This window comes from Kitasatospora sp. NPDC051702, from assembly GCF_040681575.1.
Classification (GTDB): Bacteria; Actinomycetota; Actinomycetes; order Streptomycetales; family Streptomycetaceae; genus Kitasatospora.
The window spans coordinates 1-97,927 of record NZ_JBFAZB010000036.1 but is presented as its reverse complement, the minus strand read 5'-3'; the positions used below and the strand labels follow the sequence as shown (position 1 = coordinate 97,927).

At 73.3% G+C, this 97,927-nt stretch carries 76 protein-coding genes and 3 pseudogenes; 34 read left to right on the top strand and 45 right to left on the bottom strand.

Features of this window, described 5'->3' with window-relative positions; genetic code table 11:
- A pseudogene (locus tag AB0N04_RS26680) lies at positions 1-123 on the top strand (ABC transporter ATP-binding protein); the annotation flags it as partial.
- A gap of 56 nt (positions 124-179) precedes the next feature.
- Positions 180-2,789, top strand: coding sequence for an ABC transporter permease (locus tag AB0N04_RS26675; protein ID WP_360212197.1), 2,610 nt, complete (start codon positions 180-182; stop codon positions 2,787-2,789).
- A 197-nt stretch (positions 2,790-2,986) separates the two neighbouring features.
- Here the strand turns inward: AB0N04_RS26675 and efeU are convergent, their stop codons facing one another.
- The 4 genes from efeU to AB0N04_RS26655 all read right to left on the bottom strand — a co-directional run bounded on the left by efeU (position 2,987) and on the right by AB0N04_RS26655 (position 7,560).
- Complete coding sequence (efeU, locus tag AB0N04_RS26670) at positions 2,987-3,820, bottom strand: iron uptake transporter permease EfeU (RefSeq protein ID WP_360212195.1); 834 nt, start codon at positions 3,818-3,820, stop codon at positions 2,987-2,989.
- A gap of 48 nt (positions 3,821-3,868) precedes the next feature.
- A complete protein-coding gene (gene efeB / locus AB0N04_RS26665) occupies positions 3,869-5,185 on the bottom strand; it encodes an iron uptake transporter deferrochelatase/peroxidase subunit (protein ID WP_360212193.1) in 1,317 nt (438 codons plus the stop codon).
- Positions 5,186-5,295: 110 nt separating this feature from the next.
- The gene (gene efeO / locus AB0N04_RS26660) at positions 5,296-6,444 is read right to left on the bottom strand and encodes an iron uptake system protein EfeO (protein WP_360212191.1); all 1,149 of its coding nucleotides are present in this window, start codon (positions 6,442-6,444) and stop codon (positions 5,296-5,298) included.
- Between the two features lie 291 nt (positions 6,445-6,735).
- Entirely contained in the window at positions 6,736-7,560 is an 825-nt protein-coding gene (locus tag AB0N04_RS26655; protein ID WP_360212189.1) for an ATP-binding cassette domain-containing protein, read from the bottom strand.
- A gap of 206 nt (positions 7,561-7,766) precedes the next feature.
- On the opposite strand from AB0N04_RS26655, the gene AB0N04_RS26650 reads away from it, so the two are divergent.
- A complete protein-coding gene (locus AB0N04_RS26650; protein WP_360212187.1) occupies positions 7,767-10,022 on the top strand; it encodes an amino acid adenylation domain-containing protein in 2,256 nt (751 codons plus the stop codon).
- Between the two features lie 99 nt (positions 10,023-10,121).
- On the opposite strand, the gene AB0N04_RS26645 is transcribed toward AB0N04_RS26650, so the two are convergent.
- Positions 10,122-11,450, bottom strand: a complete 1,329-nt coding sequence (locus AB0N04_RS26645; RefSeq protein WP_360212185.1) for a hypothetical protein — start codon at positions 11,448-11,450, stop codon at positions 10,122-10,124.
- Between the two features lie 205 nt (positions 11,451-11,655).
- Here AB0N04_RS26645 and AB0N04_RS26640 point away from each other — a divergent pair, with 205 nt between their 5' ends.
- Complete coding sequence (locus AB0N04_RS26640) at positions 11,656-13,248, top strand: M4 family metallopeptidase (protein ID WP_360212183.1); 1,593 nt, start codon at positions 11,656-11,658, stop codon at positions 13,246-13,248.
- 89 nt (positions 13,249-13,337) lie between these two features.
- On the opposite strand, the gene AB0N04_RS26635 is transcribed toward AB0N04_RS26640, so the two are convergent.
- From AB0N04_RS26635 to AB0N04_RS26625, 3 genes are all read right to left on the bottom strand, one after another.
- The gene (locus AB0N04_RS26635; RefSeq protein WP_360212181.1) at positions 13,338-14,126 is read right to left on the bottom strand and encodes a hypothetical protein; all 789 of its coding nucleotides are present in this window, start codon (positions 14,124-14,126) and stop codon (positions 13,338-13,340) included.
- A gap of 388 nt (positions 14,127-14,514) precedes the next feature.
- Positions 14,515-15,510, bottom strand: coding sequence for a D-2-hydroxyacid dehydrogenase family protein (locus AB0N04_RS26630; protein ID WP_360212179.1), 996 nt, complete (start codon positions 15,508-15,510; stop codon positions 14,515-14,517).
- A gap of 95 nt (positions 15,511-15,605) precedes the next feature.
- On the bottom strand, positions 15,606-16,598 hold the full coding sequence (locus AB0N04_RS26625; protein WP_360212177.1) for a DUF5937 family protein: 993 nt from the start codon (positions 16,596-16,598) through the stop codon (positions 15,606-15,608).
- Between the two features lie 70 nt (positions 16,599-16,668).
- Here AB0N04_RS26625 and AB0N04_RS26620 point away from each other — a divergent pair, with 70 nt between their 5' ends.
- From AB0N04_RS26620 to AB0N04_RS26595, 6 genes are all read left to right on the top strand, one after another.
- Positions 16,669-17,655, top strand: coding sequence for an aldo/keto reductase (locus tag AB0N04_RS26620; protein WP_360212175.1), 987 nt, complete (start codon positions 16,669-16,671; stop codon positions 17,653-17,655).
- Between the two features lie 185 nt (positions 17,656-17,840).
- A complete protein-coding gene (locus AB0N04_RS26615; protein ID WP_360212173.1) occupies positions 17,841-18,464 on the top strand; it encodes a histidine phosphatase family protein in 624 nt (207 codons plus the stop codon).
- A gap of 128 nt (positions 18,465-18,592) precedes the next feature.
- Positions 18,593-19,183: a TetR/AcrR family transcriptional regulator gene (locus tag AB0N04_RS26610; RefSeq protein ID WP_360212171.1), complete on the top strand. Its 591-nt coding sequence runs from the start codon at positions 18,593-18,595 to the stop codon at positions 19,181-19,183.
- Between the two features lie 93 nt (positions 19,184-19,276).
- On the top strand, positions 19,277-20,335 hold the full coding sequence (locus tag AB0N04_RS26605) for an SDR family oxidoreductase (RefSeq protein WP_360212169.1): 1,059 nt from the start codon (positions 19,277-19,279) through the stop codon (positions 20,333-20,335).
- Complete coding sequence (locus tag AB0N04_RS26600; RefSeq protein WP_360212207.1) at positions 20,293-20,601, top strand: DUF1877 family protein; 309 nt, start codon at positions 20,293-20,295, stop codon at positions 20,599-20,601. Before AB0N04_RS26605 ends, AB0N04_RS26600 begins: the two co-directional genes overlap by 43 nt.
- Before the next feature lie 185 nt (positions 20,602-20,786).
- The gene (locus tag AB0N04_RS26595) at positions 20,787-21,464 is read left to right on the top strand and encodes a phosphotransferase (protein ID WP_360212167.1); all 678 of its coding nucleotides are present in this window, start codon (positions 20,787-20,789) and stop codon (positions 21,462-21,464) included.
- Between the two features lie 14 nt (positions 21,465-21,478).
- Here the strand turns inward: AB0N04_RS26595 and AB0N04_RS26590 are convergent, their stop codons facing one another.
- The 4 genes from AB0N04_RS26590 to AB0N04_RS26575 all read right to left on the bottom strand — a co-directional run bounded on the left by AB0N04_RS26590 (position 21,479) and on the right by AB0N04_RS26575 (position 23,667).
- Positions 21,479-22,108, bottom strand: coding sequence for a class I SAM-dependent methyltransferase (locus AB0N04_RS26590; RefSeq protein ID WP_360212165.1), 630 nt, complete (start codon positions 22,106-22,108; stop codon positions 21,479-21,481).
- A gap of 87 nt (positions 22,109-22,195) precedes the next feature.
- On the bottom strand, positions 22,196-22,735 hold the full coding sequence (locus AB0N04_RS26585) for a class I SAM-dependent methyltransferase (RefSeq protein ID WP_360212163.1): 540 nt from the start codon (positions 22,733-22,735) through the stop codon (positions 22,196-22,198).
- A gap of 179 nt (positions 22,736-22,914) precedes the next feature.
- Entirely contained in the window at positions 22,915-23,412 is a 498-nt protein-coding gene (locus AB0N04_RS26580) for a hypothetical protein (protein ID WP_360212161.1), read from the bottom strand.
- Between the two features lie 24 nt (positions 23,413-23,436).
- Complete coding sequence (locus AB0N04_RS26575) at positions 23,437-23,667, bottom strand: hypothetical protein (protein ID WP_360212159.1); 231 nt, start codon at positions 23,665-23,667, stop codon at positions 23,437-23,439.
- 131 nt (positions 23,668-23,798) lie between these two features.
- Between AB0N04_RS26575 and AB0N04_RS26570 the strand changes: the two genes are divergently transcribed.
- The gene (locus AB0N04_RS26570; protein WP_360212157.1) at positions 23,799-24,482 is read left to right on the top strand and encodes a hypothetical protein; all 684 of its coding nucleotides are present in this window, start codon (positions 23,799-23,801) and stop codon (positions 24,480-24,482) included.
- A 135-nt stretch (positions 24,483-24,617) separates the two neighbouring features.
- Here AB0N04_RS26570 and AB0N04_RS26565 read toward each other — a convergent pair whose 3' ends face one another.
- The 3 genes from AB0N04_RS26565 to AB0N04_RS26555 all read right to left on the bottom strand — a co-directional run bounded on the left by AB0N04_RS26565 (position 24,618) and on the right by AB0N04_RS26555 (position 29,600).
- A complete protein-coding gene (locus AB0N04_RS26565; protein ID WP_360212155.1) occupies positions 24,618-26,816 on the bottom strand; it encodes an acyltransferase family protein in 2,199 nt (732 codons plus the stop codon).
- Positions 26,817-27,103: 287 nt separating this feature from the next.
- Positions 27,104-28,831 carry a glycosyltransferase family 2 protein gene (locus AB0N04_RS26560; protein ID WP_360212153.1) on the bottom strand — a complete coding sequence of 576 codons (1,728 nt, stop codon included), beginning with the start codon at positions 28,829-28,831 and terminating at the stop codon, positions 27,104-27,106.
- Between the two features lie 199 nt (positions 28,832-29,030).
- Positions 29,031-29,600, bottom strand: coding sequence for a GNAT family N-acetyltransferase (locus tag AB0N04_RS26555; protein WP_360212151.1), 570 nt, complete (start codon positions 29,598-29,600; stop codon positions 29,031-29,033).
- 305 nt (positions 29,601-29,905) lie between these two features.
- On the opposite strand from AB0N04_RS26555, the gene AB0N04_RS26550 reads away from it, so the two are divergent.
- Positions 29,906-31,201, top strand: coding sequence for an SLC13 family permease (locus AB0N04_RS26550; RefSeq protein ID WP_360212149.1), 1,296 nt, complete (start codon positions 29,906-29,908; stop codon positions 31,199-31,201).
- A gap of 13 nt (positions 31,202-31,214) precedes the next feature.
- The gene (locus tag AB0N04_RS26545; protein ID WP_360212147.1) at positions 31,215-31,703 is read left to right on the top strand and encodes a universal stress protein; all 489 of its coding nucleotides are present in this window, start codon (positions 31,215-31,217) and stop codon (positions 31,701-31,703) included.
- An 89-nt stretch (positions 31,704-31,792) separates the two neighbouring features.
- On the opposite strand, the gene AB0N04_RS26540 is transcribed toward AB0N04_RS26545, so the two are convergent.
- On the bottom strand, positions 31,793-32,047 hold the full coding sequence (locus AB0N04_RS26540; protein WP_360212145.1) for a hypothetical protein: 255 nt from the start codon (positions 32,045-32,047) through the stop codon (positions 31,793-31,795).
- A 238-nt stretch (positions 32,048-32,285) separates the two neighbouring features.
- Here AB0N04_RS26540 and AB0N04_RS26535 point away from each other — a divergent pair, with 238 nt between their 5' ends.
- Together AB0N04_RS26535 and AB0N04_RS26530 are read left to right on the top strand one after the other, a co-directional pair.
- Entirely contained in the window at positions 32,286-34,289 is a 2,004-nt protein-coding gene (locus AB0N04_RS26535) for a glycoside hydrolase family 6 protein (protein WP_360212143.1), read from the top strand.
- A gap of 90 nt (positions 34,290-34,379) precedes the next feature.
- Entirely contained in the window at positions 34,380-35,912 is a 1,533-nt protein-coding gene (locus AB0N04_RS26530; protein WP_360212141.1) for a cellulase family glycosylhydrolase, read from the top strand.
- An 18-nt stretch (positions 35,913-35,930) separates the two neighbouring features.
- Here the strand turns inward: AB0N04_RS26530 and AB0N04_RS26525 are convergent, their stop codons facing one another.
- Entirely contained in the window at positions 35,931-36,965 is a 1,035-nt protein-coding gene (locus AB0N04_RS26525; protein ID WP_360212139.1) for a LacI family DNA-binding transcriptional regulator, read from the bottom strand.
- A gap of 259 nt (positions 36,966-37,224) precedes the next feature.
- Between AB0N04_RS26525 and AB0N04_RS26520 the strand changes: the two genes are divergently transcribed.
- From AB0N04_RS26520 to AB0N04_RS26495, 6 genes are all read left to right on the top strand, one after another.
- Entirely contained in the window at positions 37,225-38,580 is a 1,356-nt protein-coding gene (locus tag AB0N04_RS26520; protein ID WP_360212137.1) for an extracellular solute-binding protein, read from the top strand.
- Between the two features lie 64 nt (positions 38,581-38,644).
- Complete coding sequence (locus tag AB0N04_RS26515; RefSeq protein ID WP_360212135.1) at positions 38,645-39,628, top strand: sugar ABC transporter permease; 984 nt, start codon at positions 38,645-38,647, stop codon at positions 39,626-39,628.
- A 5-nt stretch (positions 39,629-39,633) separates the two neighbouring features.
- On the top strand, positions 39,634-40,494 hold the full coding sequence (locus AB0N04_RS26510) for a carbohydrate ABC transporter permease (RefSeq protein WP_360212133.1): 861 nt from the start codon (positions 39,634-39,636) through the stop codon (positions 40,492-40,494).
- 40 nt (positions 40,495-40,534) lie between these two features.
- On the top strand, positions 40,535-41,992 hold the full coding sequence (locus tag AB0N04_RS26505) for a beta-glucosidase (RefSeq protein ID WP_360212131.1): 1,458 nt from the start codon (positions 40,535-40,537) through the stop codon (positions 41,990-41,992).
- 121 nt (positions 41,993-42,113) lie between these two features.
- Entirely contained in the window at positions 42,114-43,118 is a 1,005-nt protein-coding gene (locus tag AB0N04_RS26500) for a LacI family DNA-binding transcriptional regulator (RefSeq protein ID WP_360212129.1), read from the top strand.
- Between the two features lie 155 nt (positions 43,119-43,273).
- Positions 43,274-43,453, top strand: a complete 180-nt coding sequence (locus AB0N04_RS26495; RefSeq protein ID WP_360212127.1) for a hypothetical protein — start codon at positions 43,274-43,276, stop codon at positions 43,451-43,453.
- A 30-nt stretch (positions 43,454-43,483) separates the two neighbouring features.
- On the opposite strand, the gene AB0N04_RS26490 is transcribed toward AB0N04_RS26495, so the two are convergent.
- Together AB0N04_RS26490 and xylB are read right to left on the bottom strand one after the other, a co-directional pair.
- A complete protein-coding gene (locus AB0N04_RS26490; RefSeq protein ID WP_360212125.1) occupies positions 43,484-44,671 on the bottom strand; it encodes an ROK family transcriptional regulator in 1,188 nt (395 codons plus the stop codon).
- Positions 44,672-44,746: 75 nt separating this feature from the next.
- Entirely contained in the window at positions 44,747-46,177 is a 1,431-nt protein-coding gene (gene xylB, locus AB0N04_RS26485; protein WP_360212123.1) for a xylulokinase, read from the bottom strand.
- A 95-nt stretch (positions 46,178-46,272) separates the two neighbouring features.
- Here xylB and xylA point away from each other — a divergent pair, with 95 nt between their 5' ends.
- The gene (xylA, locus tag AB0N04_RS26480) at positions 46,273-47,445 is read left to right on the top strand and encodes a xylose isomerase (protein ID WP_360212121.1); all 1,173 of its coding nucleotides are present in this window, start codon (positions 46,273-46,275) and stop codon (positions 47,443-47,445) included.
- A 151-nt stretch (positions 47,446-47,596) separates the two neighbouring features.
- Here xylA and yjfF read toward each other — a convergent pair whose 3' ends face one another.
- The 11 genes from yjfF to AB0N04_RS26425 all read right to left on the bottom strand — a co-directional run bounded on the left by yjfF (position 47,597) and on the right by AB0N04_RS26425 (position 61,763).
- Complete coding sequence (yjfF, locus tag AB0N04_RS26475) at positions 47,597-48,568, bottom strand: galactofuranose ABC transporter, permease protein YjfF (RefSeq protein WP_360212119.1); 972 nt, start codon at positions 48,566-48,568, stop codon at positions 47,597-47,599.
- On the bottom strand, positions 48,565-49,650 hold the full coding sequence (locus AB0N04_RS26470; RefSeq protein ID WP_360212117.1) for an ABC transporter permease: 1,086 nt from the start codon (positions 49,648-49,650) through the stop codon (positions 48,565-48,567). Before AB0N04_RS26470 ends, yjfF begins: the two co-directional genes overlap by 4 nt.
- On the bottom strand, positions 49,647-51,170 hold the full coding sequence (locus AB0N04_RS26465) for a sugar ABC transporter ATP-binding protein (RefSeq protein WP_360212115.1): 1,524 nt from the start codon (positions 51,168-51,170) through the stop codon (positions 49,647-49,649). Before AB0N04_RS26465 ends, AB0N04_RS26470 begins: the two co-directional genes overlap by 4 nt.
- Positions 51,171-51,248: 78 nt before the next feature.
- On the bottom strand, positions 51,249-52,232 hold the full coding sequence (locus tag AB0N04_RS26460) for an ABC transporter substrate-binding protein (RefSeq protein ID WP_360212113.1): 984 nt from the start codon (positions 52,230-52,232) through the stop codon (positions 51,249-51,251).
- A gap of 438 nt (positions 52,233-52,670) precedes the next feature.
- On the bottom strand, positions 52,671-54,227 hold the full coding sequence (locus AB0N04_RS26455) for an alpha-L-arabinofuranosidase B (protein WP_360212111.1): 1,557 nt from the start codon (positions 54,225-54,227) through the stop codon (positions 52,671-52,673).
- Between the two features lie 248 nt (positions 54,228-54,475).
- The gene (locus AB0N04_RS26450; RefSeq protein WP_360212109.1) at positions 54,476-54,634 is read right to left on the bottom strand and encodes a hypothetical protein; all 159 of its coding nucleotides are present in this window, start codon (positions 54,632-54,634) and stop codon (positions 54,476-54,478) included.
- A gap of 82 nt (positions 54,635-54,716) precedes the next feature.
- A complete protein-coding gene (locus tag AB0N04_RS26445; protein WP_360212107.1) occupies positions 54,717-56,171 on the bottom strand; it encodes an endo-1,4-beta-xylanase in 1,455 nt (484 codons plus the stop codon).
- A 207-nt stretch (positions 56,172-56,378) separates the two neighbouring features.
- Complete coding sequence (locus AB0N04_RS26440; RefSeq protein WP_360212205.1) at positions 56,379-58,646, bottom strand: glycoside hydrolase family 3 N-terminal domain-containing protein; 2,268 nt, start codon at positions 58,644-58,646, stop codon at positions 56,379-56,381.
- A gap of 101 nt (positions 58,647-58,747) precedes the next feature.
- On the bottom strand, positions 58,748-59,566 hold the full coding sequence (locus tag AB0N04_RS26435; RefSeq protein ID WP_360212105.1) for a carbohydrate ABC transporter permease: 819 nt from the start codon (positions 59,564-59,566) through the stop codon (positions 58,748-58,750).
- The gene (locus AB0N04_RS26430) at positions 59,566-60,501 is read right to left on the bottom strand and encodes a sugar ABC transporter permease (protein WP_360212103.1); all 936 of its coding nucleotides are present in this window, start codon (positions 60,499-60,501) and stop codon (positions 59,566-59,568) included. The genes AB0N04_RS26435 and AB0N04_RS26430 overlap by 1 nt, the downstream gene beginning before the upstream one ends.
- 11 nt (positions 60,502-60,512) lie before the next feature.
- Entirely contained in the window at positions 60,513-61,763 is a 1,251-nt protein-coding gene (locus AB0N04_RS26425) for an extracellular solute-binding protein (protein WP_360212203.1), read from the bottom strand.
- Positions 61,764-61,916: 153 nt separating this feature from the next.
- Between AB0N04_RS26425 and AB0N04_RS26420 the strand changes: the two are divergent.
- Positions 61,917-62,318, top strand: a pseudogene (locus AB0N04_RS26420) (substrate-binding domain-containing protein); the annotation flags it as partial.
- Between the two features lie 127 nt (positions 62,319-62,445).
- Here the strand turns inward: AB0N04_RS26420 and AB0N04_RS26415 are convergent.
- Positions 62,446-63,795: a PHB depolymerase family esterase gene (locus tag AB0N04_RS26415; protein WP_360212101.1), complete on the bottom strand. Its 1,350-nt coding sequence runs from the start codon at positions 63,793-63,795 to the stop codon at positions 62,446-62,448.
- 605 nt (positions 63,796-64,400) lie between these two features.
- Here AB0N04_RS26415 and AB0N04_RS26410 point away from each other — a divergent pair.
- Positions 64,401-65,825, top strand: a complete 1,425-nt coding sequence (locus tag AB0N04_RS26410; protein ID WP_360212099.1) for a non-reducing end alpha-L-arabinofuranosidase family hydrolase — start codon at positions 64,401-64,403, stop codon at positions 65,823-65,825.
- An 86-nt stretch (positions 65,826-65,911) separates the two neighbouring features.
- Here AB0N04_RS26410 and AB0N04_RS26405 read toward each other — a convergent pair whose 3' ends face one another.
- A complete protein-coding gene (locus AB0N04_RS26405) occupies positions 65,912-66,937 on the bottom strand; it encodes a LacI family DNA-binding transcriptional regulator (protein ID WP_360212097.1) in 1,026 nt (341 codons plus the stop codon).
- A gap of 260 nt (positions 66,938-67,197) precedes the next feature.
- On the opposite strand from AB0N04_RS26405, the gene AB0N04_RS26400 reads away from it, so the two are divergent.
- Positions 67,198-68,169, top strand: coding sequence for a glycoside hydrolase family 6 protein (locus AB0N04_RS26400; RefSeq protein WP_360212095.1), 972 nt, complete (start codon positions 67,198-67,200; stop codon positions 68,167-68,169).
- A 40-nt stretch (positions 68,170-68,209) separates the two neighbouring features.
- Here the strand turns inward: AB0N04_RS26400 and AB0N04_RS26395 are convergent, their stop codons facing one another.
- The 7 genes and pseudogenes from AB0N04_RS26395 to AB0N04_RS26365 all read right to left on the bottom strand — a co-directional run bounded on the left by AB0N04_RS26395 (position 68,210) and on the right by AB0N04_RS26365 (position 76,589).
- The gene (locus AB0N04_RS26395; protein ID WP_360212093.1) at positions 68,210-69,253 is read right to left on the bottom strand and encodes a LacI family DNA-binding transcriptional regulator; all 1,044 of its coding nucleotides are present in this window, start codon (positions 69,251-69,253) and stop codon (positions 68,210-68,212) included.
- 337 nt (positions 69,254-69,590) lie between these two features.
- A pseudogene (locus AB0N04_RS26390) lies at positions 69,591-69,894 on the bottom strand (TIM-barrel domain-containing protein); the annotation flags it as partial.
- A 273-nt stretch (positions 69,895-70,167) separates the two neighbouring features.
- Positions 70,168-71,256: an aldose epimerase family protein gene (locus tag AB0N04_RS26385; RefSeq protein WP_360212091.1), complete on the bottom strand. Its 1,089-nt coding sequence runs from the start codon at positions 71,254-71,256 to the stop codon at positions 70,168-70,170.
- An 80-nt stretch (positions 71,257-71,336) separates the two neighbouring features.
- Entirely contained in the window at positions 71,337-72,845 is a 1,509-nt protein-coding gene (araA, locus tag AB0N04_RS26380) for an L-arabinose isomerase (protein ID WP_360212089.1), read from the bottom strand.
- An 11-nt stretch (positions 72,846-72,856) separates the two neighbouring features.
- Positions 72,857-73,531, bottom strand: a complete 675-nt coding sequence (locus tag AB0N04_RS26375; protein ID WP_360212087.1) for an L-ribulose-5-phosphate 4-epimerase — start codon at positions 73,529-73,531, stop codon at positions 72,857-72,859.
- On the bottom strand, positions 73,528-75,225 hold the full coding sequence (locus AB0N04_RS26370) for a ribulokinase (RefSeq protein ID WP_360212085.1): 1,698 nt from the start codon (positions 75,223-75,225) through the stop codon (positions 73,528-73,530). Before AB0N04_RS26370 ends, AB0N04_RS26375 begins: the two co-directional genes overlap by 4 nt.
- Positions 75,226-75,554: 329 nt before the next feature.
- Positions 75,555-76,589 carry a LacI family DNA-binding transcriptional regulator gene (locus AB0N04_RS26365; RefSeq protein ID WP_360212083.1) on the bottom strand — a complete coding sequence of 345 codons (1,035 nt, stop codon included), beginning with the start codon at positions 76,587-76,589 and terminating at the stop codon, positions 75,555-75,557.
- A gap of 480 nt (positions 76,590-77,069) precedes the next feature.
- Between AB0N04_RS26365 and chvE the strand changes: the two genes are divergently transcribed.
- The 8 genes from chvE (at position 77,070) to AB0N04_RS26325 (ending at position 89,275) form a co-directional block, all read left to right on the top strand.
- Complete coding sequence (gene chvE, locus AB0N04_RS26360) at positions 77,070-78,164, top strand: multiple monosaccharide ABC transporter substrate-binding protein (RefSeq protein ID WP_360212081.1); 1,095 nt, start codon at positions 77,070-77,072, stop codon at positions 78,162-78,164.
- Between the two features lie 80 nt (positions 78,165-78,244).
- Entirely contained in the window at positions 78,245-79,792 is a 1,548-nt protein-coding gene (mmsA, locus tag AB0N04_RS26355) for a multiple monosaccharide ABC transporter ATP-binding protein (protein ID WP_360212079.1), read from the top strand.
- A 3-nt stretch (positions 79,793-79,795) separates the two neighbouring features.
- Entirely contained in the window at positions 79,796-81,031 is a 1,236-nt protein-coding gene (gene mmsB, locus AB0N04_RS26350; RefSeq protein ID WP_360212077.1) for a multiple monosaccharide ABC transporter permease, read from the top strand.
- 327 nt (positions 81,032-81,358) lie between these two features.
- Entirely contained in the window at positions 81,359-83,980 is a 2,622-nt protein-coding gene (locus tag AB0N04_RS26345) for an RICIN domain-containing protein (RefSeq protein ID WP_360212075.1), read from the top strand.
- A gap of 175 nt (positions 83,981-84,155) precedes the next feature.
- Positions 84,156-85,196: an expansin EXLX1 family cellulose-binding protein gene (locus AB0N04_RS26340; RefSeq protein WP_360212073.1), complete on the top strand. Its 1,041-nt coding sequence runs from the start codon at positions 84,156-84,158 to the stop codon at positions 85,194-85,196.
- Positions 85,197-85,327: 131 nt separating this feature from the next.
- The gene (locus tag AB0N04_RS26335; protein WP_360212071.1) at positions 85,328-85,861 is read left to right on the top strand and encodes a SigE family RNA polymerase sigma factor; all 534 of its coding nucleotides are present in this window, start codon (positions 85,328-85,330) and stop codon (positions 85,859-85,861) included.
- On the top strand, positions 85,858-86,661 hold the full coding sequence (locus AB0N04_RS26330) for a hypothetical protein (protein WP_360212069.1): 804 nt from the start codon (positions 85,858-85,860) through the stop codon (positions 86,659-86,661). The genes AB0N04_RS26335 and AB0N04_RS26330 overlap by 4 nt, the downstream gene beginning before the upstream one ends.
- A gap of 229 nt (positions 86,662-86,890) precedes the next feature.
- Positions 86,891-89,275: a non-reducing end alpha-L-arabinofuranosidase family hydrolase gene (locus tag AB0N04_RS26325; protein WP_360212201.1), complete on the top strand. Its 2,385-nt coding sequence runs from the start codon at positions 86,891-86,893 to the stop codon at positions 89,273-89,275.
- A gap of 157 nt (positions 89,276-89,432) precedes the next feature.
- On the opposite strand, the gene aspA is transcribed toward AB0N04_RS26325, so the two are convergent.
- The 5 genes from aspA to AB0N04_RS26300 all read right to left on the bottom strand — a co-directional run bounded on the left by aspA (position 89,433) and on the right by AB0N04_RS26300 (position 94,992).
- Positions 89,433-90,842, bottom strand: coding sequence for an aspartate ammonia-lyase (aspA, locus tag AB0N04_RS26320; RefSeq protein WP_360212067.1), 1,410 nt, complete (start codon positions 90,840-90,842; stop codon positions 89,433-89,435).
- 37 nt (positions 90,843-90,879) lie between these two features.
- Positions 90,880-91,896 carry an asparaginase gene (locus AB0N04_RS26315; RefSeq protein WP_360212065.1) on the bottom strand — a complete coding sequence of 339 codons (1,017 nt, stop codon included), beginning with the start codon at positions 91,894-91,896 and terminating at the stop codon, positions 90,880-90,882.
- 104 nt (positions 91,897-92,000) lie between these two features.
- The gene (locus tag AB0N04_RS26310) at positions 92,001-93,440 is read right to left on the bottom strand and encodes an amino acid permease (RefSeq protein ID WP_360212063.1); all 1,440 of its coding nucleotides are present in this window, start codon (positions 93,438-93,440) and stop codon (positions 92,001-92,003) included.
- Positions 93,437-94,114: a FadR/GntR family transcriptional regulator gene (locus AB0N04_RS26305; protein ID WP_360212199.1), complete on the bottom strand. Its 678-nt coding sequence runs from the start codon at positions 94,112-94,114 to the stop codon at positions 93,437-93,439. Before AB0N04_RS26305 ends, AB0N04_RS26310 begins: the two co-directional genes overlap by 4 nt.
- A gap of 89 nt (positions 94,115-94,203) precedes the next feature.
- Positions 94,204-94,992 (bottom strand): gamma-glutamyl-gamma-aminobutyrate hydrolase family protein, encoded by a 789-nt coding sequence (locus AB0N04_RS26300; RefSeq protein WP_360212061.1) that lies wholly within the window; start codon positions 94,990-94,992, stop codon positions 94,204-94,206.
- A 270-nt stretch (positions 94,993-95,262) separates the two neighbouring features.
- Between AB0N04_RS26300 and AB0N04_RS26295 the strand changes: the two genes are divergently transcribed.
- Positions 95,263-96,171, top strand: a complete 909-nt coding sequence (locus AB0N04_RS26295; protein WP_360212059.1) for a LysR substrate-binding domain-containing protein — start codon at positions 95,263-95,265, stop codon at positions 96,169-96,171.
- Positions 96,172-96,245: 74 nt separating this feature from the next.
- Here AB0N04_RS26295 and AB0N04_RS26290 read toward each other — a convergent pair whose 3' ends face one another.
- On the bottom strand, positions 96,246-97,508 hold the full coding sequence (locus tag AB0N04_RS26290; RefSeq protein ID WP_360212057.1) for a hypothetical protein: 1,263 nt from the start codon (positions 97,506-97,508) through the stop codon (positions 96,246-96,248).
- Between the last annotated feature and the right edge of the window lie 419 nt (positions 97,509-97,927).

Sequence of the window (97,927 nt, the reverse complement as noted above, 5' to 3'; positions counted from 1 at the left end):
TCCTACGCCGACCGCGTCGTCTTCCTCGCCGACGGCCGCATCGTCGACGAACTCCACACGCCCACCGCCGACACCGTCCTGGACCGCATGCGCCGTTTCGACGCCAAGGGCCGCACCAGCTGAGCCCGTTCGACCCCGACGCCACCGAACCACGAGCCCCCCAGGACTGACACTCCCCCATGTTCCGCACCGCACTGCGCAACGTGCTGGCCCACAAGGGCCGGCTCCTCATGACGACGCTCGCCGTCCTGCTCGGCACCGCCTTCGTGGCCGGCACGCTCGTCTTCTCCGACACCTTCGGCAACGCGCTCAGGACCCAGAACTCCAAGAGCTACACCGACATCGCCGTCACGGTCAGCGACCACGAGGCCGTCGGCCGCGGCTACGACCGCGGCGACCGGGCCGAGGCCGGCCCCTCCCTCACCGAGGACACCCGCACGGCCGTCGCGGCGCTGCCCGGCGCCGCCGACGCCCGCGGCGTGGTCAGCGGCTTCGCCGGCATCGCCGACCGCAAGGGCGCCCTCATCGGCGACGGCTTCTCCACCACCGGCACCAACTACGTGCCGGGCGCCGACGGCACCGACCCGCGCTACCCGCTGGTCGAGGGCCGCGGCCCGAAGGACGCCAAGGAGATCGCGCTCGACACCAGGACCGCCGACAAGGGCGGGTACAAGGTCGGCGACACCGTCCGCGTCGCCGTCAACGGCCCGGTGATGGAGCTCAAGCTCACCGGCACCCTGCACACCAACGACCCGCGCGTGGTGGCCGGCGGCTCGCTCGCCGCCTTCGACACCGCCACCGCCCAGCGGCTCTACCTCAGCCCCGGCCACTACGCCGAGCTGGACGTCAGGGCCAAGCCGGGCACCGACGACGCCGCGCTGCTCGCCGCCGTGAAGCAGGCCCTCCCGCAGGGCGACAACCTCGAGGCCAGGACCGGCCGCGAACTCGCCGCCGAACAGGACCGGATGATCGAGCAGGGCACCCGGATGCTCAGCACCTTCCTGCTGGGCTTCGCGGGCATCGCCCTGTTCGTCGGCGTCTTCATCATCGCCAACACCTTCGCCATGCTGGTCGCCCAGCGCACCCGGGAGCTGGCCCTGCTGCGCGCCGTCGGCGCCAGCCGCCGCCAGATCACCCGCTCGGTCCTGATCGAGGCGCTGCTGGTCGGCCTCGCCGCGTCGGTGGGCGGTCTGCTGGCCGGCATCGGGATCGCCGTCGGGCTCAAGGCCGTGCTCAACGGCCCGATGGACGCCAACCTGCCGGACGGCCCGCTGATCATCGCGCCGTCCACGGTGGTCACCGCGATCGCCGTCGGCGTCCTGGTGACGGTGCTGGCCGCCTGGCTGCCCGCCCGCCGCGCCTCCCGGATCGCCCCGGTCGCGGCGATGAGCTCGGTCGAGCAGCCCGCCACCCAGAAGAGCCTGCGGGTGCGCAACGCGATCGGCCTGCTGTTCACCCTGGCCGGCGGTGGCGCGCTGGCGGCCGGCGTGGGCGGCAAGGAGGTCAAGCTGGTCGGTCTCGGTGCGGGCGCGCTGCTGATCGGCGTGTTCGTGCTGACCCCGCTGCTCTCCCGGCCGCTGATCGCGCTGTTCGCCCCGCTGCTGCGCAGGCTGTACGGCACGCCGGGGAAGCTGGCCCGGGAGAACGCCGTCCGCAACCCCCGGCGCACCGCCGCCACGGCCTCCGCGCTGACCATCGGCGTCACCCTGATCACCTCGCTGACCGTGGTCGGCGCCTCGGTGAACGAGGCCCTGGACAAGTCCACCGGGAGCGACCTCAAGGCCGACTACACCGTCGCGATGAAGAACTTCTCGATGCTCTCCCCCGAGGTCGCCACCCAGGTCGCCAGGACGCCCGGCGTCAGCGCGATGAGCGTGGAGCGCACCGTCCCGGTGAAGACCGCCGCGAACGGCTCGCACGGCACGCACGGATCGGCCGACGCGGACGGCCCGGACGGCACGACCACCGAGTACCTGCGGGCCGTCGACGCGGCGACCATCGACCGGCTGGCCACCATCAAGGTCAAGGAGGGGTCGGCGGACGCGCTGAAGCACGGCCGGCTGATGGTGAGCGCCGGCACCTCGGAGCGCACCGGCTACCGGGTCGGCGACGCCGTCGCGGTCACCTACCCGGACGGCACCAAGGGTTCGCTCACCGTCGGTGCCGTCCTGGAGGCCAACACCGCGCCGGCCGGCTTCGTCGCCCCCGACGCCGTGGTCGGCCCGCACGCAGCGCCCGGCAGCGGCCTGGAACGGATCCTGGTGAAGGGCGCGGACGGCGCCACCGACGGGCTGAAGCAGGCGCTGCGGGACGCCACCGGCGGCAACCCGCTGATCGCGGTCAAGGGCGACGAGGACATCAAGGCGGAGAGCCGCCAGATGGTCACCAACGTGCTGAACGTCATGTACGGGCTGCTGGGGATGTCCGTGGTGATCGCGGTGCTCGGCGTGGTCAACACCATGGCGATGTCGGTCTACGAGCGCCGCCGGGAGATCGGCATGCTGCGGGCGATCGGCCTGGACCGCCGGGGCATCGGCCGGATGGTGCGACTGGAGTCGCTGCTGATCGCGCTGTTCGGCGGCGTGGTCGGGATCGGGCTCGGCGTCCTGGTCGCCTGGGCGGGCAACCGCACGATGGCGGACTCCTTCAAGGACATGACCACCGTGGTGCCGCCGCTGCAGATCCTCGGCTTCCTGGTCGCGGCCGCGGTGATCGGCCTGCTCGCCGCCCTGTGGCCGGCCCGCCGGGCCGCCCGGATGGACATCCTGGGCGCGATCAAGAGCGAGTAGCGGCCCCGCTCACGTCACCCCGGAGCCCCGGGCGGTCCAGGACCTCCCGGGGCTCCGCCGCGTCCCGGCCCCGCACACCCCCGCCCGACCCGGACACCCCCGCCCCGTACCGCGGCCCCCGGCGGGGTGCCGGGGGCCGGATGCGCGACCGCCCCGGCCGGCGGGGGCCGGTCGGGGCGGGGCGGGAGTGCGGGAGGTCAGGCGGCGGGCTTGGCCGCGACGGGCTTCGCCCGGCCCCCGAACAGGTTGAAGAAGACGGCGAGGGTCGGCGCCAGGTAGAGCAGCCAGACCACCAGCTGCAGGACCGTCGGGTCCGGCTGGAAGTTGAAGACGCCCTTGAGCAGGGTGCCGTACCAGCTGTCCTTCGGGATGGTGCTGGAGATGTCGAAGGCCTGGCTGTGCAGGCCCGGCAGCCAGCCGGCCTCCTGCAGGTCGTGCACGCCGTAGGCGAGCACGCCGGCCGCGACGACCACCAGCATGGCGCCGGTCCAGGTGAAGAACTTCGCCAGGTTGATCTTCAGTGCGCCGCGGTAGAACAGCCAGCCGAGCACCACCGAGGTGAGCAGGCCGAGGGCCGCGCCGATCAGCGGGTTGTAGCCGTCCCCGGTGGCCTGCACCGCGGACCAGATGAACAGGGCGGTCTCCAGGCCCTCCCGGCCGACGGCCAGGAAGGCGGTGACCACCAGGGCCGTGGTGCCCATGGCGACGGCCGCGTCGAGCTTGCCGTGCAGTTCGGTCTTCAGGTGCCGGGCGGTGCGGCGCATCCAGAACACCATCCAGGTGACCAGCCCGACCGAGATGATCGACAGCGAGCCGCCGAGCGCCTCCTGCGCCTCGAAGGTGAGCTGCGAGGAGCCGAACTGCAGCACCGCGCCGAAGGCCATGCTGAGCACGACGGCCGAGACGACGCCGGTCCACACCGGCGGGAGCTTGTCCCGGCGGTCGGTCTTGACCAGGTAGGCGATCAGGATGCAGACGACCAGGCTGGCTTCGAGGCCTTCGCGCAGGCCGATCAGGTAGTTGCCGAACACGCGGGCTCCTGGGGGGTGTCGAGGTGGTACGGGGGAACGCGGTCGGGATCAGCCGAACAGGGCCTGGCCCCACCACTCCCCGGGCTTGCGGACGCCCGCCGGGCAGGCGAAGTGGGCGGAGCCGACGTGCTGGATGTACTCGTTGAGCTTGTCGCTGCCCGCGAGCCGCTGCTGGAGCGGGACGAAGGCCTTGCGGGTGTCACGCTGGTAGGCGAGGAAGAACAGGCCGGCGTCCAGGCGGCCGAGGCCGTCGGTGCCGTCGGTGAAGGAGAAGCCGCGGCGCAGGATCATCAGACCGCTGTTGGCGTCCGGGTGGGCCAGGGCGACGTGGGAGTCGGCGGGCATGGCCTTGAGGTCCGGCGCGTCGTGCTCCTTGGCCTTGCCGTACGGGGCGCCCTCGCCCTTGGTGCGGCCGAAGACGTCCTCCTGCTCCTTGAGCGAGGTGCGGTCCCAGGTCTCGATGTGCATCCGGATGCGCCGGGCGACGAGGTAGGAGCCGCCGGTCATCCAGTCGGCGCCGTCGCCGGGGGCCGCCCACACGTGGTCGGCGAGCTTGGCGGTGTCGGTGCCCGCGATGTTGTGGGTGCCGTCCTTGAAGCCCATCAGGTTGCGCGGGGTCTGCGCGTCCGGGGTGGTGGAGGAGGTCTTGCCGAAGCCGAGCTGCGACCAGCGGATGTTGACGGTGCCCATGCCGATGCGGGCCAGGTTGCGGATGGCGTGCACGGCGACCTGCGGGTCGTCGGCGCAGGCCTGGATGCAGATGTCGCCGCCGCTGCGCAGCGGGTCGAGCTTGTCGCCCTTGAACGCGGGCAGGTCGATCAGGGCTTCGGGGCGCCTGGCCTTGAGGCCGAAGCGGTCGACCGGCTGACCGTCCGGGCCGGTCTTCTCGAACAGGGTGGGGCCGAAGCCGATGGTGAGGGTGAGCCGGGAGGCGGGCAGGCCGAGGGCCTCGCCGGTGTCGTCCGGCGGCGCCTCGGGCAGGCCGCTGGCGGCGCCGGTGCCGACCTCGCGGCCGCCGGTCATCGCGGCGGCGGCCTTGGTCCACTCCTTGAGCATCTTGACCAGCGACTCGCGGGTGGCCTTGTCGGAGACGTCGAAGGCGGCGAAGTGCAGGCGGTCCTGGACGGGGGTGGCGATGCCGGCCTGGTTGTCGCCGTAGAAGGGCACCTCGGCGCCGGCCTGGGCGGCGGGTGCCGGGGCGGGGTCGTCCTGGCGGGTGGCCGCGGCGACCGAGCCGACGGCGGCGGCGCCGAGCGCGACACCCGCGCCGGCCCAGCCGATCACGGCCCGGCGGCTGACGCCGCCGGCGGGGGCGGCGTCGGTGCCGGCCGGGGCTTCGGTCTGCTGCTGGTTCTCGGCGTCCATCGGCGGGTGGATCCTTCTCTGTGCTGACTCGCCGATGCCGTGGCGGCCGCTTGGGGGCCGCCACGGCGTCGGTGGAGGGGTGGGGACGGTGCTCGGTGGTGCCGGGGTCGTTACTTGACGACGACGGCGGCGGCCAGCTTCGACAGCGGCTCGCCCAGCGAGTTGACCGCGTCGGAGAAGGTCTTGCGCTCGGCCTCGGTGACCTTGTCGTAGGAGGTGAAGGTGCCGTCGGCCTGCTTGTACTTGGCGAGCAGGGCGGTGATGGCGGTGAACTCGGAGTCGAGGGTCTTGGCGAGCTCCGGGTCCTTCTCGGCGGCGACGGGCTTCAGCAGCTCGTAGGCCTTCTGCGCACCCTCGACGTTGGCCTGGAAGTCGGCCAGGTCGGTGTGGCTGTAGCGGTCCTCCTCGCCGGTGATCTTGTTGGTGGCGACCTCGTCCAGCAGCTCCTTGGCGCCGTTGGCCATGCTGGTCGCGGTGATCTCGGCGGAGGGGATCTTCTTCTGCCAGTCCTTGAGGTCGTTGACCAGCTGGGTGGCGAGGGTCTTCTCGTCGTCGCCGATCCTGGCGTCGGCCCAGAGCGACTTCTCCAGCTTGTGCCAGCCGGTCCACTGCTGGCCGGCCTCGACCTTGTCCTCGCGGGTGTCGGTCTTGGGGTCGACGTCGCCGAAGCTCTCCGCGACGGGCTCGGTGCGCTCCCAGCCGGTGCGCGAGGGCGCGTAGAGCGACTTGGCCTTCTCGACGTCGCCGGCGGTGATCGCGGCGGCGAAGGCCTCGACGGCCGGGATGGTGGCGTCGGCCTGCTCCTGGGCGTACTTGCGGTAGGCCTCGACGGCGGTGGCCAGGCGCGGGTCGGCCGCGGCGGCGCTGCCGCCCTCGCCGGTCACGGTGATCTTCTGGCGGATGCCGTCGCCGACCATGCCGGGCTTGCAGGCGATCTCGTAGGAGCCGGCCTTGATCTCGGCGTTGATGGTGGCCTTGGTGCCGGGGCCGATGTTCTCGCGCTCGGTGATGATCTTGTCACCGTCGCCGTAGACGTAGACCTCGGTGGTCTTGGCGCCCTTGTTGCTGATGTCGAGGACGACGTGGCCGGCCGGGAACGTGGTCTTGGAGACCTCGCAGGCGGTGTCGGTGGCGTTGATCTTGACGGCGTCGGCGCCGCCCGCCTTGTCGTCCTTCTTGTCCGCGCAGCCCGCCAGGGTGGCGGTCGCCACGGCGAGGGTGAGCAGCGCGGCTGCAGTGGTACGGCGACGGGCGGACATACGGGCTCCAACGGAGAGGGCAGGGTGGACCTGGGCAGCACTGAGTGTGGGCGGGGGGAACCGGGGGCACCGGTCCCCCCGCCCACTTAGCTAAGGCATACCTTAGGGAAATCTGATTTCAGCGTCTACACCGCCCCCCACCTGTCAATCCGTCAGGTGGGGGGAACCCTTGCGGGCCGCCGTCCGTCAGCCCACGACCTCATGCCCGGGCACCCTCGCGGGCCGCCGTCCGTCAGCCCACGGCCTCATGCCCGGGCACCCTCGCGGGCCGCCGTCCGTCAGCCCACGGCCTCACGCCCCGGGCACCCGGCGGGCGGCCGCGCGGGCCGTCCAGCGGCCCTCGTGGCGGCTGATCCGGATCGGATGGCCGAAGGTCTCGCTGATCAGCCCCGTGGTCATCACCTCGTCCACCGGCCCGGCCGCCACGCACTCCCCCGCCCGCAGCAGCAGGGCGTACGTGGTGCTCTCCGGCAGCTCCTCCAGGTGGTGGGTGACCAGCACGCTGGCCAGCTCGGGGTGCTGGTGGCGCAGCAGGTCCAGGCTGTCCAGCAGCAGCTCGCGGGCGGTGAGGTCCAGTCCGGTGGCGGGCTCGTCGAGCAGCAGCAGCCGCGGGCTGGGCATCAGCGCGCGGGCGATCAGGGCCCGGCCGCGCTCGCCCTGGGAGAGCGTGGTCCACGGGGAGTCGGCCATCGGGGCCATGCCGAGCGTCTCGATCAGCTGCTCGGCCCGGGCCAGCACCTCGGGGGCGGCCTTGCGGTGCCACTCCGGCTCGATGGTGTTGGTGTGCCCGGTCAGCACCACCTCGCGCACGCTCAGCGGGGAGCGCAGCGGGTGGCGGGGGTTGACGTGCCCGAGGTGGGCGCGCAGCTCACGGATGTCCACCCGGCCGAGCCGGCGGCCCAGCACGTCCACCTCCCCGCGGGTCGGGTGGGAGACCGCGCCGAGCAGCGCGAGCAGGGTGGACTTCCCCGCCCCGTTCGGCCCGAGCAGCGCCCAGTGCTCGCCGGCCTCGATGGTGAGGGAGATCCCGCGCAGCAGGTGGCGGCCGTCGCGCACGACGTCCACGTCCCGGGTGCGCAGCAGTGGGCCCTCGAAGGACGGGGCGGACGAACTCATGGGGGCGGACCTCCGATCACGGCACCGGGCAGGGTACGGGCGTGGCGCCGTACCGGCCGGTACGGCGCCGACCGTCCGCGTGCAGAGTACAACCGGGGCCCCAGGCAAGATCGCTTCGTCCGAGGGATGGACGCGCCAGGGCCCTTTTGCCCGGCCGGAGTTGGGAGGATGATCGGTGCTTCCGGAGCGACGAGGGGAGCGCCGTCATGACGGACGGGGAGACCACGGACGGGGAGCCGACGGGCAGAGCGGCGGCGGTCGGGGAGGCCGCCGTCGGGGAGGCGGCGGGGGGCGCCGCGCTCGGGGAGGCGACGGGCGGCCCGGGGGTCGGGGAGCCCGCGGTCGGGAAGGCCGCGGTCGGGGCACCGCCGGCGGCCGGCACGGTGCACGGACTGGTCGAGGAGCAGGCCCGGCTGGCCCCGCTCGCCGTCGCCGTCCGGTGCGGGGCCGAGGAGCTGACGTACCGGGAGCTGGACGCCCGGGCCACCGCACTCGCCCGCGACCTGGCGTCCCGCGGCCTGGCCCCGGGCGGCCGGGCGGCCGTCGCGCTCGGCCGCGGGACGGGCGTCTACGTCGCCCTGCTCGCCGTGCTGAAGACCGGCGCCGCCTACGTGCCGCTGGAGCCGAGCGCGCCGGACGCGCTGCTGCGGCACGTGCTGACCGACGCCGCACCGGACCTGGTGGTCACCGAGGAGGGCCACCGGGTGCGGCTCGCCGACGCCGGCGGCGCACCGGTCGTCTGCCCGGACCTGACCGTGTCGGCGGACGGCCCGTTCGACGCCCCGGCCACCGGCCCCGCCGACCTCGCCTGCGTCTTCTACACCTCCGGAACCACCGGCCCGCCCACCGGCGCGCTGATCGGGCACGACAACCTGCTGGCCGCCCACCGCGGCTGGTGCGAGGTGTACGGGCTGACCGCCGAGGACCGGATCCTGCAGACGGCGAGCCTGGAGTTCGACGTCTTCACCGCCGACTGGGTGCGCGCCCTGTGCACCGGGGCCGCCCTCGTCGTCGCCCCGCGCAACCTCACCCTGGACCGCACCGCCGACGTCGCCGAGCTGCCCGCGCTGGTCGCCGACGAGCGGATCACCGTCGTGGAGCTGAACGTGCGCACCGCGCGCCGGCTGAGCGCCTTCCTCGAACGGACCGGCCGCGCCCTGCCCGGGGTGCGGCTGCTGACCGTCGGCGCCGAGAAGTGGTACCTGGACGAGCAGCTGGGCCTGCAACGGCTGCTCGGCGAGCGGACCAGGGTGCTCAACGTCTACGGCCTGGCCGAGGCCACCGTCGACAGCACCTACTTCGACGCCCGGGGCAGCGCCGTCGCCGACGGCGGCGAACGGGTCTCGCTGGTCGGCCGGCCCTTCCCCGGCACCCGGGTCTACGTGGTCGGGCCGAAGGGCCTCCCCGTCGCGCCCGGGCGGCCCGGCGAGATCGCCGTCGCCGGGAGCGGGCTCGGCCGGGGCTACCTCGACCGGCCCGACGACACCCGGCGGCGCTTCGTCCGGGCCGACTTCGACCCGGACGGGCGGGTGCTGCTGACCGGGGACGTCGGACTGCTGCGCCCGGACGGCGTCCTGGAGTTCCTCGGCCGGGCCGCCACCGTGCTCGGTCCGGTCGACCACCCCGGCAAGGCCTCGGCGGTGGCCACGGTGCTGACGGCCGCCCGGGCCGAGGGCGTGCTGCGCTCGCACCCCGCGGTCCGGGAGGCCGCCGTGGTGGAGCTGGAGCCGCGGCCCGGGCAGCGGCGGCTGGTCGGCTACGCGGTGGCCGAGCCGGCCGCGGACGGCGCCGACGGCTGGTCGCTCTCGCAGCACCTGGCGGCGGAACTGCCGGGCGCCGCCGCGCCCTCGGCGGTCGTGGTGGTGCCGGACCTGCCGCGCACCCGGGCGGGCAAGCTGGACCGCTCCGCGCTGCCGTTGCCCGCACCGCCGGAGCACACCGCCGCGCGGACGGCCGCGCTCACCGCCGGGCGCCCGGTGAAGGCGGGCGGCGGGAAGGCGGGCGGCAAGGCCGGGGGCGGCGGCTCCGAGAGCCGCTCCGTCGCCGGCTGCGCGGCGGTCTTCTGCGTGCTGCTGTTCGGCGCCGGCGCGTGGGCGATCACCGACGAGTTCTTCCCCGGCTCCACCGACGTCTCGCTGGTCCCGTCCCCCTACGACGCGTACTTCAGGCTGTTGTACCTCTGCGAGAACCTGGCGTTCGGCGCGGGCGTGGTCTACCTCGCCGCCGGCTTCGAGGCCGTGCTGCGACAGGGACGGCCGTACCGGCTGTCCGTGCTGACCCATCTCGCGATCACCTGGCTGCTGGTCAACTGGTGGCCGCAGGACAACCTGTACCGCCTCACCAGCGCCACGGACTGGCCGCGCGAGACGGCGCTGGTGTTCGCCTTCAACATCCCGCTGATGCTCGCGGCGCTGGTCGTGGTGCGGTTCGTGGTCTGGCGGCCGCCGGTGGGCGAGCAGTAGCGGGCGGCGGCCGCCGGGGGGCCGCCCGGAGCGGGTGAAGCGCCGTCGCCGAAACGGCGATCGGTCGCCCGAGGCGGCCGCGCGCGTACCGACCGCCCGTCACCGCAGGGCTTCGAACATCCCGGCCAGGGCGTGGTTCGCCGCCGCCAGCAGCGCCTGTGCCGCGTCCAGCGCCTCGGCGTCGGTCCCGGCCAGGGCGAGGCCGACGACGGGCTCCGGGTCGTGGCCGGCCGTCGGGATCAGCGGCAGCAGGGTGACCCCGAGCCGGGCGCAGGCCGGGCGCAGCCGGTCGAGGTGGTCGTGGAGCGCCTCCTGGGCGAGGCGGGCTCCCAGGGGCATCGCGTCCAGGGTGCGGACGAGGTGGCCCGGCCCGCGCACCCGGTCCAGCCGTTCCCGCAGCACGAAGGCGACGGCCGGGCCGGTGAGCCGCAGGTTGATCTCGGTGGGGGCGAGCCGGCGGCGGCGGTCGGTGACGAAGTCCACGTCGAACCAGCCGCGGTAGCCCTCGGCGGCCAGCCGCTCCCCCACCGCGAGGGCGAACCGGCGGGCCGTCCCCGCGGCGGCGTCCGGCACCGCGCCGGGCCCGACGGTGACGCCCTGGTAGCGGGTGCCGGCCACCGCCATGACCCCGGCGCCGACCGGGTGGACGGCCCCGTCGGAGCCGATCACCACGTCGTAGGTGAGGTCGCGCAGCCGGGCGGCCGGGCCCGGGTCGACGTGCTCCTCCAGCAGCAACCCGCCCCGGGCCGGGAGGACTTCGGTGCGGACCAGCCGCCGCAGCAGGGCCCGGCCGCCGCCCGCGGCGAACAGGTCGGCGGGTTCCACCACGACGGTGCCGTAGCCGCCGACGCCGTGCGGGCTCTTCAGGACGGTGGTGAGCCCCCGGGCCGCGCGGGCGGTCAGCCGGCGGGCGGTGCGGCCCCGGCCGCCCGGGCACTCCTGGGCGGGGACGTGGACGTCCGGGTGGGCGGGGGCGAGTTCGGTGAACAGCTCGTGGGCGGCCGCCTTGGACTCGTAGCGGCGCACGGCGGCCAGTTCGGGCCCCTCGCCCTGGTCCGCGGTGCGGCCCCAGTGGACCACCGGTCCGCCGAGGCCGGCGATCCGTGCCCTCAGGGCCGGCCGTCCGGCGAGCGCCCGGGCGACCGTGCTCCCCGGCGAGACTCCCCGGTGCACCTCGACCGGGCCCCATTCCAGCTCCCGGGCCAGCCAGTCCGTCCACTCCGGGGCGACCTCCGCGGGCAGCACCAGCAGGGCCGGTTCGGGGCTGTAGCAGGCGGCCAGGCAGGCGTAGTGGTGCGCCTGCCGCAGGCGGCGGGCGCGTTGGGCGCCGTCCATCCCCGGGGCGAAGAACTGCTCGTTGAAGTCCGCGACGTTGCCCACGTGGACCGCCGCCCGCCCGCCGGTCCAGGCCCCCACCCATGCGTCCATGGCGCCGAGCCTAGAGCCGTGCGCGGGTGTGCGTAAGCGAGTGTCACGACGGGAGTGTGGGCGCAATGTTAACTTCTGATCATTTTTGATTTGAACAGGACACAACTTGGCAAAGTTATGACCTTCCCTCTAGCTCCAGCTGACTGCTCGCCGTCAATCTCAGTCGCAGCTCTTTTCCCTGCAGCTAACCCCCACTGGAGTCAGAGTGAGCCCCACCTCCTCCTCCCGCCGCCCCCTCGCGGCCGGAGCCATCGCGGTCGTCGCCGCCCTCGTCGCCGTCGCCGTTCCCACCGGAACCGCCTCCGCGGCCACCGGCACCCGCGACGCCGCGATAGCCCAGGCCCGCGCCAACGTCGCCCGCAACGCCGGGACGTTCGGCTTCGGCGCGGGTCAGGACCTCGTGGTCAAGGACGTCGTCCTGGACGCCGACGGCAGCCAGCACGTCCGCTTCGACCGCACCTACCAGGGCCTCCCGGTGGTCGGCGGCGACCTCGTCGTCCACCAGGACTCCCGCGGCCGGCTCAAGGACTCCTCCCGCGCCGCCGCCCACGACGCCGCCGTGAAGTCCACCGTCCCGAAGGTCCCCGCGCAGGCCGGCGCCGCCGAGGGCATCGCCGCCGCACCCGGCGTCAGGGACGCCGTGAGCAGCCCCGAACTGGTCGTCTGGGCCGCCGACGGCACCCCCCGGCTCGCCTGGCGCACCACCGTCGAGGGCACCGGCGAGCACGGCGAGCCCGCCGGCCGGGTGGTCGTCACCGACGCCACCACCGGCGAGCAGATCGAGTCGTACGACGCCGAGCACGAGGCCTCCGGCACCGGCCACTCCGAGTACACCGGCGACATCACCATCGACACCACCCAGACCAGCGGCGGCTACACGCTCACCGACCCGGTCCGCGGCCACGTCACCAAGGACGCCCACAACCTCGCCGCCGCCTCGGTCAAGGCGAGCTCCGGCACCGCCTTCACCAGCACCACCAACGTCTGGGGCGACGGGAAGAAGTTCTCCACCGACCGCTCCACCGCCGCCGTCGACGCCCACGCCAACACCGCCTGGACGTACGACTACTACAAGAACACCTTCGGCCGGAACGGCATCAAGAACGACGGCAAGGGCGCCACCGTCTTCGTGCACGTCGGCACCAACTGGGACAACGCCCAGTGGTCCGACAGCTGCTTCTGCATGATGACCGGTGACGGCGACGGCAGCCACGACCCCGAGCAGGTCGACCTCGACACCATGGGCCACGAGATGACCCACGGCGTCACCAGCGCCACCGCCAACCTGCGCTACAGCGGGGAGTCCGGCGGCCTCAACGAGTCCACCAGCGACATCTTCGGCACGATGGTCGAGTGGTACGCCAACAACAAGGTCGACACCCCCGACTACCTGTTCAGCGACCAGTCCACCCCGCCGTGGCTGCGCCGCTTCGACAAGCCCTCGCTGGACGGCGCCTCGGCGGACTGCTGGAGCAGCTCGGTCGGCAAGCTGAACGTGCACAACTCCTCGGGCGTCGGCAACCACTGGTTCTTCCTGGCCAGCGAGGGCAGCGGCAGCCGGACCATCAACGGCTTCACCTACAACAGCCCCACCTGCAACGGCTCCACGGTCACCGGCATCGGCAACCAGAAGGTCGCCAAGATCTGGTACCGGGCGCTGACCGTCTACATGACGTCCACCACCAACTACAAGGGCGCCCGCACCGCCTCGCTGAGCGCGGCCAAGGACCTCTACGGCCTCAACAGCACCGAGTACAAGGCGATCGCGGCGGCGTGGAGCGGCGTCAACGTCAACTGACGCACGGTCGGCTGACCGGCCGGGCGGCGGCACGCCCGGTCAGTCACCGGTCGGGCGGCGGTCGGGGCCGCCCGGTCGGGGCCGCCCGGTCAGGCGGTGAACCCGACGTGGACGTGGTCGTGGTGGGTGTCGTCGGTGAAGAACTGGTTGCCGGCGCCCCGGATCGCCACCGGCCCGCCCACGTTGTACGACCCGGCGGCCGCCGCGTCCCGCATGAAGGACTCGACCAGCGCGCGGGACGTCCCCGGGTCCACCACCGGGTGGCCGTCGATCCGCCACACGTCGAAGGCCCGGCCCTGCGGATGGTCGCTGGGCCGGGTCGTGCCGAACACCAGCAACGGGTGGCCGGACCGCACCACGCTCACCGAGAGCGTGTACGGGCCGGCCAGCCGCAGCATCGCCTCCAGCACGCTGTCGTGCACGGCGCCGCTGCGCAGGTCGGCCGCCGCCCCGGGCGGCAGCTCGATCCTCGGCTCGGCGAACACCCGGGCCACCGCGGGCGGCGGCGTCGGCACGGCCGGGCCCGGCTCCCCCGGGTGCAGCTCGGTGACCGTCCAGCGCGGCTCGGACCGGCTCAGCCGGACGTCCACCGTGCAGCCGCCCTCGGCCACCGACCCGTCGGGCCCGCGGGTCCACTGACGGCACACCACCAGCACGCTCGCCGAGTCGGCGAGGATCCCGCCGTACTGGGCGTCGATCACCTCCAGGCTCGCCTCCGGCGCCGGCGGCGCCAGCGGGCCGGCCTGGTCCGCCAGGGCGGGCGGCAGGCCCAGCGCCGCCACCCGGGCCCGCGCCGCGGCCACGCCCTGGCCGCCCGGCGGCCAGGCCCCGAGCGCGGCGACCAGCTCCACGGCACGCCGCTTGACGTCGGGCTGCACCTCGGACGGGCCGGGCTGCCAGAGCGGGGGGTTGGGCAGCGGGCTCGCCGCCCCGGTCGGCGTCGCACCGGATGTGTCGCCCGGGGTTCCGCCCGCCGTCGGAGTGGTGGCGACGCTGCCGCCGGACGCCGCGGTCGTGCCCGGTGACGTGCTCCCCGGAGCCGAAGCGCTCCCCCGGCCCGCCGACCCCGACCCCGCCGGACCCGCGCCCGCCGCCGGCTTCCCGGCCCCGCCGCCGCACCCCGCCGCCCCCAGCAGCAGCGCCGCCGCACCGGCCCTCAGCACCCCGCGCCGGCCGGTGCCCCGTCCTCGTCCACCGTCTCCGCTCGTCACGCGGCCAGTATGCGGCGGCGCCCGGCCCGGCGGACGGACGTCGGCGCGGTGTCCCTCAGCCCAGCCGCCGGATCGGCTCCCCGTCGAGGAACGCCGCGATGTCCTCCACCGCCTCGCCGTAGCAGCGGCGGTAGAGGTGCTGGGGCCCGTAGCCCGGGTGCGGGGTGGCCAGCAGCCCCGGCGCGGTGTGCAGCGGGTGGTCCGCGGGCAGCGGCTCGTCGAGGACGTCCACCGCGGCGCCCGCGAGCCGACCCCCGGTGAGCGCGGCCGACAGGGCGTCCCGGTCGACGATCGCCGCCCGGGAGGTGTTCACCAGACAGGCACCGGGCTTCATCAGCGCGAGCTCGGCCGCACCGAGCAGCCCCCGGGTGCGCTCGCCGAGCGCGAGGTGCACCGAGACGAAGTCGCTGCCGCCCAGCAGCTCCGCGAGGCTCGCGGCCCGGCGCACGCCCACCTCGGCGGCACGCTCGTCCGTCAGGTTCCGGCTCCAGGCCACCACGTCCATGCCGAAGGCCAGCCCCATCCGGGCGACCGGGGCCGCGACCCTCCCGAGGCCGAGCAGCCCGAGCACCCGGCCGTTCAGGTCCGCTCCGGCGGTACTCCGCCGCGACCCGCCGCGCGGCGCGGTGCTCTCCGGCACGACGCCCTGCGCCACGCCCAGCAGGAGCGCCCAGGTCAGCTCGGCGGGCGGGGTGACGGAGCTCGACGTCCCGCAGACCGTCACGCCGCGGCGCTCGGCGGCCGAGTAGTCGATCACCGAGTGGTGCATGCCGGCGGCCACCAGCAGCCGCAGTCGCGGAAGCCGGGCGAACAGCCAGGCCGGGAACGCGACCCGTTCGCGCAGGGCCACCACGATGTCGAAGTCCGCCAGGGCTTCGGCGAGTTCGTCCTGCGACCCGAATGGGTCGGGGAAGGCCGTCAGCTCCACCCGATCGGCCACCGGGGACCAGTCGGCGATGCCGGTGACGGCTTCCTGGACGTCGTCGAGGACGGCGCAGCGCAGCACCTCGCGCGGACGGGGGCACTGCCGGTCGTCAGGGTCGGGTGTCATGCCCGAACTCTTCCAGGGCACCGACGCCACCGGCACGCCGGAGGCCTCCCGGTGGATCCCGCGGGGCCGGACCACCGGCAGGCCTCCCGCGGGTCCTACCTCTGGGCCAGCGGCGCGAGGACGGCCTCCGCCGTGGCGGTCCGGGCGTAGAGCACCGAGCGCCCGGCCCGGTGGGCGCTGACCAGGCCCGCGTCCCGCAGGGTCGTCAGGTAGCGGGACACGGCCGACGGCGACAGCCCCGTGCGGCGGGCGAGTTCGGTGGTGGAGGCCGGGGCGTCGAGCTCGGTGAGCAGCAGCGTCCGCGACCGCCCGAGGACGACGGCGAGGGCGCCGTCGCCCGTCGCCGGCCGGGCGGCCCAGAGCAGGCCGGTCCCCCGCGCCGGGTAGGCGAGCTGCGGCGGGTGCTCCGCCGCGACCTGGGTGAACAGCGCCGACCGGGCGAAGGCGGACGGGATCAGCAGCAGCCCGGCACCCGACGCCCCCGGGGCCAGCGGGCGCGACCTCCGGCGCAGCCGCAGCCGGTCCTCCGACCAGTGCACCTCGGTGCTCAGGTCGTTGAGGACCCGTGCCGCCCCGAACTCGGCGACCTGGCGGGCCCGGTGCAGGACGTCCGCGTCGAGGACGGCCCGGATGCGGGCCCAGTACGGGGCGAGCGCGAGCTCCCAGTACGCCTCGATCGCCTCGGTCAGCCGGGGCAGGCCCGCCGCCGGGTCGGCGTGCAGCGCGCGCAGCCGGGGGCCGAGGCCGCCCTGACGGGACGCCAGCCGGTCGAGGTCACGGCGCACCTGCGCGTCGGGGGTGGCCCGGATCGCGGCGAGTTCGCTCCCGATGGTCGGGGCGGCGCCGGTGGGGGCGGGGTTGACGAAGTCGGGCACGTACCCGGCCGGCGGGACGATCTCGGTGAGCCACCCGCGCTCCGGCCCGGCCGCCGCCAGCCGGGGCCGCACCTGCTCCACCCACGGCCGGTGCACGGGGTGGGCGATCCCCGAGTGCAGCAGCCGCAGGCTCGGGCCGACCTCCCACATCGGCGAGACCGCGAAGCGCATCCGCGCCAGGTCGCCCGCCGTGAACTGCAGCTCGGCCGTCATGCCACCCCCGTGGATTCACACATGTTCGAATCGTTGGCGGTCAGAGTAGTGCAGTGGAGATCATGACGGCATGACCTCCCACACCGCCCCTCCCGTGCACACCCCTGCCCTCGTCCCGGCCGGCCCCGCCACCGGCACCGCCGCCGCCGGCGCCGCTCCCACCACCGTCCACGCCGCCGCCTCCGGCACCTGGACCCTCGGCGACCGCCCCGTGCACCGGATCGGCTTCGGCACCATGCGCCTGCCGCAGACCGGCAAGGCGCTCGTTCCGCACGCCGTGCCGCGCGACCGCGAGCAGGCCGTCCGGGTGCTGCGCCGCGCCGTCGAACTGGGCGTCAACCACATCGACACCGCCGCCTTCTACTTCTCCCCGCTGCGCTCCGCCAACGAGCTCGTCAACCGGGCGCTCGCGCCGTACGGCGACGACCTGGTGATCGCCACCAAGGTCGGCCCCGCACGCGGCCCCGACGGCACGTGGCTGGAGCACGCCCGCACCCCCGAGGGGCTGCGCGCGCAGGTCGAGGAGAACCTGCGCCAGCTCGGCCGCGACCACCTGGACCTGGTGAACCTGCGGATCCTCGGGTCCGACTCGGTCGCCGAACGCTTCGGCGCCCTCGCCGACTTGCAGCGGGCCGGGCTGATCCGCCACCTCGGCCTCTCCAACATCCAGCCGCACCAACTCGCCGAGGCCCGGGCCATCGCCCCCGTCGTGTGCGTGCAGAACCCGTACGGCATCGGCGCCGCGCCCGAGCAGGACGCGCTGCTGCGGACCTGCGGCGAGCAGGGCATCGCCTTCGTCCCCTTCTACGCGATCGCCGGATCCGGCCGCGAGTCCGGCCCGGGCGGGTCCGAGCCCGGACAGGTCCTGGCGGTGGCCGGGGCCCACGGCGTCAGCACCGCCCAGGTCCGCCTGGCCTGGACGCTGCACCGGGGCCCGCACGTCCTGGCCATCCCCGGCACCGGCGACCTCGCCCACCTCGAGGACAACATCGCCGCCGGCTCCCTCCGGCTCTCCCCGGCGGACCTCGCCCTGCTGGACGAGGCCCACGCGGGCTGATCCACGACGGGCGGCCGTGCCGGGGACGGGGGTCCCGACGCGGCCGCGCCTCGGCCCGGGCCCGCGCGCACGGTCGTGCCCGTCGCGCGCGGCCGTGCGCACCCGGCCGGAACCGGGGGCACCCCCTCGGGCGTCCCTCCGGGGCGAATCCGTGATCGCCAGCGGCCGTGAAGGAGCCCCGGAGCATGACCGAGACCGCCACCCGTCACCTCTACCTCACCCGCCACGGCGAGGCGGCGCCCGGCGGGGAGGGGCTCACGGAGAACGGCCGCAGACAGGCCGACCTGCTCGGGCAGCGGCTGGCGGACCGCCCGATCACGGCCGTGCACCACGGCCCGCTGCCCCGGGCCGCGCAGACCGCACAGCTGGTCGGCCATCGGCTCACCGGAGTGGTGCCGACGGTCTGCGAGGAGGCCGGCGACTACGTTCCGCACGTCCCCGACCGGGCCGAACTGCCCCCGGAGAGCGCGGACTTCCTGCTCGACTTCCTGTCCCGCACCACGGCGGAGGAGCGCGAGCAGGGCCGGCCGCTGGCGCGGCGGGCCGTCGAACGGTTCACCGGGCCGGTGCCGGGCACCGAGGAGCGGCACGAACTGGTCGTCACGCACAACTTCCTGATCGGCTGGCTGGTCCGGCACGCCCTGGACGCACCCGCCTGGCGCTGGCTGGGGCTCAACCATGCGAACGCCGCGCTGACCGTCATCCGGTACGCCCCGGGCCGCCCGGCCTCCGTGGCGCTCTTCAACGACCTGCGCCACCTTCCCGAGGAACTGCGGTGGACGGGCCTCCCGACCGGGGCGCGGTACTGACGCGGTACTGACGCGGCGCGGAGCCGTTCGGCCCCGGACGGCCCGGCAGCCCGCGACTCCTGACCGTGCGGCACCCGTCGACCGTCAACCGTCGACAGGAATATGCAGACCGGTCTATTGTTTTCCGTATGGGAGTCAAGGGAGAAGAGACGCGGGCCCGGCTGATCGCCGGCACCCGGACGCTGATCGAGGCACAGGGCTACTTCGGGACCGGCCTCAACCAGATCGTCGCCGCGACCGGCGCACCGCGCGGGTCGCTCTACTTCCACTTCCCCGAGGGGAAGGACCAGTTGGTCACCGCCGCCCTTGTCCAGGCCGGCCGGGAGGTCGAGGACCTGCTCGCCGCCCTGACCGCCGAGGGCGCCGACAGCGGAGCGCTGACCCGCCGCCTCACCGAGGTCTTCGCCGAGCGGCTGGCCGGCTCCGACTACACCAAGGGCTGCCCGATCGCGACCGTCGCCCTGGAGGTCGCGGGCACCAACGAGGCACTGCGCGCCGTCTGCGCCGAGGTGTACGAGGGCTGGCAGCGGGTGCTGGCCGACCGGCTGGAGGCCGAGGGCTTCGAGCCCGCCGCGGCCGCCACGGCCGCCGGGCAGGCGCTCGCCCTGCTGGAGGGCGCCGTCCTGCTGGCGTCCGTCCGGCGCAGCCGCGAACCGCTGGACCACGCCCAGCACGCGGTCCTCCACCTGCTCGGCGCGCAGAAGGCGCCCGCGGCGTAGGTCGATCCGGGGTGGAGCCCCCCTCGGGGTGGCTCCGCCCCTCCTTCTCGCCCAAAAAATATGCAGACCGGTCTACAGATTACGGAGCACACCATGCCGTCCGCCCCGCCACCGCCCCGCACCCTCGTCCTCGGCGCCGGCGGCTTCCTCGGCCGCTGGCTCGTCCTCGAACTCCTCACCCGCGGCGAGCCCGTCGCGGCCGCCGTCCGCGACCCCGACCGCGGCGGCGAGCTGCGCCGGTGGCTGCGCGCCCACGACGCCGACGACGCCGCACTCACCACCGTCACCGCCGACGTCACCCGCCCCGGCCTCGGCCTCTCCCCCGAGGACGACGCCCGGCTCGCCGAGGTCCGCGACGTCCACAACCTCGCCGCCCGCTACCGGTTCGGGCTGACCCGCGCCCAGGCCGAACCCGCCAACCTGCACGGCGCCCTGCACGCCCTCCACTGGTCCGCCACCCGGCCGCGGCTGCGCCGCCTGATCCACCTCTCCGGCTACCGCGTCGGCCGCGACCCGCAGCCCCGCTACCCGCTCGACGCCCGCACCACCGCGGCCCGCTACGCCCGCCTCGGCGCCTACGAGGCGTCCAAGCTGCTCGGCGACGCCGCCGTCCGCGTCACCGCCCCGCGCCTCGGCGTACCGCTCACCACCGTCAACCCCAGCAGCGTCATCGGCCACTCGCTGACCGGCGAGGCCGGGCAGTACCTCGGACTCGCCCAGCTCGTCCGGCAGCTCCACCGCGGCCGGCTCCCGCTGCTGCCCGGCACCCGCCGCACCTTCCTGCCCGTCGTCACGGTCGACCACCTGGCCCGTTTCCTGGCCGCGGCCCCGGCCCACGACGACGCGCCCGTCCGGGCGCACACCGTCCTCGACCCGGCGACGCCCGTCCTCCCCGACCTGATCGCCCTCCTCGCCGACCACCTCGACGTCCGCCCGCCGCGCGGCCTGGTCCCCGTCCCCCTGGTCCGCCGCCTCCCCCGCGCCCTCACCGGGGCGGATCCGGAGACCCTCACCTTCCTCTCCGAGGACCGCTACGACACCGCCTCCGCCGACCGCCTCGCCACCGCCGCCGGCCTCGCCCACCCACCCCTCCTCCCCGCCCTGCGCCACTGGTCCACCCGCCTCGTCGCCGAAGGCTTCGGCACCGCCTGACCCCGCACGGGAACACCCTGGCACCGGAACGGGTCGAGCAGGCCGCCCGGGAGCTGGCCGACCTGCCCTTCGACGAGCTCGTCACCGGCGGCACGGCGGAGGGCCTCGACACGGCGGCCGCGCTCGCCGCGGCCGGCGTCTACCCGGTCGGCCTCTGGGCGGACCCGTCCGGCCTGGAGTACGTGTCCGCCCACTACGCGGGCCTGGTCGGGTTCCTGCGCGTCACCGCCCGCTACCGGCAGGGCCTGGTGATCCGGCACGGATAGGCCACGGGCGGCGCAGAGCCCGCCGGTCCGCCCGACGGACGGTGCCGACCCGGTAGCCCGGGCGGCGACCGGAGCTCCGGCCCCGGCCTGACGAGACCCTCCCCTACCCGGGTGGCGGACCGCCGACGGACCGACCCGACCTCAATTCGCTGGCTCCGCGGCCGCGCTCCCGGGAGGATCGCCGCATGCAACCCCTCCCGCACGGCTACACCAACCGCACCACGGGCGACGGCCGCGTGGTCGTGAAGCACTACTGCGGCCCGGAGGCCGAAGCCCGGCTGGCGCGCGAGGAGCGGCTGCTGACCGGGCTCCGGGAGCGGCTGCCCGTCCCGCCGGTGCTGGCCGCCGACCGGGCGGCGCTCACGCTCGGGCACCTGCCCGGCGTGCCCGCGCAGGACCTCCTGGACGCCGGGCACGGGCCGCGCGTACTGGCCGCGTGCGGGCTGGTCCTGGGCCGCCTGCAACAGCTCGACCCGGCGGTGTCCGGTGAGCCGGTCACCGCCCCCGGTGCGGTACTGGTGCACGGCGACTTCGGGCCCAACAACCTCCTGCTCGACCCGGACACCTTCGCCGTCACGGCCGTACTGGACTGGGAGTTCGCCCACGCCGGGGACCCGGTCGAGGACCTCGCGTGGTGCGAGTGGATCGTGCGGATGCACCACCCCGACCGGGGCGGGGACCTCGACCACCTCTTCCGCGCCTACGGTCGCCCCGTCCCGCCCTGGCCGGTGCGCCGCCGGGCCATGCTCGCCAAGTGCGCCTGGCTGGAGGAGTTCTGCCGCCGCCGGGATCCGGACGGCCCGGGCGTGCGGCAGTGGCGGGACCGGAGCCGGGCCACCGCCGCCTGGGCGGACGCCGGGTAGGGCCCCGGCGGGGCCTACGGGCGGCGGGCCAGCAGGTGGGCGTCGAGGAAGCCCCGTTCGGAGGCCGGGTCGTGGAGCAGCCGGGCGAACGGGACCAGCCCGGCGTCGGCCAGCAGGTCGGCGAGGCGGTCCACCGGCCAGCCGTAGGCGGGCGTCACCTTGTGGTCGAACCGGACCGGCGCCGGCCCCTCGGTACCGAAGAAGGAGAGCAGGAGCAGGCCGCCCGGCGCCAGGACGCGCACCAGCTCGGCGAGCAGCGCCGGCAGTTCCCCCGGCGGCGTGTGGATCACCGAGTAGTGGGCCAGCACGCCGCCGAGCGCGCCGTCCCCGACCGGCAGCGACTCCATCCGCGCCTCCTGGAAGCGCAGCGCCGGATGGGCCCGCCGGGCGTGGTCGACCATGCCCGGGGAGAGGTCGAATCCGGAGGCGTCCAGGCCCAGTTCGTGCAGCATGGCCGTCAGGTGCCCGGGCCCGCAGCCGACGTCCGCCGCCCGCGGGTTGCCCGTCGCGCGGACCAGTTCGGCGAAGGTGCCGATCATGGCCCGGCCGAACGGCTGGTCCTCCAGCCCGTTGGCGAACTTCGACGCGTACAGCTCGACGACCCCGTCGTAGGCCGCCCTGGTCTCGCTCTGATGATCCGCCACGGGACGGAGTCTAGAGCCGGTACGACGATCGGACGCAAGAGGCGTCGTCCCCGACGCGTTCACGGTGCCCGGCGGCCCCGGCGCCGTTCAGTCCGCGGGGTGTTCCAGGACCAGGCCCGTCCATCGGACGTCGGCGCGGCCGTGCAGGTCCGCGCGCTCGGTGCGGTGGACCAGCCGCAGGCCGTGGGCCGCGGCCTGGGCGACGGTCTCCTCCGGCGGGACGTCGAACATCCGGCGCCCGGCCGGGACGGGGCCGTGGCGCAGGGTCAGCGCGAGGCGGCCGCCGGGGGCGAGGAGACGGGCGAGGACGGCCATCCCGGCCGGGCGCTCGGCCGCGTCGAGGTGCATCCAGACGGCGGTCAGCAGCACGAGGTCGAAGCGTTCGCCCCCGGCGCCGAGCCGGGGCAGCGCGGGCAGTGCGTCGGGCACCCAGCGGATGCCCGGTCCGGGGTGCAACCGCTCGCCGTGGGCGCGGAGTTCGGCGGTCGGCTCGGCGGCCACGACGGGGTGGCCGAGGGCGGCGAGCGCGGCCGCGTCCCGGCCGGTTCCCGCGCCCACGTCGAGGACGGCGGCGGGCGGGGCGGGGTAGTGCTGCAGCAGGTCGCGGTGGACCTCGGCGAAGGTCACACTCTCGTACTGGACGGCGAGTTGCGCCGCTTCGGCGGCGTAGCCGGCACTTCCGGCACTTCCGGTACTTCCAGCACTTCCGGCGTACCCAGCACCTCCGCCGTTGACGGCGCCTCCGCCGTTGACGGCACTCCCCGCGCTGCCACCGCGCCCGTCGGCCGCGCCCTTCCCCGCCCCGCTCACCGTGACTCCCGGACCACGACCGCGTCACCGGCCGCGGCCGCGTCGGCGAAGAAGTCCCGCAGTTCCCGCAGGTCGGCCACCACCCGGGCCGCCCAGGTCTCGGACCACGGCGTCGGGTAGCCGAGGTGGGCGACGGTGCGGGCCAGCACGGTGTTCTGCTGGCGGACGAGCTCGCCGAGCGCGGAGTCCCGGAGGAAGGTGAAGGCGGCCGCGACCTGCTCGGGCCGCAGCACCAGCGGGCCCGCGGCGGCGGGTTCGGGGCGCTCGCCGCCGTAGACGGGCAGGCGCGCGGCCGGGTCGGGGTGCAGGCCGTTCTCGGTGAGTGCGAGTTCCATCAGCCGGGCGGTGCTCCGCACTCCGAGGAGCAGGCCGTCGGCGGCCAGCTGGTCGTACCGGACGTCGTGCCGGTCGGGCACGAGCTCGCCGAGTTCGGTCGGCGAGCACGTGTCGACGGCCGGTCCGGGCAGTCGACGCCAGAAGTGATCCACACTCACCCGGACAGCGTAACGAACTGTGGCTCACGCCTCACCGGGGTGCCAGGCGGGCCACTCCCACGGGCGGTCGGCCCAGTGGACGCGGATCGCGTCGTGCGGGTCGAGGTCGGGGAAGAGCTGGTGGACCCGGGGCTCGAACTCCTCCGGGGCGAGCGGCTCCCAGCCGTGGCCCTCGAAGTGCACCAGGCGGTAGCGGCTGTCGGTCCGGAAGTCGGCAACCTCGACGAGGGGCTTGGACGTGCTGTTGGTCTCCATGCCCCCAGCATGTGCCGCGGCGGCAATCGGCGCCCGTCCAGAACCCTCTTCCGGGTCATGTCCCCGCGTCGGCGCGCTCGTTGAGCTGAGGGGAGGGACGGCGGGGGGTTCGGCGCTGGAAGGACGACGACATGACGGGGCAACCCACCGCAGGACAGTGGCAGTGGCCGCAGGACGCGTGGCAGCCGCCCCCGGTGCCCGTGGCTCCCGCGCCGGGGCCGGTTCCGGGGCCCGTGCCCGCGGCCGGCACCGGTTCGGTCCGCCGCCGCAGGCGGCTGGTCCGGGTGGCCGGGGCCGTCGGGACGCTGGCGGTGCTGGCCGCCGTCCTGGCGATGTGCGGGCCGGGGTCGGGTGACGACCTGGACGTGGTGGCGCTGCCGCACACCTCGCCCTCCGCCTCCCTGCCGGCCGGTGCGGAGCCCGGGCCGGCCGTCACTCCGGCGCCGTCCCCGCTGCCGGCCCCCGTGCCGGAACGCGGCGGCGCGGCGGGCCCGACCGGGTCGGAGCAGAGCGGTGCGGCGTCGGCCGCCTCGGCGACGGCACCCGCGACGACGACCGCGGCGGCCGGGGGCGAGTCGGCCGACTCGCAGCGCGCGGCGACCCCGCACCCGAGGCCGGGGCGCACCCCTCGCCCGGGCGCGGCGACCCACGGCACCTCCGCGGCGGCAGGGCAGGGCCCCGCCCCGGCGGCCCCGGCCCCGGGCGCGGCGCCGCCCTCCCTGGGCCCGGGCACCCTCTGCGACCAGGCCGAACGCGTCGGCCGTTGGCCGGCCGGCTCCGAGCAGGCCCGGCTCTGCCGCAGCATCTACGGCTGACGGCCCGCCACCCCTGCCGCCCGGGCACCAGCCCGGCGGGCGGCGGGCGGCGGGGCCAGGACCGCGGGACCGGGACGGCGTCCCCACCACCGGGACCACGACGCCGTCCCACCGCCAGGACCGGCCGCCCCGGCCTCACCCGGCGGCCAGCAGCCCCTTGTCCAGCCGCGGTGCCAGGACCCGGGCCAGGGTGTCGGTGATGTGCCCGGTGTCGCGGTAGAGCACCACGCCCTCCAGGACCGCCGGGCAGTCCGGGCCGCTGCCGGGGCAGAGCAGCGGGCCGAGGTCCAGGGTGCGGACGCCGTAGCGGGCGGCGAGGCCACCGTCGAGCAGCGGGTCGGGTTCGAAGGCGGTGTCGCGCGGGAAGAAGCAGGCGTCCGACCGGCCGTCCGAGGCCGCGAGGCAGGTCGGGATGTCCTTGCCGGGCATCGGGGTGTCGCCGAGGTAGGCGAGCGGGGCTCCGAGCGCGGCGAGCCGGTCGAGGGTGCGGGTCCAGCCCTGGGCGCGTTCCTCCTGGCTGCCGTAGCGGTTGAGGCCGGCCATCAGGACCAGCCGCGGCCGGGGCCCGGCGGTGAGCCGGGTGAGGGTGTTCTCCCGCCAGCGGTCGCACTCGTCGAAGGTGCGGCCGAGCACGTTGTTGCGCACGGTCAGGGTGGCCAGCGGGCACCCGGGCTTGACCAGGACTTCGAGGGCCCAGTGCCGCTGTTCGGCCATGGCGAGGGCCGCGGAGATCCACTGGCCGGCGTGCGAGTCGCCGAGCAGCACGATCCGGTCGGGGCTGTCCTCGGCGCCGAACAGGCAGCGCGGGCTGCTGTCGGCGTTGAGCGGGATCTCGCAGCCCTTGCCGGGCGGGAAGTCCTCCCGGGCGCGGGCCAGCGACGGGGTCAGGCCGAGCAGCCGGGTACCGGGGGCGAGCAGGGCGGGGCCGTCGGGGGCTCCGGCCGGGGCGGCGACGGGTGCGTCGGCGGTGCCGCCGAGCGCGCGGACGGTGCCGCCGCCGAGGGTGAGGGCGGCGATCAGCGGGATGACCAGGGCGCTGGCGCCGACGGCCAGGCCGCGGCGCGGGGCCGGGCTGCTGCCGTACCGCAGGGGCTGTTCGACGAACCGCAGGGTGAGCCAGGCGGGCAGGGCGCTGGCGGCGGTGAGGGCGGCCAGGGTGGTCCAGGGCAGCGTGCCGTAGCGGGCCTGGGCGATGGTCAGGACCGGCCAGTGCCAGAGGTACCAGGCGTAGGAGAGCCGCCCGGCGGCGCGCAGCGGTCGGGTGGCGAGGAGGCGTCCGGCGTCGGCGGCGCCGAGCGCCCGGTGGGCGGGGCCGGCGAGCAGGACGGCGGCGGTGCCGAGGACGGGCGGCAGCGCGGCGGTGCCGGGGAAGGGCGTGTTGCGGTCGTAGAGCAGGACCGGAGCGAGCACGGCGGCCGCGCCGGCCCAGCCGAGCAGGCGCAGGGTCCGGGCCGTGCCGGGCCGGTCCGCTCGGGTGGCCAGGGCGCGGCCGAGCAGGGCCGCGCCCGCGCCGGCGGCGAACTCCCAGAGCCGGCTGCCGGTGGAGAAGTAGGCGAGCGGTGCGGAGGTGGCCGTCCACCGGACGCACAGCAGCAGGGAGAGCACGCCGATCGCCCCGGTGGCCAGGCCGATGGCGAGCGTGCGGCGGCGGCCGTGCAGGTACCGGGCGAGGCCGAGCAGCAGCACGCCCCAGAGCAGGTAGAACTGGTTCTCGACGCCGAGGGACCAGAAGTGCTGGAGCGGGCTGGGGTCGCGCTCGGCGGCCAGGTAGTCGGTCTGCTGGCCGACGAACCGCCAGTTGACGAACTGCCCGGCGGCGGCGATCAGGTCGCGGGCGAGGTCGGTGCCGCGCAGCGGGTCGAGCAGGGCGCCGCCGGCGGCCGCGGTGGCGACCAGCACGGTGGCGGCGGCGGGCAGGATCCGGCGGGCGCGGCGGGCGGCGAAGTCCCACAGGCCGAGCGGGCGGCCGACCAGCAGGCCGGTGATGAGGAAGCCGGAGACGACGAAGAAGACGTCGACGCCGACGTAGCCGCCGGAGAGGCCGGGGACGCCGGCGTGGAAGGCGAGGACGGCGAGGACGGCGAGACCGCGCAGCCCCTCGATGTCGGGGCGGAAGGCGTTGCGGGGGCGGGCCTGCGGCGGTGCGACGGCCTCCGCGGTGGGCCGCCGGTCGGGCGCGCCCTGCCGGTCCACCCGGACGACGCCGGGCAGCAGCTCGACGGCGGACGGGACGGCGGGGGCCGGGGAGTCCGCGGCCCGGGAGCCCGGCGCGGGTGCGGTGGACGACGGATCGGAGGACGAGGACGAGGACGGTGACGGGACGGCCGTTGACACGGCGGTGCTCCTTGCAGGGCTGGCAGCGGTGGTCTGGGCCGCCGGGCCGATGGGGCGGCCGGGCGGCGAGGTCCGCGCCGGTGGGGCGACGCGCAAGGGAACGCTCGGGTGCGGCACGCGGTGGTGCGCGGCACGGGAGGAGGGACGGTGCGCGACGCTGCGCAACGCTGCAGGTTCGGTACCGCAGGACCAGGACCAGGGCCAGGACCGGCGGTACGGCGGCGGCCGGGGCCGCCCGGTCCGTCAGAAGACCATCAGAAGACCGTCAGAGGGCCATCAGAGGGCGGTCAGAAGAGCAGTGGATCGGCCCAGCCGGAGGCGAGCAGCCCGCAGAGCAGCAGCACGGCGGTGACGGCGACCGCCTCCGCGCGGCCGAAGCCGAGGTCCGAGCGCCGCCGCGACGGTGCGGCGACCTCCCCGACGGTGGCCCCGTTGCCGCCGTGCAGGAGCGGCCGGAGCGACCGGATGAGCGGGATCATGGTGTACGCGGTGAGCGCGAGCAGTGCGGCGAGCGCCCAGTAGGGCTGCCAGCCGTTGAGCGCGGCGGCGCGGACGAGTCCGGCGACGCCGGCGAGGACGACGAACCCGAGCCAGCCGACCCCGATCCGGGCGACCGTCCGGGCGAGGGAGCTGCCGCCCGACACGGCGCCGGTGGGCACCCAGTCGGCACTGCGGCGGCGCAGCGCGTGCGCGATCGCGACCACGTGGCAGAGCCCGCCGAGGAGTTGGACCCGGGTGACCTCGAAGCGCCACCGGGTGCGGGACATCGCGGGCAGCAGGACGAGCGCGACCCAGATCGGCGGCAGGAAGGGCAGGACCTGCCAGGGTTCGATCTCGTCGGGGGCGAAGAACAGCATGATCAGGGCGGGCAGCGGGACGGCGAAGACGTTCACCGCGCTGGTGACGTAGCCGAGGATGCCGTTCCAGAAGCAGAGCCGGGCGGAGCGGGAGAGCGGTCCGCGGCGGAAGCCGGGGTCGCCGACCAGCGCCAGGGAGCCGAGGCACCAGCGGTACTGCTGGCTGATGAAGGCGGGCAGGCCGGTGGGCGACATGCCCTTGGCGACCAGGGCGGGCACGTACCGGGTGGTCCACCCGGCGCGGGCGAGCGAGAGGCCGGTGTAGAGGTCCTCGCTGTGGTCGATCTCGGCGAAGCCGCCGACGCGCATGAGTGCGGCGCGCCGGTAGAGCGCGTTGGTGCCGCAGCAGACGGTGCCGTCCTGTGCGTCCCGGGAGGGCTGGATCCAGCGGTAGAAGATCTCCTGGGTGGCTCCCGCGGCGCGTTCGAGCCAGGACATGTCGGCGTCCGTGTCGAAGCACTGCGGGCTCTGCACGATGCCGACCTCGGGGTTGTCGAGGTAGGGCACCAGGTGGTGCAGGAAGTCGGGGCGGGGGCAGAAGTCGGCGTCCAGGACGGCGACGATCTCGCCGTTGCCCTCGGCCAGGCCGTGGTTGAGGTTGCCGGCCTTCTTGAACCGGCCGCGGTCGGGGCGGGCGCAGTACCGGAAGCCGTAGGACTCGGCGAGTTCGCGCACCTCGGGGCGGGCGGCGTCGTCGAGGACCAGGACGGTCAGTTCGCCGGGCCACCGGACGGCGGCGGTGTGGCGGTAGGCGTTGTCCAGGACGGCCAGCGGTTCGCCCGCGGTCGGCAGCAGCAGGTCGACGCTCGGGTGGCGGGCGGGCTGCCAGGCGCGCATCAGCAGGTCGTGCGAGTCGCGGGTGTAGCGGCGGGCGCGCTGGCCGTCGGTGAGCGAGAGCAGCCAGGTGGCCGCGTTGAGCACGGTGAGCACGAGGAAGGGCCAGAGCAGCGGCCGGCTCAGCGCGAACAGGCCGAGAGCCGCGGTGGCTCCCGCGTAGGAGAGGGTGGCGCAGAGCAGCACCCAGCGGCGCTGCGGGCCGAAGTACCAGTAGAGCTCCTCGTCGCCGGGTGGGCTGGGCAGTCGGAGACCGGGGTCGGCCGGTATCAGGCGCGGACCGGGGTCGGGTGCGGGCATGGCGGTGCCATGGAGTACGGGCATGCGGAGATGGCCCCCCTGGGCATGGGACGGAACGTGGCCGTTCGCCCTCAGCTTCTCACATTGGCCTAGACCAATCATGAACGAGGTATGACATCTCCGCATCGCCCCTGGTCAGTGAGTTGACGTGACATCACACCCCGACCGCGGGTCGAGCGGACGCCGACCGGGGCCCGAGCCGGCGCCGCCCGCACCCGGCCGCTCAGGCCTGCTTGAGCACCTTCGTCAGCTTCTCGAACCGCAGGTCGGAGCGGAGCGGGATGCCGAACCGCTCGTCGCCGTACGGGAACGGGGTGAAGACGCCGGTCCGGCGGAAGCCGCGCCGCTCGTACCAGGCGATCAGGTCGGCGCGCTGCTCGATCACGCTCATCTCCAGCTCGTCGACGCCCCACTCCTCCCCGGCCAGCCGCTCCGCCTCCGCGAGCACGGCCCGGCCGATGCCGCCGCCCTGCAGACCGGGACGCACCGAGAACATGCCGAAGTAGGCGCGGTCGCCGCGGTGCTCCAACTGGCAGCAGGCCACCAGCTCGCCGTCGCGCTCGGCCAGCAGCAGCACCCCGTCCGCGTGGCCGATCACCTCGGCGACGCCGTCCGCGTCGGTGCGCTGGCCCTCCAGCAGGTCCGCCTCGGTGGTCCAGCCGGCCCGGCTGGCGTCGCCGCGGTAGGCGGACTCGACCAGCTCGACCAGGGCCGGCACGTCGGCGAGGGTGGCGGTGCGGAAGACGGGCCCCGCGGCAGGCCGGGCGGGGCTGGTGGGGATGGTCTCGGACATGTCGGGTCCTCTCCTGCGTGCGGGCGCCGCCCGCCCCTCGTTCCGGGCGGGCGCGGCGCGGGCCGTCCCTGGCGACCGGCCTGCGGGCATCGTGCCACAGGGCCCGGACCGGGCCCCGGGCGCGGGACCTGCGGGAACGGAACGGCCGGCGGCGCCGAACGCCTGGGCGGCGAAGGCCGCCCTGGCCCGCCCTGACGCCGGTGCCCGCCGACGGCTCCGTCCGACACCCCTCACCCGTGTCGGACGGGCTACGCCCGGGCGGTCGGGCTGCGCCGACGCGCGGCGGCCCGGGTGGCTCTGCTTCGATGGGGGCGTCATCACCGCCGCCCGCGAGGAGTAAGACCCTGAGTACGTCGTTCGCCGAGGCCCTGTCCCTCGGACTGCTGGTGCTGGTGCTGGTCTGCGCGGTGGTGCGGCCGTGGGGGTGGCCGGAGGCCGTGGTCGCCGTCCCCGCCGCCGGGCTGGTGATCGCCACCGGCGCGATCTCGCCGGCGCACGCGGCGGCCGAGGCCGAGCGTCTGGGGCCGGTGATCGGCTTCCTCGCCGCCGTCCTCGTCCTGGCGCAGCTCTGTGACGACGAGGGCCTGTTCCGCGCCTGCGGAGCGTGGATGGCCCGGACGTCCGCCGGGAGTCCGCGGCGGCTGCTGGCGCAGGTGTTCGCGGTCGCGTCCGTGATCACGGCGGTGCTCAGCCTGGACGCCACCGTCGTGCTGCTCACGCCGGTGGTGTTCGTCACCGCCGCCCGGATCGGCGCCCGCCCCAAACCGCACCTGTACGCCTGCACCCACCTGTCGAACACGGCCTCACTGCTGCTTCCCGTCTCGAACCTGACCAACCTGCTGGCCTTCGCCGCCAGTGGACTGACCTTCACCCGGTTCGCCGCGCTGATGGCGCTGCCGTGGCTGGCGGCCATCGCCGTCGAGTACGTCGTGCTGCGCCGGTTCTTCGCCGCCGACCTGGCCGCGGGCGCCCCGGCCGCGGGCGAGGTGACCGCACCGGAGCTGCCGGTGTTCGCCCTCGTCACCGTGGCCGGCACCCTCGCCGGGTTCGTCCTGGCCTCCGTGCTCGGGATCGATCCGGCCTGGGCGGCGCTGGCCGGCGCCCTGGTGCTGGCCGCCCGGGCGCTCGCCCAGCACCGCACCACCCCCGCGGCGGTCGTGCGCTCGGCCGCCGTGCCGTTCCTGGCCTTCGTCCTGGCGCTCGGCATCGTGGTCCGGGCCGTCGTCGACAACGGGCTGGCCTCCGCGCTCGGACACCTCGTCCCGCACGGCACCTCGCTGCCCGCCCTGCTCGGCACGGCCGCGCTGGCGGCGGTGCTGGCCAACGTCATCAACAACCTGCCGGCCACCCTGGTGCTGCTGCCGTTGGCCGTCCCGTCCGGCGCCGGTTCCGTCCTGGCGGTCCTGCTCGGGGTGAACATCGGCCCCAACCTCACCTACGCGGGCTCCCTGGCCACCCTGCTGTGGCGGCGCATCGTCCGTGAGCACGACACCGACATCGGCCTGGGCGAGTTCACCCGGCTCGGACTGCTCGTCGTGCCCGCCGCACTGCTCCTGGCCGTGGTGGCACTGTGGGGATCCCTGCAGATCGTCGGAGCATGAGGAGGATGAGCCCGTGACCGTCGTCGTCTGGATCGCCGAGGGCACCTGGCCCGCCTGTGTCGACGCCGCCCGAACGCACGCCCCGCGGGGCGCGGAGATCGTCATGTTGCACGTCAGCGGTGAGGAGGTGGCGGGCGTCGCGCACGGCGCGTTCGCCGGGCTGCTCGGCCGCGGTCACCGCGAGCGGGACCCCGGCAGCCGGGTGGACAGCCTGGCAGCGGCCTCCGGCCGACACCTCCTGGACGCCGCCGCCGACCGCCTCGGCCTCCCCTGCACCCGTCTGGAGCGCACCGGACGGGTCGAACGCGAGGTCGTCGCGGCGGCCGGGGGCGCCGAGCTGCTCGTCCTCGCGCGCGACGGCGACCGCACCCGACTCGGGCCGCACAGCCTCGGCCCCGCGACCCGCTTCGTCGTCGACCACGCGCCCTGTCCCGTCCTGCTGGTCTGGCCGGAACCGGCACCGGACACCGCGACGATCCCTCCCGCGCCCGACCGGCCGTAGCGGCGCGCCCGGGCGGTGCCCCCGCGCGGTGCCTGCGACCGGTCGCCGCCGGCCGGTGCCCCGCGGTCGGTGCCGCCGGTCGGCGTCGGTCAGGAACGCCCGACGTCCGGCAGCGGCCGGGGCCCGACGGGGATCCGTTCCCCCTCGGCCGGGTGGTCGCGCAGCCGGCGCTCGGTGGTGTTGACGTGCACCGGTGCGGCGGCCCGGACGAGGTCCGCGTCCCGGGCGACGAGGGCCCGGTGGATCGCCTCGCGCTCGGCGACGGTCCGCCCGGCCGCGTCCGCGTCGGCCAGCCCTCGCCACACCCGGGCCCTCGGGGTGCGTCCGGAGATCCGCTCCGGCAACGTGGCCAGGGTCTCGTTGCGGGCGGCGCGGTTGCTGCTCCGTCCCGCCCGGGGGCGGCGGGCCGCCCGACGGCGCGGCGTGTAAGTTACAGCGTCTTATGGGAGCGCTCCCGCGACTATTGACGCCGTTTCTCGCGTCCTGGCTTTATGTGAAGGGATCGCCGTGCCCCGAATGGGCACGTTCCCACCACTCTTCGCGATCCCGTCAGGAACCCCACCCTTCCGAAAGGACCCGGACGTGCCTCAAACCGTCCTGCGTCGACTCCGTACGGCAGCGGCCGCCGCGCTGTTCGGCGCCACCGGCCTGCTGCCGAGCATCGGCGCCGTCGCCCCCGCACACGCCGCCCCCGCGGCCACCGTCCACGTCGCCAACCCGTTCGCCGGCGCGACCGGCTACCTCAACCCCGACTTCGGGGCCGAGGTCAAGGCCCAGGCCTCCGCCGACGGCGGCACGCTGGGCGGCCTCGAGTCCCAGGTCGCCGCCAACTCCACCGCCGTCTGGATGGACCGCATCGGCGCGATCGCCGGCGACAGCGCCCACCTCGGCCTCCGGGCCCATCTGGACCACGCGCTCACCCAGCAGCAGGGGTCCGCGCCGGTCGTCTTCCAGGTCGTCGTCTACGACCTGCCAGGCCGGGATTGCGCCGCGATCGCCTCCAACGGCGAACTCCCGGCCACAGCGGCCGGGTTGAACACCTACGAGACCCAGTACATCGACCCGATCGCGGCCGTGCTGGCCGATCCGAAGTACGCCGGCATCCGGATCGCCGCCGTCATCGAGCCGGACTCGCTGCCCAACGCCGTGACCAACCAGTCCAAGCCGACCTGCGCCACCGCCACCCCGTACTACGAGTCGGGCATCGAGTACACGCTCAACAAGCTGCACGCGATCCCCAACGTGTACAACTACCTTGACATCGGGCACGCGGGCTGGCTCGGCTGGTCCACCAACATGGTTCCGGCGGGCAAGGAGTACGCCAAGGTCGCGCAGGCCACGACGGCCGGGTTCGCCAGCATCGACGGCTTCGTCAGCGACACCGCCAACACCACCCCGCTCACCGAGCCGTTCCTCACCAACCCCGACCTGACGATCGGCGGGCAGCCGCTCAAGTCGGCGAACTTCTACCAGTACAACCCGGTGTTCGACGAGTACCACTACGCCACGGCGATGTACTCCACCCTGGTCTCCAACGGGTTCCCGAGCAGCATCGGCATGCTGGTCGACACCTCGCGCAACGGCTGGGGCGGCCCGGCCCGGCCCGCCGCGCTCAACTCCGCCCCCACCACGGTGGACGCGTACGTCGCGGCCAACAAGGTCGACCAGAAGCCCTTCCGCGGCGACTGGTGCAACATCAACGGCGCGGGCATCGGGGAACGCCCGCGGTCCCAGCCGTACGGCACGGGCAGCCCGATCATCGCGTTCCTCTGGGTCAAGCCGCCGGGTGAGTCGGACGGCGACTACCCCGACGCCTCCCACCCCCACGGCGACCCGCACTGCGACCCGGCCGGCACCCAGAGCGACGGCAACGGCAACACCTACCCGACCGACTCCATCCCCGGCAGCAACATCCCGGCCGGACAGTGGTTCCCGGCCCAGTTCCGGCAGCTCGTGCAGAACGCCTACCCGGCGTTCGGCGGGGGCTCCGGCGGCGACACCGGCCCGACCGTCCCCGGCGGACTGGCCGTCACCGGCGTCACCAGCACCAGCGTGTCGCTCAGCTGGACGGCCTCCAGCGACCCCGCCGGCGTGACGGGCTACTCGGTGTACCGGAACGGGGCCAAGGTCGCGACCGTGGCAGCCACCGGCTACACCGACACCGGGCTCTCCCCCGCCACCGCCTACCAGTACACCGTCACGGCGCTGGGCGCGGCCGGTAAGGTCTCCGCCCCCTCCGCCGCGGTGACGGGCACCACGACGTCGAGCGGTGGCGGCGGCAGCAGCGGCTGCTCCGCCGGCTACGCGGTCGGCAACGACTGGGGCAGCGGCTTCACGGCCGGCGTGACCGTCACCAACACCGGCAGCAAGGCGACCAAGTCCTGGACGGTCACCTGGAGCTGGGGCGGCAACCAGCAGATCACCAACAGCTGGAACGCCGTCACCTCCCAGAGCGGCGGCGCGGTGACGGCCACCGGCCAGGCCTACAACGGAGCGTTGGCACCCAACGGCACCACCAGTTTCGGCTTCCAGGCGACGTACTCGGGCGGCAACACCGCTCCGACGCTGAGCTGCACCGCGAGCTGACCCGCACCGCGGGTCGACACCGCGCCGCGAGCTGACCTCATCGGCCGGGGCCGCACCAGCGGCCCCGGCCCCCACCCACGAGGAGTCGGCATGTCCCGTACCGCCCGCACCGCCCCACCCCGCACCGCCGCACTCGCGGCCGCCACCGCCGCGTGCGCCGCCCTGGCCGTGCTCCCCCTCACCGCCTCGGCGGCCGCCTCCGCCCCGGCCCCCGCCGCCGGCCCCTCCTGCGACGTGAGCTACGCCGTCAACGACTGGGGCAGCGGATTCACCGCCAACGTCACCATCACCGACACCGGCACCACCCCCGTCAACGGCTGGACCCTCCGCTACTCCTACTCCGGCAACCAGACCCTCCGGAACGGCTGGAACGGCACCTGGACCCAGACCGGACAGACCGTCACCGTCACCAACCCCGACTACGCCCCCACCATCAACCCCGGCTCCGGCTACACCACCAGCGCCAACTTCACCTACAGCGCCACCAATACCGCCCCCGCCGCCTTCACCGTCAACGGCACCCCCTGCGGGCCGCGGTCGAGCCCGTCGCCCAGCCCCTCCCCCACCCCGACCACCACGCCGACCGTCACGCCGACCTCCGCGCCGCCGGACGGGCGGGCCCCGGCCGTGCACGTCTCGGGCCGGACACTGGCGAAGGCCGACGGCACGCCGATCACCCTGCACGGCGTCAACCGGTCGGGGGCCGAGTTCATGTGCGTCCAGGGCCGCGGCTTCTTCGACGGCCCGGCCGACCAGGCGTCCGTCACCGCGATGAAGGCCTGGCACGTCAACGCCGTCCGGATACCGCTCAACGAGGACTGCTGGCTCGGCCACTCCGACGTCGACCCCGCCTACGCCGGTCCGGCCTACATCGGCGCGGTGCGGAGCTACGTCGACCTGCTGGAGCGGAACGGCCTGGTGGCGGTCCTGGACCTGCACTGGAGCGACGGGGTCTACACCGGACCGTCCTCCGGCTGCCCGGACGCCAACGCCACCTGCCAGAAGCCCATGCCGGACGCCGCCGGTGCGATCCCCTTCTGGACGTCGGCGGCGCAGACCTTCAAGGGGGACGACGCGGTCGTCCTGGACCTGTTCAACGAGCCGTACCCGTCGCGCGCCACCGGCAGCGCGGAGAGCGGCTGGGCCTGCTGGCGCGACGGCGGCACCTGCCCCGGTATCGGCTACCAGGTCGCCGGGATGCAGGCGATGGTCGACGCGGTGCGCTCGACCGGCGCCGACAACGTCCTCCTGCTGGGCGGCCAGGAGTACGCCAACGACCTCACCCAGTGGGCCGCGCACCAACCCGCCGACCCGCTGCACAACCTGGCCGCGTCCTGGCACTCGTACAACTTCAACGCGTGCCGGAGCAGCTCCTGCTGGGAGGGCCAGATCGCCCCGCTGGCCGACCGGGTGCCGGTCGTCGCGGGCGAGCTGGGCGAGAACGACTGCGCACACGGCTACCTGGACACCCTGCTGCCCTGGCTGGACCAGCACGGCGTCTCCTACCTCGCCTGGACCTGGAACACCTGGGACTGCGGCAGCGGCCCGTCGCTGATCAGCTCCTACGACGGCACGCCGACGGCCTTCGGCGCCGGCTACCGCGCCCACCTGGCCGGCACGTAGGGCCCCGGCCGGACCGGCTCACGAGGACTCCCGCACCACCAGTTCCGTCGGCAGGACCGTCTGCCGGCGGAACCGGCCCGGCTGGGCGATCTCCTTGAGCAGCGACCTGACCATCAACCGCCCCATCTCCTCGGTGGGTTGCCGGACACTGGTCAGCGGCGGCTCGGTGTGCCGCGCGACCACGGAGTCGTCGAAACCGACCACGGCGACGTCCTGCGGCACCCGCCGGCCCGCCTCGCGCAGCGCCCGCAGCGCACCCGCCGCCGTCAGGTCCGACGCGCAGAACACGGCGTCCAGGTCGGGCCGGCGGGCGAGCAGCTCCCGCATGCCCTCGCGGCCGCCGCGCTCGGTGAAGTCCCCGTGCGCGACGAGCCCCTCGTCCGCCGGTACCGCGGCCTCGGCGAGCGCCTGGCGGTAGCCGGCCAGGCGTGCCACGGCGCCCTCCATGTCGAGCGGCCCGGTGACGGTCCCGATGGCCGTCCTGCCGCGGGACAGCAGGTGCCGGACGGCCGCACGGGCACCGCCCGCATTGTCGGCCAGCACGTAGCTCAGCGGCTCCTGCTCCGACCGGCGGCCGGCGAGGACGGCGGGCAGCTCCAGCTGCTCCAGCAGCTCGGGGAGCGGATCGTCCTGGTGCACCGAGACCAGCAGGACGCCGTCCACCCGGCGGGCGGTGAGGTAGCGGGTCAGCCGTTCCCGCTCGCGTTCGTCGCGCACCAGCACCAGCAGCAACTGCAGGTCAGTTCCGGCGAGTTCGGCGGACACCCCGGTGATGATGTCGGAGAAGTAGGGCTCGGAGCTGAGTTTCGCGACACTCTCGGGGACGACCAGCGCGACGGCGTCGGTCCGGGACGTGACCAGGGAGCGGGCCGCCTGGTTGGGGACGTAGCCGAGTTCCGCGATGGCCTGTTCGACCGCCGCGCGGGCCTTGGCACTCACCTTGGGCGAGCCGTTGACGACCCGGGACACCGTGCCCCGGCCCACCCCCGCCCGTGCTGCCACCGCCTCCAGGGTGGGGCGGGCAGCGGGCGGTTGCTGCGCGGCTGGAGTCATGATCCTTCTCCCGGGCGACGACGGACGGCGACGACCGCGGCGAGGGAGCTCGGACGACACGGTCCAGTAACGGAGCCGTTGCACTCCCTTGACATGCCTCGCGCGGCAACGCAATCTTCCCACATCGATGTGGGAGCGCTCCCACTTCAGCCTCGATCCACCGTCGCGCGACGCGCACTCCCACCACGTTCCGAGCACCGTTCCGTCGCCCCACCGCGCGGCACGGCCATGCCCCCAGCCTGGACAAGGAGATTCGGCCATGCGGAACCCCGGCACCACTCACGGTGGCAGAGCCACCGCCCCCCTCCCCGTGCGCAAGCTGCCCAAGCCCCTGCTGAGCGCCGCGACCGCCGCGCTGTGCGCCCTCCTGGTCGCCGGATGCGGCAGCTCGGGCTCCGGCTCCGACACATCGGCCTCCGGCGGCAGGATCACGCTGACGATCGGCGACTACGGCACGTTCGGATACAAGGAGGCCGGCCTCTTCGACGCCTACATGCGGGAGCACCCCGGCATCACCGTCGTGGAGCACACCGTCGAACAGGAGACGGACTACTACCCCGCCCTGCAGACCCACCTCGCCTCCAGCAGCGGTCTGGACGACATCCAGGCCGTCGAGGTCGGCCGGATCGCCCAGGTGGTGAAGAAGCAGGCCGACAAGTTCGTCGACCTCGGCACGGCGGACGGCGTCGACAAGGCCGCCTTCCTGCCGTGGAAGTCGCAGCAGGCCAGCACGCCGGACGGCCGCACCATCGGCCTGGGCAGCGACATCGGCCCGATGGCGATCTGCTACCGCAAGGACCTTTTCCAGCAGGCCGGGCTGCCCACCGACCGGGAGGAGGTGGCCAAGCTCTGGCAGGGCGACTGGGCCAGGTTCCTGGAGACGGGCAAGCAGTACCAGGCCAAGGCGCCCGCCGGCACCTTCTTCACCGACTCCGCAGGCGGCCTGTTCAACGCCGTGGTGTCCTCCAGCACCACCCAGTACGACGACGCCGACGGCCGGCTGGACTACAAGAACAGCCCCAGCGTCAAGAACGCCTGGAACCTGGCGACCGGCGCCGTCCAGGCCGGGATCAGCGCCGGCCTCAAGCAGTTCGACACACCGTGGTACCAGGCGTTCGCCAACTCCAGGTTCGCCACCCTCGCCTGCCCGTCCTGGATGACGGCCATCGTCGCCGACAAGTCCGGAAGCGCCAACCAGGGCAAGTGGGACATCGCCTCCCCGCCGGCCGCCGGCAACTGGGGCGGCTCCTTCCTCTCCGTGCCGAAGGCCGGCAAGCACCAGAAGGAGGCCGCGGCACTCGCCGCCTGGCTCACCTCGCCCGCGCAGCAGGCCAAGGTCTTCACCACGGTCGGCAACCTGCCGTCCAACACCAAGGCGCTGAGCCAGCCGGAGGTGCAGAACGCCCGGCTCGCCTTCTTCGGCGACACGCCCACCGGCCGGATCTACGCCGCCACCGCGCAGTCCATCCGGCCGACCGTGATCGGCGAGTGGGACGGCCTGGTCAAGGACACCCTCACCAACGGCGCCCTGCTCAGCATCGAGCAGCACCAGAGCGACCCCGCCAAGGCGTGGAGCAACGCGGTCAAGGAGATCGACGACAAGGTGGGCGACTGACGCCCGGCCCCGCCGTCCCGGCCGGCCCGGCCGGGACGGCCCGCCCTCCAGAGAGGTCTTCCCCATGCTCGACGAGGCCGTCCCCGCCACTTCCCCCCGCAGACCACGCCCCGGTCCCCCGCCGCCCCGCCCCTGGCGTGCCCGCCTCTACCGGTGGGACCTCAAGGCCTCGCCGTACCTGTACGTCGCGCCGTTCTTCCTCTGCTTCCTCGCGTTCGGCCTGTTCCCGCTGATCTACACGGGCTGGGTGTCCCTGCACGGCGTCGACCTGCAGACGTCCGACCAGATGCAGTGGCGGGGCCTCGACAACTACACCCGGCTGCTCCACGACGACCTGTTCTGGAACGCCCTGCGCAACACCGTCACCGTCGGCGTGCTGTCCACCGTCCCGCAGTTGCTGATGGCCCTCGGGCTGGCCCACCTGCTGAACTACCGCCTGCGCGGCCGCGGCTTCTTCCGGATCGCGATGCTCGCGCCGTACGCCACCTCGATCGCGGCCGCGACCCTGGTGTTCACGCTGCTGTTCGGGCGGGACTACGGGATGATCAACTGGCTGCTGGGCAACCTCGGCCTGGACCACGTCGACTGGGAGGGCGGCACCTGGACCTCCCAGATCGCCATCTCCACGATCGTCACCTGGCGCTGGACGGGCTACAACGCGCTGGTCTACCTCGCCGCCATGCAAGCCGTCCCGCACGACCTGTACGAGGCGGCGGCGCTCGACGGCGCCAACCGGTGGAAGCAGTTCCGGCACGTCACGGTGCCGTCCATCCGGCCCACCATCCTGTTCACCGTCGTGGTCTCCGGCATCGGGGCCACCCAGCTCTTCGGCGAGCCGCTGCTGTTCGGCGGCGGAGCGACGGGCCACAGCGGCGGATCGGCCCACCAGTACCAGACGCTCGGACTGTACCTGTACGACCAGGGCTGGTACGCCTTCCACCTCGGCCGGGCTGCCGCCGTGGCCTGGACCATGCTGCTGCTCCTGCTGGCCGTCGGCGTGCTCAACCTCGCCCTGGTCCGCATCCGCCGATCCCGGAACGGGGGTTGACAGCGATGGCCGTCACAACCGGACGACGACGCGCGGGCGCGCGCGGCCTGACGGGAGCCGGACCGTTCACGTACGCCGTGCTGATCCTGGTCGCCGTGCTCTCGCTGTTCCCGCTGTACTGGACACTGGTCGGCGCCTCGACCTCGGGCAGCCGGATCGCGCAGACCCCGCCCCCGCTGCTCCCCGGCGCTAACCTGTGGCACAACCTCGACATCGCCTGGAACCAGGTCCACATGGGCCAGGCGCTGCTCAACTCCGTCGTGGTGGCGGGCTGCGTGACCGCCAGCACCGTGCTCTTCGCGACGCTGGCCGGCTTCGCCTTCGCCAAACTGCCGTTCCGCGGCCGCAACGCCCTGCTGAGCCTGGTGGTGGCGACCATGACGGTGCCCGCCCAGCTGAGCGTCATCCCGCTCTACCAGATCATGGCGCAGCTGCACTGGACCGACCGGCTACAGTCGGTGATCCTCCCCAACCTGGTGGCCGCGTTCGGGGTCTTCTTCATGCGGCAGTTCCTCTCGGAGGCGTTGCCGATCGAACTGGTCGAGGCCGCCCGGGTGGACGGCGCGAGCAGCCTGCGGATCCTGTGGAGCGTGGTGCTGCCGATCGCCCGGCCCGGGATGGCCGTGCTCGGCATGCTGGTCTTCGTGCAGTCCTGGAACGACTTCTTCTGGCCGCTGATCGCGCTGAGCCAGAGCAATCCGACCGTCCAGGTCGCACTGGCCGGTCTCGGCGGGGGTTCGTACGACTCCGACCAGGCCGTCATCCTCACCGGCTCGCTGCTCGGGACCGCGCCGTTGCTGCTGGTGTTCGCCCTGCTGGGCAGGCAGGTCGTCGGGGGCATCACCGCCGGCGCCGTCAAGAACTGACGTGCCGTCAACCACGCTCTGAGAAACGGAGAAGCCAGCGATGACTTCCGCACGGACCGAGTCGACCCCGGTCGACACCAGCGCCTTCCCCCCCGGTTTCCTCTGGGGAGCAGCCACCGCCGCCTACCAGATCGAGGGGGCCGTCGACGTGGACGGCCGGACCCCGTCGATCTGGGACACCTTCAGCCGCACCCCGGGGCGAACGGCCGGCGGCGACACCGGCGACCGCGCCACCGAGCACTACCTCCGCTACCGCCAGGACGTCCGGCTGATGAGCGAACTGGGCCTGGGGGCTTACCGGTTCTCCGTGTCCTGGACGCGGGTGCAGCCGACCGGGCGCGGCCCGGTCGTCGAACGGGGCATGGACTTCTACCGGCGCCTGGTGGACGAGCTGCTGGAGCACGGCATCCAGCCCGCCGTGACGCTCTACCACTGGGACCTCCCGCAGGACTTGGAGGACCTCGGAGGCTGGCCGGTGCGCACCACCGCGGAACGGTTCGCGGACTACGCCGCACTGGTGGCTGACGCCCTCGGCGACCGGGTCGGCATCTGGACCACCCTCAACGAACCCTGGTGCTCGGCCTTCCTCGGCTACGGCTCCGGGGTGCACGCACCGGGCCGAGCCGACTGGACGGCCGCGCTGCGCGCGGCCCACCACCTCAACCTCGGCCACGGCCTCGCGGTCGAGGCACTGCGCGCGGCGCTTCCCGTCGCGGCGCGGATCGCGGTGTCGCTCAACCTGCACGAGGTGCGGCCGCTCACCGAGTCCGCCGCGGACCGCGAGGCGGCCCGCCGGATCGACGCGGTGGGCAACCGCGTCTTCACCGGGCCGATGCTGAGCGGCGCCTACCCCGACGACCTGCTCGCCGACACGGAGCACCTGGTCGACTGGCGGGCTCTGGTCCACGACGGTGACCTGGCCGCGATCGCCCGTCCGATCGACCTGCTGGGCGTCAACTACTACACCCCCACCGTGACGTCCGCCCTGCCGCCCGGCCAGGCCCCGGGCCAGGCGACAGCGGGCGACGCGGGCCACGGCGACGGTGAGCAGTCCCCCTTCGCCGGCTGCGCCGACGTGCTCTTCCACCGCGCACCCGGTCGGCGCACCGACATGGGGTGGCCGATCGACCCGACAGGTCTGACCGACCTGCTCCTGCGGATCCACCGCGAACACCCCGGGCTGCCCTTGATGGTCACCGAGAACGGCGCCGCCTTCGACGACCGGCTGACGCCGGAGGGCACGGTGCACGACCCGCAGCGGATCGACTACCTGCGCGGACACCTCGACGCCGTCCGGCGGGCGATCGCCGCCGGGGCGGACGTCCGCGGCTACTTCCTCTGGTCGCTGATGGACAACTTCGAGTGGGCGCACGGGTACGGCAAGAGGTTCGGTCTGTACTACGTGGACTACGCCACCCAGGCCCGGATCGCCAAGGACAGCGCCCGGTGGTACGCGGAGGTGATCCGCGCGGGCGCGGTGCCTGACCAGCGCGGGTGAGGGCGTCGGATCCCTTGACGCTGGTCGTTCAACCGACCAAGCTGGCAGCGGTGGGTGGACCGGCACGCGTGACGGGTTCGGGGTGCAGTTCCCGTGTCGAGCCTCGATCCAGGACGGCCCCATGCCCCAGCCCCCACGCAGCAACGGCCCCGCTCCGACCCTGGCCGAGGTCGCCCGGCACGCCGGTGTCTCCACCGCGACCGCCTCCCGGGTGCTGAACCGCTCCGCCCCGGTCTCGCTCGACGTGGCCGCCCGAGTGGAGCGGGCGGCGCGCGAGTTGGCGTACGTCCGCCGCCGGGCGGCCAGTGCCCGGGTGACCGGCGTGGTCGCCGTCGTGGTCTTCGCCGATCCGGTGCAGTACCACACCGACACCTTCCCCGTCCGGCTGCTGGCGGGGTTACGGCGCTCCGTACCGGGCGCGGAACGGGAGCTGGCCGTCTTCACGGTGCCGAGGCGTTCCCGGCGGCGACCCCTGGTGCGCTACCTGTGCGGCGGCCACGTCGACGGCGTGCTGCTGGTCGGCCCCTGGGGGGACACCGCGCTCACCGGGCTGCTGCACGCGGCCAGGGTGCCCGTCGTGTCGCTGGGGCGGCCGCCGGAGCCGGGGGCGGTGGCGTTCGTGGACGCGGACAACCTCACCGGCGCCAGGGACGCGGTGCGACGCCTGTGCGCGTCCGGGCGCCGGTCGGTGGCGACCATCGCGGGGCCACCGGACACCGCCGCCGGCGCGGATCGGCTGGCCGGCTACCGCCAGGCGGTGGCCTCGACAACCTCGGCACGGCCCGCCGTCGCCTACGGCGACTTCGGCAGTGCCTCCGGTGAACACGCGATGCAGCGGCTGCTGGACCAGCACCCCGAGCTGGACGCGGTCTTCGCCGCCTCCGACCAGATGGCCGTGGGAGCCCTCCGGACCCTGCGGCGACACGGCCTGCGGGTGCCGCAGGACGTCGCGCTGATCGGCTTCGACGACGCCCCCGTCGCCACGCGCTGCCGGCCGGGCCTGACCACCGTGCGCCAGCCGGTGGAGGAACTCGGCTCCCGCGCGATGGAGTTGCTGCTCCGGAATCCGGAGCACGGGGAGTCGGTGGTGCTCCCCACCCGGTTGGTCGTCCGGGCGTCGGGCTGACCGCCGTACGCTCCCCGCGCCGCCCTCGCGCTCGGTCAGCGGAGCGGCGGCCGGGCGGAGCGGTGGGCGGGCGGAGCGACGGACGGGACCCTGGAGGTCGGAGCCGGCACGTCCGCCCGTACGTCCCGTCCCGGGAGACCCCTGAGCTGGACCTGGTGCACAACCCGTTCCCCCTGGTCGACGTGCCCGTCGCGGTCCGGCTGGCCGCCTCGCCGCGCTCGGTGCGCCTGCAGCCCGCAGGGCGGGACCTGCCCTGGGAGCACGACGGCGAGTACATCCACGTGCGGGTCACCACCGCGGACGGGCACGCCATGGTCGTGGTCGAGCACGACTGACCCTGCGGGGCGGCGTGGTGCCGTCGCCGGTCACCCGGCGGGGAGCAGTGTCGGGTCCGCCATGATGCGGCGGACCGTCGTCAGCGCCGCGCCCAGCAGGGGCCCGCGCCGCCCCAGGACGGACGGGCGCAGTGCCTCGGCCGCCCACGGCCGCACGGTGACCCGGGCGGCGAGCTCGGCGCGCACGGAGGGCAGCAGCCAGTCGGCGAGTTCGGCGTAGGCGCCGCCGAGGACGAGGCCGTCCGGGTCGATGAGGTCGACGGCGGAGGTGAGGGCCAGGCCGAGGGCCCGACCCGCGCGGTCCAGGGCCCGCAGGGTGGGCGCGTGCCCGGCCGCCGCCCGTTCGGCCAGCAGGGCGACGGGGTCGCCGGGGCCCGTCCCGGTGGGACCGCCCGCGGGGCTGCAGTGTGGCGGGAGGCCGGCCGCGCGCAGCACGGCCGCCTCGCCCGCGTACTGCTCCAGACAGCCGCGGGCGCCGCAGGCGCAGGCCGGGCCGTCCGGTCGGACGGGGAGGTGGCCGAGTTCGCCGGCGAAGCCGCGGGCGCCGCGGAACAGACGCCCGTCGATGACCAGGGCGGCACCGATCCCGGTCTCGGCCGACACGTGCACGAAGGTTTCCTCGGGCCGCCCGGCGTTCCAGTACTCGGCGAGCGCACCGAGGTTGGCCTCGTTCTCCGGCTCGGGCACCGTGCCCGGGTCCGGCCAGTGGTCGGCGAGCCGGACGCCGCTCCAGCCCAGGTTGGGCGCGCGTTCGACCAGTCCGCCGGGCCGGTTCGGCACCACTCCGGGCACGGCCAGCAGCCGGCCCGCGACGCGCAGCCCGAGGGCTTCGGCCTCCGCCTCCACCTCGGCGCCCAGCGCGGCGGCCTCCGCCAGTACCCGCCCCGCGGGGCGGCCCGCGTTGGGCCGTTCCACCCGGCGCCAGATCCGCGGCTCGCCGCGCAGGTCCGTCACACACGCGCCGAGGTGGGTGACGCCGATCTCCAGCCCGAGACCGGCCGGCCCTTCGTCGCACACGGTCAGGGCCCTTCCGGGGCGGCCGACCCGGCCACGGGCGGTGGCCGCCGCCTCGGTCACCGCGCCCCGGCCGATCAGCTCGTCGACCAGCGAGGAGACGGCCGCCCTGGTCAGCCCGACGCGCCCGGCGACGTCCGCGCGGGAGAGCGGGCCTTGCGCGGCGACCGCGCCGAGCACGACGGCCAGGTTCTGCCGCCGCATGTCCTGTTGCGACGCGGGTCCGTGCTCCGCACTCCTGCTCTCCACCCTGCCGACCGCCGTCACCCGAGCGCCCTCCTACCGGTCCTCGGCCGGGGCGCCCAGCAAGGCCCCGGCCCGACGCAGGGTATCGCCGATCAGTTCGAGCGCCTCCCCGTCCTTCTCCACCGGCTCCAGCACCGGCCCGGTGGCCGTCCGCCAGCGGCGGGCCACCGCGTCGGCGCGCTCGCCGGTGAGCAGGGCGGCGGCCTGGGCGGCGGCGCCGAGCGCGACCAGCTCCTGTGCCTCGGGCACCTGGACGGGCCGGCCGGAGAGCCGCAGTACCGTCCGCTGCCAGGCCTGCCCGCGGGCACCGCCGCCGATCAGCAGCAGCGGCTCGTCGCCCGCCGGGTCCTCGCCGCCCGCGCGCAGCACGCCGTCCAGGGCGGCGAGCAGGGCGTGGGCGGCGCCGTCGTAGGCGGCCTGGAGCAGCTGCCCCGGGGTGGTGTCGTGGCGCAGCCCGTGGACCAGACCGGAGGCGCCCGGGAGGTCCGGCGTGCGCTCGCCGTCCAGGTAGGGCAGGACGACCACGGTGCCGCCGGCGTCAACCTCGTCGCGGCCCAGACGGAGCAGGGCGGCGAAGCGGTCGACGGCCAGGGTGCAGTTGAGCGTGCAGGCCAGCGGCAGCCAGCCGCCGAGGGCGTCGGCGAAGCCGGCGACGGTGCCGCTCGGGTCGGCGGGCCTGGTGCGGCCGACGGCGTAGACCGTCCCGGAGGTGCCGAGGCTGAGCACGGGCTGCCCGGGGAGCAGGCCGAGCCCGAGGGCGGCCGCCATGTTGTCACCGGTGCCGGCGGCGACCGGGGCGCCGGCGCGCAGCGGTGTCCCGGGCCGGACGGCGCCGGCCCTGGTGCCCGGCGAGAGGACCTGCGGCAGCAGGGCCGGGTCGAGTCCGATGCGGCCGAGGACGTCGAGGTCGTAGCCGTCCGGGCCCCACCAACCGGTTCCCGAGGCGTCGCCCCGGTCGGTGACCGCCTCGCCGGTCAGCCGCTCGGTGAGGAAGTCGTGCGGGAGGCGGACGGCGGCGACGCGGTCGGCGGCGGCGGGCTCCTCGGCGCGCAGCCAGGCCCACTTGGCGGCGGTGAACGCGGCGGTGGGCACGCTGCCGGTGCGGCGGGCGAGTTCCGCCGCACCGATCGCGGCCCGCAGCGCCGCGGCCTGGGGCGCGGACCGGACGTCGTTCCAGAGCAGCGACGGGCGGACGGGAGCCCCGGACGCGTCGAGGGTGACGAGGCCGTGCTGCTGGCCGGCGACCGAGACCGCGGCCGCACGGTCCGCCCAGCCCGTCGCACCCGCGGCCTCGCCGAGCGCCTGCCACCACTGCTCGGGGTCGCTCTCGCGGCCGGCGCCGGTGCTGACCCCGTGCGGGGCGCGGCCCTGGCCCAGCACGGCCCCGGTGTCGATGTCGACGGCGAGGGCCTTGGTGGACTGCGTCGAGCTGTCGAAGCCGATCACGACGCGTTGCTCAGCCATGCGTTCCTCCGGAGGGGTTCCTTCTGACCTTCCGGCATACTAATTTGTTGAGAGCCCTGACAAACACCCCTCCGCACCTGACCCGGAGCCGTTCCATGTCCAGCGACCCGCTCGTCCCCACCCCCGCGCACAAGTTCACCTTCGGCCTGTGGACCGTCGGTTGGCAGGGGCGCGACCCCTTCGGCGACGCGACCCGCCCCGCCCTCGACCCCGTCGAGACCGTCCAGCGCCTGGCCGGACTCGGCGCCTACGGCGTCACCTTCCACGACGACGACCTGATCCCCTTCGGTGCGGACGACGCGACCCGCGAGGAGACCGTCAAGCGCTTCCGCGCCGCGCTGGACTCCGCCGGGCTGAAGGTCCCCATGGCGACCACCAACCTCTTCACCCACCCCCTCTTCAAGGACGGCGCGTTCACCGCCAACGACCGCGACGTACGGCGCTACGCGCTGCGCAAGACCATCCGCAACATCGACCTGGCGGCCGAACTCGGCGCCTCCGTCTACGTCGCCTGGGGCGGGCGCGAGGGCGCCGAGTCCGGCGCGGCCAAGGACGTGCGCACCGCGCTCGACCGGCTGAAGGAGGCCTTCGACCTGCTGGGCGAGTACGTCGAGGAGCAGGGCTACGACCTGCGCTTCGCGATCGAGCCCAAGCCCAACGAGCCGCGCGGCGACATCCTGCTCCCCACGGTGGGCCACGCCCTGGCGTTCATCAACGCGCTGGAGCGGCCCGAGCGGGTCGGCCTCAACCCCGAGGTCGGCCACGAGCAGATGGCCGGGCTGAACTTCCCGCACGGCATCGCCCAGGCGCTGTGGCACGAGAAGCTGTTCCACATCGACCTGAACGGCCAGTCCGGCGTCAAGTACGACCAGGACCTGCGCTTCGGCGCGGGGGACCTGCGGCAGGCCTTCTGGCTGGTCGACCTGCTGGAGTCGGCCGGCTACGACGGGCCGCGCCACTTCGACTTCAAGCCGCCGCGCACCGAGGACTCCGACGGCGTCTGGGCCTCGGCGGCCGGCTGCATGCGCAACTACCTGCTCCTGGCCGAGCGCTCCCGCGCCTTCCGGGCCGACCCGGAGGTCGGCGCCGCGCTCGCCGCGTCCCGGCTGCCCGAACTCGCCCTCCCCACGGCCGAGGACGGCCTGGCCGGGCTGCTGGCGGACCGCTCCGCCTTCGAGGACTTCGACGTCGACGCCGGCGCCCGGCGCGGCATGGCCTTCGAGCGGCTGGACCAGCTGGCCCTCGAACACCTCCTCGGCGCCCGCTGACGACCGGCCACGGGAGCCGGGCCGTGCACACGCACGACCCGGCTCCCGGTGCTCGCCCGCCGGCCCGCGGCGCCGGCCGGGCGGTCCCGGTGGACCGCCCACGACGACGAGGTGCCCGCGGCCGGGCCAGTCCGCCGACTCCCGCCGCGCGCTACCGCCGGCGCGCGGTGATCAGGCGCTGCAGGACGATGAAGACGAACAGCAGCCCGCCGATCACGATCCTGGTCCACCACGAGCTGAGGGTGCCCTGGAAGCTGACGATGGTCTGGATCAGGCCCAGCACCAGCACGCCCAGCAGGGTGCCCAGCAGGTAGCCGGAGCCGCCGGTGAGCAGCGTGCCGCCGATCACCACGGCGGCGATCGCGTCCAGCTCCAGGCCGACCGCGTGCAGGCCGTAGCCGGAGAGCATGTAGAAGGTGAGCAGCACACCGCCGAGCGCCGAGCAGAAGCCGCTGATCGCGTACACGGTGGTCTTGGTCCGTCCCACCGGCAGGCCCATCAGCAGGGCGGACTGCTCGCTGCCGCCGAGCGCGTACACGTTCCGGCCGAGCCGGGTGTAGTGCAGCACGACGAATCCGGCCGCCACCACGAGGAGCGCGATGACCACGCTCGGCGAGACGAACAGGTCCCCGAGCGGGATGCGGGTCTGCGCCATCGCGGTGTACGACGGATCAGTGATGGAGATCGACTCGATGCTGATCATGTAGCACAGGCCCCGGGCCAGGAACATGCCCGCCAGTGTCACGATGAACGGCTGGATCTCGAAGGTGTGGATCACCCACCCCATCACCCAACCGCCGGCCGTGCCCATCACCAGCACGAGCGGGATGACCAGCAGTGGCGGCCAGCCCTGCCGCTCCACCAGCCAGGCGGAGACCATGGTGGACAGGGCCACCACCGCGCCGACCGACAGGTCGATGCCGCCGGTCAGCACGACGAAGGTCATCCCGACCGCGACCACGAGCAGAAAGGCGTTGTCGATCAGCAGGTTGAGCAGCACCTGACCGGAGAAGAACCCGTCGTACTGCACCGACCCGGCGGTGAACATCGACACCAGCAGGACGGAGGTGACCAGCAGGGGGATCTGTCCGCGCACTCTGGTCAGCAGGGCGTTGGCGTTCACGCGCCGACCTCCCGGTTGGTGGTGGTGGTGGCAGCGCGCGGTTGGCCGGGGCTCCGGCGCTCGGCGCCACGCCGGGCGACCTTGGCCCGGAAGTTCGGCGACTGGATCAGGCAGACCGTGATCACGACGAACGCCTTGAAGACCAGCGTGGTCTCCGGCGGGATGCCGATGGTGTAGACCGTGGTCGAGAGGGTCTGGATGATCAGCGCGCCGAGGACCGTGCCGCCGATCGAGAAGCGGCCCCCGTTGAGCGACGTCCCGCCGATCACCACCGCGAGGATCGCGTCGAGCTCGATCCACAGACCGGCGTTGTTGCCGTCCGCCGCCGAGACGTTGGAGGAGACCATCAAGCCGGCGACGGCCGCGCAGAGGGCGCTGAACACGTACACCAGGCCGACCAGGCGCATCGCCCGGATCCCGACCAGCCGGCTGGCCACCGGGTTGCCGCCGACCGACTCCAGCAGCAGGCCGAGCGCGGTGGAGCGGGTGAGCAGCGCGGCGAGCAGCGCGACCAGCCCGCTGAGCAGGATCGCGAACGGCATCCCCAGCCAGTAGCCGCCGCCGATGAGCTTGTACGGCTCACTGGTGATCGTGATGATCTGACCGTCGGTGATCAGCTGGGCGACGCCGCGGCCGGCGACCATCAGGATCAGGGTGGCGATGATCGGCTGTACCCCGATCCGGGCCACCAGCACACCGTTCGCGGCACCCAGCAGCACCGCCGTGACGAGCGCGATGCCGATCGCGCCGAGCACCGTGCCGAGGCTCGCCGGGTCGGCCGCCTCGCTGATGTGCAGGCAGGCCAGCGCGCCGGCGATGGCGACGGTGGAGCCGACCGAGAGGTCGATCCCGCCGGTGGCGATCACCAGGGTCATGCCGAGCGACACCAGGATCAGTGGAGCGCCGAAGTGCAGGATGTCGACCGTGCTGCCGTACAGATGGCCGTCCTTGAGGTGGACGGCGAAGAAGTCCGGGGTGAACGCGAGGTTGCCGAGCAGGAGCAGGGCCAGCACCACGGCCGGCCAGAACAGCCGGTACCGGGTCACCGCCCTGCCCCTCCCGGTGGTCGGGGCCGTGGTCATCGTTCCGCTCCACTCGCGATGGTGGCCAGGACGCGCTCCGGGGTGAGGGCGTCGTCGTTGCGCAGTCGGGCGACCATCCGGCGGTCGCGCAGCACCCCGACGCGGTGGCTGAGCCGCAGTACCTCCTCCAGCTCGGCGGAGATGAACAGCACCGCCATGCCCTCCTCGGCGAGGTTCGCGACCAGCTTCTGGATCTCGGCCTTGGCGCCGATGTCGATGCCGCGGGTGGGCTCGTCCAGGATCAGCAGCTTGGGGTCGGTGATCAGCCAGCGGGCCAGCAGCACCTTCTGCTGGTTCCCGCCGCTGAGGTTGCGGACCAGCGCCTCGGGATCACCCGGGCGGATGTCCAGGGCCCGGATCCAGCGCAGCGCCAGCGCGTCCTGCACGGTGCGCGACAGCGGACGGGCCCAGCCGCGCGCCGCCTGCATCGCCAGCACGATGTTCTCCCGGACGGTCAGCTCGCCGACCAGGCCCTCGGTCTTGCGGTTCTCCGAGCAGTACGCGATGCCGTGCGCGATCGCGTCGCGCGGGCTGCGCAGGTCGGTCTCGGTACCGTCGATCCGCACCGTGCCGCCGTCCTTGCGGTCGGCGCCGAACAGCAGCCTGGCGGCCTCGGTCCGGCCGGATCCCAACAGGCCCGCCAGGCCGATCACCTCACCGGGACTGATGGCGAGGTCGTACGGGGCCACGGCGCCCTGCCGGGCCAGGCCCTCCGCCTCCAGGAAGGGCCGGCCGGTGGCCGGTACGGAGCGCTCGCGCCGGTGGCCGCCGGCGAGGCGGTCGAGCCCGGCGAGCTCCGCCCCGATCATCCGCGAGACCAGGCCGACCTGGTCGAGCTCGCTGGTCAGGTACTCGCCCTCGAGCCGCCCGTTGCGCAGCACCGTCATCCGGTCGCAGATCTCGTAGATCTGGTCGAGGAAGTGCGAGACGAACAGGATGGCGACGCCCTGGTCGCGCAACCGCCGCATCACGGTGAAGAGTTGGCTGACCTCCTCACGGTCCAGGCTGGAGGTGGGCTCGTCCAGGATCAGCACCTTGGCCGAGACGCCAACGGCGCGGACGATGGCCACCAGTTGCTGGACGGCGATGGAGTAGCTGTCCAGCGGCGCGCTGACGTCGACGTCCAGCTCCATCGTCCGGACCAGTTCGGCGGCCCTGCGGCGCATCTCGGCCCAGTCGATCAGGCCGAGGCGGCGCGGCTCGCGACCGATGAAGATGTTCTCCGCCACCGACAGGTTCGGGCAGAGGTTCACCTCCTGGTAGACGGTGCTGATGCCCGCCTCCTGAGCCTGCAGCGGACCGGCGATCCGAACCCGCTCTCCGGCCAGCACCACCTCGCCGCCATCCGCCGGGTGCACCCCGGTCAGCACCTTGATCAGCGTGGACTTCCCGGCGCCGTTCTCCCCCATCAGGGCGTGCACCTCGCCGGGGAAGAGCCGGAAGTCGACCCCGTCCAGCGCCACCACCCCGGGGAACTCCTTGCGGAGCCCCCGCACTTCCAGGACCGGTTGCTGACGCACCCCGGTTCTCCTCTCCTCGTGCGACCCGGTCCGCCCGGGGAGTGATCCGCCGATCACTCCCCGGGCGGACGGGCCCGTTCAGTACTGGCGGGTCGGCAGCGCGGCAGCGGCCTGGTCCTGGGTGAAGACACCCTCCTGCGTCTTGATCCGCTTCGGCACCTGCTCGCCGGCCTTGACCTTCTTCACCAGGTCCATCAGCTGGTCGCCGAGGATGGGGTTGCACTCCACATCGACGTTGATCTTGCCCTGGGTCATCGCCGTGAAGGCGTCCTTGACCCCGTCCACCGAGATGACCCTGATGTCGGTGCCCGGCTTCTTGCCGGCCTCCTCGATCGCCTGGATGGCCCCCAGCGCCATGTCGTCGTTGTGCGCGTACAGCACGTCGATCTTCGGCTGGGCCTTCAGGAAGGCCTGCATGACCTCCTTGCCCTTCGCGCGGGTGAAGTCGCCGGTCTGCGAGGCCACCACCTTGAACTTCGCGTCCGCCTTGATCACGTCACCGAAGCCCGCCTTGCGGTCGTTGGCCGGCGCCGAGCCGGTGGTGCCCTGCAGTTCGACGATGTTCACCTCGTCGGACGTGCCCTGGTACTCCTTCACCAGCCAGTCGCCGGCCTTCTTGCCCTCCTCGACGAAGTCCGAGCCGAGGAAGGAGACGTAGAGCGAGTCGTCCTTGGAGTCCACCGCGCGGTCGGTGAGGATCACCGGGATCCTGGCGTCCTTCGCCTCCTTCAGCACGGTGTCCCACCCCGACTCCACCACCGGCGAGAAGGCGATCACGTCGACCTTCTGCTGGATGAACGAGCGGATCGCCTTGATCTGGTTCTCCTGCTTCTGCTGCGCGTCGGAGAACTTCAGCTCGATGCCCGCCCTCTTCGCGGACTCCTGGACCGACTTGGTGTTCGCGGTGCGCCAGCCACTCTCCGCGCCGACCTGCGAGAAGCCCACGACGAGCTTGTGGCCGGCCCCCTTGTCGGCCGAGCCCCCGCCACCGCCGGACCCGCACGCGGTGAGGACGGTGACCATCGCACCGGCGACCAGGGCCGCCGCAGCTCTCTTGGACATGGTGGGACTTCCTCTCGGGATCGTCGATCGCGCGAAAACAGCACCGGCCCACATGAACGGGAGGTATCGGCACCGTTTCGCTCGAGACCGATTGTTAACGCTCACAATCGGAACCGGCAAGGCCCCCGGGCCCCGTTACCCAATCTTGACCGCCTCGCCCGCGGCAGCCCGACTGCTCGTCAATTCCGCCGCATACTCAGGAGTTGATTATCCGTCGGAGAAGGTTCCCGCCCCCGGGACCGCTCCGACCGCACCCCCTCGACAGGGCCATCCGCCCGACCGGCCCCGGCCTCCGGACACGCGGCCTCGACGCCCGTTCCCCGCCACCGGCGGCGGGCGGAGATCGGGCACGCCGCCGGCCCCGGGGGCGGCAGGGCAACGGCGGACGGGGGCGGACCCGCCCCTCGGGCCCCGCCCCCGTCCGCCGGGCGAGTCGGCTCAGCTCCAGGGCTGGGCGATCGTCCAGCTGGTGTCGTCGGCCCAACTGGTGGTGCTGTCCCAGCTGTTGGCGCCTCCGTCGGACGCCACGTAGGCGGTGTAGTCGTAGTGGCGGAGGTACTTCGTCGGGAAGTTGACGGACTGGAGGGAGGTGCCCGTCCCGCTGTTGCCCTTGGTCGGGCAGAAGGTGGCGTCCTGGGCGAAGGCACCCGCGCCGTCGTCGACGTTCAGGTACAGCTGGTAGTTGAAGTGGCGCAGGAACCGGCCGGGGCTGTCGGCGGACTCGAAGGACACGCAGGAGCTGTCGGCCAGGCCGGCGCGGACGATCCAGGTGGCGTCGGCCTTGTCGGTGGCCGAGCTGGAGGAGTTGAGGCTGGAGATGACGACCTTGGTGTCGGCGTCGTCGTGGCGCAGGTAGTGGGAGGTGCAGCAGGGCGCGGTGGTGGCCTGCAGGGAGATCCGGGAGCCGGGGGTGAGGGTTCCGGTGCCGGTCGAGCCGCTGGTGTAACCGGCGGCGGTGATGTTGGCCTGGACGGCGTTCTCGGTGGCGTCCGACGGGTAGCCCGAGGTCATCACGCCTTCGTAGAAGGTGCCCTGGGCCCACTTGCTGTTGTCGCCGCCGATGCCGAGGATGATCGCGCCCTGCTTCTTCATCGGGTTGTAGCCGCCGGCGGTGGGGCGCACGCCGTTGTAGAAGGTCGACAGGCCGCCCGACTGCGCGTCGCCACCGCGGATGGCCCACCGGTTCGGGCCGCCCTTGAGCATCGCGGTCAGGAACCGGCTGTCGACGCTGGGGTCACCCGCGTTGAAGCCGCGGTTGACGCCGGAGAACAGGCCGTTCTCCAGGTCGGCCATGACCCAGGGGCCGTTTCCGCTGCCCCAGCCCCAGCCCTTGCTGCTGCCGAAGTAGAGGGCCTCCATGGTGCCGTTGCCGTCGTCGTTGTTGCTCGTCTCGGCGTTGCCGTAGTCGAAGCAGCAGCCGCCGTTGACGTGCGTGCCGTCGAAGATCGCGTACATGCCCTCCGGCTGGTCACCGGTGGCGACGCCGGTGGTGTGGTTGTTCCGGTAACCCGTCCCGGGAGCCACGTAGACGCCGTATGCCTTGTGCCCGCCGACGGTGACCGGCGCCTCGAAGGCGTTGGCCAGGTCGTCCGGCCCACCGGCCGCCCCGCCGCCCGGCGCCTGGGTGAGGTGGTTGCCCTTACCGGACTGGTCGTAGATCACGGTGATGACGCAGCGGGTACCGGCGCAGAAGGCGTCCTGTGCGGCGGCGTCGGCGTAGCCGCCGGCGCCCAGCGGGCCGATGTCCCTGGTCGCGTTGTCCGTGCCGCGCCTGACCTGGTACAGCGGCCCGCCGTAGGAGCCGTACAGAGCGCGGGTGGTGCTGTGCGCGGCGACGCAGGGCGTCCTGCCGGCGGCGTAGATGTCGCAGGGCCCCTGGGTGGCGGCCTGCGAGGTGGTGGCGGTGCCGGTCAGGAAGCCGGCGGTGAGGGCGGCCGTCAGGGCGGCCCCCGGAACGGCCTTCCGGGCACGGCGGATCAACTGACGATACGTCATAACAGCTCCCTGCGCACGGGTGGGGGGGAAGGGGAGTCTTGTTAACGCTAACAATCTGCGGCTGCACATGCGGGCATGCCGGGACGCGCACGGAGGTGAGCGTCCCCCGTCAAGCGACTCACCACTATCGCCACCCGCGGAGAAGGCGTCAAGACATCCCGCACGGACAACAGGCCTGCCTCATCGCACCCCTGGGCGGGATCCCGCACCCGGAGCCATGGACGTGACACCTGCCGGAAGGTCGGATGTCACACTTCTCGCACCCCCGGCAGCCCTGACGCGCCGAACTCGGACACCGCCTCGGCGACGAACCGGTGGCGGTCCATCCCGGCCGGCACCCGGCGCATCCGGAACGCGGGCAGCGGGCTCCTGCGCGGCGTGACGTCGATGTCGACCGCCGACGGCACCCGTCCTGGCAGCCCCTCGCCCCGCCGCACGGAGCGCCAGGGCGAAGGGGTGGTGGGTGTGGGGGCGAGCGGATCCGGCGGGTCAGGCCGCGCTGCAGGCGACCCCGTTGAGGCTGAACTGGCCGGCGGGGCCGGCGTTGCCGGTGTGGCTTGCCTGGAATCCGAAGGAGACCGAGCCGCCGGGGGCGATGGTGCCGTTGTAGCCGAGGCTCCGGGCGGTGACCCGGCCGGCGGCGGGGACGACCGCCGCGTTCCAGGCGCCGGTGATGGTCTGCCCGGCGGGCAGGGCGAAGGACAGCGCCCAGCCGTTGACGGCCCTGGAGCCGCTGTTGGTGACCGTCACGTTCTCGGTCAGGCCGGTGTTCCAGGCGTTGGGCTCGGCGGTCACCGCGCAGGCGACGCCGTCGGTCGGATTCGGGGTGGGAGTCGGCGTGGGGGTCGGGCTCGGCGACGGGTTCGAGGCGGAGCCTCCGAGGGCGTCGACGGAGGCGTGGTAGGCGGGCTTCGGTTGGTAGGCGTTGTCGTACATGGTGCCGGCGCCCTCGCCGGGGAAGGTGCCGGGGATCCACGAGTCGGCGTCGCCGACGTCCCACTGGGTGAGGCCGACACAGCCCCTGACCGCCAGGCAGGTGGTGACCACGCTCGCGTAGTCGCGCGCCTGCTGGGCCAGTTTGCCGCTGTCCGGGGGCAGTTGCATCCGGTCGTCGAGCTCGGTGATGGCCACCTCCAGGCCGAGCGCGGTGAACCGCTCCAGGTTCGCCTTCAGGCTCGACGGAACCTGGCCGACGACGAAGTGCGCCTGGAAGCCGACACCGTCCAGCGGGACGCCCTGGCTCCTCAGCGACTTCGCCAGGTCGTACATCGCGTCGCTCTTCGCGTTCAGTCCCTCGATGTTGTAGTCGTTCAGGTAGAGCTTGGCGCCCGGATCGGCGGCCTTGGCGGTGCGCAGCGCGTCGGCGACGTAGCCGCTGCCCATCGCTCGGTGGAAGGGGTCGTCGCGGAAGGTGCCGTTCTCGTTGAAGGGCTCGTTCACCACGTCCCAGGAGTAGAGCTTGCCCTTGTAGTGGCCGGCCGTGGCGATGATGTGGTTGCGCATCGCGGCCTGCACCTGACTGCCCGGCAGGTTGTTCATCCAGGCGGGAAGCTGACTGTGCCAGACCAGGGTGTGGCCGCGCAGCTTCATCGCGTGGGCCTGCCCGAAGGCGACGATCCGGTCGCCGGGGCCGAAGTCGAAGCCGCCCGGCGAGGGCTCGACGGTCTCCCACTTCATCTCGTTGGTCGGGGTGAGCATGCCGAACTGGGCGCCCGCGACGGTGGTCAGGGCGGCGTTGTTCAGGTCGCCCTGACCGATCGCGGTGCCGAAGTAGACGCCCTTCGCCTCGGCGAGGGTGCGCAGACTGCCCGCCACCGCGCCGGCCTGCCCGGCGGGGAGGAGGGTGGCCGCGGCCACCACGGCGGCGGTGGCGGAGGCGGCCAGGGCGCCGAGGGCGCGGCGGGAGCGCCTCAGGTGGGGGGTGCGGAACGTGCGGACAGGCACCGGCGTGGTCCCTTCTCTTCTCGGGTGGGGAAAGAGCTGGACGTGCGGTGGAGCTGGGAGGGACAGGCCGGGCCACCACGACCCCGGTTCGAAACTTTCGACCGTACGACCGATCCGATCGGTGACCCTAGGGGCGCCCCGGCGGACCGTCAAGACCCGGGACCGACGGTGTCGGTGCCACCGGGGGGCAGCCGCGGCTCGAACCGGTCAGACCAGGCGGAATTCCGCGTGCAGGCGCCGGGTGTGGTCGACGACCCGCGCCGGCCCTTCCAGGCGGACCGTCGCGGTCAGCCGGACGTCGGTGCTGGACGCGGCGATCCGCAGCTCCAGCTCTCCCGGCTCCACGACGCGGCGGCCGGCACGCCCCGTGAAGGAGGCGAGGTCGGCCGGGACGGTGATCCGGACGCGGGTCCGCTTCCCCGGGTCGAGGCTGATCCGTTTGTACCCGATCAGCCGCTGCACCGGCTGGACCACGCTGGCTACGGGGTCGTGCAGGTAGAGCTGGACGGTCTCGCTGCCGCTGCGGTCCCCGGTGTTGCGCAGGGTGAAGGACAGTTCCACCGTCCCGTCCGTCGCAGCGACGGCCCCTTCCACCTCCAGGTCGGTCCAGCCGAAGGTGGTGTAGCCGATGCCGTGTCCGAATCCGAACGCGGGCGTCGGATCGGTGCTGGAGACCTCGCTCGGTCCGGCCAGGCGGGCCGCCAGGTAGGTCGAGGGCTGGACCCCGGGCCGGGCCGGAATGCCGATGGGCAGCCGGCCCGACGGGTTGGTCCGGCCGCTGAGCACGGCGCCGACCGCCTCGGCACCGGCCTCGCCCGGGAAGAAGGCCTGCACGACGGCCGCCGCCTCGGTCACGGCCCGGCCCAGGGCGTAGGGCCGCCCGGCCAGCAGTACCGCTACGACCGGCGTGCCGGTGTCCAGCAGGGCGTTCAGCAGCTGCTGCTGGACACCGGGCAGGTCGAGGGATTCGACGTCGCAGCCCTCACCGCTGGTGCCGCGGCCGAACAGTCCGGCCCGGTCCCCGAGGGCGACTATCACCACATCGGCCCACCCGGCCGCCTCCACGGCCTCGGCGAAGCCGGAGGTGTCGGCGCCGTCGATGTCGGCCCCGGGGACGGTCCGGATCTCGCCGCCGGGGAACTCCGTCGCCAACACCTGTCGCAGCGTGGGCAGTTCGATGCCGGCCGGGACCTCGGGGTGCTGGCTGCCCACGTGCACGGGGAACGAGTAGCACCCGAGGACGGAGGTCGGGGTGTCGGCGTTGGGGCCGATCAGCGCGATCAGTCGAGGCGCGCGCAGCGGCAGGGTGCCGTCGTTGGTCAGCAGGACGATCGCCCGTTCGGCGATCTCCCTGGCCAGGGCGCGGTTCTCCGCCCGGTCCAGGTCGATAGCGCCGCGCAGCGCCTGCGGGTCGTCCAGCCGGAGCCCGGCGAGCGCCGCGGGGACGGCGTCCCAGTCCTCGTCCAGCAGGCCGAGCCTGGCCTTCTGCGCCAGGACGCGGCGCAGCGCCCGGTCGACCAGCGCCTCGGGGACGGTGCCGTCCTCGACGGCGTGCAGCAGAGGCTCGCCGAAGGTCTGGACGGTGGGCAGTTCCACGTCGACGCCGCCGGCCAGGGCGAGCGACGCGGCCTCGGCCCAGTCGCCGGCGACGCCGTGCAGCACTTTGAGGAAGGCGATGCCGAAGTAGTCGGCGACCACCGTCCCTTCGAAGCCCCAGGTGTCCCGGAGCAGTCCGGTCAGCAGGGCTTCGTCGGCGGCGGACGGGATGCCGTCGGTGTCGGTGTAGGCGTGCATGACGGAGCCGGGCCGGCCGTCGCGCACGGCCATCTCGAACGGCGGCAGGATCACGTCGGCGCGTTCGCGGGGGCCCATGCCGACGGGGGCGAGGTTGCGTCCGGCGCGCGAGGCGGAGTAGCCCGCGAAGTGCTTGAGGGTGGCGACGATGCCCGCGGACTCCAGGCCCTGGACGTAGGCCGTGGCCACGGTGCCGACCAGGTACGGGTCCTCGCCGATGGTCTCCTCGACCCGGCCCCAGCGGGCGTCGCGGACCACGTCGAGGACCGGCGCCAGGCCCTGGTGGACACCGACGGCGCGCATGTCGCGGCCGATCGCGGCGGCCATCCGCCGGATCACCTCCGGGTCGAAGGTGGCGCCCCAGGAGAGCGGTACGGGGTAGGCGGTGGCGCCCCAGGCGGCGAAGCCGGCCAGGCACTCCTCGTGCGCGACGGCCGGTATCCCGAACCGGTTGGCGGCGGCGATGCGCTGCTGGCTGCGGGCGAGCGAGAGCGCGCCGAGCGCCGGGTCGACGGGGGCGGTGCCGAAGGGGCGGGTCAGCTGGCCCAGCCCGGACGGCAGCAGGTCGTCCAGGTCGGGCGGTTCCTCCATGTCGTGCTGGTGCGGGGCGACCTCCCCGCCCTCGTCGGAGGCACCGACCCAGACGCCGACGAGCTGGGCGAGCTTCTCCCGCGGCGTCATCTCGGCGATCAGGGCGTCCGCGCGCTCCTCGGGGCCGAGGGCGCGGTCCCGCCATCGAACGGTCCGGTCCGCGGACGGGGTGGCGGGGTTCAGGTGGCCGGTCATTTTCCTCCGACGCCCATCAGGCCCTGGATCAGGGCCCGCCGGGCGAACAGGTAGACGACGAAGATCGGGAGCATCGACAGCACCACGGCGCTGAGCAGACCGGGCACGTCGACGCCGTGCTCGGTCTGGAAGTCGTACAGGCCGAGCGTGATGACCTTGGTGCTGTCCGACTGGGTGAGGATCAGCGGGAACAGGAAGCCGTTCCACGCCTGCAGGGCGGCGAAGACCACGACGGACGACAGGCCGCCCTTCGACAACGGCACCACCAGCTGCCAGAACACCCGCCAGGGGGTCGCGCCGTCCATGGCCATGGCCTCGTAGAGCTCGCCGGTGATGTCCCGCATGGCGCCCGTGAGGACGAGCGTGCACACCGGCAGGCAGAAGGCCGCGGTGGGCAGGATGACGCCGAGCAGGTTGTCGTACAGTCCGGCCTTGCTGATGACGTAGAACATCGGCACGATCACGGCCTGCGCCGGGATCGCCAGACCCAGCAGGAAGATCCGGAAGACCGTGGCGATGGTCCTGCCCCGGGCCCGCACGATCGCGTAGGCGAGCGGGGGCACGACCAGCAGCACGATCGCCACCACGCACACGGTGACCAGGAGGGTGTTGAGGAAGTCCCGGCCGAAGCCGTTGGAGAAGTCGTCGACGTAGTTCTGCACGGTCAGCTCGGAGGGGAAGGTGAGCGGCCCCTGCGAGGAGTAGTCGGCGCGGGTGCGGAACGTCGAGATCAGCAGGACGTAGAGGGGGAAGCCGACCAGCAGGAGCCACAGCGAGGAGCCGAGCCCGGCGAGGAGGTTGGGGCGCCGTCGCATCACAGTCCCTCCGTGGTGCCGCGCATCCTGTCGTAGCCGGACAGCCGCACGACGGCGAGCGAGATCAGGGTGGCCACCAGCACGAGGACCAGGGCGATGGCCGAGCCCGCGCCGAAGTCGAAGCTCCTGAACGCCTGCCGGTACATGTGGAAGGCGCTGTTGGTGGTGTCGGTGCCGGGGCCGCCCTGGGTGAGGATCAGCACCGTGTCGAAAGTGGTGAGGCCGCCGACCAGCATCAGGATCACCGAGGTGATCATGGTGTTGCGCAGGTGCGGCAGGGTGATGTGGAAGAACTGCCGCACCTTGCCCGCGCCGTCGATCGACGCCGCCTGGTAGAGCACCTGCGGGATCGCCCGTGCCCCGCCCTGGTACAGCAGGGCGTGCATCGGCGTCCACTGCCACATGCCGACGAAGGTGAGCACCGCGACGGCACCGGTCTGGCTCCCCATCAGATTGCCGTCGCCGAAGAGCCACTCCAGCTGCGAGGGCACCCCGAAGTTCGGGTCCAGGATCGCTCGCCAGACCACCGAGACGGCGGTCGCGGACAGCAGCAGGGGGACGAAGAAGATCGCGGACAGCACGGCGCGATTGCGCTGGTGGCCCGCCGCCCACACGCCGAGCAGGATGCTCACCGGGGTCTGCACGACCGCCCCGGCCGAGGTCAGCACCAGGGTCAGCCGGATGCTCTGCGTCATCACCGGGTCGTGCAGCAGCCCGGTCCAGTTGGCGAGGCCGTTGAACCGGGGGGCGTCGACGCCGTTCCAGCTGGTGAAGGAGAGCACCGCGACCAGCACCAACGGCACGATCGCGAAGAGCAGGAAGAAGATGGTGGCGGGCACCGCCCAGACGAGACCAGGGCGGGTCACCCCGACCCCGGTCCGGACCTCCGCCCGGAGGCGGCGGCCGGACCGGGAGGGGAAGGAGAGAGCACTCATCGCGACTCGTCTCAGGAGGCGGGGAGGGCCTGCATGGCCTTGACGAAGCCGTCCACGTCGAGCTTGCCGTCGAAGAACTGCTGGACGGCGGTGTGGATCGGCGTGTTGGCGGCAGGCGGGTACGCCTGGTCCCAGGACAGCTGGAACGACGGGGCGGCCTTGACCAGGTCGTACTGGTACTTCGAGTAGCCGGGGTCGGCAGCGGTGCCGAGGAACTGCTCGGTGTTGGTGGTGGTCGGCAGGTTGCCGATCGCCAGCTGCGCCTTCACGAACTCCTCGGAGTACATCAGCTTCAGAAAGGCCGCCGCTGCCTCGGGGTGCTTGCTCTTCTTCAGCACCGAGTAGAAGTTGTTGGTGTTGCCGACCACGTTGGCCGGGTCCCCCTTGCCACCGGCGATGCCCGGGAAACCGCTGTACCCGAGCCGGCTCCTGGCGAAGTCGAGATTGCCGTCCTGCTGTGTGGCGTACTCCCACGAGCCCATCAGCTCGAAGGCCGCCCTGCCCTTGGCCAGCAGGGCCGGGGAACCGCCGTCGGTGAACTTGACCGAGTCGAAGTTCGACCCGAAGGCGCCGGCGTCGACCAGCTGCTTGAGCATGCCCAGGGCCTTCCCGGCGTCCTCGCTCTCCCAGGCTCTCCTGTCGCCGGACAGCGCCTTCTGGAACAGCTCGGGGCCCGCGACACGGTCGAAGACGTACTCGAACCACATCAGCGTCGGCCACTGGTCGCCGCCGCCGAGGGCGAAGGGGGTGACGCCCTTGGCCTTGAGCGTCTGGACGGCGCCCAGCAGCTCGTCCCAGGTCCTCGGGACGCTCAGGCCGGTGTCGGCCAGCACCTTCTTGTTGTGGAAGAGGAGCACGGGCTGGGTGCCGCGCATCGGGACGCCGTAGGACTTGCCGTCGATCACCGCGGTGGCGAACACCGACGGCAGGAAGTTGCTCTTCAGCCCCGGGTCCGCGGCGATCATGTCGTCCAGCGGGAGCAGGAGGCCGGACTTCACGTAGGGCTGGATGCTGCCGCCGCCCCAGTTGAAGAAGACGTCCGGCGCCTGGGGCGTGTTGATGACGGTGTTGAGCTTGGCCTGGTAGTCCGCGCCGGGGATGGTGTCCAGCACGGCCTTGACCTTCGACGTCTTGTTGAAGGTCTCGACGATCTGCTTCTCGACCGTGTTGCCGGCGTCCCCGTAGACCAGCACGTGGATCGTGCCGGAGGCCCCGCCGGCGGCGGAGGAACCGGTGCTGCCGCAGGCGCTCGTCCCGAGCAGGGCCGACGTCAGACCGAGTGCCACAGCTAAAGCGCGTTTCTTCACAGGAGCCTCCAGAAAGTTTCGGGCTGTACGTCGAAAACTTCGCTTGCCCGGGACGGTAGGTTGCGGGGATGTTTCGGGTCAACCCCTCCTGCCGAGGGTGACGGAACGGTCGTCTCCAGCCTGCCGCCCGGACTCAAGCGCCAACTGCGCGCGCGCTCCGCCCCGTTCGCGATCATCGACCCGGCGGGCGACCCCGATCCGGACGTGCCCTCGGTGGGCTCGGCCAACTGGGCCGGCGGTCTCGCCGCCGCCCGGCACCTGATCGAACTCGGCCACCGGCGCATCGCCATCGTCACCGACCCCGAGGACATGCTCTGTTCCCTGGCCCGGCTGGACGGCTACCGCTCCGCGATGTCCGTGGCCGGGCTCGGCACCACTCCCGAGCTGACGGCCTTCGGCGACGTCCACGCCGAAGGTGGATTCACCCAGGCCGAACGGCTGTTGGAGCTCCCCGACCGTCCCACCGCGATCTCCGCCGGCAGCGACCTGCAGGCGCTCGGCGTCACCCAGTGGCCACGCGCTCCGCCCTGGTCACCCGGTCACCCGCTCGCCGGAGATACCAGAGATGCGGTGGACCCCGGAAGGACTCGGCGCGCCGGCCGCCCCTCCGGGCGCTCTGACCGGTGCCCACCCGTTCTCATCCCAAGGTCCACTGCTGGTTCCGGCCGCCGCCGCAGGTCCACAACTGGACCGGGGTGCCGTCGGTGGTCGCCAGGCCGGCCACGTCCAGGCAGAGTCCCGACTGCGCCCCGGTGATGGTGCCGTTGGAGTTCAGCTGCCACTGCTGGTTGGCCTGGCCGCTGCAGGCCCAGACGATGACGGCGGTGCCGGGCGTGGTGCCGCGCCCCGCGGCGTCCAGGCACAGCGTGCTGCCGCCCACGGTCACGGTCAGCCGGCCGGCGGACGTCCTGGTCCAGGCCTGGTCGGCGGCACCGGTGCAGGCGTGGATCTGCTGCTGCCTCCCCGACGCGGCGCCTGCGCCCGTCAGGCACTTGCCGGCGTCCACCGCACGCAGCGCGCCCGTCGTACCGCCACCGGAGGATCCGGCCGCGAGGCCCATGAAGCGGATCGCCTCGGCGGCCATCGTGGAGCCCTTGACCGGGAGTTCGTGCCCGGCGCCGGCGAGGCTGTACGCCTCCACCTGGGTGACGCCGGCGCCGTTGTCGTACCGGGTGCGGGTCCAGTCGGCGACCGGGCTGTCCGTGGCCGACGGGGTCTGGCTCACGCCCAGGACGTCGGTCCACTGCTTGACCTCCTCGCCGAGGTCGTTGTGGCTCAGGATGGCGTCGGCGGTTCCGTGCCAGAGTTGCACCCGCGGACGCCGCCCGGTGTAGCCGGGATAGCCGGTGCTGCGCACCAGACCTCCCCACTGCTGCGGGGTCCTGGAGGTCTGGCCCTGGGCGCAGGCCGAGTTCCAGCCGCGGACCGAGCCGGTGTAGAAGCAGTGGTAGGGCACTCCCATGAACGCCGCGCCCGCCTTGAACACATCGGGGTAGTCGGCGAGCATCACGTTCGTCATCATTCCGCCCGACGACTGCCCGGTCACGTACACGGCGTTGGCGTTGCCGCCGTAGTGCTGCTCCGTGTAGGTGATCATCGACATCAGGCCGACCGGGTCGCTGCCGCCGTTGCGGGTCAGCGCCTGGTCGGAGGAGACGTCCCAGCAGCTCCCGCCGGGGTTGGTCGAGGGGTAGATGACGAGGAATCCGTACCGGTCGGCCAGCGAAGCGAAGTCGGTACTCGAGTACAGGTAGGGGCCGCTCCCCTGACACCCGTGCAACGCCAGCAGGATCGGCGGGTCGGCCTTGACACTCGCCGGCACGTACAGGTTCATCACCAGCCCGGTCGGATTGGTGCCGAAGTTCGTGATCCGGGTCAGCGACGCCGCGGCCGCCCGGGGGGCGGTCTGCAGGCTCAGGCCCATCGCGAGGCAGAGCACGGCGATGACGCCGAGCAGCCGGGCGACGAGCGGGCGGGATCGGGGCATGGGACCTCTCCGTCTGGATTGCCAGATCGCGAGGAGGTTCCGGCGCCCACCGCGGAACAACACCACCGATGGTCGCGCCGGTCCGCCCCTGCCGTCAACGGCCCCCGCGCCGGGCGCATGCCGGAGCGCGCGGGTGCCCGTGGCCGGGAACGGTCCGACAGGGCGCCCGTCAACACCCTTTCCTGCCCGTGGTGTTGACAAGCCGCACGAGGTTGCTGGAGATTTCCCCCAGGCAGCCCCAGGTTTCTGCCAGGTAAATTGTGAACGCTAACAGACGTGTCCGAGGCTCCGGCGCCCACCCACACCCTCGCCGTCCCGCACGCTCCACACTCCTTGCCCCGTCCGCCCGCAACACCCTGACGACGCGTGCGCCCGCACGTCCCCGCTGCACGGTTTCCCGCCCCGACCCCGCACGCGACCTCTCCCGGACATCAGCGCCGGAGTGCCGCCACGCCCCGGAGCCGACGTGACGCACAACCGCGTCGGCTCCGCGGAACGGCAATGAGGTCGAGACGTCGTCCCCGGGGAACGGCGGTGCGCGGCGGTGCGCGGCGGTGCGCGGCGGTGCGCGACGGCCCCGTCCGTCCACCGAGAGAGAGGTCCCCATGCACAGCCGCAATCCCAGTCGCAAGAAGCTGTCCGCCCTGCTCGCCACCGCGGCCGCGGTGGCACTGTCGGCGACGCTCGTCGCCGGCCCGGCCCAGGCGGCCACCACCGGTGCCCTGCGCGGGGTGGGCTCCGGCCGCTGCCTCGACGTGTCGAACGCCAGCCGGGCCGACGGTGCCGGCGTGCAGATCTACGACTGCTGGGGCGGTGCCAACCAGCAGTGGACGTCGATGTCCGCCAACCAGCTCACGGTGTACGGCGACAAGTGCCTGGACGTTCCGAACCACGCCACCACCGTCGGCACCAAGGTGCAGATCTGGTCCTGCAGCGGCGGGGCCAACCAGCAGTGGCGGGTGAACGCCGACGGCACGGTCGTCGGCGTCGAGTCCGGGCTCTGCCTGGACGTCGACGGCGGGGGGACGGCCAACGGCACGGCGGCCCAGCTCTGGACGTGCACCGGCGGCAGCAACCAGAAGTGGACCGGCCTGTCCGGTTCGTCGACGCCGGCGCCGACGGGCGGCTCGTGCGCGCTGCCGTCGACGTACCGGTGGTCGTCCACGAGCGCGCTCGCGCAGCCGGCGAACGGCTGGGGCGCGCTGAAGGACTTCACCGACGTCGTCTACAACGGCAAACACCTCGTCTACGCGTCGAACGTCTCGGGATCCTCCTACGGCTCCATGGCGTTCGCCCCGTTCACCGACTGGCCGGACATGGCCACCGCCCCCCAGACCGCGATGAACCAGAACGCCGTCGCCCCCACCCTCTTCTACTTCGCCCCCAAGAAGACCTGGGTCCTCGCCTACCAGTGGGGCCAGTGGCCCTTCATCTACCGCACCTCCGACGACCCCACCAACCCCAACGGCTGGTCCGCCCCCCAACCACTGTTCACCGGCACCATCCCCGGCGCCGCCCCGATCGACCAGACCCTCATCGCCGACGACCAGAACATGTACCTCTTCTTCGCCGGCGACAACGGCAGCATCTACCGGGCGAGCATGCCCATCGACAACTTCCCCGGCAACTTCGGCTCCTCCTACACCACCGTCATGACCGACACCGTCAAGAACCTCTTCGAAGCACCCCAGGTCTACAAGGTCAAGGACCGGAACCAGTACCTCATGATCGTCGAAGCCCGCGGCACCGACGAACACCGCTACTTCCGCTCCTTCACCACCACCAGCCTCAACGGCACCTGGACCCCCCAAGCCGCCACCGAGAACAACCCCTTCGCCGGCAAAGCCAACAGCGGCGCCACCTGGACCAACGACATCAGCCACGGCGACCTCGTCCGCAACAACCCCGACCAGACCATGACCATCGACCCCTGCAACCTCCAACTCCTCTACCAGGGCAAAGCCCCCAACGCCACCGGCCCCTACGACCAACTCCCCTGGCGCCCCGCCCTCCTCACCCTCCAACACTGACCCACCCCACCAGCCACACGACGCCCACACCACCACCAGGACACCCGCGCGCAAGCGCGGGTGCCCCGGCGACCGCACTCCGACCGTCAGGGCGACCCGTCGGGGGCGGACTCCCGCACGACCAGGCGGGTCGGCAGGATCAGCGGGCTCGGGTCCCGCCCCTCGAGGGCGCCGACCAGCATCCGGGCCATCTCCTGCCCCAGCGCCCGCACCGGCTGGTGGATGGTGGTCAGGGGCGGACTGGAGTGCCGGGCACTCGCCAGATCGTTGAACCCGATCACGGCGACGTCCTCCGGCACCTTCAGCCCGTGCCGCCTCAGCGTCCGCAAGGCGCCGATCGCGGTGGCGTCGGAGGCGGCGAACACCGCGTCCGGCTCGCGGTGTTCGCGGAGCAGCCGCTCCATCGCCTCCGCGCCGCCGTCCTCGGTGAAGTGACCGGGCTCGACCCCGAGCAGCGGCACGCCGGCCAGCGCCAGCCCCTCGGCGAAGCCCTGCTCGCGCGCGACGGCGGCCCGGGCGTCCGGCTGACCGGTGATCGCGACGGGCCGCCGGCGGCCGGTCCGCACGAAGTGCTCGGCGGCCAGTCGGCCGCCGCCCCGGTTGTCGGCGTCCACGTACCACCGTGGCTCGCCGACCAGCGGGAGGCCGCCGAAGACCACCGGCAGGTCGGCCTGCGCGCCCAGCCGGGCAAGCGGGTCGTCGCCGCGCAGCGCCATCAGCATCACTCCGTCGGCCCGGCGGGAGCGCACCATCCGTTCGAACCGCTCCCGGCCGCGCGGGGTGTTGGCCAGCAGGAGGATCAGTTCGAGGTCCGTCGACTCGAGCACTTCGCTGACACCGACGACGACCTCGGCGAAGAACGGGTCGGCGAACAGGCCCGGCTCGTCGCTGGAGACCGCGAGCAGCACGGCGCCGACCCGGCGGGTCGCCAGCGCCTGCGCGGTCGGATTCGGCACGAAGCCCAGCTCCCTGACGGCCCGCTGGACCGCCTCGCGCTTGGCGCGGCTGACGTGCGGAGCGTTGTTGATCACCCGGGACGCCGCCGATCGCGAGACGCCCGCTCGTTCGGCGACCTCGTCGAGGGTCGGCATGCGTTTGGGGGGCGGCTGCATGGAAGGGACTGCTCCTCGGGTTCGCGCGGGCGGCGGACGACGCCATGATTCCACGCCCTCCCGCGCCCTCCCGGCCTGCGGCGGAAACGTGGTCCGGGAGCGCTTCCACGTCCTGACGCTTCGGCCTCCGCCCAAGTCGACGTGACGCTCGACCTCTTGACATGCACTCAGCTGGGAGCGATCCTCCCCTCAGCGCGTCCCGCCCCCACCGGCCGAACTGGAAGCGCTTCCACTCTCCGCCCCCACCCGGAGGAAGACCCGTGCGCAGCTCCGTCCGCACCGCAGCCGCCCTGCTGGCGAGTGCCCTCACCGCCGCCCTCGCCGTCGTCAACGCCGGTCCGGCCCATGCCGCCGACCCCACCGGCATGACCAGCGGCTTCTACACCGACCCCGACAACTCCGCACTGCTCTGGGCCGACGCCAACCCGGGCGACGGCCGCGCCGGCGCGATCCGGTCCTCCATCGGCAACACGCCGGCCGCCCGCTGGTTCGGCAACTGGAGCGGAGACATCGGCGCGGCCGCCGGCGCCTACGTCGGCCGCGCCGACGCCGCCGACAAGCTGCCGATCCTGGTCGCCTACAACATTCCCGACCGGGACGTCTGCGCCGGCCAGTCCGGTGGCGGTGCGGGCAGCCGGGGCGCCTACGACAGCTGGATCGCGGCCTTCGCGAGCGGCGTCGGCAGCCGGCCGGCCCTCGTCGTCCTGGAACCCGACGCCCTCGGCCACGAGAGCTGTATGACGTCCGCCCAGGTCGCCGAGCGCAACGCCATGCTGAAGAACGCCATCGCCCAGTTCAAGGCGAAGGCCCCCAACACCTGGGTCTACCTCGACGCCGGGAACCCCGGCTGGATCGCCGCCCCGGCCATGGCACAGCAGCTGGCCGCCGCCGGTGTCAGCGGGGCTCACGGCTTCTCGCTGAACGTCTCCAACTACTTCGCCACCGGCCGGAACACCGCCTACGGCAACGCCGTCAACGCCGCCCTGAGCTCCTTCGGCTACACCAAGCCCTTCGTGGTCGACACCAGCCGCAACGGCAACGGCTCGAACGGCGAGTGGTGCAACCCGGCCGGTCGCCGGATCGGCACCCCCACACAGCGCGGCGGCGGCGCCGAGATGCTGCTCTGGATCAAGATCCCCGGGGAGTCCGACGGCAACTGCGGCGTCGGCGGCGGCTCCTCGGCCGGACAGTTCCTGCCGGAGGTCGGCTACAGGATGATCTACGGCTACTGAAGCTCCCGACCGGCACCGGCCCTGCCCGCGCTCCCGGCGGTCACCCCGCCTCCGGCGACCCGTCGCCGACCGGTCCGGCCGCCTCCCGCGGCGGAGCGGTGCTGCTGCGCTCGACCAGCGTGGTGGCCAGGTCCACCCGCAGGGCGGCGGGCTTGGCCCCCCGTCCGAGGTCGATGACCAGGCGGGCCGCGACCTCGGCCATCTCGGTCAGCGGCTGGCGGACGGTGGTCAGCGGCGGACCGACCCAGCGGGCCAGCGGCAGGTCGTCGAAGCCGACCACGCTGAGGTCCTCCGGGACGCGCAGCCCCAGCTCCCGGGCGGCCTCGTAGAGCCCGAGGGCCTGCAGGTCGTTCCCCGCGAACACCGCCGTGGGCCGGTCCGGCCGCCCCAGCAGTTCGAGCCCGATCCGACGGCCCGCCTCGTGGTGGAAGTCCCCCTCGCGGACCAGCTCCGGGTCGTACACGATGCCCGCCATGTCCAGCGCCGCGCGGTACCCGTCGGCCCGGGCCCGGCTGCACATCATCCTGGCCGGCCCGCCGATGAGGCCGATCCGGCGGTGGCCGAGGTCCAGCAGGTGCCGGGTGGCGGCGAGGCCGCCGTCCCAGTTGGTGGTACCGACGGCGGGCACCTGCCGACCCGGGTCGCCCGCCGGGTCCAGCACCACGAAGGGGATGCCGCGGCCCGTCAGCTGGTCCTGCTGCGCCCGCTCCAGGCCGGACAGCACCAGCAGGACACCGGTCGGCCGGCGGGCCAGCACCCCGTCCACCCAGGACTGACCGGGCGTGGGCCGACCGGCGGACTCGGACAGCACGATGCTCAGGCCCTCCTCGCGCGCCACGTTCTCGACGCCGCGGATCACCTCGGTCGCCCAGGAGCTGTCCAGCTCGTGGAAGACCAGGTCGAGCAGCGGGCTCGTCCGGCTGTCGCCGCCCCGCCGGCGGTAACCGTGCCGGCGCAGCAACTTCTCCACCCGCTCGCGGGTGGCCGGGGCGACGTCGGCCCGGCCGTTCAGGACCTTCGAGACGGTCGGTGCCGAGACGCCCGCCTCCTGCGCGATCTCGGCCAGGGTCGCCACTCTTGTCACCAGGTCCTCCTGCACGCCCCGCCGGGCGAACTCCGCTGCTCTGATCCGGCCGTACGGGACGGATGCTAACCGCTCGGCCCCGCGGGACGAACCCCGCCGGAACCCCCGGCCTGCGCGAACGGCAGCGCCGGCTCTCCCCCGGCCTGCGGACCGGCCGGCACGGCGTTCGCCCGTCGGTGCCGAACCGGCCGCCCCACCGGCCGCCGGGGTGGCCGGTGGGGCGGGGTCCGCGGGGAGGCGGGAACGGGCCGGCAGGTGCTGTCAGCGCGGGTCAGCAGGCCGTCCGGTGGGGGCGTCCGGGGCGGCGGTGCCAGGGGAGGACGGTCCCGGTGAAGCACCAGTCGCCCGTCCTCGGCCAGTGGAAGAAGTCGCAGACGATGACGGACAGCGGCAGGCCGCGCTCCCGGCGCTCCCGTGCCAGCGCCAGGAGTTCGTCCTGGGTGCGGTAGCGGAGCCTCGACTGCCAGAAGCCGGACGCCCACTCCGGGAGCAGGGGCGGACGCCCGGTGACCCGCGTGTAGGTCCAGGATCTGCGCCGTGTCGGCGGCGGTCCACCGGGTGGCCTCGGCGCCCAGGTCGACGAGACCCGTGGCGGGGTCGTTCCACAGCAGTCCGTAGCCCCGGGAGGAGTGGAGGAAGGGGCCGGCCGCCACGGTGCCGGCCTCCACACCGTCACCAGGTCCGGCGACACCGTGACCGGCACGGCCGGCTGACCGTCCCCGTCCACGCCCCGGCCGACGGCGACCTCCGGCGGCCGGGGCTCCCCGCGTTCCGAGGTGCACCATGGTTTCCGCCGCCCCCGCGCGTGCCGTCCGGCGCCGCCCACCACCACGAGTACCAGCCGTACGAACGGCCGACGGAGGACCCCGACCTGATGGCGGCGGCCGGTTCACCGTCATCCGGGTCGGCGTGCGCTACCCCGCCGAGAAGCAGTAGACGGTCGTCGAGCGGAACTCCTCACCCGGGCGCAGGGCGGTGGAGGGGTACTCGGGACGGCTCGGCGAGTCCGGGAAGTGCTGCGTCTCCAGCGCGATGCCGGCGTACGCCGGGTACGGACGGCCGGAGCGGCCCGTCAGCGAGCCGTCGAAGTGGTTGCCGGTGTAGACCTGGAGGCCCGGTTCCGTCGTCAGGCACTCGACGCGCCGGCCGGTCGCCGGGTGGCTGAGCACCGCGGCCCGCCGGAAGCCGCTGCCGGCCAGCACCCAGGTGTGGTCGAAGCCGGCACCGGCCAGGCGGACCTGCCGGTCCCCCTCGGTGACCCGCTCGCCGATCACCGCCGGCTCGCGCAGGTCGAAGGGCGTGCCGGCGACGGACGCGACGGGGCCGAGCGGGATCAGTCCGCCGTCCACCGGTAGGTAACCCGCGGCCTCCACCCGCAAGCGGTGGTCGAGCACCGTACCGCCGCCCTCGCCCGCGAGGTTCAGGTAGGCGTGGTTGGTGAGGTTGACGACCGTCGGGGCGTCCGTGGTCGCCCGGTAGCCGATCCACAGCGCACCGGCCGGGTCGAGCAGGTACGTCACCTCGGCGGTGAGCGCTCCCGGGAACCCCTGGTCCCCGTCGGGGCTGTGCAGGCGCAGCCGCACTCCGGCCCGCCTCCCCTCCCGGACGGCGACGCCCTCCCACAGGCGGGTCGCGAAGCCGTCCGGGCCTCCGTGCAGGGTGTGGCCGGCGGCCTGGGTCGCCAGCCGGTGCGTCGTACCGGCCACCGGCAGGACGCCGCCGGCGATCCGGTTGGCGTAGCGCCCGACCGTCGCACCGAAGTACGCGGCATCGCCGAGGAGGTCGTCGACGCCGTCGCAGGCGAGGACGACATTGGCGAGCCGCCCGTTCCGGTCGGGCGCGTGGAGGGCCTGGAGGCGGGCGCCGAGGTCGAGCACCTCGGCCGTGACGCCCTCCGGGGAGCCGACGGTCCAGCGGGTGACGGGCCGGCCGTCGGGCAGGGCGGCGAAAACGCCCTGGGAGACGGTCAGTTCGCCCTCGGACACGAGTGCGTCACTCGACACGGGATCACTCCGATGCTCACGGGGCTGCGGGGAACGGCGACGCCCGCCGGGCGGGCGTCGCCGGTTGCCGGACCGAGGTCTCACAGCCCCTGGGACAGGCGGTGGTAGGCCTGGTTCCAGCGCAGTTCCTTGGTGAACCGACGGATGTTGGTGTCGTCGTCGATCACCAGCAGTTCGACGCCGAGCATCTCGGCGAGGTCCTCGAGCTCCTCGGTGCCGAGGGCGCCGGAGAGCACGGTGTGGTGCGGCGCGCCGGCCGTCAGCCAGGCCTCGGTGGAGGTGTGCAGGTCCGGGCGGGGCTTCCAGACGGCGCGGGCCACGGGCAGGTTGGGCAGCGGCGCCGGCGGCGCGACGACGTCCACCTCGTTGGCGACCAGCCGGAAGCGGTCACCGAGGTCGGCGAGGCCGACCACCACCGCGGGGCCGGGTTCGGCGTCGAAGACCAGCCGGACGGGGTCCTCGCGCCCACCGATGGAGAGCGGGTGGATCTCGCAGGAGGGGGTGCCGGCCGCGATGCTCGGGCAGACCTCCAGCATGTGGGCGCCGAGGATCAGCTCGCTGCCGAACTCCAGGTGGTAGGTGTAGTCCTCCATGAAGGAGGTGCCGCCGGGCAGGCCGGTGGAGGCCGCCTTGAGGGTGCGCAGCAGGGTGGCGGTCTTCCAGTCGCCCTCGCCGCCGAAGCCGTACCCGTCGGCCATCAGCCGCTGGACGGCGAGGCCGGGCAGTTGGCGCAGCCCGCCGAGGTCCTCGAAGTTGGTGGTGAAGGCCCGGAAGCCGCCCTGCTCCAGGAACCCGCGCAGGCCGAGCTCGATCCGCGCCGCGTAGCGCAGCGACTCGTGGCGCTCACCGCCGGCCCGCAGCTCGGACGCGAGGCGGTAGCCGTCCTCGTACTCCTTGACCAGGGCGGCGACGTCGCCGTCCTCCGCAGCGTCCACGGCGACGACGAGGTCGTTGACGCCGTAGGTGTTGACGGAGACGCCGAAGCGCAGCTGGGCCTCGACCTTGTCGCCCTCGGTGACGGCGACGTCGCGCATGTTGTCGCCGAAGCGGGCGAGCTTGAGGCTGCGCAGGTCGGCGCGGCCGACGGCGGCGCGGGCCCAGGCGGCGATCCGGGCCGCGACGGCCGGGTCGCTGACGTGGCCGGCGACGGTCTTGCGCGGCACGCCGAGGCGGGACTGGATGTAGCCGAACTCGCGGTCGCCGTGGGCGGCCTGGTTCAGGTTCATGAAGTCCATGTCGATGCTCTGCCAGGGCAGTTCGACGTTGGCCTGGGTGTGCAGGTGGAGCAGCGGCTTCTGCAGGGCGTCCAGGCCGGCGATCCACATCTTCGCCGGGGAGAAGGTGTGCATCCAGGCGATCAGGCCGATGCAGTCGTCGGCGGAGTTGGCTTCCAGACAGATCCGCCGGATCGCCGCGGCGTCGGTGAGGACGGGCTTCCAGACGATCTCGACCGGGACACCGGCGTCGCCGTCCAGGGTCTCGGCGATCCGCCGGGACTGCTCGGCGACCTGGCGCAGCGTGTCGTCGCCGTAGAGCCCTTGGCTGCCGGTCAGGAACCAGACCTGGCGGCCCTCCAGTGGCTTCTTCATGGGGTGGCTCCTCATCCGGCCTGGGGCTGGCCGTAGACGTTCTGGTAGCGGAAGTTGAGGCTGTCGATGTCGGCCTGCGCGATCGGCAGGGGCTCGCCGAGCTGGCGGGAGAGGTGAACGGTGCGGGCGACGTCCTCGCACATCACGGCGGCCTTCACGGCGGCCCTGGCGTCCTTGCCGATGGTGAAGACGCCGTGGTTCTGCATCAGCACGGCGGGTGAGCGGTGGCCCTTGAGGGTGTCCACGATGCCCCGGCCGATCGAGTCGTCGCCGATCAGCGCGAACGGGCCGACGGGGATCTCGGCGCCGAACTCGTCGGCCATCGCGGTCAGGACGCAGGGGACCGCCTCGCCGCGGGCCGCCCAGGCGCAGGCGTAGGTGGAGTGGGTGTGGACCACCCCGCCGACCTCGGGCAGGTGGCGGTAGACGTAGGCGTGCGCGGCGGTGTCCGAGGACGGCGCGTGGGCTCCCTCGACGACGTTGCCGTCCAGGTCGCAGACGATCATGTTCTGCGGCGACAGGTCGTCGTAGGAGACGCCGCTGGGCTTGATGACCAGCAGGTCCGCTCCGGGGACGCGGGCGGAGACGTTGCCGGCGGTCCAGACCACCAGGTTGTAGCGGACCAGTTCCTGGTGCAGGTCGCTGACCTGGCGGCGGACGGCGTCGATGGTCGCGGTCGCGTTCACAGGGCCTCGCTCGGTGTGGTGAGGGCGGCGTTGCGGATGTCCCGCAGACGGTGCAGGAGCTTGTCGGCCCCGAGACCGAAGTGGTCGTGCAGGGCGCGGTACTCGGCGAAGAGCCGGTCGTAGGCGTCCGCGTCGGCCGGATCGGGCCGGTACGCGCCCCGCCGCACCCGGCCCATGGCCTCGGCCGCGCTCCGTACGTCCGGGTACGCCCCGGCGGCGACCGCGGCGTGGATCGCGGATCCGAGCGCGGGGCCCTGCTCCGACTCGGCGACCGATACCGGGCGGCGCAGCACGTCGGCGTGGATCTGCATCAGCAGGGTGTTCTTCTTGAGGCCGCCGGTGACGATGAACTCGGTGACGGGGACCCCGCCCTGCTCCAGGGCCTCGACGATGACGCGGGTTCCGAAGGCGGTGGCTTCCAGCAGGGCCCGGTAGATCTCCTCGGGGCGGGTGGCCAGGGTGAGCCCGACGATCACGCCGGACAGGTGGTGGTCCACCAGCGTGGAGCGGTTGCCGTTCATCCAGTCGAGCGCCACCAGTCCGTGCGCGCCGACGGGTTGGGCGGCGGCCTTGCGGGTGAGCAGCCGGTGCAGGTCCTCGCCGCCGGCCTCGGCTTCGGCCAGGTAGTCCGCGGGGACGCCCTGGCGCAGCCACCAGGCGAAGATGTCGCCGACGGCGCTCTGTCCTGCCTCGTAGCCGTAGGAGCCGGCGACGATGCCGCCATCGACCACGCCGCAGATGCCGGGGACGTCGGCGAGCGCCGCGCCGTTGACGACGTGGCAGGTGGACGTGCCCATGATGGCGAGGAGTCGGCCGTTGTCGACGGCGCGGGCGGCCGGTGCCGCGACGTGCGCGTCGACGTTGCCGGCGGCGACCGCGATCCCCTCGGGCAGGCCGGTCCACCGTGCCGCCTGCGCGGTGAGCGAGCCGACCCGGGAGCCGAGCGGGGAGAGCGGGTGCTCCAGGCGGGTGCGGGCGAAGTCGGCGAACCCGGGGTGGAGCGCGGCGAGGTAGTCCTCGCTCGGATAGCTCCCGTCCTGGTGGATGCCCTTGTACCCGGCGGTGCAGGTGTTGCGGCTCTCGGCCCCGGTGAGCTGCCAGACGATCCAGTCGGCGGCCTCGATCCAGCGCTCGGTCGCGGTGTAGACGGCCGGGTCCTCCTCCAGGACCTGGAGGGCCTTGGCGTACTGCCACTCCGCGGAGATCCTCCCGCCGTAGCGGGAGATCCACTTCTCCCCCCGGGCGTGGGCCAGGGAGTTGATGCGGTCCGCCTGGGCCTGGGCGGCGTGGTGCTTCCAGAGCTTGGGCCAGGCGTGCGGGCGGGACGCCCAGTCGGCCGTCTCGGCCAGCGGGGTGCCGTCGCGGAGCACGGGCAGCACGGTGCAGGCCGTGAAGTCGGTGGCGATCCCGATGACGTGCGCGGGATCGACGCCGGCGGCGGCGAGTGCCGCCGGGACGGCGGTCTGCAGCACCTCGCGCCAGTCACCGGGGTGCTGCAGCGCCCAGTCGGGCGGCAAGGGCTGTCCCGTGCCCGGCAGTTCGCGCTCGATGACGGCGTGCGGGTACTCGTGGACGGCGGTGGCGACCTCCTCGCCGTCGCGCACGCGGACCACCACGGCGCGGCCGGAGAGGGTACCGAAGTCGATCCCGACGACGTATCTCTCCGGGTCGGGGACAGCGGGATTCACGGTCACGTCGTCATCCTTCGTACGGGGGCCGGGCACTGGGGCGACACACCTGTGGTGTCGCCTGTCGCCGGTGGGTCCGCGGCCGGGGCAGGGGGCAGCTCACCGGCGACAGGCTCCGTTCCGCGGCCTCCCCCTCAGGAGGGGCGGAACGATGGACCACCGGCCGGCGCCCAGAAGCGGGAAACGGGGGCGCTCGGCCGGTGGAGTGGGCGGGCGTTTCACTCGTGTTAACGCTCACAGAAATTGTGAGCGTTAACATTCAACGTGTCAAGGGACCTACCCTCGCCCGACGTCCGTCCGCCCGGGCGGTCGACGCGGCGCGCGGCGCCGGCGGTTCAACGGCGGACGACCGGGCCCACGCTGCGGCGCAGCACCAGCTCGGGCTGGATCCGCACGTGGCTCGGCGCGGACCTCGCATCGCCCTCCAGCTCCCCCAGCAGCAGCTCCAGCGCCCGCCTGCCGAGTTCGCCGAAGTCCTGCCGCACGGTGGTCAGCGGCGGGATGAAGTAGGCGGCCTCCGGGATGTCGTCGAAGCCGACCACACTGATCTCCTCGGGCACCGCCCGGCCGCCCTCGTTCAGGGCCCGCAGCAGACCGAGGGCCATGTGGTCGTTGGCGCAGAAGACGGCCGTGACGTCGGGCAGTCCCGCGATCCGCAACCCGGCCTGGTAGCCCGAGCGGGCACTCCAGTCACCCCGCTCGACCTCCGGCACGGGGGCCCCGGCCGCCTGCAGCGTGCTGCGCCAGCCCTCCTCGCGGTCCTGGCTCTCCAGCCAGTTGGCCGGCCCGGCCACGTGGTGCACGGTGCGGTGGCCCAGGTCGAGCAGGTGCCCGGTGGCCTGGCCGGCACCGAAGCGGTTTCCCACCGACACCATCGGCACCTGGGTCTGGTTGCCCGAGCCGACCGCGACGACCGGCACCGAGCTGGAGAGCCGGGCCACGGCACTGACCGCGGAGGTCTGCGGCGCGATCACCACGACGCCCTCCACCCCCCGGTCGCGCAGCCGGTCGACCGCCTCCTGGACCGACCGGCCGTCGAGGGAGCGCAGGCTGGTGACGCTCACGAAGTACCCGGCGCTGCGGGCGGCCTGCTCGATGCCGTCCAGCATCGAGGCCGGTCCGTACAGCGTCGATTCGAAGCTGACCACACCGAGGGTCTGCGAGCGGCGGGTGACCAGGGCGCGGGCGGCGGAGTTGGGCCGGTAGTCCAGTTCGCGGATGGCGGCCAGCACGCGCTCCCGGGTGTCCGGCCGCACGTGCGGGGCGCCGTTGAGCACCCGGGACACCGTCTGGTGGGACACACCCGCCAGTTTCGCCACGTCCGCCATCACGGGCTGGCGCTGTTCCGTCCCGGCACTCTCGGTTCCCACGGGCTCTCCCCTCCTCGGCTGCCGCCCACAGTACGCGACCAGGCCCGGGGCGTTCCGTCACCCTCGGTCGAAGGACGCGGCACTCTTCGCGCCGGCCGCCCGGGCCGCCGGCAACCGACCGGCGCGGCAGAGCAGCGCGCACAGGGTCGCCCCCCGGACGGTGGAGGCGGCGGCTCGACGAGCACCGGCCGGACCGCCCGCGGGTGGCTCCGCCGCCCCCGATCCGCCGCCCCCGATCCGCAGCCTGCGACGCGCGCCGCCCGGGAGCCGACGCCAGATCTCGGGGACCCAACGATGCCCCGAACCCTCTTGACTCCAACAGATGTGAGCGTTAACACTCATGTAACGCCAGGCCAGGGCGGCCGCCACCCCGACGCCCCACAGCCCGAGGGACCGCTCCCGGCCGGCCTCGCCCGACCGCTCCCAGCCGCCCAGTCAGAGGACGCGCTGGGCCGGTCGCGGAACACCACTGGAGGAACTGTGCGGAAGATTTCGGCGGGCCTGGTCGCCGCGGGCCTGGTGCTCTCACTGGCGGCCTGCGGCCAGAGCGCCAACGGCGGCGGCGACGGCGCGGCCAAGGGGGACGCCAAGGGCGGTCTGGTCGGCATCGCGATGCCGACCAAGTCGTCGGAACGCTGGATCAACGACGGCACCAACATGGTCAAGGAGTTCCAGGCCAAGGGCTACAAGACCGACCTGCAGTACGGCGACAACGTGGTCGAGAACCAGGTCTCCCAGGTGGAGAACATGATCACCAAGGGCGCCAAGCTGCTGGTGATCGCCGCCATCGACGGCTCCTCCCTCACCAACGTGCTGCAGAAGGCCGCCGACGCCCACATCCCGGTGATCTCCTACGACCGCCTCATCCGCGGCACTGCGAACGTCGACTACTACGCGACCTTCGACAACTACAAGGTCGGCGTCCTCCAGGGCGGCTACATCGCCGACAAGCTCGGCCTCAAGGACGGCAAGGGCCCGTTCAACGTCGAGCTCTTCGCCGGCTCCCCCGACGACAACAACGCCACGTTCTTCTTCAACGGCGCGATGAGCGTCCTCAAGCCGTACATCGACCAGAAGAAGCTGGTCGTGCAGAGCGGCCAGACCGAGTTCAACCAGGTCGCCACGCTGCGCTGGGACGGCGGGCTCGCCCAGTCCCGGATGGACAACCTGCTCAGCAAGTCGTACACCAGCGCCCACGTCGACGCCGTGCTCTCTCCGTACGACGGCATCTCGATCGGCATCATCTCCTCCCTGAAGGGCGTCGGCTACGGCACCGCGAAGTCGCTGCCCGTCGTCACGGGCCAGGACGGCGAGCTGGCCTCGGTGAAGTCGATCATCGCGGGCGAGCAGACCCAGACGGTGTACAAGGACACCCGGCAGCTGGCCAAGGCCGCCGTCCAGATGGGCGACGCGCTGCTCACCGGCGGCAAGCCCGAGGTCAACGACACCAGCCAGTACGACAACGGCGTCAAGACCGTCCCGGCCCAGCTGCTGCAGCCGGTCAGCGTCGACAAGGACAACTACCAGAAGGTCCTGGTCGACAGCGGCCAGTACACCGCGGACCAGCTCAAGTAGTCAGCCGGGCCCTGCCGAACCGGCGGTGCGGCGCCCGGGAGACCGGCCCGCACCGCCCCGAACGATACGGACGCACAACCATGGCCGGACCCGTTCTCGAAATGCGGTCGATCAGCAAGTCGTTCCCCGGCGTGAAGGCGCTCTCCGAGGTCAACCTGAGCGTCGCCGCCGGCGAGGTGCACGCCGTCTGCGGTGAGAACGGCGCCGGCAAGTCCACCCTGATGAAGGTGCTCAGCGGCGTCCACCCGCACGGCGGCTACGAGGGCGAGATCCTCTTCGAGGGCGAGCCCTGCCGGTTCAAGGACATCCGGGCCAGCGAGCAGCGCGGCATCGTCATCATCCACCAGGAACTGGCGCTGGTGCCGTACCTGTCCATCGCCGAGAACGTCTTCCTCGGCAACGAGCACGCCTCCCGGGGCATCATCAGCTGGCAGCGCACGCTCACCCACGCCGCCGAACTGCTCCGTCAGGTCGGCCTCGCCGAGAGCCCGCACACCCGGATCGCCGACCTCGGCGTGGGCAAGCAGCAGCTGGTCGAGATCGCCAAGGCGCTGGCCAAGAAGGTCAAGCTGCTCATCCTTGACGAGCCGACGGCCGCGCTGAACGACGAGGACAGCCGCAAGCTGCTCGACCTGATCGTCGAACTCAAGGCGCAGGGCATCTCCTGCATCATCATCTCGCACAAGCTGAACGAGATCGCCCGGGTCGCGGACTCCGTGACCATCCTGCGCGACGGGCGCACCATCGAGACCATCGCGATCGGCCCCGAGGGCATCTCCGAGGAGCGGATCATCCGCGGCATGGTCGGCCGGGACCTGGAGCACCGCTACCCGGAGCGCACCCCCGACATCGGCGAGGTCGCGTTCGAGGTCGAGGACTGGAGCGTGCGGCACCCGATCGACCAGCAGCGCATGGTGGTGGACGGCGCCTCGCTGAGCGTGCGGCGCGGTGAGATCGTGGGCATCGCCGGCCTGATGGGCGCCGGCCGCACGGAGCTGGCCATGAGCGTCTTCGGCCGCTCGTACGGGCGGTGGGCGGCCGGGCGGGTCCGGCTGCACGGGCGGGAGATCCGCACCCGGACCGTCCCCGAGGCGATCGGGCACGGCATCGCCTACGTCACCGAGGACCGCAAGCAGCTGGGCCTCAACCTCATCGACGACATCAGCCGCAACATCTCGCTGAGCGCGCTCGGCAGGGTCGCCCGCCACGGCCGCGTCGACCGGCACGAGGAGGCCAGGGTCGCCGAGTCCTTCCGCCGCACCATGAACATCAAGGCCCCGACGGTGTTCACCAGGACCGGCACGCTCAGCGGCGGCAACCAGCAGAAGGTCGTCCTCAGCAAGTGGATCTTCGCCGAGCCCGAGGTGCTGATCCTCGACGAGCCCACCCGTGGCATCGACATCGGCGCGAAGGCGGAGATCTACGCCGTCATCGCCGACCTCGCCGCCCAGGGCAAGGCGGTGCTCGTCATCTCGTCCGAACTCCCCGAACTCCTGGGCCTGTGCGACCGGATCTACACCATGGCCGAAGGCCGGATCACCGGCGAGGTCGCCCGAGCCGACGCCACCCAGGAATCCCTCATGCGGCTCATGACCATGAGCGCCGCCTCCAGCAACGAGCAGGTGTAAGGCATGGCCCAGACCGAGATCATCCCGGATTCGTCCCCGAAGGCACCGCAGACCGGTCCGAGCCCCTCCGTCGGCTCCGTCCTGGCCCGCGCGCTGCAGGGCAACGTGCGCCAGTACGGCATGCTGGTCGCGCTCGCGCTGATCGTGCTGCTGTTCCAGATCTGGACGGACGGCATCCTGCTCCAGCCGCTCAACATCACCAACCTGATCCAGCAGAACGGCTACATCCTGATCCTGGCGATCGGGATGATGATCGTCATCATCGCCGGGCACATCGACCTCTCGGTCGGCTCCCTGGCCGCCTTCGTCGGGGCCGCCGCCGCGGTGATGATGGTCAAGCACCAGGTGCCCTGGCCCGTGGCGATGCTGGTCGCCCTGGTGATCGGGGCCCTCGCCGGCGCCTGGCAGGGCTTCTGGATCGCCTACCTGGGGATCCCCTCGTTCATCGTCACCCTGGCGGGCATGCTGCTGTTCCGCGGCGGCACCCAGATCATCCTGCAGGGCCAGTCGGTGGCACCGTTCCCGAAGGGCTTCCAGAGCATCAGCAGCGGCTTCCTGCCCGAGGTCGGCCCGCACACCGACTACCACAACCTCACCCTGCTGCTGGGCCTCGCGGTGCTGGCCGTCGCGATCCTCCAGGAGGTGCGCGGGCGGCGGCAGACCACCTCGTTCGGGCTGGAGCCGCTCCCGCTCGGACTGTTCCTGGCGAAGCTCGGCGTGATCACCGCGGCCGTGGCCGCCTTCACCCTGCTGCTGGCCAGCTACCACGGCGTGCCGATCGTGCTGCTGATCCTCGGCGCGCTGCTGGTCGGCTTCGGCTACCTGATGCGCAACTCGATCATCGGCCGGCACACCTACGCCATCGGCGGCAACGAGGCGGCGGCGAAGCTCTCCGGGGTGAAGAGCAAGCGGGTCGTCTTCCTCGCCTTCACCACCATGGGCGTCCTCGCGGCGCTCGCCGGCCTGGTCTTCGCGGCGCGCCTCAACGCCGGCACTCCGCAGGCCGGCATCAACTTCGAGCTGGAGGCCATCGCCGCCGCGTTCATCGGCGGCGCCTCCGCCAGCGGCGGCGTGGGCACCGTCCTCGGCGCGATCATCGGCGGGCTCGTGCTCGGCGTGCTGAACAACGGCATGTCGCTGGTCGGCGTCGGCACCGACTACCAGCAGGTCATCAAGGGTCTGGTGCTGCTCGCGGCCGTCGGTTTCGACGTCTACAACAAGCGCCGGGCCGGCTCCTGACCGACCGCTCGACGGGGACGGGCCGCGGTGCGCACGCACCGCGGCCCGTCCTGTTCCCCGTGCCGACGCCCGAGGGGGCGCCCTCCGGCGGGCCCCCGCAGAGGGGTTCGGCGGGCCGCCGGCACCGGGGCGGGCACGTCCGGCGCGGGCCCGTGCCGAGATTCCTTCCGGCGGGCGGCAACCTCCCGCGCACCGGCGGCAACCGACAGACGACACCGAGGGCGGAGCACCCCCCGGTCCGTCCCCCTCACACCGCCGACCGCCGCCGCGCCGCCGCCCGACCGGGCCGGGTCGCCCCGGCGGGGCCGAAGCAAGGAGTAGCCCCCCATGAACGAGACGGATCCCACGGCGACCGGTCGCGGCCGGCGTTCCCGCGGGCGCCACCGCCGGCGCTGGACGACGCTGGGCCTGGCACTGGGCGTGCCCGGCGTGCTCGGCCCGTACCTGCTCTTCGTGCAGGCCGACTCCAACGCGGCGTCGGTGGATCCCGACGCGTACTACTCGCTGGTGTCCGTCCGCAGCGACAAGGCCCTGGACGTGCCCGGTGCGGACGCGGCCGACGGTGCCCGGGCCCGGCAGATGAACCGCGCCGCCGGGGCCGCGAGCCAGCAGTGGAGGCTCCGGCTGGTGGGGGACGGCTACTACGAGCTGGAGAACCGCGGCACCCACAAGGTCCTCGGAGTGCACGACGGCTCCTCCCGGCCCGTGGCCGCCGTCGAGCAACAGAGCGACCGCGCCGCCGCCTCCCAGCAGTGGCGGATGCAGGACGTCGGCGACGGCGCGGTGAAGTTCGTCTCCCGTGGCAGCGGCCTGGTGCTGGACGTCTGCGGCGGAGGCGCGGAGGAGGGCGTACCGCTCATCCAGTACGGCGACACCGGCGGCGCCAATCAGCGGTGGAAGCTGGTCAAGGTGTCCGGCGCGGGCGGGTACACCTGGCACAACGCACAGATCGTCGGCGGCGGCTTCGTCACCGGACTGGTCTTCAACCCCGCCCGCAAGGACCTGCTGTACGCCCGGACCGACATCGGCGGCGCGTACCGCTGGGACGCCGCCGCCGGGCGGTGGACCTCGCTGACCGACTGGATCGGCGGCGCCGACTGGAACCTGCTCGGGATCGAGAGCCTGGCCACCGACCCGGTCGACCCGGACCGGCTCTACCTGGCCAGCGGCACCTACACCAACGACTGGGCGGGCAACGGCGCGATCCTCCGCTCCACCGACCAGGGCCGGACGTTCCAACGCACCGACCTGCCCTTCAAACTGGGCGGCAACGAGGACGGCCGGTCCATGGGCGAGCGGCTGGTGGTCGACCCCTCCGACCACCGCACGCTCTACCTGGGCACCCGCAAGAACGGCCTCTGGCGCAGCACCGACTACGGCGTGACCTGGAGCCAGGTCGGCGCCTTCCCCGTCAAGGACGGCGCGAGCAGCGGCGTCGGCCTGTCCTTCGTGACCTTCGGCCCCTCCGGCAGCAGGACGGTCTACGTCGGGGTCGCCGACAGGTCGACCTCCCTGTACCGCTCCACCGACGGCGGCGCCACCTGGCAGGCCGTCCCCGGCCAGCCGGCCGGCCAGCTGCCGCAGCACGGCGTGCTGTCCGGCGACGGCTCGTTCTACCTGACGTACACCGACGCGCCCGGCCCGAACGGGGTGACGGCCGGCTCGGTGTGGAAGTACACGCCGTCCACCGGGGCCTGGAAGAACGTCTCGCCGTCCAGCGGTCGTTACGGCTTCGCCGGCCTCGCGGTCGACCCGCAGCACCCGGCCACGGTGATGGTCACCACCATGGACCGCTGGTGGCCCTCCGACGAGCTGTACCGCTCGACCGACGGCGGTGCCACCTGGAAGGCCCTCGGGGCGACCTCGGAACGCGACAGCTCCGCGGCGCCCTACGTGGGCACCGGCATCGGGCACTGGATGGGCGCGCTCGCCATAGACCCGTACGACTCCGGGCACGTGCTCTACGGCACCGGCTCCGGCATGTGGGGCAGCAGCGACGTGACGGCGGCGGACAGCGGGCGTCCGACGCACTGGACCGTCCCGGCCAGGGGGCTGGAGGAGACCGCGACGCTCGGCCTCGTCAAGCCGCCCGGCCTCCCGCTGATCAGCGCGCTCGGCGACGTCAGCGGATTCCGGCACGACGACCTGACCAAGGTCCCCGCCAAGGCGCTGAGCGGTCCGCTGTTCACCAACACCACGGGCATCGACTTCGCCCAGGGCAAGCCCGGGTTCATGGTGCGGGTCGGCCTCGGCAGCGCGCAGCACGGCGCCTGGTCGGCCGACGGCGGAGTCACCTGGGCTCCCTTCGCGGCCGCTCCGGTGGGCGACGCGGGCGGCGGCTCCACCGCCGTCTCGGCGGACGGCGGCACCGTGGTGTGGACCCCCGCGGGCCGGACGCCGTTCCTCTCGACCGACCGGGGCACGTCCTGGACCGCGGTCTCCGGCCTGCCCGGGGAGGCGGCCGTGGTGGCCGACCGTTCGGTGGCGAACACCTTCTACGCGCTCAACGGCGGCACCCTCTACGCCTCCACCGACGGCGGGCGGCACTTCACCGCCCGGGCCGCCGGACTGGGCGACGGCCCGCTCAAGGCCGTCCCGGGCGTCGCCGGTGACCTGTGGATCGCCGGCGGCGGCAACGGGCTGCGGCACTCCACCGACGGCGGGGCGACGTTCCGCAGGCTCGACGGCGTCGAGCAGGCGGGCGCCGTCGGTTTCGGCAAGGCGGCGCCCGGGGCGGCCTACCAGGCCCTGTACCTGAGCGGGAAGGTCAAGGGCGTCATCGGCCTGTTCCGCTCCACTGACGGCGGCTCGACGTGGGCCCGGATCAACGACGACCAGCACCAGTTCGGCGGGAGCGTCATCAACGTCGTCTCCGGCGACCCCGACGTCTACGGCCGGGTGTACCTCGGCGGCTACGGCCGCGGCGTGGTCTACGGCGACCCGTCCTGACCGGCCCGGTCCGGGGGCCGGCGGGCGGGGTCCGCACCGTCCGCCCGCCCCGGGCCGACCCCGGGACCTCCCCGGGAGAACGCCGTGCGGAAACCCGCGCCGGCGCGGCAACCTTTCCGTCCCCCGGCGCCCACTGGGCAGTGGAACGTCGAGTCGAACTACCGAATGGACGGGAATGAGGGCAACGAAGCACGCCGCCCCGCAGGCGAACCGCAGGCGCGAGCCGGCCATGGGCATTCCGTTGGCGCTGGTGGCGGTCGGGGTGCTGGCCTGCCTGGCCTTCGCGCTCCTGCCGCGCGGCGGGGGCGACGCCGGTGCGGCGGGGCCGGCCGCCGCCTCCGCCGCGGCCACCGAGCCGATCGAGCCTCCCGGCACCGGTGTCCCGGCCGATCCCACGCCCTCGACGGCACCGCCGTCGGCCTCCGAGACGGCGCCCGCCGCCACCCGCACGTCGTCGCCCTCGGCCAGTCCCGCACCGCGGCCGTCGACCCCCTCCGTCTCCGCCGCGACCGTGTCGGCGTCCGCGTCGGCCGGGGCCGCCCCGTCACCCTCGGTCGCGGCCGGTGGTCCCGGCCCCGCACCCGCCACGGCGCCCCTGGCCGGGCGGATCAGGCCCGGCGCGGACTACCAGGGCGTCGCGACCTCCTACGACGCCGCGGACGGCAACGGCGCCTGCTCGTTCGGCCCGTCCGGTGACCTCATGGTCGCGGCGATGAACCACACCGACTACGAGTCGTCCAGAGCGTGCGGTGCCGTCGTGCGCGTGCGCGCCGCCGGCGGGGCGGGCATCACGGTGCGGATCGTCAACGAGTGCCCGTTGCCCTGCGCGCCCGGCCAGCTCGATCTCAGCCACGAGGCCTTCGCCAAGCTGGCCGATCTCTCGGTCGGCCGCCTGCCGGTCACCTGGACGGTGCTGAGCCCGGCCACGGCGCCGGACACCGTGTCCATCCGGTACAAGACCGGGTCCAGCCAGTGGTGGTGCGGGATCCAGGTGATCGGCCACCGCAACCCGGTGGCGACGCTGGAGGTCCGCACCGTGGGCGGCTGGCGGCAGCTGTCCCGCACCGACGACAACTACTTCCTCTCCCCCGACGGCGGCGGGTGCGGCGGGTCGGTCAGGGTCACCGACGTCTACGGGGAACAGCTGACCGTCGACGGGATCGCGGTGAAGCCGGACGTCGTCCAGCCGACCCGGGTCCAGTTCGCCCGGCATTGAACGCGCCGCTCGCCCGCCGACCGCCGCCGCGCCCCCTCCGGGGCGGCCCCCGCTCCGCGCCGGAGACGGGCACTGCTACGCTCGCGCCCATTGTTAACGTTCACATTGCAGGGAGAGGGCGACCGGGGGAAATGCTCCTCGATGACGCGTCCGCGGAGTTCCACGACTTCTTCGAACGCCACTACTCCGAACTCGCCCGTCTCGCCCACCTCCTGACCGGCGAGGCGGACGCGGCCGACGACCTCGCCGCGGACGCCCTGATCGCGCTGTGGCAACGCTGGGACCGGCTCCGCGCGGCCGACCACCCCCTCGCCTACGCGCGCGGGGTGGTCGCCAACATGGCCCGGGCCCGGATCCGCAGCGCCATCCGCGAGCGGCGCCGGGTGCTGCTGTTCTGGTCCCGCGCACCCGAGCGAACGGACGGCCCGGACGTGGCCGCCGTGCTGGACGTCCGGACGGCGCTCGACCGGCTGCCGTTCCGCAAGCGGGCGTGCGTGGTGATGCGCCACGCCTTCGACCTGTCGGAGAAGGACACCGCCGCGGCGCTGGGCATCTCGGTCGGTACGGTGAAGAGCCAGACCTCGAAGGCGATGGCCGAGCTGGAACGCGCACTCGGCGCACGAGCGGTCGGCGAACTGGCGACAGGAAGGAGGAACGTACGGTGAACGAGCACATCACCCGGCAGCTGCGCGAAGCGGCCGAAGCCCACCGGCCCGACCGCGCACGGATCCTGGCCCGCGTCGAGCGCGGAGCGGCCGGCCCCTCCGTCCGCCACCGCGCGCCGGCGGTCATGAGGTCGTGGCCCAGAGCCGCCCTCGCCGCCCTCGCCACGGCCGGCGTCCTGGCCACCGGCGGCCTGGCCGTCGCCGGCATCGTCCGGACACCGCTGCAGCCGGACACCGTCACCACCACCCCGGCCGGCCCGCTCCCGACTGCGACCGCGACCCCGTCCCCGACGGTCACCCCTTCGCCGACCCCGGCAGCCCCGGGCACCGTCACCCCGCCCCCCGTACCCGCCCCGGCCACCACCCCGGGCAGTCCGCGCCCCACCCCCTCGGCCAGCAGCCACCCCGTGAACGGTGCGCTGTGGTCGGAGGGATCGGTCGACTCCCACAGCACGGTGTACTGGGCCCAGCAGGACCTCGTCCTCAGGACCACCCAGCCGCTCACCTCGCTCACCGTCGAGCTACGGATCGCCCAGACCGGCGAGGTCCGGGACACCGGGAACTGGCGGACGCTTCCGAGCGAGGACTTCACGGTCACCGTCCAGGAGTCCGGCGGCGTGCTGTTCTACCGCTGGGTGCTGAAGCCGGGCCGCACGGTTCCGGTCGGGCAGCACGAGTTCGCCGGCCAGTTCAACCACGCCACCGGCGTGCGCAGCGCCGCCAACGACGGCTACCGGGTCGACGCCCAGTCGGCCGGCGGCCCCGCCTCGGTCTGGGGAGGGTTCGGCCCGGCGCGCTGAGGCCCGCCCGGTGTGCCGGCCCCACGGGGTCGGCGGGCGGGGTGGCGTCACTCCGTGAGGGCCGCACCACTCTCCCGGTCGACGAAATGTCCTCCCCGGCCCGGCAACCTTTCCCCCCAGGGCGGCAACTGACGGGTAACCAGGGCCGCACCAAGGCCCGCCCGCTCAGAAGGACAAGCCCTTGCCAGACCAGAACCGCTCCCATCGCCGCCGTCCGGCAACCCGCCGTCTGATCGCGGCCGCCGTGGTGCTCGCCGCCGCGGGTACCGCCGTACCGCTGATCGCCCAGGCCGCACGGACGCCGAACGCCGGCAAGCCCACCGCGCTGGGCCCGGCGGCGGCCGCTAGCGGCCGCTACTTCGGTACGGCCGTCGCCGCCGGGAGGCTCGGCGACTCGACGTACTCCACCGTTCTCGACCGGGAATTCACCATGGTCACCCCGGAGAACGAGATGAAGTGGGACACCGTCGAGCCCTCGCGCGGATCGTTCGACTTCGCCCCCGCCGACGCGATCGTCGGCCATGCCTCCGGGCACGGCCAGCGCATGCGCGGCCACACCCTGGTCTGGCACTCCCAGCTGCCCGACTGGGTCTCCTCCATCACCGACGCCAACACCCTGCGCGGTGTGATGAACAACCACATCACCCAGGAGATGGCCCACTACAAGGGCAGGATCTACGCCTGGGACGTGGTGAACGAGGCGTTCGCCGACGGCGGGAGCGGCCAGCACCGCCCCTCGGTGTTCCAGAACGTGCTCGGCAACGGCTTCATCGAGGAGGCCTTCCGCACCGCCAGGAACGCCGACCTCGCGGCCAAGCTCTGCTACAACGACTACAGCATCGAGAACCGGTCGGACGCCAAGACCCAGGGCGTCTACGCCATGGTCAAGGACTTCAAGTCCCGCGGCGTCCCCATCGACTGCGTCGGCTTCCAGAGCCACTTCGGCGCGGGCGGCCCGCCTGCGAGCTTCCGTACCACCCTGTCCGACTTCGCCGCGCTCGGCGTCGACGTCCAGATCACCGAACTGGACGTCGCCCAGGCGTCCGCCACCGCGTACCGCGACGCCGTCCAGGCCTGCCTCGACGTCCCCCGCTGCACGGGCACGACCGTGTGGGGCATCCGCGACAGGGACTCCTGGCGCACCGGCGAGAACCCGTTGCTCTTCGACGACAACGGCAACCGGAAGAGCGCCTACGGCGCGGTGCTCACCGCCCTGGGCAACGCCGGCGGCGGCACCGCGGAGGGCGGCATCACCTCCGGCACCGTCTACACGCTCGCCGCGGCGGGAGCCTCCGGTCGCGTCCTCGACGAGCCCGCGGGGTGGAACGGCAACGGCACCCCGCTCCAGGTCTGGGACGCCAGTGGCGCCACCAACCAGCAGTGGCGCGCCACCAGGAACGACGACGGCTCCTACACCTTCACCAACATCGCCAGCGGACGGGTCCTGGACGAACCCGGCGGCCGGACCGGCAACGGGACGCGGATGCAGGTCTGGGACTCCACCGGCGGCGCCAACCAGCGTTGGAAGGCCGCGCGAAACGGCGACGGCTCGTACACGCTCACCAACGCCGCGAGCGGCCGGGCCCTGGAGACCCCCGGCAACCAGACCGCCAACGGCACCGCCGTCCAGATCTGGGACTCCTGGGGCGCTGCCAACCAGCACTGGAACCTGAAGCCGTCCGGGTCGTCGACGCCGGCGCCGACGGGCGGCTCGTGCGCGCTGCCGTCGACGTACCGGTGGTCGTCCACGAGCGCGCTCGCACAACCGGCGAACGGCTGGGGAGCACTCAAGGACTTCACCGACGTCGTCTACAACGGCAAACACCTCGTCTACGCGTCGAACGTGTCAGGATCCTCCTACGGCTCCATGGCGTTCACCCCGTTCACCAACTGGTCCGACATGGCCACCGCCCACCAGACCGCAATGAACCAGAACGCCGTCGCCCCCACCCTCTTCTACTTCGCCCCCAAGAAGACCTGGGTCCTCGCCTACCAATGGGGCCAATGGCCCTTCATCTACCGCACCTCCAACGACCCCACCAACCCCAACGGCTGGTCCGCCCCCCAACCACTGTTCACCGGCGGCATCCCCGGCGCCGCCCCGATCGACCAGACCCTCATCGCCGACGACCAGAACATGTACCTCTTCTTCGCCGGCGACAACGGCAGCATCTACCGCGCGAGCATGCCCATCGACAACTTCCCCGGCAACTTCGGCTCCTCCTACACCACCGTCATGACCGACACCGTCAAGAACCTCTTCGAAGCACCCCAGGTCTACAAGGTCAAGGACCGGAACCAGTACCTCATGATCGTCGAAGCCCGCGGCACCGACGAACACCGCTACTTCCGCTCCTTCACCACCACCAGCCTCAACGGCACCTGGACCCCCCAAGCCGCCACCGAGAACAACCCCTTCGCCGGCAAAGCCAACAGCGGCGCCACCTGGACCAACGACATCAGCCACGGCGACCTCGTCCGCAACAACCCCGACCAGACCATGACCATCGACCCCTGCAACCTCCAACTCCTCTACCAGGGCAAAGCCCCCAACGCCACCGGCCCCTACGACCAACTCCCCTGGCGCCCCGCCCTCCTCACCCTCCAACACTGACCCACCCCGAACCCCACACCCCACCACCGACGGAACCCACTCGGCCGCCGGGGGCACCCGCACCCTCACGCGGACACCCCGGCGGCCACACCCCGACCGTCACGACGACCGGTCCAGCGGGCCCCGCCGGCACGGGGCGGCTGCCCGCGCCGGTCTCTCAGACCACGGCCACGCCGCTGCCGGCGATCACCTCGGGCCGCAGCAGGGCCGCGAGCCGCTCCGCCGGGAGCAGGCCGCGCTCCAGCACGAGTTCGGCCACACCCCGGCCGCTGGCGAGGGCCTCCTTGGCGATGTCGGTGGCGGCCGTGTACCCGATGTACGGGTTCAGGGCGGTCACCAGCCCGATGGAGTTCTCGACGGTCGCGCGCAGCACCTCGGTGTTGGCGGTGATGCCGGAGACGCACCGCTCGGCGAGGGTGAGGCATGCGGCGCGCAGATGGGTGATCGACTCCGACAGCGAGTGCAGGATGATCGGCTCGAAGGCGTTGAGCTGCAGCTGCCCCGCCTCGGCGGCCATGGTGATCGCGACGTCGTTGCCGATCACCTCGAAGGCGACCTGGTTGACCACTTCCGGGATCACCGGGTTGACCTTGCCCGGCATGATGCTCGAACCGGCCTGCACCGGCGGCAGGTTGATCTCGCCGAGGCCGGCGCGCGGCCCGGAGGACAGCAGCCGCAGGTCGTTGCACGTCTTGGACAGCTTGACGGCGATGCGCTTGAGCACGCCGGACATCTGGACGAACGCGCCGCAGTCCTGGGTGGCCTCGACCAGGTTGGCCGCGGTGACCAGGGGCAGCCCGGTGATGCCGGCGAGGTGGCGCCGCGCGGCTTCGGCGTACCCGGTGGGAGCGTTGAGGCCGGTGCCGATCGCGGTGGCGCCGAGGTTGATCTCGTGGATCAACCGGACGGCTTCCGCGAGCCGGCTGCGGTCCTCGTCGAGCATGACGGCGAAGGCGGAGAACTCCTGGCCGAGCGTCATCGGCACGGCGTCCTGCAGCTGGGTGCGGCCCATCTTCAGGACGTCGCGGAACTCGACGGCCTTGTGGGCGAAGGCGTCCTGGAGGACGGCCATCGCGTCGAGCAGGCCCCGCACGGCGAAGACCGTCGCGACCCGGACGGCGGTCGGGTAGACGTCGTTGGTGGACTGGCCGAGGTTGACGTGCTCGTTGGGGTGCAGGTGGCGGTACTCGCCCCTGGCGTGTCCCAGGAGCTCCAGCGCCCGGTTGGCGAGGACCTCGTTGGCGTTCATGTTGGTCGAGGTGCCGGCGCCGCCCTGGATGACGTCCACGACGAACTGGTCGTGCAGCTTGCCGCCGCGGATCTCGCGGCAGGCGGTGGCGATCGCGGCGGCCTTCGTGGGTTCCAGCAGGCCGAGTTCCTCGTTGGCGAGGGCGGCGGCCTCCTTCACGGCGGCCAGCGCGTCGATCAGGTGCGGGTAGGCGGAGATGGGCGTGCCCGTGATGGGGAAGTTCTCGGTGGCGCGCAGGGTGTGGACGCCCCAGTAGGCGTCGGCGGGGACGTCCCGGTCCCCGAGCAGGTCGTGTTCGCTACGGGTGGCGGCGGTCATGGCTGGGCGGGTCCTCTTCTGGCAGTGGTGGGTCGGGTCACGGGCGCGCGAGCAGGGCGGACGGGTCCAGCGCGGTCACCGGCCGCACGCCGCCGACGGGCCGGCCGCCGCCGGTCGCCGGCTCCCCCGCGAATGCGCTGAGCAGCCGCGGGTCGACGCCCGCCAGCGCCAGGGCGGCCGCCGCCACCGGGACACGCGCCCGGTTCGCCCCGTCGGCGATCTTCAGGGCGACGGCGCGGCCGTCCGGCAGCGCGGCGATCTGGACGCCCTCGAAACCGTCCTTGGCGAGCAGCCCCGGTACCGCGCGCATCAGCCGGGCCACGTCCCGCCCCGCACCGGAGGCCATCTCGGGGTGTTCGCGCAACGCGGCCGCCACCCGGAACTCGGGGGTCCCGGGTGCGCCGGTGGCGATGCGCGCGGCGGCGCGGGCCAGTCCGTGCAGGGAGACGGCGAACAGGGGGGTGCCGCAGCCGTCCAGGGTGGCGTGCGCGATGCGCTGGCCGGTGAGGTCCTCCACGGTGTCCGCGATCATCCGTTGGAGCGGGTGCCCGGGGGCGTCGTAGTCCTGCAGAGGCCAGCCGTTGAGCCGGCACAGGTGGAGCATCGCGGCGTGCTTGCCGGAGCAGTTCTGGGCGATGCGGGAGGGCGGGCGGTCCTCCCGGATCCAGGTGTCGCGCACGGCCGGGTCGTACGGCAGGTCGGGGACGTTGCGAAGGTCGTCCTCGGTGAGACCGGCGAGCGTCAGGATCCGCCGGGCGGCCGCGAGGTGGCGTTCCTCGCCGGAATGGCTGCCCATCGCGACGGCGAGCAGTTCACCGTCGAGCGGCAGTCCCGCCCGGACCATGGCGACGGCCTGGACGGGCTTGAGGGCCGATCGCGGGAAGCACGCGGCCTCCGCGTCGCCGAGCTGGAACCGGACCTCGCCGTCGCCGCCGAGGACGACGACGGAGCCGTGGTGGGTGCTCTCGACCACACCGCCTCGGGTGACGTGGGCGAGGGGGACGTGGCGGGGCTCGCGGATCGCGGGCGCGTCCGCGAGAAGGCTGGTGAGCATGGTTGCCTCGATCGTGATGGCTTGGGGCTGCTGACCTGGGTGCCTGACGGCGGTGGCCCGGGCGGAGGCGCGGTGGGCCCGCGGATCCCCCGGGCCACCCGGGTTCAGTCGTCGGTTCCGGCCGCGACGCGCGCGATGCGCCCGCGGACCGCGTACCAGCCGGCGACGAGGACGGCGGCGATGAGCGGTACGCACAGCACGGTGGTGCGTCCGGCGCCGCCGTCGGCGTACATGAGGACCAGGACGGTGACGAGGAAGGCCAGCGTCACGAGTTCGGTCCAGGGCGAGCCGGGCAGCCGGTACTCGGGCCTGGTCAGTTCGCCGGACGTGGTCTTCCGCCAGAACAGGAGGTGGCAGAGCATGATCATGCCCCAGGTGGCGATGATGCCGATGGCCGCGAGGTTGAGCACGATCTCGAACGCGTCTGCGGGGACGACGAAGTTGAGGCCGACGCCGAGGACGCACATGCCGCTGGTGAGCAGGATGCCGCCGTAGGGCACCTGGGTGCGGCTCATCCGTGCGGTGAAGCGCGGAGCCGAGCCGTTGACGGCCATGGAGCGCAGGATGCGGCCGGTCGAGTAGAGGCCGGAGTTGAGCGAGGACATCGCCGCGGTGAGGACCACCAGGTTCATCACGCTGCCCGCCGCCGGGACACCGATGTGGGAGAGCACCGTCACGAACGGGCTCTGGCCGGAGGTGTACCGGTTCCACGGCATCAGCATCGACAGCAGCACGACCGAGCCGACGTAGAACAGGCCCACCCGCCACATGATCGAGTTGATCGCCTTCGGCATGATCTTCTCGGGGTTCTCGGTCTCCCCTGCCGTCACGCCGACCAGTTCGACGGAGGCGTAGGCGAAGACGACGCCCTGGATGATCAGCAGCATCGGCAGCAGCCCGTTGGGGAAGATCCCTCCGTTGTCGGTGATCAGGGACGGGCCGGGCACGGCGCCGTCGACCGGGTGCTGGGTCACGAGCAGGAAGATCCCGATGCCCATGAAGACGACCAGGGCGCCGACCTTGACGATGGCGAACCAGAACTCCAGTTCGCCGAAGATCCGCACCGAGATGAGGTTCACGGTGAGCACCACGGCCAGGGCTATGAGCGCGATCACCCACTGCGGGACGTCGGAGAACAGGTGCCAGTAGTGGGTGTACGTGGCGACGGCGGTGATGTCGGCGATGCCGGTGGTCGCCCAGTTGAGGAAGTACATCCAGCCGGCGGTGTAGGCGCCCTTCTCCCCCAGGAACTCCCGGGCGTACGAGACGAAGGCACCGGAGGAGGGGCGGTACAGGACGAGCTCGCCGAGCGCCCGCACCACCAGGAACGCGAAGACGCCGCAGATGGCGTACGCGACGAACAGGGAGGGGCCGGCGTCGGCGAGCCGTCCGCCGGCGCCGAGGAACAGCCCGGTGCCGATCGCACCGCCGATGGCGATCATGTTGACGTGCCGGGCCTTCAGGGACTTGCTGTAGCCGGTGTCTCCGGCGTCGACGTGACGGGTCGTGGGGCGCTTCTCGTCTTTGAGGAACTGCTCGCTCACGCCTCGGCTCTGCCTTCTCTTGAGGTGTCCGCGCGCTGGGGGCGCACGATGTCGGTGAGGGTGGCCTCCACGCGGTGGAGGTGGTGGGACATCGCCTCGACGGCGTCGGACTCGGAACCGTCGATCAGGGCCTCGACGATCGCGCGGTGCTCGCAGTTGGACTGCTCGCGCCGACCGCCGAGTTCGTTGAGGAAGGTCGACTGACGCGCCAGTGCGTCACGGATCTCCTCGATCACCCTGCGGAACACCGGGTTGCCGGAGGCCTCGGCCACCGCCAGGTGGAACACGGTGTCCAGGGCGACCCACGCGGTGGTGTCGGTCTCCCGTTCCATCCGGTCGAGCAGGTGGGCCAGGTGGTCCAGGTCCTCGGGGCTCCGGCGCAGCGCCGCGTAGCCGGCGACCGGGATCTCGACGTGCCGGCGCACCTCCAGGAGGTCGCTGGCCGCGTAGTCGCCGAAGGTGGGGTCCTCGACCGTGTTCGCCACGACGAAGGTGCCCTTGCCGGTCTTCGAGACGGTCAGGCCCATGGCCTGCAGGGCACGGAGGGCCTCCCGCAGCACGGGTCGGCTGACCTCCAGCGTCCGGCACAGCTCCGCTTCCGAGGGGAGCTTGTCCCCCACGGCGTACTGACCGCGCTCGATGGCGCTGCGCAGGTGGCCGAACACCGCTTCCATGGCGCTGACGCGCCGCGGGGGGACCGCACCACCTGTCTGGCTGTCTGACAGGTTCACGGGCTGATCCTGGGGCTTGGAACACCACGGTGTCAAGACACCGGAGCCGTGCCGGTGACCCGGGGTGAACCCGGCCGGACCCGCACCTTCCGCTCGCCGGCGCCGCCGGGGGCGGCGGCCGGAGCCGACCGGGCCGCGGCCACCAGCGCGTGCACCACGGCCGAGTCGAAGGCCATCTCGGGATGCCACTGGACGCCGACCGCGAAGCGGTGCCGGGTGCTCTCGATCGCCTCGACGGTGCCGTCCGCCGTCCGCGCGCCCACGACCAGGCCGGCCCCGAGGGAGTCCACCGCCTGGTGGTGGTGCGTGGCGACCTGGCGGGTCCCCGGAAGGAGCGCGCCGATCCGCGTCCCGGCCACCGTGGTGACGGCGTGGGGGGCGAAGTGGCCACCGTGCAGGTTGTGCCCGTGGTGGCCCACCGTCTCGGGGAGGTGCTGGATCAGGGTGCCGCCCGCGTGCACGTTCATCAGCTGCATCCCGCGGCACACTCCGAGCACCGGCATGTCACGCGCCAGAGCCTCGGCCAGCACGGCCCGCTCCCAGCGGTCGCGTTCGCGGACCGGAGGCCCCGTGCACGGATGCGGCTGGGCTCCGTACAGCTCGGGATCCAGGTCCTCGCCGCTGGTCAGGACGATCGCGTCCAGTCGCGCCACGACGTCGGGCGCGGCCTCCGGCGCGTCCGGTGGCAGCAGGACCACCCGGCCGCCCGCCGCCTGGACGCAGCTGACGTACGCCGCGGGCAGCAGTGCCGCGGGCAACTCCCACTCCGCCCACTGGGCCTGGGCGAGGTAGGTGGTGAGGCCGATGAGTGGCTTGGGCATACCACGTCCTTTCGGGAGCGGGGGTCGACGGCCGACAGCCGTCTCCTGCGGCCCGCCCGGCGGTGGCGGCGCGGGCGGGCGGCGCAGGAGGGGGTGCACGGCCCGCAGGGCACGCGGACGCGCCCGGCAAGCGCGGGGGCGGGGGTGGGGTGGGGCGCCGGCCCGGGGGCGGAGGCTTGCGCATCCGGGCCGCGAGCAAGAATCCTGCTGCCGTTCATGCTTAAGCACAAGAAAAGACATCTTCGCGACAGATAAGTGAGCCTTAACTCCGTGCAGAGACTCGACCCCCGGCTGCTCGCCACCCTCGAAGCCGTCATCCGCCACGGCTCCTTCAACGCCGCCGCACGCGAGTTGGGATACAGCGCGCCCGCCGTCTCGCAGCAGATCGCCGAACTCGAACGCCGGGCCGGCCTCATCCTGATCGAGCGCCGCCCCGTGCGCGCCACCCCGGCCGGCACCGTCCTCCTCGACGCCGAACAGCGCGTGCGGAGCGCGCTGGCCGCGGCGTCCCTGGAACTCGACGCGATGCGCGCGGGAACGGCCGGGCGGATCAGGCTCGGGGCGTTCGCCTCCTCCGCCGCCGGCATCGTCCCCCGGGCGCTGGCGGAGCTCCACGCGGCGTATCCCGATGTCCGGGTCAGCCTCTCCCAGGTGGAGCCCGAGGCCGGCTACGGCCGGCTCAAGCGCGGAGACATGGACCTGGCCCTCAGTTACGACTACGACTTCATCCCGATGCCACCGCCCCGGACGCTGCGCCGGACGCTGGTCGCGCGTGATCCGGTCGTGGCGGTCGTCCCGGCCGACCATCCCCTCGCCCACCGGGACGTCATCGACCTCGCCGACCTCGCGTCCGAGACCTGGATCGCGGCTCCGGAGGCAGCGCTGCGCCTGGAGCTGCTCGCCCAGATGGCCAGGACACCGGGTTTCCAGGCCCGCCTCGAATACGACGGCGACGACTTCAACACCGTGCTCGGCTTCGTGGCCTCCGGTCTGTGCGTCGCCGTCATGCCGCGGCTGGCCGTCCCCCCGGACAGCACCCAGGTCGTGGCGCGCCGCCTCGCCGGCCCGGAGCTGACGCGCTTCATCTACACCGTCCGCATCGACACCCGGCACGCCCCGCGCGCCCTCCTGGCCCTGGAGGGGATGCTCGCCGCCGAGGCCCTGGACGCCCTCTCATGAGCCGGGGCGAGGCCGCGACGGGCGCGGCACCGGAAGTCGCCGGCCCGCGGGCGGGCCGGCCTCCGGGCGGCCGCTCAGCCCTGCGACAGGGTGCTCCGATCGGCGGTGAGCCGCTCACGCCACTCGGCCACGGCGCCGGCGGGCATCGCCGCGAGACGGGCGATCACCTCGTCGTCCCGCCCGTCGCTCCAGCTGAGGACGCGGGTCAGGACGGTGTTCCGGACGAGGCGGACCTCCTTGAGCAGCTCCTCCAGGCGCTTCAGCTCCTCCCCGGTGGCGGAGAGCGTGTCGTCGACGGCCGTCCTCTCCACGGCCCGCTCGTGCCGCAGGTATTCCGCCAGGCCGGTGAGGACCACGCCGTCGTCGGCCGCGGCACCGCGGAACGTCTCGGCAAGGTGGTCCAACACGCAGTCAGGGGCGTCGGCGAGACTCGCCCCCACGACCTTCGCGCCCTCCCAGCTGCACCGTCCGGCGTCGCTGGTCCGCAGCCAGAGCCCGGCCTCGACCGGATTCCGGTCGCCGCACGCGGCCGCGCGATGGGCGTACAGGGCCGCACGGTGACCGTAGAAGACGTAGCCCTCCTCGATCCGGACACCCGCCGGAGCACAGATCCGCCCCGGCACGCCGCCGTAACCGGAGTCGGGCCGGTAGGCGGCGCATCCGTCCAGCTCGGCGTCGGTAGCCGTCGCCCAGGCCGGATCGCACAGCTCCGGGTTCCGCGCGAGGAAGTCCGCCACCTCGACCCGCCATGCCGGAACCGGGCTCATCCGGGGTTCGGCCCAGATCACCGTTCCCGTGTCATCGAGCGTGAACCGGCAGGCCTGTTCGAGGTCCGTCCAGGCCGTGGCGGCCTCGGCGGACCACTCCAGTTCCTCGTCCGGACCGACCCGGTGCAGCGAGCCGATCACGCGCTGGACCAGGGGCAACACCCGTCGGACCAGCGCGTGGAGCTCCCCGGCGGTGAAGAAGCGCCAGGTGTCGGCGCCCCGGTCGTCGACCGTGCGGTGCGTGAGCGGCAGAGCGAACACCGCCGGGGAGGGCAGCGCGCCCTCGCCGACCGTGGCCCGGCGGTGCCCGGGGAGCCAGCCGGCGGCGTCCTCGCCCTGAGTCCGCCAGTCGCTGTCCCCGAACCACACGGCGCCGGCCGCGACGTCGACGGCGATCCACTGCTGGTAGCCGTTACCCGGCCCGAACCGCTCCAGGTGGTGCTCGGCCTGCCGGTCGTGCCACACGTACTCCGCCGGGGGCGGACTGAGTTGGACGGCGACGAAACCGTCCTGCGGGGTGTACCCGACGACGACGTGTGCGGTCGGTTTGCTGGACTCGGTCCCGGACATGCGGCTCCCTCCGTGCCGGACCGTGGCGGATCCGCCACTGTGCGGCACCGAGCCTGCCCTGCGCGGGCCATCCGATCAAATCCGATCACTTGTGCACGCGTCGTCCCCCGAGGGCCCGCGCACGCGCGACACGGGACGGCACCGCCGGGCGCGCGACCACGAAGGACGCCGGGCATTTCGCTCGCGGAGCTGCCGGTGAAGCGGACCTTGACGCAGCCTCGCCGGGCGCGCATCATCGACCCGTGAACCTGTCAGACAGCATGACAGGCGTGGAGCTGGCCGCCGTCGCCGGAAGCCGCACGGTCGGCCCGCGGGCACGGGACCGGACACGCCGGTGCGGGGTGCGCCCCGGGGCGGATCTGTGCTCCGGCGGGTGTCCGGATCGAGGAGGGCTACGTCTTCTACGGTCACCGTGCGGC

Excerpts from the sequence above, each read along its gene's own strand:
- AB0N04_RS26315 (WP_360212065.1), bottom strand. The coding sequence starts at position 91,896 with ATGCTCACCAGCCTTCTCGCGGACGCGCCCGCGATCCGCGAGCCCCGC.
- AB0N04_RS26470 (WP_360212117.1), bottom strand. The coding sequence starts at position 49,650 with ATGACCACGGCCCCGACCACCGGGAGGGGCAGGGCGGTGACCCGGTAC.
- AB0N04_RS26440 (WP_360212205.1), bottom strand. The coding sequence starts at position 58,646 with ATGACGCCGCGGGAGAAGCTCGCCCAGCTCGTCGGCGTCTGGGTCGGT.
- AB0N04_RS26345 (WP_360212075.1), top strand. The coding sequence starts at position 81,359 with ATGAACGAGACGGATCCCACGGCGACCGGTCGCGGCCGGCGTTCCCGC.
- AB0N04_RS26340 (WP_360212073.1), top strand. The coding sequence starts at position 84,156 with ATGAGGGCAACGAAGCACGCCGCCCCGCAGGCGAACCGCAGGCGCGAG.
- AB0N04_RS26645 (WP_360212185.1), bottom strand. The coding sequence starts at position 11,450 with ATGGACGCATGGGTGGGGGCCTGGACCGGCGGGCGGGCGGCGGTCCAC.
- AB0N04_RS26560 (WP_360212153.1), bottom strand. The coding sequence starts at position 28,831 with ATGCCCGTACTCCATGGCACCGCCATGCCCGCACCCGACCCCGGTCCG.
- AB0N04_RS26505 (WP_360212131.1), top strand. The coding sequence starts at position 40,535 with ATGACTTCCGCACGGACCGAGTCGACCCCGGTCGACACCAGCGCCTTC.
- mmsA (WP_360212079.1), top strand. The coding sequence starts at position 78,245 with ATGGCCGGACCCGTTCTCGAAATGCGGTCGATCAGCAAGTCGTTCCCC.
- xylB (WP_360212123.1), bottom strand. The coding sequence starts at position 46,177 with ATGGCTGAGCAACGCGTCGTGATCGGCTTCGACAGCTCGACGCAGTCC.
- AB0N04_RS26510 (WP_360212133.1), top strand. The coding sequence starts at position 39,634 with ATGGCCGTCACAACCGGACGACGACGCGCGGGCGCGCGCGGCCTGACG.
- AB0N04_RS26630 (WP_360212179.1), bottom strand. The coding sequence starts at position 15,510 with ATGACACCCGACCCTGACGACCGGCAGTGCCCCCGTCCGCGCGAGGTG.
- efeO (WP_360212191.1), bottom strand. The coding sequence starts at position 6,444 with ATGTCCGCCCGTCGCCGTACCACTGCAGCCGCGCTGCTCACCCTCGCC.
- AB0N04_RS26455 (WP_360212111.1), bottom strand. The coding sequence starts at position 54,227 with ATGACGTATCGTCAGTTGATCCGCCGTGCCCGGAAGGCCGTTCCGGGG.
- AB0N04_RS26520 (WP_360212137.1), top strand. The coding sequence starts at position 37,225 with ATGCGGAACCCCGGCACCACTCACGGTGGCAGAGCCACCGCCCCCCTC.
- AB0N04_RS26550 (WP_360212149.1), top strand. The coding sequence starts at position 29,906 with ATGGGGGCGTCATCACCGCCGCCCGCGAGGAGTAAGACCCTGAGTACG.
- araA (WP_360212089.1), bottom strand. The coding sequence starts at position 72,845 with ATGAAGAAGCCACTGGAGGGCCGCCAGGTCTGGTTCCTGACCGGCAGC.
- AB0N04_RS26650 (WP_360212187.1), top strand. The coding sequence starts at position 7,767 with ATGACGGACGGGGAGACCACGGACGGGGAGCCGACGGGCAGAGCGGCG.
- AB0N04_RS26435 (WP_360212105.1), bottom strand. The coding sequence starts at position 59,566 with ATGCGACGGCGCCCCAACCTCCTCGCCGGGCTCGGCTCCTCGCTGTGG.
- efeB (WP_360212193.1), bottom strand. The coding sequence starts at position 5,185 with ATGGACGCCGAGAACCAGCAGCAGACCGAAGCCCCGGCCGGCACCGAC.
- AB0N04_RS26605 (WP_360212169.1), top strand. The coding sequence starts at position 19,277 with ATGCCGTCCGCCCCGCCACCGCCCCGCACCCTCGTCCTCGGCGCCGGC.
- AB0N04_RS26415 (WP_360212101.1), bottom strand. The coding sequence starts at position 63,795 with ATGCCCCGATCCCGCCCGCTCGTCGCCCGGCTGCTCGGCGTCATCGCC.
- AB0N04_RS26515 (WP_360212135.1), top strand. The coding sequence starts at position 38,645 with ATGCTCGACGAGGCCGTCCCCGCCACTTCCCCCCGCAGACCACGCCCC.
- AB0N04_RS26595 (WP_360212167.1), top strand. The coding sequence starts at position 20,787 with ATGCAACCCCTCCCGCACGGCTACACCAACCGCACCACGGGCGACGGC.
- AB0N04_RS26305 (WP_360212199.1), bottom strand. The coding sequence starts at position 94,114 with ATGGAAGCGGTGTTCGGCCACCTGCGCAGCGCCATCGAGCGCGGTCAG.
- AB0N04_RS26675 (WP_360212197.1), top strand. The coding sequence starts at position 180 with ATGTTCCGCACCGCACTGCGCAACGTGCTGGCCCACAAGGGCCGGCTC.
- mmsB (WP_360212077.1), top strand. The coding sequence starts at position 79,796 with ATGGCCCAGACCGAGATCATCCCGGATTCGTCCCCGAAGGCACCGCAG.
- AB0N04_RS26460 (WP_360212113.1), bottom strand. The coding sequence starts at position 52,232 with ATGTCCAAGAGAGCTGCGGCGGCCCTGGTCGCCGGTGCGATGGTCACC.
- AB0N04_RS26615 (WP_360212173.1), top strand. The coding sequence starts at position 17,841 with ATGACCGAGACCGCCACCCGTCACCTCTACCTCACCCGCCACGGCGAG.
- AB0N04_RS26620 (WP_360212175.1), top strand. The coding sequence starts at position 16,669 with ATGACCTCCCACACCGCCCCTCCCGTGCACACCCCTGCCCTCGTCCCG.
- AB0N04_RS26300 (WP_360212061.1), bottom strand. The coding sequence starts at position 94,992 with ATGCCCAAGCCACTCATCGGCCTCACCACCTACCTCGCCCAGGCCCAG.
- AB0N04_RS26655 (WP_360212189.1), bottom strand. The coding sequence starts at position 7,560 with ATGAGTTCGTCCGCCCCGTCCTTCGAGGGCCCACTGCTGCGCACCCGG.
- AB0N04_RS26625 (WP_360212177.1), bottom strand. The coding sequence starts at position 16,598 with ATGACGGCCGAGCTGCAGTTCACGGCGGGCGACCTGGCGCGGATGCGC.
- AB0N04_RS26430 (WP_360212103.1), bottom strand. The coding sequence starts at position 60,501 with ATGAGTGCTCTCTCCTTCCCCTCCCGGTCCGGCCGCCGCCTCCGGGCG.
- AB0N04_RS26575 (WP_360212159.1), bottom strand. The coding sequence starts at position 23,667 with ATGGAGACCAACAGCACGTCCAAGCCCCTCGTCGAGGTTGCCGACTTC.
- AB0N04_RS26335 (WP_360212071.1), top strand. The coding sequence starts at position 85,328 with ATGCTCCTCGATGACGCGTCCGCGGAGTTCCACGACTTCTTCGAACGC.
- AB0N04_RS26490 (WP_360212125.1), bottom strand. The coding sequence starts at position 44,671 with ATGCGGCGGCAGAACCTGGCCGTCGTGCTCGGCGCGGTCGCCGCGCAA.
- AB0N04_RS26555 (WP_360212151.1), bottom strand. The coding sequence starts at position 29,600 with ATGTCCGAGACCATCCCCACCAGCCCCGCCCGGCCTGCCGCGGGGCCC.
- AB0N04_RS26500 (WP_360212129.1), top strand. The coding sequence starts at position 42,114 with ATGCCCCAGCCCCCACGCAGCAACGGCCCCGCTCCGACCCTGGCCGAG.
- AB0N04_RS26610 (WP_360212171.1), top strand. The coding sequence starts at position 18,593 with ATGGGAGTCAAGGGAGAAGAGACGCGGGCCCGGCTGATCGCCGGCACC.
- aspA (WP_360212067.1), bottom strand. The coding sequence starts at position 90,842 with ATGACCGCCGCCACCCGTAGCGAACACGACCTGCTCGGGGACCGGGAC.
- AB0N04_RS26405 (WP_360212097.1), bottom strand. The coding sequence starts at position 66,937 with ATGCAGCCGCCCCCCAAACGCATGCCGACCCTCGACGAGGTCGCCGAA.
- AB0N04_RS26525 (WP_360212139.1), bottom strand. The coding sequence starts at position 36,965 with ATGACTCCAGCCGCGCAGCAACCGCCCGCTGCCCGCCCCACCCTGGAG.
- AB0N04_RS26410 (WP_360212099.1), top strand. The coding sequence starts at position 64,401 with ATGCACAGCCGCAATCCCAGTCGCAAGAAGCTGTCCGCCCTGCTCGCC.
- xylA (WP_360212121.1), top strand. The coding sequence starts at position 46,273 with ATGTCCAGCGACCCGCTCGTCCCCACCCCCGCGCACAAGTTCACCTTC.
- AB0N04_RS26290 (WP_360212057.1), bottom strand. The coding sequence starts at position 97,508 with ATGTCCGGGACCGAGTCCAGCAAACCGACCGCACACGTCGTCGTCGGG.
- AB0N04_RS26570 (WP_360212157.1), top strand. The coding sequence starts at position 23,799 with ATGACGGGGCAACCCACCGCAGGACAGTGGCAGTGGCCGCAGGACGCG.
- AB0N04_RS26530 (WP_360212141.1), top strand. The coding sequence starts at position 34,380 with ATGTCCCGTACCGCCCGCACCGCCCCACCCCGCACCGCCGCACTCGCG.